Source organism: Paenibacillus sp. Marseille-P2973, from assembly GCF_018101095.1.
GTDB classification, from domain to species: domain Bacteria; phylum Bacillota; class Bacilli; order Paenibacillales; family Paenibacillaceae; genus Fontibacillus; species Fontibacillus vini.
This window is the reverse complement of sequence record NZ_JAGQEH010000001.1, coordinates 652,611-766,305: the sequence shown is the minus strand read 5'-3', so window position 1 is coordinate 766,305 and position 113,695 is coordinate 652,611. Positions and strand designations below refer to the sequence as shown.

The 113,695-nt window shown below is 49.8% G+C and carries 92 protein-coding genes, 10 tRNA genes and 2 rRNA genes; 88 read left to right on the top strand and 16 right to left on the bottom strand.

Translation table 11 applies throughout. The features are described from left to right. From KB559_RS03380 to yajC, 20 genes are all read left to right on the top strand, one after another. Window positions 1-227: ribosomal RNA gene (locus tag KB559_RS03380) — 23S ribosomal RNA — on the top strand; the annotation flags it as partial. A 60-nt stretch (window positions 228-287) separates the two neighbouring features. Continuing rightward, window positions 288-404: ribosomal RNA gene (gene rrf, locus KB559_RS03375) — 5S ribosomal RNA — on the top strand. A 7-nt stretch (window positions 405-411) separates the two neighbouring features. Further along, a tRNA-Asn gene (locus tag KB559_RS03370) sits at window positions 412-487 on the top strand. Window positions 488-493: 6 nt separating this feature from the next. Then, window positions 494-568, top strand: a tRNA-Glu gene (locus KB559_RS03365). Between the two features lie 26 nt (window positions 569-594). Further along, window positions 595-670, top strand: a tRNA-Val gene (locus KB559_RS03360). A 38-nt stretch (window positions 671-708) separates the two neighbouring features. After that, window positions 709-782, top strand: a tRNA-Met gene (locus KB559_RS03355). A gap of 33 nt (window positions 783-815) precedes the next feature. Then, window positions 816-892, top strand: a tRNA-Asp gene (locus tag KB559_RS03350). Window positions 893-916: 24 nt separating this feature from the next. Continuing rightward, a tRNA-Lys gene (locus tag KB559_RS03345) sits at window positions 917-992 on the top strand. 16 nt (window positions 993-1,008) lie between these two features. Next, window positions 1,009-1,083 (top strand) — tRNA-Gly (locus KB559_RS03340). 6 nt (window positions 1,084-1,089) lie between these two features. Further along, window positions 1,090-1,166: transfer RNA gene (locus KB559_RS03335), tRNA-Arg, on the top strand. Between the two features lie 20 nt (window positions 1,167-1,186). Further along, window positions 1,187-1,266: transfer RNA gene (locus KB559_RS03330), tRNA-Leu, on the top strand. A gap of 5 nt (window positions 1,267-1,271) precedes the next feature. Next, window positions 1,272-1,345 (top strand) — tRNA-Pro (locus KB559_RS03325). A gap of 224 nt (window positions 1,346-1,569) precedes the next feature. Further along, on the top strand, window positions 1,570-2,211 hold the full coding sequence (locus KB559_RS03320) for a BofC C-terminal domain-containing protein (protein ID WP_247681513.1): 642 nt from the start codon (window positions 1,570-1,572) through the stop codon (window positions 2,209-2,211). A gap of 235 nt (window positions 2,212-2,446) precedes the next feature. Continuing rightward, window positions 2,447-2,950 (top strand): crossover junction endodeoxyribonuclease RuvC, encoded by a 504-nt coding sequence (gene ruvC / locus KB559_RS03315; RefSeq protein ID WP_211020177.1) that lies wholly within the window; start codon window positions 2,447-2,449, stop codon window positions 2,948-2,950. Further along, window positions 2,947-3,567: a Holliday junction branch migration protein RuvA gene (gene ruvA, locus KB559_RS03310; RefSeq protein WP_211020175.1), complete on the top strand. Its 621-nt coding sequence runs from the start codon at window positions 2,947-2,949 to the stop codon at window positions 3,565-3,567. Before ruvC ends, ruvA begins: the two co-directional genes overlap by 4 nt. Before the next feature lie 36 nt (window positions 3,568-3,603). After that, entirely contained in the window at window positions 3,604-4,611 is a 1,008-nt protein-coding gene (gene ruvB / locus KB559_RS03305) for a Holliday junction branch migration DNA helicase RuvB (protein WP_211020173.1), read from the top strand. A 48-nt stretch (window positions 4,612-4,659) separates the two neighbouring features. After that, the gene (locus tag KB559_RS03300; protein WP_348772879.1) at window positions 4,660-6,762 is read left to right on the top strand and encodes a SpoIID/LytB domain-containing protein; all 2,103 of its coding nucleotides are present in this window, start codon (window positions 4,660-4,662) and stop codon (window positions 6,760-6,762) included. 10 nt (window positions 6,763-6,772) lie between these two features. Then, entirely contained in the window at window positions 6,773-7,801 is a 1,029-nt protein-coding gene (queA, locus tag KB559_RS03295; protein WP_211020171.1) for a tRNA preQ1(34) S-adenosylmethionine ribosyltransferase-isomerase QueA, read from the top strand. A 24-nt stretch (window positions 7,802-7,825) separates the two neighbouring features. Continuing rightward, window positions 7,826-8,962, top strand: coding sequence for a tRNA guanosine(34) transglycosylase Tgt (gene tgt / locus KB559_RS03290; RefSeq protein WP_211020169.1), 1,137 nt, complete (start codon window positions 7,826-7,828; stop codon window positions 8,960-8,962). Between the two features lie 35 nt (window positions 8,963-8,997). Next, window positions 8,998-9,300, top strand: coding sequence for a preprotein translocase subunit YajC (yajC, locus tag KB559_RS03285; protein WP_211020167.1), 303 nt, complete (start codon window positions 8,998-9,000; stop codon window positions 9,298-9,300). 72 nt (window positions 9,301-9,372) lie between these two features. On the opposite strand, the gene KB559_RS03280 is transcribed toward yajC, so the two are convergent. Together KB559_RS03280 and KB559_RS03275 are read right to left on the bottom strand one after the other, a co-directional pair. Then, on the bottom strand, window positions 9,373-10,179 hold the full coding sequence (locus KB559_RS03280) for a phosphatase PAP2 family protein (RefSeq protein WP_211020164.1): 807 nt from the start codon (window positions 10,177-10,179) through the stop codon (window positions 9,373-9,375). Between the two features lie 92 nt (window positions 10,180-10,271). Then, on the bottom strand, window positions 10,272-10,664 hold the full coding sequence (locus KB559_RS03275; RefSeq protein ID WP_211020162.1) for a TIGR04086 family membrane protein: 393 nt from the start codon (window positions 10,662-10,664) through the stop codon (window positions 10,272-10,274). 222 nt (window positions 10,665-10,886) lie between these two features. Between KB559_RS03275 and KB559_RS03270 the strand changes: the two genes are divergently transcribed. Then, window positions 10,887-11,576: a YetF domain-containing protein gene (locus tag KB559_RS03270; protein ID WP_211020268.1), complete on the top strand. Its 690-nt coding sequence runs from the start codon at window positions 10,887-10,889 to the stop codon at window positions 11,574-11,576. 14 nt (window positions 11,577-11,590) lie between these two features. Here the strand turns inward: KB559_RS03270 and spoVB are convergent, their stop codons facing one another. Continuing rightward, complete coding sequence (spoVB, locus tag KB559_RS03265; protein WP_211020160.1) at window positions 11,591-13,171, bottom strand: stage V sporulation protein B; 1,581 nt, start codon at window positions 13,169-13,171, stop codon at window positions 11,591-11,593. Window positions 13,172-13,342: 171 nt separating this feature from the next. On the opposite strand from spoVB, the gene KB559_RS03260 reads away from it, so the two are divergent. From KB559_RS03260 to KB559_RS03230, 7 genes are all read left to right on the top strand, one after another. Further along, window positions 13,343-13,600 carry a post-transcriptional regulator gene (locus tag KB559_RS03260; RefSeq protein WP_211020158.1) on the top strand — a complete coding sequence of 86 codons (258 nt, stop codon included), beginning with the start codon at window positions 13,343-13,345 and terminating at the stop codon, window positions 13,598-13,600. A gap of 170 nt (window positions 13,601-13,770) precedes the next feature. Further along, window positions 13,771-14,427, top strand: a complete 657-nt coding sequence (locus KB559_RS03255) for a preprotein translocase subunit SecD (protein ID WP_211020156.1) — start codon at window positions 13,771-13,773, stop codon at window positions 14,425-14,427. Between the two features lie 19 nt (window positions 14,428-14,446). Continuing rightward, window positions 14,447-15,700 carry a protein translocase subunit SecD gene (gene secD, locus KB559_RS03250; protein WP_211020154.1) on the top strand — a complete coding sequence of 418 codons (1,254 nt, stop codon included), beginning with the start codon at window positions 14,447-14,449 and terminating at the stop codon, window positions 15,698-15,700. A gap of 49 nt (window positions 15,701-15,749) precedes the next feature. Continuing rightward, window positions 15,750-16,592, top strand: a complete 843-nt coding sequence (secF, locus tag KB559_RS03245) for a protein translocase subunit SecF (RefSeq protein WP_244861678.1) — start codon at window positions 15,750-15,752, stop codon at window positions 16,590-16,592. A 115-nt stretch (window positions 16,593-16,707) separates the two neighbouring features. Continuing rightward, a complete protein-coding gene (locus KB559_RS03240; RefSeq protein WP_211020143.1) occupies window positions 16,708-17,664 on the top strand; it encodes a cation diffusion facilitator family transporter in 957 nt (318 codons plus the stop codon). A 33-nt stretch (window positions 17,665-17,697) separates the two neighbouring features. Then, window positions 17,698-20,103, top strand: a complete 2,406-nt coding sequence (recJ, locus tag KB559_RS03235) for a single-stranded-DNA-specific exonuclease RecJ (RefSeq protein ID WP_211020141.1) — start codon at window positions 17,698-17,700, stop codon at window positions 20,101-20,103. Window positions 20,104-20,150: 47 nt separating this feature from the next. Continuing rightward, window positions 20,151-20,669: an adenine phosphoribosyltransferase gene (locus tag KB559_RS03230; RefSeq protein WP_211020139.1), complete on the top strand. Its 519-nt coding sequence runs from the start codon at window positions 20,151-20,153 to the stop codon at window positions 20,667-20,669. An 82-nt stretch (window positions 20,670-20,751) separates the two neighbouring features. Here KB559_RS03230 and uraA read toward each other — a convergent pair whose 3' ends face one another. Beyond that, the gene (gene uraA, locus KB559_RS03225) at window positions 20,752-22,047 is read right to left on the bottom strand and encodes a uracil permease (protein WP_211020137.1); all 1,296 of its coding nucleotides are present in this window, start codon (window positions 22,045-22,047) and stop codon (window positions 20,752-20,754) included. 507 nt (window positions 22,048-22,554) lie between these two features. Between uraA and KB559_RS03220 the strand changes: the two genes are divergently transcribed. The 16 genes from KB559_RS03220 to KB559_RS03145 all read left to right on the top strand — a co-directional run bounded on the left by KB559_RS03220 (window position 22,555) and on the right by KB559_RS03145 (window position 43,300). Continuing rightward, window positions 22,555-24,729 (top strand): RelA/SpoT family protein, encoded by a 2,175-nt coding sequence (locus KB559_RS03220; protein WP_211020135.1) that lies wholly within the window; start codon window positions 22,555-22,557, stop codon window positions 24,727-24,729. A gap of 18 nt (window positions 24,730-24,747) precedes the next feature. Then, window positions 24,748-25,194, top strand: a complete 447-nt coding sequence (gene dtd / locus KB559_RS03215; RefSeq protein WP_211020133.1) for a D-aminoacyl-tRNA deacylase — start codon at window positions 24,748-24,750, stop codon at window positions 25,192-25,194. A 92-nt stretch (window positions 25,195-25,286) separates the two neighbouring features. Beyond that, complete coding sequence (locus KB559_RS03210; RefSeq protein WP_211020132.1) at window positions 25,287-25,451, top strand: hypothetical protein; 165 nt, start codon at window positions 25,287-25,289, stop codon at window positions 25,449-25,451. Between the two features lie 143 nt (window positions 25,452-25,594). Further along, window positions 25,595-26,014 (top strand): SRPBCC family protein, encoded by a 420-nt coding sequence (locus KB559_RS03205; RefSeq protein WP_211020130.1) that lies wholly within the window; start codon window positions 25,595-25,597, stop codon window positions 26,012-26,014. A gap of 154 nt (window positions 26,015-26,168) precedes the next feature. After that, window positions 26,169-26,675 (top strand): type 1 glutamine amidotransferase domain-containing protein, encoded by a 507-nt coding sequence (locus KB559_RS03200; protein WP_211020128.1) that lies wholly within the window; start codon window positions 26,169-26,171, stop codon window positions 26,673-26,675. A gap of 74 nt (window positions 26,676-26,749) precedes the next feature. Next, entirely contained in the window at window positions 26,750-27,229 is a 480-nt protein-coding gene (locus KB559_RS03195) for a hypothetical protein (RefSeq protein ID WP_211020126.1), read from the top strand. Between the two features lie 610 nt (window positions 27,230-27,839). Continuing rightward, the gene (gene hisS, locus KB559_RS03190; RefSeq protein WP_211020124.1) at window positions 27,840-29,084 is read left to right on the top strand and encodes a histidine--tRNA ligase; all 1,245 of its coding nucleotides are present in this window, start codon (window positions 27,840-27,842) and stop codon (window positions 29,082-29,084) included. 54 nt (window positions 29,085-29,138) lie between these two features. Further along, window positions 29,139-30,917, top strand: coding sequence for an aspartate--tRNA ligase (aspS, locus tag KB559_RS03185; RefSeq protein WP_211020122.1), 1,779 nt, complete (start codon window positions 29,139-29,141; stop codon window positions 30,915-30,917). Window positions 30,918-31,063: 146 nt separating this feature from the next. Next, complete coding sequence (locus KB559_RS03180) at window positions 31,064-32,092, top strand: LacI family DNA-binding transcriptional regulator (protein WP_211020120.1); 1,029 nt, start codon at window positions 31,064-31,066, stop codon at window positions 32,090-32,092. A gap of 190 nt (window positions 32,093-32,282) precedes the next feature. Then, window positions 32,283-33,614, top strand: coding sequence for a sugar ABC transporter substrate-binding protein (locus tag KB559_RS03175; protein WP_211020118.1), 1,332 nt, complete (start codon window positions 32,283-32,285; stop codon window positions 33,612-33,614). Between the two features lie 102 nt (window positions 33,615-33,716). Further along, window positions 33,717-35,027, top strand: a complete 1,311-nt coding sequence (locus tag KB559_RS03170; RefSeq protein ID WP_211020116.1) for a carbohydrate ABC transporter permease — start codon at window positions 33,717-33,719, stop codon at window positions 35,025-35,027. Next, complete coding sequence (locus KB559_RS03165) at window positions 35,024-35,860, top strand: sugar ABC transporter permease (RefSeq protein WP_211020114.1); 837 nt, start codon at window positions 35,024-35,026, stop codon at window positions 35,858-35,860. The genes KB559_RS03170 and KB559_RS03165 overlap by 4 nt, the downstream gene beginning before the upstream one ends. A gap of 53 nt (window positions 35,861-35,913) precedes the next feature. Then, window positions 35,914-37,674 carry an alpha-glycosidase gene (locus KB559_RS03160; RefSeq protein WP_211020113.1) on the top strand — a complete coding sequence of 587 codons (1,761 nt, stop codon included), beginning with the start codon at window positions 35,914-35,916 and terminating at the stop codon, window positions 37,672-37,674. Window positions 37,675-37,726: 52 nt separating this feature from the next. After that, on the top strand, window positions 37,727-40,162 hold the full coding sequence (locus tag KB559_RS03155; protein ID WP_211020112.1) for a glycoside hydrolase family 31 protein: 2,436 nt from the start codon (window positions 37,727-37,729) through the stop codon (window positions 40,160-40,162). Between the two features lie 17 nt (window positions 40,163-40,179). After that, entirely contained in the window at window positions 40,180-40,932 is a 753-nt protein-coding gene (locus tag KB559_RS03150) for a tRNA threonylcarbamoyladenosine dehydratase (protein ID WP_211020111.1), read from the top strand. Between the two features lie 199 nt (window positions 40,933-41,131). Continuing rightward, complete coding sequence (locus KB559_RS03145) at window positions 41,132-43,300, top strand: HelD family protein (RefSeq protein WP_211020110.1); 2,169 nt, start codon at window positions 41,132-41,134, stop codon at window positions 43,298-43,300. Window positions 43,301-43,313: 13 nt separating this feature from the next. On the opposite strand, the gene KB559_RS03140 is transcribed toward KB559_RS03145, so the two are convergent. Both KB559_RS03140 and KB559_RS03135 read right to left on the bottom strand, forming a co-directional pair. Further along, window positions 43,314-43,967, bottom strand: coding sequence for an HNH endonuclease (locus KB559_RS03140; RefSeq protein ID WP_481856417.1), 654 nt, complete (start codon window positions 43,965-43,967; stop codon window positions 43,314-43,316). Between the two features lie 234 nt (window positions 43,968-44,201). Next, on the bottom strand, window positions 44,202-44,501 hold the full coding sequence (locus tag KB559_RS03135; RefSeq protein ID WP_211020108.1) for a CD3324 family protein: 300 nt from the start codon (window positions 44,499-44,501) through the stop codon (window positions 44,202-44,204). A 361-nt stretch (window positions 44,502-44,862) separates the two neighbouring features. Here KB559_RS03135 and KB559_RS03130 point away from each other — a divergent pair, with 361 nt between their 5' ends. After that, the gene (locus KB559_RS03130) at window positions 44,863-46,173 is read left to right on the top strand and encodes a replication-associated recombination protein A (protein WP_211020107.1); all 1,311 of its coding nucleotides are present in this window, start codon (window positions 44,863-44,865) and stop codon (window positions 46,171-46,173) included. Window positions 46,174-47,616: 1,443 nt separating this feature from the next. Here the strand turns inward: KB559_RS03130 and mnmA are convergent. Next, complete coding sequence (gene mnmA / locus KB559_RS03125; RefSeq protein WP_211020106.1) at window positions 47,617-48,750, bottom strand: tRNA 2-thiouridine(34) synthase MnmA; 1,134 nt, start codon at window positions 48,748-48,750, stop codon at window positions 47,617-47,619. Window positions 48,751-49,038: 288 nt separating this feature from the next. Here mnmA and cymR point away from each other — a divergent pair, with 288 nt between their 5' ends. From cymR to KB559_RS03045, 17 genes are all read left to right on the top strand, one after another. Continuing rightward, a complete protein-coding gene (gene cymR / locus KB559_RS03120) occupies window positions 49,039-49,458 on the top strand; it encodes a cysteine metabolism transcriptional regulator CymR (protein WP_211020105.1) in 420 nt (139 codons plus the stop codon). A 285-nt stretch (window positions 49,459-49,743) separates the two neighbouring features. Further along, window positions 49,744-50,895, top strand: coding sequence for a cysteine desulfurase family protein (locus KB559_RS03115; RefSeq protein WP_211020104.1), 1,152 nt, complete (start codon window positions 49,744-49,746; stop codon window positions 50,893-50,895). Between the two features lie 85 nt (window positions 50,896-50,980). Beyond that, the gene (locus tag KB559_RS03110) at window positions 50,981-51,502 is read left to right on the top strand and encodes a PRC-barrel domain-containing protein (RefSeq protein WP_211020103.1); all 522 of its coding nucleotides are present in this window, start codon (window positions 50,981-50,983) and stop codon (window positions 51,500-51,502) included. A 14-nt stretch (window positions 51,503-51,516) separates the two neighbouring features. Further along, entirely contained in the window at window positions 51,517-51,723 is a 207-nt protein-coding gene (locus KB559_RS03105) for a hypothetical protein (RefSeq protein WP_114495707.1), read from the top strand. A gap of 185 nt (window positions 51,724-51,908) precedes the next feature. Continuing rightward, the gene (locus KB559_RS03100) at window positions 51,909-52,976 is read left to right on the top strand and encodes an AI-2E family transporter (RefSeq protein ID WP_211020102.1); all 1,068 of its coding nucleotides are present in this window, start codon (window positions 51,909-51,911) and stop codon (window positions 52,974-52,976) included. Window positions 52,977-53,406: 430 nt separating this feature from the next. Next, entirely contained in the window at window positions 53,407-56,031 is a 2,625-nt protein-coding gene (gene alaS, locus KB559_RS03095) for an alanine--tRNA ligase (protein WP_211020101.1), read from the top strand. A gap of 468 nt (window positions 56,032-56,499) precedes the next feature. Beyond that, complete coding sequence (locus KB559_RS03090) at window positions 56,500-56,760, top strand: IreB family regulatory phosphoprotein (RefSeq protein ID WP_211020266.1); 261 nt, start codon at window positions 56,500-56,502, stop codon at window positions 56,758-56,760. Window positions 56,761-56,768: 8 nt separating this feature from the next. Further along, window positions 56,769-57,185: a Holliday junction resolvase RuvX gene (ruvX, locus tag KB559_RS03085; RefSeq protein ID WP_211020100.1), complete on the top strand. Its 417-nt coding sequence runs from the start codon at window positions 56,769-56,771 to the stop codon at window positions 57,183-57,185. 12 nt (window positions 57,186-57,197) lie between these two features. Further along, a complete protein-coding gene (locus KB559_RS03080) occupies window positions 57,198-57,515 on the top strand; it encodes a DUF1292 domain-containing protein (RefSeq protein ID WP_211020099.1) in 318 nt (105 codons plus the stop codon). Further along, window positions 57,502-57,810: a DUF1292 domain-containing protein gene (locus tag KB559_RS03075; protein ID WP_247681511.1), complete on the top strand. Its 309-nt coding sequence runs from the start codon at window positions 57,502-57,504 to the stop codon at window positions 57,808-57,810. Before KB559_RS03080 ends, KB559_RS03075 begins: the two co-directional genes overlap by 14 nt. A 168-nt stretch (window positions 57,811-57,978) precedes the next feature. Then, window positions 57,979-59,031 carry an endolytic transglycosylase MltG gene (mltG, locus tag KB559_RS03070; protein WP_211020097.1) on the top strand — a complete coding sequence of 351 codons (1,053 nt, stop codon included), beginning with the start codon at window positions 57,979-57,981 and terminating at the stop codon, window positions 59,029-59,031. Between the two features lie 14 nt (window positions 59,032-59,045). Beyond that, window positions 59,046-59,978: a peptidase U32 family protein gene (locus KB559_RS03065; RefSeq protein WP_211020096.1), complete on the top strand. Its 933-nt coding sequence runs from the start codon at window positions 59,046-59,048 to the stop codon at window positions 59,976-59,978. 175 nt (window positions 59,979-60,153) lie between these two features. Further along, window positions 60,154-61,488 (top strand): peptidase U32 family protein, encoded by a 1,335-nt coding sequence (locus tag KB559_RS03060; protein ID WP_211020095.1) that lies wholly within the window; start codon window positions 60,154-60,156, stop codon window positions 61,486-61,488. A gap of 403 nt (window positions 61,489-61,891) precedes the next feature. After that, complete coding sequence (locus KB559_RS03055) at window positions 61,892-64,066, top strand: methyl-accepting chemotaxis protein (RefSeq protein ID WP_211020094.1); 2,175 nt, start codon at window positions 61,892-61,894, stop codon at window positions 64,064-64,066. A 115-nt stretch (window positions 64,067-64,181) separates the two neighbouring features. Further along, a complete protein-coding gene (locus KB559_RS25030; protein ID WP_247681509.1) occupies window positions 64,182-64,379 on the top strand; it encodes a hypothetical protein in 198 nt (65 codons plus the stop codon). Beyond that, the gene (locus KB559_RS03050) at window positions 64,372-66,003 is read left to right on the top strand and encodes a peptidoglycan D,D-transpeptidase FtsI family protein (RefSeq protein ID WP_247681508.1); all 1,632 of its coding nucleotides are present in this window, start codon (window positions 64,372-64,374) and stop codon (window positions 66,001-66,003) included. Before KB559_RS25030 ends, KB559_RS03050 begins: the two co-directional genes overlap by 8 nt. A gap of 142 nt (window positions 66,004-66,145) precedes the next feature. Then, window positions 66,146-67,567, top strand: coding sequence for a polysaccharide deacetylase family protein (locus KB559_RS03045; protein WP_211020264.1), 1,422 nt, complete (start codon window positions 66,146-66,148; stop codon window positions 67,565-67,567). Between the two features lie 85 nt (window positions 67,568-67,652). Here the strand turns inward: KB559_RS03045 and ilvD are convergent, their stop codons facing one another. From ilvD to KB559_RS03030, 3 genes are all read right to left on the bottom strand, one after another. Continuing rightward, complete coding sequence (gene ilvD / locus KB559_RS03040) at window positions 67,653-69,338, bottom strand: dihydroxy-acid dehydratase (protein WP_211020092.1); 1,686 nt, start codon at window positions 69,336-69,338, stop codon at window positions 67,653-67,655. 170 nt (window positions 69,339-69,508) lie between these two features. Next, window positions 69,509-69,769, bottom strand: coding sequence for a KGG domain-containing protein (locus KB559_RS03035; protein ID WP_211020091.1), 261 nt, complete (start codon window positions 69,767-69,769; stop codon window positions 69,509-69,511). 144 nt (window positions 69,770-69,913) lie between these two features. Continuing rightward, entirely contained in the window at window positions 69,914-70,954 is a 1,041-nt protein-coding gene (locus KB559_RS03030) for an acyltransferase family protein (protein ID WP_211020090.1), read from the bottom strand. Between the two features lie 285 nt (window positions 70,955-71,239). Between KB559_RS03030 and KB559_RS03025 the strand changes: the two genes are divergently transcribed. From KB559_RS03025 to mgrA, 3 genes are all read left to right on the top strand, one after another. Then, a complete protein-coding gene (locus KB559_RS03025; protein WP_211020089.1) occupies window positions 71,240-72,007 on the top strand; it encodes an HAD family hydrolase in 768 nt (255 codons plus the stop codon). A 26-nt stretch (window positions 72,008-72,033) separates the two neighbouring features. After that, on the top strand, window positions 72,034-72,795 hold the full coding sequence (locus tag KB559_RS03020; protein ID WP_211020088.1) for an NAD-dependent protein deacylase: 762 nt from the start codon (window positions 72,034-72,036) through the stop codon (window positions 72,793-72,795). Between the two features lie 111 nt (window positions 72,796-72,906). Beyond that, the gene (gene mgrA / locus KB559_RS03015; protein WP_211020262.1) at window positions 72,907-73,914 is read left to right on the top strand and encodes an L-glyceraldehyde 3-phosphate reductase; all 1,008 of its coding nucleotides are present in this window, start codon (window positions 72,907-72,909) and stop codon (window positions 73,912-73,914) included. A gap of 37 nt (window positions 73,915-73,951) precedes the next feature. Here mgrA and KB559_RS03010 read toward each other — a convergent pair whose 3' ends face one another. After that, window positions 73,952-74,833, bottom strand: a complete 882-nt coding sequence (locus tag KB559_RS03010; RefSeq protein ID WP_211020087.1) for an AraC family transcriptional regulator — start codon at window positions 74,831-74,833, stop codon at window positions 73,952-73,954. Between the two features lie 148 nt (window positions 74,834-74,981). On the opposite strand from KB559_RS03010, the gene KB559_RS03005 reads away from it, so the two are divergent. Genes KB559_RS03005 through KB559_RS02995 form a run of 3 tightly spaced genes read left to right on the top strand, consistent with a single transcriptional unit; the run spans window position 74,982 to window position 78,755 of the window. Then, complete coding sequence (locus KB559_RS03005; RefSeq protein WP_481856416.1) at window positions 74,982-76,145, top strand: galactokinase; 1,164 nt, start codon at window positions 74,982-74,984, stop codon at window positions 76,143-76,145. A gap of 2 nt (window positions 76,146-76,147) precedes the next feature. Beyond that, window positions 76,148-77,137: a UDP-glucose 4-epimerase GalE gene (gene galE, locus KB559_RS03000; protein WP_211020085.1), complete on the top strand. Its 990-nt coding sequence runs from the start codon at window positions 76,148-76,150 to the stop codon at window positions 77,135-77,137. A 13-nt stretch (window positions 77,138-77,150) separates the two neighbouring features. Then, window positions 77,151-78,755: a UDP-glucose--hexose-1-phosphate uridylyltransferase gene (locus tag KB559_RS02995; protein WP_348772878.1), complete on the top strand. Its 1,605-nt coding sequence runs from the start codon at window positions 77,151-77,153 to the stop codon at window positions 78,753-78,755. An 866-nt stretch (window positions 78,756-79,621) separates the two neighbouring features. Here the strand turns inward: KB559_RS02995 and KB559_RS02990 are convergent. Beyond that, on the bottom strand, window positions 79,622-80,842 hold the full coding sequence (locus KB559_RS02990) for an IS256 family transposase (RefSeq protein ID WP_211020084.1): 1,221 nt from the start codon (window positions 80,840-80,842) through the stop codon (window positions 79,622-79,624). Window positions 80,843-81,280: 438 nt separating this feature from the next. Between KB559_RS02990 and KB559_RS02985 the strand changes: the two genes are divergently transcribed. The 7 genes from KB559_RS02985 (at window position 81,281) to ptsP (ending at window position 90,124) form a co-directional block, all read left to right on the top strand. Continuing rightward, complete coding sequence (locus KB559_RS02985; RefSeq protein WP_211020083.1) at window positions 81,281-82,444, top strand: iron-containing alcohol dehydrogenase; 1,164 nt, start codon at window positions 81,281-81,283, stop codon at window positions 82,442-82,444. Between the two features lie 171 nt (window positions 82,445-82,615). Continuing rightward, window positions 82,616-83,158, top strand: coding sequence for an NfeD family membrane protein (locus tag KB559_RS02980; protein ID WP_211020082.1), 543 nt, complete (start codon window positions 82,616-82,618; stop codon window positions 83,156-83,158). Continuing rightward, the gene (locus KB559_RS02975) at window positions 83,159-84,700 is read left to right on the top strand and encodes a flotillin family protein (RefSeq protein WP_211020081.1); all 1,542 of its coding nucleotides are present in this window, start codon (window positions 83,159-83,161) and stop codon (window positions 84,698-84,700) included. 193 nt (window positions 84,701-84,893) lie between these two features. Further along, window positions 84,894-85,739: a glucose PTS transporter transcription antiterminator GlcT gene (glcT, locus tag KB559_RS02970; RefSeq protein WP_280520389.1), complete on the top strand. Its 846-nt coding sequence runs from the start codon at window positions 84,894-84,896 to the stop codon at window positions 85,737-85,739. Between the two features lie 228 nt (window positions 85,740-85,967). Continuing rightward, window positions 85,968-88,049, top strand: a complete 2,082-nt coding sequence (gene ptsG, locus KB559_RS02965) for a glucose-specific PTS transporter subunit IIBC (RefSeq protein WP_211020080.1) — start codon at window positions 85,968-85,970, stop codon at window positions 88,047-88,049. 94 nt (window positions 88,050-88,143) lie between these two features. After that, entirely contained in the window at window positions 88,144-88,419 is a 276-nt protein-coding gene (locus KB559_RS02960; RefSeq protein WP_211020079.1) for an HPr family phosphocarrier protein, read from the top strand. After that, window positions 88,412-90,124: a phosphoenolpyruvate--protein phosphotransferase gene (gene ptsP / locus KB559_RS02955; protein ID WP_211020078.1), complete on the top strand. Its 1,713-nt coding sequence runs from the start codon at window positions 88,412-88,414 to the stop codon at window positions 90,122-90,124. The genes KB559_RS02960 and ptsP overlap by 8 nt, the downstream gene beginning before the upstream one ends. Window positions 90,125-90,322: 198 nt before the next feature. On the opposite strand, the gene KB559_RS25350 is transcribed toward ptsP, so the two are convergent. Further along, window positions 90,323-90,448 carry a hypothetical protein gene (locus KB559_RS25350; protein ID WP_282103117.1) on the bottom strand — a complete coding sequence of 42 codons (126 nt, stop codon included), beginning with the start codon at window positions 90,446-90,448 and terminating at the stop codon, window positions 90,323-90,325. Between the two features lie 1,035 nt (window positions 90,449-91,483). On the opposite strand from KB559_RS25350, the gene KB559_RS02950 reads away from it, so the two are divergent. The 5 genes from KB559_RS02950 to KB559_RS02930 all read left to right on the top strand — a co-directional run bounded on the left by KB559_RS02950 (window position 91,484) and on the right by KB559_RS02930 (window position 94,924). Further along, window positions 91,484-92,140: a 50S ribosomal protein L25 gene (locus KB559_RS02950; protein WP_373316830.1), complete on the top strand. Its 657-nt coding sequence runs from the start codon at window positions 91,484-91,486 to the stop codon at window positions 92,138-92,140. A 190-nt stretch (window positions 92,141-92,330) separates the two neighbouring features. Then, window positions 92,331-93,050 carry a DsbA family protein gene (locus KB559_RS02945; RefSeq protein WP_211020076.1) on the top strand — a complete coding sequence of 240 codons (720 nt, stop codon included), beginning with the start codon at window positions 92,331-92,333 and terminating at the stop codon, window positions 93,048-93,050. A gap of 20 nt (window positions 93,051-93,070) precedes the next feature. Next, on the top strand, window positions 93,071-93,523 hold the full coding sequence (locus tag KB559_RS02940) for a disulfide oxidoreductase (RefSeq protein WP_211020075.1): 453 nt from the start codon (window positions 93,071-93,073) through the stop codon (window positions 93,521-93,523). A gap of 172 nt (window positions 93,524-93,695) precedes the next feature. Continuing rightward, a complete protein-coding gene (locus KB559_RS02935; protein ID WP_211020272.1) occupies window positions 93,696-94,196 on the top strand; it encodes a hypothetical protein in 501 nt (166 codons plus the stop codon). Window positions 94,197-94,342: 146 nt separating this feature from the next. Further along, on the top strand, window positions 94,343-94,924 hold the full coding sequence (locus KB559_RS02930; protein ID WP_211020074.1) for a spore coat protein: 582 nt from the start codon (window positions 94,343-94,345) through the stop codon (window positions 94,922-94,924). Window positions 94,925-95,012: 88 nt separating this feature from the next. Here the strand turns inward: KB559_RS02930 and KB559_RS02925 are convergent, their stop codons facing one another. Continuing rightward, window positions 95,013-95,903, bottom strand: a complete 891-nt coding sequence (locus tag KB559_RS02925) for a helix-turn-helix domain-containing protein (protein WP_247681507.1) — start codon at window positions 95,901-95,903, stop codon at window positions 95,013-95,015. A 118-nt stretch (window positions 95,904-96,021) separates the two neighbouring features. On the opposite strand from KB559_RS02925, the gene KB559_RS02920 reads away from it, so the two are divergent. The 6 genes from KB559_RS02920 to KB559_RS02895 all read left to right on the top strand — a co-directional run bounded on the left by KB559_RS02920 (window position 96,022) and on the right by KB559_RS02895 (window position 110,591). Then, window positions 96,022-98,004, top strand: a complete 1,983-nt coding sequence (locus KB559_RS02920; RefSeq protein ID WP_211020073.1) for a glycoside hydrolase family 127 protein — start codon at window positions 96,022-96,024, stop codon at window positions 98,002-98,004. Between the two features lie 201 nt (window positions 98,005-98,205). Further along, on the top strand, window positions 98,206-103,920 hold the full coding sequence (locus tag KB559_RS02915; protein WP_211020072.1) for a WIAG-tail domain: 5,715 nt from the start codon (window positions 98,206-98,208) through the stop codon (window positions 103,918-103,920). Between the two features lie 357 nt (window positions 103,921-104,277). Continuing rightward, complete coding sequence (locus KB559_RS02910) at window positions 104,278-106,485, top strand: FMN-binding protein (protein WP_247681506.1); 2,208 nt, start codon at window positions 104,278-104,280, stop codon at window positions 106,483-106,485. Window positions 106,486-106,632: 147 nt separating this feature from the next. Further along, window positions 106,633-109,095, top strand: a complete 2,463-nt coding sequence (locus KB559_RS02905) for a transglutaminase domain-containing protein (protein ID WP_211020070.1) — start codon at window positions 106,633-106,635, stop codon at window positions 109,093-109,095. A gap of 80 nt (window positions 109,096-109,175) precedes the next feature. Next, window positions 109,176-110,132, top strand: coding sequence for a 3'-5' exoribonuclease YhaM family protein (locus KB559_RS02900; protein WP_211020069.1), 957 nt, complete (start codon window positions 109,176-109,178; stop codon window positions 110,130-110,132). Window positions 110,133-110,288: 156 nt separating this feature from the next. After that, a complete protein-coding gene (locus tag KB559_RS02895) occupies window positions 110,289-110,591 on the top strand; it encodes a catalase-related domain-containing protein (protein ID WP_244861596.1) in 303 nt (100 codons plus the stop codon). Window positions 110,592-110,693: 102 nt separating this feature from the next. Here the strand turns inward: KB559_RS02895 and KB559_RS02890 are convergent, their stop codons facing one another. Next, the gene (locus KB559_RS02890) at window positions 110,694-111,035 is read right to left on the bottom strand and encodes a cupin domain-containing protein (RefSeq protein ID WP_211020068.1); all 342 of its coding nucleotides are present in this window, start codon (window positions 111,033-111,035) and stop codon (window positions 110,694-110,696) included. 175 nt (window positions 111,036-111,210) lie between these two features. On the opposite strand from KB559_RS02890, the gene KB559_RS02885 reads away from it, so the two are divergent. After that, the gene (locus KB559_RS02885) at window positions 111,211-112,161 is read left to right on the top strand and encodes a radical SAM protein (RefSeq protein ID WP_211020067.1); all 951 of its coding nucleotides are present in this window, start codon (window positions 111,211-111,213) and stop codon (window positions 112,159-112,161) included. Between the two features lie 6 nt (window positions 112,162-112,167). On the opposite strand, the gene KB559_RS02880 is transcribed toward KB559_RS02885, so the two are convergent. Next, entirely contained in the window at window positions 112,168-112,953 is a 786-nt protein-coding gene (locus tag KB559_RS02880) for a M15 family metallopeptidase (RefSeq protein ID WP_211020066.1), read from the bottom strand. Between the two features lie 301 nt (window positions 112,954-113,254). Here KB559_RS02880 and KB559_RS02875 point away from each other — a divergent pair, with 301 nt between their 5' ends. Continuing rightward, on the top strand, window positions 113,255-113,686 hold the full coding sequence (locus tag KB559_RS02875; RefSeq protein WP_211020065.1) for a MarR family winged helix-turn-helix transcriptional regulator: 432 nt from the start codon (window positions 113,255-113,257) through the stop codon (window positions 113,684-113,686). Window positions 113,687-113,695: the final 9 nt, after the last annotated feature.

The window sequence follows — 113,695 nt, the reverse complement described above, 5'->3', positions numbered from 1 at the left end:
ACCGGGATGGACGCACCGCTGGTGCACCAGTTGTTCCGCCAGGAGCATAGCTGGGTAGCTACGTGCGGACGGGATAAGCGCTGAAAGCATCTAAGCGTGAAGCCCCCCTCAAGATGAGATTTCCCAATTAGTAAGACCCCTTGAAGACCACGAGGTTGATAGGCCTGAGGTGGAAGTGCAGCAATGTATGGAGCTGACAGGTACTAATCGGTCGAGGGCTTATCCAAATTTCTAATGCAAATTCACGTTTCGTATCCAGTTTTCAAGCGATTAAGATGCTTGAACCGTTTGGTGGCGATGGCGGAGGGGTTCCACACGTACCCATCCCGAACACGACCGTTAAGCCCTCCAGCGCCGATGGTACTTGGACCGAAGGGTCCTGGGAGAGTAGGACGCCGCCAAGCAAAATATTCCCTGATAGCTCAGTTGGTAGAGCACTCGACTGTTAATCGAGTTGTCACAGGTTCGAGTCCTGTTCGGGGAGCCATATTATGGCCCGTTGGTCAAGGGGTTAAGACACCTCCCTTTCACGGAGGTAACAGGGGTTCGAATCCCCTACGGGTCACCATTATTCTTAATAAGTGCATTACATATGGAGGCTTAGCTCAGCTGGGAGAGCATCTGCCTTACAAGCAGAGGGTCGGGGGTTCGATCCCCTCAGCCTCCACCATAGTTTACTTTAACAAGTAAATATTCTTTTTTTACTGACGCGGGGTGGAGCAGCCCGGTAGCTCGTCGGGCTCATAACCCGAAGGCCGCAGGTTCAAATCCTGCCCCCGCAATTATCCCTTTAAGGGATCAAGATTTACTAGTGTGGAGCCGTGGTGTAGAGGCCTAACATGCCTGCCTGTCACGCAGGAGACCGCGGGTTCGAATCCCGTCGGCTCCGCCATTTTCATCTTAGATTCGCATATGCGAGCCATTAGCTCAGTTGGTAGAGCACCTGACTTTTAATCAGGGTGTCGAAGGTTCGAGTCCTTCATGGCTCACCAGTCTTATTACTTGTTTGCGGACGTGGCTCAGCGGTAGAGCATCGCCTTGCCAAGGCGAGGGTCGCGGGTTCGATTCCCGTCGTCCGCTCCATAATACGCGCCCTTAGCTCAGCTGGATAGAGCGTTTGACTACGAATCAAAAGGTCAGGAGTTCGAATCTCTTAGGGCGCGCCATTTTCTTTATAATTGCATAAGCCGGTGTGGCGGAATTGGCAGACGCGCGCGACTCAAAATCGTGAGGGAAACCGTGGGGGTTCGAGTCCCTTCACCGGCATATATCGGGACGTAGCTCAGCTTGGTAGAGCACCTGGTTTGGGACCAGGGGGTCGCATGTTCAAATCGTGTCGTCCCGATCAGAAACAGTCATCGCAGATGGCTGTTTTTTTATTTGTCCACAAACTAATGAACTGAATTAAAAGATTGAACTGAGCATATAAGAAGCCCGGTTCCCCGTTCCTCCTCTTCTGTTGTATATTTCATGACCTCCGAGGTCACAATATACATAAAACTCCGATAGAAGGGGATCGTCGTGAATATTTTTCATACCAAAAAACAAATCAGAAAACGTTGGAGACGGATGAAACGAGCCGTTTGGACAATCAGCGCTTGCGCTCTCGTGGCTTTGATGGCTTGGATAGGCATGCTTCTGTCCGAACAAATGGAAAAGTTGATGACGAATGAACCGCTTGCGCTAGAGACACTGGGCACCCTCCGGGATGTTCAAGCACAGGACGATTCCCAGCAAGAATGGTTAGAGGAGCTTCGGGAAACCGCGCAGGTACGAATTGTTCATTTAAATAAAATATATACATGCGGCGAAGACCGCTCCGTTTTGGGGCTCATGAGACCGGCAGAAATTGCCCAATTGGCGAAGGAACACCCAACTTGGGATGGAAGACTGGGCCCTGGGGGTGATGTGTGGTTTGATGAGCATATTCAAGGATTATCCGAGATTTGCAACCGCGATGGGTATGTGGGCATCGACAAAGAAGGCAATCTGAGTCTTTTTGACGGGCCGCCAAAGCAGGAAAAGGTCATCCGAACCTTTTTTCAATTAGATGTGGAAACTATGGAAAGTGCGCTTCCGACTGAGGTGCTGCAGCAATTGAAGAACGGCATAAGAATTCAGGATGTCGAGGAATACAACAGTGTTTTGTCCACTTTCAGCGATTTTGCAGTTGAAGAATCGGAGAAAACGATGCAACAGAATAAACAGTAATGCGTATAAACGTAGGGGCGTTATTCAATAACGCCTCTTTTTGCTGTTTACTTGAGCTTTGGCGGAAATGGCAGAGTTGTTTTCAAAGTAAGTTCTACAAACTTTTTCCTCAATCGTCCCGATCTTTTGTTATAATAAAGTGAATACATATGTTCGCTTATTCGGACATAAACCCGGATTCCTGAAATAAAGAGGTTGTCCGGAAGACTTGAGCAGGTTGGGGAGAGGTTGAACTTTGCGGATATTGGGCATTGATCCCGGAATCGCGATTGTAGGTTTCGGATTTATTGATAAGCAGGGCAGTAAATGTGTCCCCGTTCAATACGGATGCATTCAAACGGAGGCACACACGCCTGAAGAGGAACGTTTGCTGCATGTCTATGAAGGCATGGTGCAGCTCATCGACAAATACAAACCGGATGCTGTGGCGCTGGAGAAGTTGTTTTTTAATCGTAACGTAACGACAGCCATGTCGGTTAGCCAGGCGCGGGGCGTTATGGTTCTGGCTGCGATGCAGAAGGGGCTCCCTATAGCGGAATATACGCCGATGCAGGTTAAGCAGGCGATCGTCGGATATGGAAAGGCCGAGAAAAGGCAGGTCCAGGAAATGACGAAAATGTTCCTGAAGCTTCAGGCGATCCCAAAACCGGATGACGTGGCCGATGCGCTTGCCGTAGCGATTTGCCATGCACACTCATGTACGTTAAATTCCAAGCTGAATGAGGTATTGCGATCATGATTGATTTTTTACGGGGCCAGGTTGCCCACCTTGAAAATGAATATGTCGTCTTGGATGTACAAGGCATAGGGTATCGCGTTTTCTGTCCGAACCCTTATGCGTTTGCTGCCAAAAATCAAGATACGATCACAGTTTACACGCATCATCACGTCCGTGATGACGCTATTCTGCTGTTCGGATTTCCAACGCGGGAAGAACAGAAGCTGTTCCGCAAGCTGATCGAGGTGTCAGGAATCGGACCGCGCGTGGCGCTCGGGATATTGAGCGGCGGCAATCCGGACACGGTGGTGGCTGCGATCCATCAAGAGAATATTTCGTTTCTGACGAAGCTGCCGGGAATCGGGAAGAAGACCGCGCAGCGCATGATCCTGGACTTGAAGGACAAGCTGGAGGGCATGGGAGGCATGGCTTCTCTATTCGACCCGGTACCTGCTGCATCGGCCGCTTTCGAAGACGGAACCCCGGGCTGGCCTGAAGCGAGAGAAGGCTTGAAGGCGCTTGGATATACCGATCCCGAATTGGACCGTGTATGGAATAAGCTTAAGGATCAGGTAAGTCAGGATGAAGCCGTTGATTCGGTAATGAAAAAGGCCTTGAAGCTGCTATATGCAGGTTGATAACAGGCTGGAAGAAAGAGGTGCTGGAAAGCGATGATGGAAGACCGGATCATATCCGCGAACTTGATGATGGAAGACCAAGCCGTCGATCTGAGCCTGCGTCCCCGCTATTTGGCGGAGTATATTGGGCAAAACCAAATCAAAGAAAATTTGAAAATATATATCGAAGCCGCGAAAATGCGCAAAGAAGCGCTGGATCATGTCCTACTTTATGGACCTCCTGGACTCGGTAAAACGACGCTCGCCAACATTATCGCCAACGAGCTTGGTGTGAATTTACGGACGACGTCGGGTCCCGCGATTGAACGGCCGGGCGATCTTGCCGCTTTATTGACAAATCTTCAGGAGGGCGACGTCCTATTTATTGATGAAATCCATCGGTTACACCGGACAGTGGAAGAAGTTCTTTATCCGGCGATGGAGGATTTCGCGCTGGATATTATGATCGGCAAGGGGCCGAGCGCCCGTTCCGTCCGGCTGGACCTGCCTCCTTTTACACTCGTTGGCGCTACGACCCGTGCAGGCCTGCTGTCAGCTCCGCTGCGCGACCGCTTCGGGGTAGTCAGCCGACTTGAATTTTATACGCAGGACGAGCTTAGCTTTATCGTTTCGCGTAATGCCGATATTTTGGGAATTGAGATTATCGGGGATGCCGCGGATGAAGTAGCGCTCCGATCCCGGGGGACTCCGCGGATTGCCAATCGTCTGTTGAAGCGGGTAAGAGATTACGCCCAAGTGCGGGGCGACGGAATGATCACCCCTGAAATCGCCAGAGAAGCGCTACAGATGCTTCAGGTGGATCCGATGGGTCTGGATCTGATCGATCATAAGATGCTTCGCGCGATGATTACGAGTTTCCGGGGCGGCCCCGTAGGACTCGACACGATCGCGGCAACGATCGGCGAAGAAAGCCAGACGATCGAGGATGTATATGAACCCTATCTGCTGCAGATCGGTTATTTACAGCGGACGCCACGGGGGCGGATGGTAACGCCGGCGGCATACAATCATTTGGGTTTACCGCTTCCCGATGTACAGAAATAATGAGCGAATAAGGATATAAGCTTGGCATCATGAAGGAGGAATCACCGCGTGAAAGGAACTAATTCGGGAATCAAATTCAAGTGGAGCAGGTGGGGAAAAGGGATACTGGCCGGACTTCTTCTGGCCGGTGCGATCCAGCTTCCGGCATCCGCCGACTCAGGAATCGGCCCTCATGTTCGGGTAGCCATGTACTTGGATCTAGGCAGCACTTACAAATCAACGATCCCTGCGGTTACGATCAAAGGGGATGCGGCTTGGGGAGCAGGTCCACAATCAGGAACGGAGAACTGGGTTCAGTTTGCTCCCGGACAATCCGCCCGGTTCAGCGTAGACGGTTATAAAGTCAAAGCTTTGGAAAGCTCGGATTGGAAGACTGTGGCGGCTGTGATTAAGAAGCTGCAAGGTACGACCGATAAGCCCGTTGCCTTTGCGCAGAACAGCAGCGGAGGAACGATTTATCGCGTTTATACCGGACCATATGCGAATGCAGCAGAAGCTGGGAAAGCCGTAGACAGAGTCGCAGGCTCGATTTCGTCCTGGATCAAAGGTCAAAAACCGTCCGTTCATGGGAATTTCTATGTTTCTGCCGGGAGTTATGGAAGCAAAGCCGAAGCAGATACGGTGCTTGATACGTTGAGCGCTCAAGGAACAGAGGCCTCCGCCGTTATGACCGGACCGCAGCAATATTCCGTCTGGGTCGGTGGCGCGTCCAATGAAGCCGAATTAGGGACGATACAGGGGCAGCTGGCTCAAGTCTTCCCGCAAATACCGTGGGCACCTGCCGTACAGACGGGAACATCGATTTTGATTCACAACGATGTAACGCTGAATTTAGATACACCATCCCCGATAGAGCATTATGAGCTCAGCGGAAATGAGGCTCTTCTAGTCCGCGACAACGACGATAATTCCTTGCTTCAATTGGTTGAACGATCCGCCCGAAAATATCGTGGTGACTTCGAAATTAGCCGATATAGCGGACAGCTCGCTCTTGTGAACGAAGTATCATTGGAACAATACCTATATTCCGTTGTGGGAGCCGAGGTTTCCTCCTCCTGGCCACAGGAGTCATTAAAGGCTCAGGCGGTTGCTGCACGCAGTTATGCCCTTTATAATGCCGCCCTTAATAAATTCAAAATAGCCGGGCTAGTAGATACAACCTTAAGTCAGGTTTATAACGGTGCTGAGAAAGAAGCGAACAGCATTATTCAAGCCGTAGACAGTACGAGCGGGGAAGTGATGATGGCTGACGGGAGAATTGTGGAAGGAATCTTTTCTTCCAACAGTGGCGGGGTAACCGCGGATTCTACGGAAGCATGGGGCAGTTACAACCCCGTGTATTCCAGCGTGCCGAGCAAGGAAGACGAGGTCGTACAGGCTTCGCTAAAATCATGGTACCATGTGCTACTGTCAAACGGGGCGACGGGTTATGTACGCGAAGATAATACGGCATCGTTGGGAAGCACGACCGCTGCCGGATTACAGAAATTAACGGTAACGACGACTTCCGTCATGGTTCGGCCCCTTCCGATGATTCAGTCGGACGTAGATCCTGTAGCCAAGTTGAATCCTGGAGACCAAGCCATTGTACTTGATAAAGTGGATGAATCGAGTGCGTATGCCTGGATTCGAGGGCCATTCAGTTCCGCGGAATTGTTGAAATCCCTAAAAGGCAAAACGACAACAGAGGCACCGTCACCGATATTGAATCTGGAAATCACCCAAAGAGGGCCATCCGGACGCGTTACCCAGATCAAGGCGAATGGACAAATCCTGGATATTAAATATCCGGATGCTTTCCGTTCGGCTTTGAACGGACTGCCCAGCACGCTGTTTGATATTGCCGCTACCGGAAGGTATACTGTACAGAGTGCAGGGGGCACGACGTCAAGCGGCACGGCCGCTTCGGGTACTCCGCTGCTGACTTCATCCGGTGTGAAAAGCTGGGATGGAGGAAATATGGTGGTTATGGACGGTAACGGCACTGCACGCGTAATTGACCAAACCAACGAGTTTCTGTTTGTCGGCAAGGGCTACGGCCATGGAATCGGAATGTCCCAATGGGGGGCAAAAGGTATGGCGGATGCCGGGTATGATTATCGGCAAATCTTGCAACACTACTATCAAAATGTGACAATTGTCAAGGAATGAAGGCGTAAATATGAATGTTGATTTGTACGATTTTGAACTGCCGGAAGAGTTGATCGCCCAGACTCCGCTTGCGGATCGGAGCGCTTCCCGGCTGTTGACGTTAAATAAAAGAGACGGAAGCACACAGCATCGTATTTTTTCGGATATTGTAGAATATCTGAAACCCGGTGATACCCTGGTGTTGAATGACACCCGGGTTATCCCCGCGAGGTTGTTCGGCATCAAAGAAGATACTGGCGCAAAAGCCGAGGTGCTTCTGCTCAAAAATTTGGGTGGAGATCTTTGGGAAGCGCTGGTCAAACCCGGGAAAAAGTTGAAAACCGGCTCAGTCATTGTCTTTAGTGAGGAATTAAAAGCAACGGTTGAATCGGAAGGGGAGATGGGCGGACGAGTTTTGCGATTCTCCTATCAAGGCATTTTTAATGAAATTCTTGATCGCTTGGGTCAAATGCCGCTTCCTCCTTACATTAAGGAGAAACTGGATGATCGCGAACGTTACCAGACGGTCTACTCCAAACACGAAGGCTCAGCTGCGGCACCAACGGCCGGTCTGCATTTTACCGAGTCTTTGCTGGAGGAGATCAAGGCGAAAGGGATTGACATTGCCTTCGTCACACTTCATGTCGGATTGGGTACTTTTCGCCCGATGTCCGTTGATCGCGTTGAAGACCATGTTATGCACGAGGAGTATTATGTGCTTCCTCAAGAGACGGCGGATATCCTGAATGAGACCAAAGCCAGAGGCGGCCGTGTCATCGCGGTGGGAACAACGTCTGCGCGGACACTGGAGACGGTAGCACAGAAATGCGCTGGCGGTCCTGTGGCCAAAAGCAGCGGATGGACGGGGATCTTCATTTATCCGGGATATGAGTTTGGATTGGTGGATGCTCTAATCACGAATTTCCACCTCCCGAAATCAACACTCGTAATGCTGGTCAGTGCGCTGGCGGGGCGGGAGAATATATTGAAGGCGTACCGTGAAGCGATTGAACAAAGATACCGTTTCTTCAGTTTTGGCGACGCTATGTTTATTTATTAAGGCTACAGAGGATGGATGATAACAATGGCAGCGATTACCTACGAACACATCAAAACCTGCAAACAGTCCGGTGCCAGATTAGGCCGGGTTCACACTCCGCACGGTACGATCGAGACGCCAGTCTTTATGCCGGTTGGGACACAAGCCACCGTCAAGACGATGAGTCCGGAAGAACTGAAGGACATGGGTGCACGGATCATTCTTAGCAACACGTATCACTTATTCCTGCGTCCGGGACATGAACTTATCAAGGAAGCCGGCGGACTCCATAAATTTATGAACTGGGACCGGGCCATTCTGACCGACAGCGGCGGGTTTCAGGTGTTTTCGCTTAGCGAAATGCGCAAAATTACGGAGGAAGGTGTTCACTTCCGCTCTCATTTGAACGGGGACAAGCTGTTTCTGTCACCGGAAGTGGTAATGGAAATTGAAAATGCCCTAGGTCCGGATATTATGATGGCCTTTGACGAATGCGCTCCCTATCCTGCCGATTACGATTATGTAAAAAAATCGATGGAACGGACCACACGCTGGGCGGAACGTTGCCTGAAAAGCCATGCCCGACCGCATGATCAAGGCCTGTTTGGAATCGTTCAGGGCGGCATGTTTGAAGATTTGCGCAAGCAGAGCGCCAGAGATTTGACTTCCCTGGATTTTCCGGGGTATGCTATTGGTGGACTGAGTGTGGGCGAGCCTAAACATCTGATGTATGAGATGTTGGAATGTACGGTTCCTCTGTTGCCGACAAACAAGCCCCGTTATCTGATGGGGGTAGGTTCTCCTGATGCCCTGATTGAAGGGGCGATTCGGGGAGTCGATATGTTTGATTGCGTCTTGCCAACAAGGATTGCCCGTAATGGAACCACGATGACGAGTCAGGGTAGACTAGTTGTCCGAAACGCTCAGTATGCCAAGGATTTCGGGCCATTGGATCCGGAATGCGATTGCTATACCTGCCGGAACTATTCCCGTGCTTATCTTCGCCATCTCATTAAGGCGGACGAAACGTTCGGTCTTCGGTTGACTACATACCACAACCTGCACTTCCTGATCAATTTGATGGGCAAGGTCCGTCAGGCGATTATGGATGACAGGCTGCTGGACTTCCGGGATGAGTTTTTTGAGCAGTATGGTCTGTTTGGCAACGAAAAAGGATTTTAATGAATCACGTTATAAAATGAAAGGAGGAAAAAGGAATGTTTCCATTAGCAACTGCCCCGGGGGCGGGCGGAACCAATCAGCTGATTTCGTTCATCATTCCCCTTGTGATCATGTTTGCCGTGTTTTACTTCTTGTTGATTCGTCCGCAGAAGAAAAAACAGCAAACCCGCAATAATATGCTCAATGCGCTTCAAAAGGGCGACAAGATCATTACGATTGGTGGCCTGCACGGCACGATTATGGAGCTTACCGACGATATCGTAGTCTTGCGCGTCAACGATGTAACGAAACTGACGTTTGATCGCAGTGCGATCAGCCACAAAGTTTCCGAAAGCTAAGAGAAACGAATACGAATTAGCAATAAGAAAGCCGCGAAAGCCTCCACGGAGGTTTTCGCGGCTTTTTTGCCATTATGCAGAAATATTGAAACGGGGATTATAGTTGCTTTTCCAGCGCTGGGCCCAGTTGATGCCGATTGTGGAAGATACGCCCGCAAGTAGCAACCCGGCCAGCATATCTGTGAGCCAGTGAATTCCCAAATAAAAGATCGAGAACACGATAATAACGGCGCTGATCGATGCGAAAAATCCCCATCGGCGGTTACCAGAGCGTACGGCAAGGATAGCCATGGTGACTGAGATGGAGGTATGCAGGCTAGGAAAGCAGTTGTTAATCCCGGAAAGGGGACGATAGACGGTTTCAAACTCCGGAAAGGCCTCCAGCATATAAAACGAAACGCCTGAAGCCGGGTAAGACCAAACTTCATTAACCGGAAACAGCAAATAGAATGGAATCGCGATCAGATAATTCAGAATTACCGCACAACAGGTCGCATGCAGGAACACGGTTCTCTTTTCTCCGGCGTAAATAAAGAGTGAAGCCAGAATCAAAGACTGAAAAACGATAAGATAAAAAAAGGAAGTAATCCCCGTAAGCCATGGCGCGTGAGTCAAGTTTTGAACCTGTTGCACGAAATGTCCTTCCAGTCGGAAAATCCACGGCGTAAAGTCCGCCGAGTAAGGTAACTTTTTTTCCAATGCCAATTCGTATCCGTTTAGCAGCAAAACCCCAAGCATCAGCAAGAACATCCACATAAATCTTCTCAATCTCAACAATTCACCGGCCAAGCCAACGACCGCATGCCAAGGATTTTGGAAGAAGCAGATCAAGACAAACAGGATAAGAACCAATAGGGTGAACCAAGTAATCGTCTGCATGGAATGGAAAAGCAAAATGGAATCCTCCTTTACCCAACCTGAAATCTTCCTTCAGATTAACATATAGGAGAAAGGAGAAGTTTGCAGTTCTTTTACTTCTTGTTCAAATTCACCCCGAACACCCCGCCCATCGCTCCGAGAAGCAGTGCGGGAAATATTAAGGCAAGCTCACCTAATCCAAGCGAGTGATCCAAGGCCAAAAAACTGATGAGCAGCAACAGGATTCCGTAGATTAAACCCGTGACCGAACCCTGATACAACCCTTTTTGTCCGGCCCGTTTGCCCGAGACCAATCCTCCGGCGAGCAGTGATACGCCATGAACAATATAGGTGTACAGCTTGAGCTCGTCTTCCTCCAAAACGTTGGACTGCAGAAGTAAGGATAAGACCAAGGCGCCAATCATCATCCAGAAAAAAGCGTACCATAGACCGGACAAAGTAGGGTGGGAAAGTCTAAAAGAAACCATACGGCGAATGAAATGCATATAGAGGTCCCCCATTCATGTTCTTGATATCCCCATTTTATGGTCAAGCATCGGTGGATATGACAGGAACCGAAGATCTTTAGGAATATATTGTTTGGCATGGAATCGAATGACCGGGGTCAGACTACCAGGTACATCCTTGACTTTAAAGAGCAATGACACAAGGGGGGGGAATTAGAGGTGGCGGCACACATATCAGCTGTTGTTTTTCGTACTGTGATTATGTATGTGATGGTATTCGCCGTTATGAGGATTATGGGGAAAAGGGAAATCGGACAATTATCCATTTTCGATCTCGTCATATCCATCATGATCGCTGAAATAGCCGTTTTTGCCTTGGAGGATCAGAACCGCCCGCTATATGAAGGCTGGGTACCGATGTTAACTCTGCTGCTGATTCAAATCGGCATCGCCGTCCTTTCGCTTCGTTTTCGCAAGATACGCCTATGGTTTGACGGTAAGCCCAGCGTAATTATTCGTAATGGCGATATTAACGAAAAGGAAATGAAAAAACAGCGTTATAATCTGGATGACCTTCTTATGCAGCTTCGTTCCCAAAACATCGACAATATTGCGGATGTTGAATTCGCAGTTCTGGAAACAAGCGGCCAACTGAGCGTTTTGCCAAAGGATAAGTCTAGTGATAACGCTTCCGGCGACAAAAACAAAATGAACAAAAAAAGAGAAGCGGCCCTATCTTCTTTGGTGTCCAAAGTAAAATACGAGGCGCTTCCTTTACCGCTGATTTTGGATGGCAAGGTGGATGACGATAATTTAAAACAGATGGGAAAAACCAGGTTTTGGCTGAAAAATCAAATTCAATCCAAAGGAGTTTATGATTTTAAAGATGTCTTTTTTTGCTCTATTGATCATAAAGGAAGGCTATATGTCAATCTAAAGGACAAGAAATGACTCCAAGCGGCTGATCATCCTCGAAACCAATTGCGGATCAATGGCATACGCTTGATGTCATGCAGATCGATTAAACCCGTGATTCCGGCTAAGGCAAGATACAGCAGAGTAGAGAAAAAAGCGGCACACAAAAACTGAATTCCCTGGCTGTCGCTGAATTGAAAATGATTGTTGAGATAGGTTGTCGCTCCGGCCATAATGACCATTCCACAGCAAACCTTGATGACATCCAGCAACGGAAGGCGATAATTTAATGTCCTGGCGACACTGTACCCATGCAGTAAAGTGACGATGACGAAGTTGACGATGATGGCCAGAATGGCTCCATATATCCCGAAAGAAGGATTGGAGGCTAAGTATAGGATCAGAACGATTTTTACGATGGCTCCGATTAAGGTATTGATCAAAGCCCGGCCGGGTTTATCCAGTGCCTGCAAGGCGGCTTGAAGCGGTGCCTGAACATACAGGAAAAGAGCGAACGGGGCCATAATTTTCAGCATTCCGGCAATTTCGTTGTTATTATAGATCAACATGCAGAGGGGTTCAGCCAAAACATACATAATTACCGCAAATGGTGCGCCGGTCACAAGCGCAAGCCGGATCGACTGGTGGAGACGGAGGTGAATGGTCCTCATATCGCCCCTTGCCTGAGCTTCCGCAAGCGACGGAACGAGTGAGACGGCCAAGGAGGAAGTCAGCGCTCCCGGCAGTAATAGAAGCGGGATGATCATTCCCTGCAGCGCTCCGTACTGAGCGGTCGCAATGGCGGTTGCGATCCCCGCGAGGGCAAGACTTTGGGCCGTTGTGATCGATTCCAGAAGATAGGACATGGAACCGACCAAGCGACCCCCGGTTACGGGAATTGCAATCCTCATGATTCTGCGAAGCATAGGCACGAATGCTTCCTTCTTCGGCACAGCGCCTTCGGATGGTTGGTCTTTGGCGGCAAGCGATTTTTCTCGCGATTTCAGGCGCCGGTATTGCAGAAGCAGAACTGCCATTCCGGCAATTTCTCCGGCTACAACGCCCAGCATGGCTCCGGCAGCTGCATATTCGATACCCATCGGAAGCAGCAGATAGGAGAACCATAGTACACAGATGATTCTGGCTATCGTCTCAATAATTGAAGAGGCCGCGGATGGAATCATGTCCTGTTTCCCCTGAAAATAACCGCGATAAACAGAGGATACTGCCACGATGGCGATCATGGGACTCATCGCGACAAAGGTTTGATATACGCGCGCATCAGTAAGAATATAGCGGCTTGCCAACGGCGCTCCCAGGATACATAAGACTGTAAACAGCAAGCCGGCTGCCATGGCAAATATCAGGCTCGTCCGCAATACGGTTTTTGAGCGTTCCGGGTTTCCGGCCGATTCCGCTTCGGCAACAAGCTTGGCTACTGCCAAGGGAATGCCTCCGGCTATGATGGTGACGAGAACCAGGAAAAACGGATAACCGAGCTGATAAAGCCCGACGCCTTCCGCTCCGATGATTCGGGGCAGAAGAATCCTGGGGATAAAGCCTAGAATACGATTGACAATGCCCGCAGCCAGCAAAATCATGGTGCCCTGGATAAAGGTTTGTTTATTCAAAGTGGTTCCCTCTCTCCCGATTAGAAGCGAAATGGCAACAATAACAACAGTTGTTACTAAGAATATGCCGGACCTGTCCCGATTCATGACTTGTCTTTTTGATCCCAATGCAGGATTACAGAAAATAAGGTAGAATGTTAAATAGACGGGGAGAGGGAAGGAGGCATCATGATGGCTGAGGACGTAATGGGCGAGAAGGAATTGAATGAGGCGATCGAAAGTTTATGCCGAAGCAAAGCGGAGGAATTCCGGCTGATCGGTTACGAACAGGTAACCGGACCGGACATTTGGGAGTGTGTGAATCAGAAGTACGAGAAGAACGGTTTTCCGCCTTTATATCAGCTTGTGAATGACATCCTTTCTTTGAAAGCTACCCAATTTATGAATTATATGACGATTTCCGCATACCGTGGATCCCGTTTCGATTGAAAGGGGTCTTTTTTGTGATGTATTCATGCAGTACCGTTAATCAAAACGACAATATTTGATAAATTGACGGTCTTTTCATGCATAGCTATAATAGGAATATTGAGTATTGAAAGGGGAACGAGTATCGGATGAAAAGGATCTTCGCATCCATAACCGTCCTGGTTGTCATCATGAGCATAACAATTACAGCCTGCTCAACCCCTGGACCGCAAAACAAGGATTATTCGGGGCTTGATCACAAAGAGGCTTTCGTGATTATGTATGAAGCAACGCCGATGGATGGCGGAGCTCAGGTAACCAAAGACGCACTGATCTCGACGGTTCAAAGTCTTGAGGCACGAGCCGAAGCTCTGGGAATAAGCAAGCCTGAAATCAGAGTTGACGGTAACAAGCGGATTCGCGTCAGATTGGCGGATGTAACGGACGAGGACGAGGTCCGAAGGAGTCTGGGAGAACCGGCGTTTCTTACTTTTCGAAGCAAAGACGGGAGTGAAACGGCGGACGACGAATACAACGCCATTGAAATGACCGGATCGGATCTCGTTAAAGAAGAAACCGAATTGGTCTATAACCAGGTAAATGAGCCTATGGTAAACGTCGAATTTAAGAGCAAGGACAAACTGGCGGAGGTGACGGAGCGATTGCTCGGTCAGCCGCTGGCGATCTTTATGGACGATAGATTGATTTCCGCGCCAATCATCCAGGGTGTTCTTACCGATGGTCGCGCCTCCATTTCCGTTGGAGGAGATTTAGAAGATGCGAAACAAATACGCGATTTGATCAGTCTGGGGGCCTTGCCTCTTAAACTTACAGAGATTGAAAATTGAAAGGGGAAGTAAGTACGGGATGAAAAGAATTATAGCATTCATAACCGTCGTGGTAGTCACAGCCGGCATTATGGTCTGGTCTACCCCCGGCCTGCTGAACAATGTGCATCTCGGCCTTGATTTAAAGGGCGGATTTGAGATTTTGTATGAAGCAACGCCGATGGAAGGCGGGGCTAAAGTATCCAGGGAGTCATTGCTTAAGACAGCCCAAAGCCTTGAAGAACGGGCGAACAAATTGGGGACCAGCGAACCGGAGGTTACGACCGAAGGAACGAACCGTATCCGTCTGAAACTGGCGGGAGTAACGGACGAAGCTGAAGTCCGCAAGCAAATGAAGGAGCCCGCTTCACTCACATTCCGCAGTAAAGACGGTACGGAGACATCGGCCGACGAATACAATAAAATTGAAATGGTGGGTACCGACTTTGCCGAAAACGGGGCCAAGCTGGAATTTAACCAGATGAATCAACCCCTTGTAAGCATTAAGGTAAAGAGTAAAGATAAGTTTGCGGAAGTGACCAAGCGCTTGCTCGGCAAACCGCTGGCGATCTACATGAATGATGAATTGATCTCCGCCCCTGAGGTACAGGCCGTCCTGACGGATGGAACCGCCTCGATCAGCGTCGGCGGCGATCTGAACGAAGCTAAAGAATTGCGCGATCAAATCAATCTGGGCGCTCTGCCGCTCAAATTGACAGAGAAATATTCGCAGAGCGTCGGCGCTACACTCGGGAAGCAATCACTTGACCGGACTATTGAAGCAGGTTTGATTGCTTCGGTATTCATTTTGCTGTTTATGGTCGGCATGTACCGGGTTCCCGGTCTGGTTGCCGCATTTACTCTGATCGTTCATACTTGGCTGCTCATCCTGGTGTTTGTGTGGGCTGATTTCACCTTGACCTTGCCAGGGATTGCGGCGTTGATTCTCGGGATCGGGATGGCCGTCGATGCCAATATCATTACCAATGAACGGATTCATGAAGAAATGCGAACCGGCAAAAGCATCATGTCCGCCGTTAGAGCAGGGGACAAGCACTCTTTGCGTACCGTACTCGATTCGAATATTACGACCATTATCGTTGCTGCTGTCATGTACTGGTTCGGGACCGGTGCCGTCAAAGGCTTTGCGCTCGTCCTGATCGTGGAAATCGTGCTCAGTATCGCTACGAACGTTTACCTCTCCCGTTGGCTTCTGAACCTGCTGGTTAAGGCAGGCAAATTGTCGAAGCCGAAGTACTTCGGTGTAAAGGAGAGTGAAATCAGTGAGCTTTAATAAAAACGTAAAAAACTTTAACTTTGTGCATATCAGCAAATATTGCTACATGGTTTCGATTGCATTGACGATCGTCGGGATCATCTGCCTGTCCTTGTTCGGATTGAACTACAGCGTAGACTTCCGGGCGGGTTCCAACGTCGATATTACGACTTCCCATAAGCTGACTGAAGAACAGGTAAATCCGATTCTCAACAAACTCGGCATTGATGATGGAACAACGGTTAATCCGGGCGAGGACCGCATGACCATCCGTTTCACCAATGTGCTTAACGAGGATCAGGAGTCCCAGTTGAAAGCGGAAATTACGAAGCTTGACGAGAAGGCTTCCTTCGAAGTCAATACAGTAGATCCGGAGATGGCGAAGGAATTGGCGAGAAATGCGATTTATGCCGTCCTGATTTCCTGCCTTGGCATTATCATTTATGTCAGCATCCGGTTTGAATGGCGCTTCGCAGTGGCGGCGATCGTTTCACTGTTACATGACGCTTTCCTGGTTGTCGCGGTCTTCTCCATATTCCGCTTCGAAGTCGATCTGACCTTCATTATTGCCGTTTTGACCATCATCGGTTATTCCATTAATGACACGATCGTTATATTTGACCGGATCCGTGAGAACCTGCGGTTCAGTAAGTTGAAAACAAATCACGATTTGGCCGAGCTGGTGAACAAAAGTATTTCCCAGACGATTATGCGGTCTATTTACACCGCTTTGACGGTCTTTATCGCAGCGTTCTTCTTGTTCTTGCTAGGTGGGGAATCCATTCGGATGTTCTCGCTGGCTATGGTTATCGGGCTTCTGTTCGGCGCATATTCGACCATCTTTATCGCCAGCCCGTTGTGGTTCGTTCTTAAGAGCAAACAAAAAAATAAGCCGGCCAAAGCGTCCTAATAATCAATATTAAAAAAGGACCATTTTGCCTTAAATTTGGTATGATAGAGCCGCGTCGAAATTGACGCGGCTTTACCGTTCTGTTCTATCTATTGAGTGCTTCAGGAGGATTCATATGCGACGCGAACAAGCCGCTCCAGCTGATTCTGCAGCATGGCTCGGGATTGCCAATCATATTGTCTTAGCCGCTTTCAAAGGAGTGGTAGGCCTGCTGTTCGACAGCCGGGCATTGCTGGCCGATGCTCTTTATTCGGCTTCGGATGCCGCTGCCATGGTCTCGGATAAATTTAAACTCCACAGACGGCCAAAAAAAAGAATAGTGCAGTCTGTCAATGCACCAAGCAGGGCAGGGGAACCGCTGCTGGTTATTATTCTGTCTGTTTTTTTGTTGATGGGAAGTTTTCAGATGGGGATTTCATCAATCGCTGCCGTGTCAAAAGGGGACCTCGTACCTCCGGGGTATTTGGCCGGTGTCGCTATTGTGATCTCTATTGCCTTGAAGGAAGCTTTGTTTCAATTTCAATACCGTCAATCCCGAAAACAACCGGGCGAGCATACGCAATTTCTCATCGAAGCCCATCGTTACTCCTGGTATTCCTCCGTTGCCGTGCTGATCGGCGTATTCGGAACCATGACCGGGCAGGCAATGGAGTTGCCGGCATTGCTCTATCTGGATCCGGCTGCAGCGCTATTCGTAGCGTGGATGGTCCTTTGGCGGGTTTATCTTATGGTGCGCGGCTCCGTTTACGGCTCATTGATTTCAGAGATGCAGGAGGAAGACGCCACACGATTTATTGAAACCGTTCAACGGGTGCATGGCGTCATCACTGTAGAGGAGCTGAAAGCTCAGGAGAACGGCCATTATGTAACTATTACCGCGCGAATAAGCGTAAATCCGCGGATTACTGTGATGGAAGCGAATGATATTGCGAACCGGGCCAAGGTACTGCTGATGAACCGGTTTTCTCATGTTAGCGATGTCAGTATTCAGGTTTTGCCCTATGATCCCGGTTATCCTTATAAGAGCAATAATGAAGGGCCCGGCGATGACCTGCCGACTTTAATTCAATAGCCTGCAGGGACGGCTGAGAAAGAAGGTGAAATTTTGCTTCAACCGAAGTATCAATGGAATACGCTCTCTTGCGACAGGGAAGCTGCCGATCTGCTTGCACGGCAACTGGACATCCCGCCGCTGGTAGCCTCTCTGATGGCTTCACGCGGTCTGGATAACCCGCAGGAGGCCTTGCGCTTCTTAAAGGGGACCATGGAAGACCTGCATGATCCGTTTCTCCTCAGCGGTATGAATGAGGCGGTTCCACGGATCAGGCAAGCGCTTGATCGTAATGAACGAATTTTGATTTACGGAGATTATGACGCTGACGGAGTCTCCTCTACGGCGTTGATGATCCATCTTATGCGGCATTTGAACGCCGACTATGAATATTACATTCCCCATCGGTCCAAAGAGGGTTACGGACTACATATTCACGCTCTGGAGCAAGCCAAGGAGCGAGGAATTACGCTGGTCGTCACGGTCGATACGGGGATCAGCGCTGTTGAGCAAATAGCCTACGCCACAAGCGTCGGAATGGATGTCATCGTGACCGACCATCATGAGCCTCCGCCTGTACTTCCTGACGCTTATGCACTCATTAATCCAAAGCTTGCCCATTGTCCTTATCCGTTTAAAGGTTTGGCTGGAGTGGGGGTTGCTTACAAATTGGCCGTAGCGCTGCTGGGGGAGGAGATTCCACCCGAATGGACAGAGCTTGCCGCTCTCGGTACGATAGCGGATTTAATGCCCCTGGTTGGTGAGAATAGAGTGCTTGTTCGCTATGGGCTGCAATCCATGGCGACTTCCGCCTTTCCCGGCATGACGGCTTTGCTTAAAACCGCCGGTTGGAAATCGGGCGAGGTGACGGCGACGAACGTGGCGTTCGGTCTCGCACCGCGTATCAATGCCAGCGGCAGAATGAGCCATGCCGGCCGGGCGGTTGAATTGCTGACAACCCACGATCGGGAGGAGGCAGAACTGGCGGCTCTGGACCTGGACATCTTGAACAAACAGCGGCAGGGGCTGGTGGAGGACATCGTCCAGGAGGCGCTGGTTGATCTGGAGACCAAAGCAGCCGAAGGACGCCTTCCCGATGTGATCGTTGTAGCCGGAGAAGGGTGGAATGTCGGCGTTGTCGGTATCGTGGCCTCCAAAATCCTCGAGCGTTACTATCGACCGACGCTGGTACTCGGTATCAACCCCGAGACCGGTGAATGCAAAGGCTCGGCTCGCTCGATTCCTGGTCTGGACATATATGAGGCATTGACGCATTGCGCCGATTTGCTGGATCATTTCGGCGGTCATACCGCTGCAGCCGGCATGTCCCTGCCGCGGGAGCGGCTGGCCGAGTTCGACAAGCGGCTGAACGACTTTGCTTCCGGGGCTCTCCGTCCCGAGCATTTTATCCCGGTTATGCAAAATGATCTGGAATGTTCTCTTCAAGAGATCACCCTCCCGATCATCGAGCAGTTGGAGCTGCTGGCCCCGTTTGGCATGGCAAATCCGTGTCCGCGGTTACTGATCCGCGGGGCAAAATTGCTGGAATGCCGGCAGATGGGCAAGGATGGCAAGCATTTACGTTTGACGCTCGACCAGAACGGCAAGACAGTTGAAGCGGTTGCTTTTGGAAAGGGAGAGCTCGCCTTCCTGCTTTCGGAGGAATCGGAAATTGATATTGTGGCGGAAGCGGGGATCAATGAATGGAACGGCTCGCGAAAACCGCAGCTGATGATCCAGGATCTCGCGGTTACCCATTTGCAAGTTTACGATTACAGGGGCTTCCGTAACCCGGTGGCCAAATTGGATGAATTGAAAGAGACCTTGGCCAAATGGACTTCTTTCGGACCGGGAACCGCTGCCGTCATGGTGAATTCAGGTTCGCCGCAACTGAACGGAAATGATTTGAACGGATGCTCGCTTTGGGTATATGATAGGGTAGTCGGTGCAAGTCCGGCTAACTCTGAATCAGAAAAGGCGGGAGCGGAGGGAATAGGCACGCTGTTTATTTTGGAGCTGCCGGAGATGCCTGTGGAATGGAACAGCATGCTGGCCTTGTTCGGAAATTTGGAGAGAGTGTTTCTGCTTCATCCGAAAACTCCGGTTCGAGAAATGCTTGAGCCGCCTTCTCGCGAGCAGTTCAAAGGGGTATATGCCCTTCTGAGAAAGCTTGCGCCGGAGGGACACCGGGAAGACGAACTGGTTGCCGCTTTGAAGGCACGTACGAAGTTATCCGGACGAATGCTTGGCCTAACCTTGGACGTTTTTGAGGAACTTGGCTTTATTGAGCGGACTTCGGGCATAGTAACTGTAGCCGCGTCACCGCCCAAGCGACCGCTCGAGTCTTCGACGAGATATCGGGAACTGGGACTGCTGGCGGAAATGGAGCATATTTTGCTGCATGCACCGGTTCCGCAGATTACCGAATGGATGCAAACCCATATACAAGGGGCTTCATAAATCTATACATTCATAGCAATTCGCATATTTTCTAGGAGGAGATTTTATTGGATTTCAAAGACTATATCCGGGTCATTCCGGATTTCCCGCAACCGGGCATCAGCTTCAAGGATATTACAACTTTGCTGAACGACGGTGAGAAATACCGGCTGGCGATCGATGAATTGAAGCAACTTGTTTCTAATCTGAAGATCGATCTGATCGCAGGACCCGAGGCCCGCGGCTTCGTAGTAGGAGCACCGCTTGCTTATGCACTCGGTGTAGGATTCGTCCCGATCCGCAAGAGCGGCAAGCTTCCTTATGAGACTATCGAGGTCGGCTACGACCTTGAGTACGGTAAAGATCGGCTCGCCATGCACAGCGATGCCATCAAACCGGGGCAAAACGTCCTCATTGCCGACGATCTTCTCGCCACGGGCGGTACGATCTCTACTTCCGTCGATCTTGTCCGCCAGCTTGGGGGAAATGTAGTCGGAACGGCCTTCCTGATCGAGCTCGGCGAATTGAACGGACGCGCGAAGCTGCCGGATATTGAAGTCTTTTCCCTCGTTCATTACGATTACTAAAAAGGAAGCCTCAATAAATGTAATAAAAAAGCCTCCATATCACCTTGGTGATATGGAGGCTTTTACGCATTGAGCCTTAGGCTTAATGAGCCGCTTTTTCCTCATCCTTGTCGTTGGACCAGCCAAGCACCTGAATCAGTTTGAAGAACAAGCTAAGCAGAATTCCGACGATTGTGGCTAAAGCCATTCCCTTCAGCTCCACAGTGCCCATTGTCAGCTTCGTACCGCTAAGGCCGATGACGAGAACGACGGTTGCAAGCAGCATGTTCGTCGGCTTGGAGAAATCGACTTTTTGCTCTACGAAGATCCGCAGACCGGAAGCTGCGATTACGCCGAACAGCAGCAGGGAGACGCCGCCCATAACAGGCTCGGGGATGAAGGCGATGATCGCAGAGAATTTACCCGAGAAAGAGAGCAGGATCGCGAAGATGGCTGCGCCGCCGATAACGAAGATGGAATACACTTTCGTCAGGGCCATGACACCGATATTTTCACCATAGGTTGTATTTGGTGTCGAACCTACGAAGCCGGACAAGATGGTTGAAATACCGTTACCAAGCAGTGAGCGGTGAAGACCGGGGTCTTTGGACAAATCTTTGCCTACGATATTGCTCGTAACGAGCAAATGCCCGATATGTTCCACGATGACGACCAGAGCCACGGGGATGATCGTGATGATGGCGGAAATGTTCCATTGCGGCGTAGTTACAGTCGGAAGCGAGAACCACTTGGCTTGGGCAATCGCAGCAGTATTCACTTCGCCCATAAAATAAGCGAGAACATAACCAACGACGATTCCGATCAGAATGTGGATGATTTTTGGAAAGCCACGGAATAGGACCGCGCCTAGAACCGTGACACCCAAGGTAACCAGCGAGAGCGTGATGTAAGTAGAGTTCGGAGACCATGCTTCGCCTGGATTTTTCGAAATCCAGCCTGCCATGCCTGCGGCCACCGGAATGAGTTCCAGACCGATCAGGGCAACGATGGCACCCATCGCAGCTGGAGGAAAGACGACGTCGATCCAGGAAGTTCCTGCATATTTGACGAGCAATCCGACGAGCATGAAGATCACGCCGGTCACAATGAAGGCACCCAGTGCCAGCGAGTAGCCGTTGCCCGGATAAGACGCCAAGACCAGAGACACCGGAGAGATGAAGGCAAAGCTGGAACCAAGATAAGCTGGGATTTTCCCTTTACAGATGAAGATGTAAAGCAGGGTTCCGATGCCGTTCATCAGCAAAATCATGCCGGGATCGACGCCGAACAGGTTCGGTACAAGCACGGTGCTGCCGAACATGGCGAACAGGTGTTGCACACTCAGCAAAACACCGGGTCCGAAAGGAACTTTTTCATTAACTTGAATTTCACGTTGCAACAGGGTCACTCCTCTATTTTTCGTACATAATGAAAACTATCCTTAATAGATTAATGAGAATGGCGACATTTTTCAACACAAAATTTATTTTGCCTAAGTGCGAGTTCAAAAAGTCAGGTTTTCAGGACCAAAGCGTATGCTTTCGAAGTGCGTTTTTTACAAAACGCTTTAGGTCGGATGAAGCTAGGGCATGAGTAGCGGAGCGTACATGGGGTACGTGAGCAACGGAAGGCCCGGCTGAATTCAAGATTCGACGTCGAATCCGTTTCGTGATCTGCTTCGTCATGGAAAGATGACTTTTTGAACAACCTCTAGAAGGTTATTCTACAGATTCTCCTAAATGATTCTTTAGCATACGCCGGCGAGGAGTTAAGAAAAAGTAAGGATTATACGGTCTCTGACTATTTTTTGGCGGCAAAGTGTCCGAGAGTTGACGGAAGAGAACGCAAGAGTCATAATTATAGGAAATCAAAATTGGGGATATAGAAAGGAATCGAGCAGGATTCAATGGGCATAGAGCGATTACTTGAAAAGGCGTCGGCCTATATAAAAGAACCGGATTTGGAGCGCATCCGTGAGGCATACGATTTTGCGGAGCAGGCTCATCACGGACAAGTGCGCAAATCCGGAGAACCATATATTCTTCATCCTTTGGCGGTGGCGGAAATTGTCGTCAATATGCAGATGGACAGTTTGTCCATTATTGCAGCTCTGCTTCATGATGTAGTTGAGGACACTACCGTATCCCTGAAGGAGATCGAGGAGCATTTCGGCCATGATTGCGCCATGCTTGTCGACGGGCTGACGAAGCTGGAGCGGATCAAATTCCGATCCAAGGAAGAGCAGCAAAATGAGAACTACCGGAAAATGTTCATCGCCATGGCGCAGGACATCCGAGTGATTGTCATTAAGCTTGCAGACCGTCTGCACAACATGCGCACGTTGAAATATCAATCCGAAGAGAGCCAGCGGCGCATCGCGTATGAAACGCTGGAGATATTTTGTCCGATTGCGAACCGGCTCGGGATTTCGGCGATCAAATGGGAAATGGAAGATATTGCGCTAAGGTATTTGAATCCGCAGCAATATTACCGGATCGCCAATTTGATGCGGAAAAAAAGGGCGGAACGCGAGGAGTACATCGAAAGCGTAATCTCACGCATATCCGAGAAGCTGGATGAGATGAGCGTTGAGGCCGACTTGTCGGGACGTCCCAAGCATATTTATAGCGTCTATAAAAAGATGACCACCAAAAACAAGCAGTTCAATGAAATTTATGACCTGCTTGCAATTCGGATTATCGTCGACAATATCAAAGATTGTTACGCAACCTTAGGCATCATCCATACATTATGGAAACCGATGCCGGGGAGATTTAAGGATTATATCGCAATGCCGAAGGCGAACATGTACCAGTCGCTGCATACGACCGTCGTAGGGCCCAACGGCGAGCCGACTGAAGTGCAGATCCGTACCTGGGAGATGCACCGGACGGCGGAATACGGGATCGCCGCGCACTGGGCTTATAAGGAAGGTCCGGAAACCGGCGGCCCTGAGAAGAAGATGACGTTTTTCAACGAGATTCTGGAGCTTCAGCACGAAGCGAAGGATGCTTCGGAATTTGTTGAATCGCTCAAAATGGACTTTTTTACCGATTTGGTATTTGTATTTACGCCTTCCGGCGAAGTGATCGAATTACCTTCGGGATCGGTTCCGCTGGACTTTGCTTACCGGATTCATACCGAGGTCGGCAACCGCACGATCGGCGCCAAGGTCAACGGCCGGATCGTACCGCTGGACCATCGGTTAAAGACCGGGGATATCGTAGAAATCCTCACATCCAAGCATTCCTACGGACCGAGCCAGGATTGGCTCAAAATTGCGCAATCTTCCCATGCGCGAAGCAAAATCAAGCAGTGGTTCAAAAAGGAGAAACGCGAGGAGAACGTCGAAAAAGGCCGCGAAGCGATCGAACGCGAATTGAAGCGGGCCGGAATTGAGCCTTCCGCCTGGATGTCGGACGACAAGCTAATGGAGGCCTGTAAGAAATTTGCCTTCAACGATATCGACGATATGTTGTCGGCCGTAGGATTCGGCGGCATCACCGCCGCCCAGATCACCACTAAGCTGACAGAGAAGCTTCGCAAAGAGCAGGAAGAGAGCAGCTCGATCGAGCTTACCTCGGAAGTGAAGGAAGTAAAAGCACCGGAAGAGCGTAGACCTCGGCCGACAAACGGAGTCGTGGTCAAGGGGATCGATAACCTGCTCGTCCGTTTTGCCAGATGCTGCAACCCGGTTCCCGGCGACGATATCGTAGGCTATATTACACGCGGACGTGGCGTCTCCGTGCATCGCAGCGATTGCCCGAACATTCCTAACGGAAATGACGATGAAGAAGCTGCACGCGTTATCGACGTGGAATGGGAGAACGCCATCGAGGCAAATTACAGCGTCGATATTGAAATTACGGGACATGATCGCCGGAATTTCCTTAACGAAGTGCTGCAGGCCGTATCGGAGAGCAAGACGAATATTTCGGCCGTTTCCGGACGGTCGGACAAAAACAAAATGGCGCTCGTCCATATGACGATTCTAATCCGGAATACGGACCATCTGCAATCCGTCGTCGAGAAAATCAAACGGGTGAAAGATGTTTACACCGTCCACCGGATTATGCAATAAGGAACAGGAGTACGCAACATGAAAATCGTAGTTCAACGCTGCAAGCGGGCAAAGGTGGATGTTTCGGGTGAGACGATCGGATCCATCGGGCAAGGCCTTCTCCTGCTGGTGGGCATCACTCATGAGGATTGTGAGAAGGATGCGGCTTATCTCGCAGATAAAATCGCCGGGCTCCGCATTTTTGAGGATGAGGATGGCAAAATGAATCTCAGTGTGACGGACATTGGCGGGGCCATTTTATCGGTATCGCAATTTACGCTCTACGGGGATTGCCGGAAAGGCAAACGACCGAGCTTTACGACGGCGGCGAAACCGGAAATCGCGGAACCGCTGTACGAGAAGTTTAACGATTTGCTCCGTCAGAAGGGATTGGTCGTCGAGACCGGACAGTTCGGGGCCGATATGGATGTGGACTTCACGAACTGGGGACCGGTTACCCTTATTTTGGACCACCCTTTTCAATGATTTTGAAGAAGATGGTTGGGATAAAGGATTCTTTTATGGGACAACCTGTGAATGTACAGTGAAATTGTCCGTAAAAGGGGTTACCGATCTCAATGCGTCAATCTATAAAGCCAAGGGTTTGGCAAGGGCTTCCGCTCATGGCCGCCGGGGAGCGCAGCGAAGCGCTCGCTCTGGTACGCTCTGCGCAGGGTGAGGAATTACAGACCGTCCGGGAGATCAAACCTTCCGGCGAGTATATTCCGCGGCCAGGAAGCTAAGTCTCTGGAATAGGAAAGGATCGGGCGAGTTATGCCCGGTTCTTTTTTTATGGCTGAATTAAACTTCGTTGTTTATATTTGACAATTACGAACGTTTGTTCTATAGTTTGGATAACAATGAAATTTCGGAGAGGAGGAGTAAGTTGGACTTCATTATTGAAAAAACCAGAGATATTAATGCAAGTAATAAGGTTGTGTGGAACGTATTAACTGATCCTGATTACATTAAAGATTGGTTAGGTGTACATATTGAAACGGATTGGAGAGAAGGCAGTCCGATCACATTTTCATTTTCATGGGACGGACAAGACTTTACCGATAAGGGGCATGTATTGAAATTCAAGGAAGCTGACACTTTTTCTTATGATTATTGGAGCGGGTTCTCAGGAACTCCGGACACTCCGGAAAATTACTCGATTATTGCGTTCCAATTAATTGATAATCACGATAGTACAACAATTCATTTAACGCACCGTAACTTTTCGACACCTACGATGTATGAGCACTCGGACAAAAACTGGGAAGAGACTTTAGATAAAATAAAGCAATTAGCAGAACAGTGATTCGATAGTTCAATTACCGCCCTTACATTGGGGCGGTTTTTTTGATCGAAATATCAATGTTAAGGTTTACTGCCACAGCAATCCGGTTTGTTATAAAGCGAAGCCATTCGGGTAATAACAAGCGAAGGACACATCCGAGAGGAGAATGTTACTTATGAGTAAAGTTGCTTTTTTGCTAGCGAACCAATTTGAAGACTCGGAAATGCAGGTACCCTATGACGAGGTGAAAAAAGCCGGACATCAGGCCGATATTATCGGGCTTAAGGCCGGAGAAACTTTAAAAGGCAAACAGGGAAAAGCTGAATATACAGCGGACAAGGGCATTTCCGAGGTGAAGGCCGAAGAGTACGACGCGGTTGTTATTCCGGGCGGATCTTCGCCGGAAAATTTGCGGCTTGATCAAGGAATTCTTGATTTCGTGACTCAGGCCAATGCCGCGGGCAAACCGATTGCCGCGATTTGCCACGGGCCGCAGATCCTGATCAGCGCGGACCTGCTGAAGGGAAGAACCGTAACCTGTTATCCCCCTCTGCAAGATGATATCGTGAACGCCGGCGCGGAATTCCGCGACGAGGAAGTTATTGTTGACGGCAATTATGTTACCTCACGAACGCCGAAGGACGAACCAGCCTTTGTGCGGGAACTGTTGAAGAAGCTGTAACCGGTCTAACCGGATCTTATAGATGACAAGTCCGGGACGGCAAACCATTATGCGGTTGAAAAGGAGAGATCGAAATGGCCAAGCATATTCAAGCGTATTTTATGAGTGAGGATCAGGCGGAGGGCGCAAGGACCAGCCTGCTTCCATTTGAAATGGAGCAGGTTGAAGTCAGCTCGCTGGATCATTCGATCGGCAGAAGCCACAATATTCTCGTTCCGTTGCTTCCCCTTAACAGTACTACTACCAATACAGGGGGAACCTACGGAGCCGTAGGAATTCCTGGGACGGTAAGCGCTCAGGGAGTCATTCCTGTAGTTGCTATGGGTGACGATGATTCCGACGACGGCCGGATTAACGGAGAGCGTGTCGATACCGAAAGAGATCGGCCCGATTTTGATTCGGAGTTAGATCCTGTAATTGATGCGAACCACTTCAGTGACGATGATTTCAGCAATTTGAAATATGTATTAACCGCAAAGGTTAAAGAAACCGATTATGATGACATCGTCCATAAGCTGCGCAGCCGGGGCGCGTTTGTCGAACATTTGGATTAAAAATTTGAGTTTGTAATACAACTGTAATATTCGTTTCATGTTCCTTTAACATAGCCTGTTTATAATAACAGCATGACCCCCTTTTTAATATAATACCTTTGGACCTGTGCCCCGTTGGTGCAGGTTTTTTTCTTTGTCCGTACTTGACTTTGTTACTGTAATTCCTTAAAATCAGGAAATATACAGTTTCATACTGATTCAACGACGGGACAAAGTACTTCAGCCCCACACCCGCAGAGAGGAATCCCTGCCTTGACGGATTGGCCATTCATTCTGAATTGCACCCGATAAGGCCGGCTGGAAGGATTCCGGTGATGATTGAACGAAAGACTTCCTCGAGAACCGGCGGCGAAATGCGTGAAATAATGACATGGATCATTTCTTCAAGGCATAGTAGACGTACGGCGCATGCGGGCGTTACACCGCTTTAAAGCGAATACTTCATATCAGGCGAATGTGATCGGAAGATTGAGCCCTGTGATATAAGTAAGGAGTATTCGGAATGTGGGTGGCACCACGGGTAAATTGGAAAACCAATCTCTCGTCCCTGTTGTAATTAAACAGGAACGGGAGTTTTTTATTTTTTTAGCAGAAGATGGAGGAATGGATAATGGCGTTTCAGAAACCTACGGGTACGCAGGATCTGCTGCCGGGCACTGTCGAGAAGTGGCAGCTGATCGAGGAAAAGGCCCGCGATCTGTGCCGGCGCTTTAATTACCGGGAAATCCGGACACCGATTTTTGAACAGACTTCGCTGTTTGAGCGCGGTGTGGGCGAAACGACGGATATTGTAGAAAAAGAAATGTATAGCTTCCAGGATAAAGGGGAGCGGTGGATGACACTTCGTCCCGAAGGAACAGCCGGCGTCGTTCGTTCTTATGTGGAGAATAAACTTTACGGCGAACCTGATGTGACGAAGCTTTATTACATCGGACCGATGTTCCGGTATGAGCGTCCTCAAGCCGGGCGCCAACGCCAGTTTCACCAGTTCGGGGTTGAGGCGTTCGGAGCCACGGATCCGGCTATTGATGCTGAAGTCGTAGCTTTAGGATTTCAGTACTGCCGAGAGCTTGGCCTGCAGGACGTAAAAGTGGAGATTAACTCGGTTGGCAACCCGGCCAGCCGCGAGGCATACCGCGAGAAGCTCCTGGCCTTCCTGACTCCGATGAAGGAAAGCCTGTGCAAGGATTGCCAGTCACGGATGGAACGCAATCCCCTGCGGGTGCTCGATTGCAAGGTTGATCAGGATAAGTTCGGCGATGCTCCGTCGATCCTGGACAGTCTTGATGAGGAGTGCACTTCGCACTTTGCCAAGGTTCAGGAACTGCTAAGCGCCATGGAAGTGGATTATGTGATCAACCATCGGCTGGTGCGCGGCCTGGATTATTACACGCATACCGCGTTTGAATATAAAGCCCAGGGCATCGGCGCTATCGATACAATCGGCGGAGGCGGCCGCTATAACGGTCTGGTGGCTGAAGTCGGAGGACCCGATCAGCCCGGGATCGGTATGGCGCTCGGTATGGAGCGGATCGCGCTTATCCTTGAGAAGCAGGAGATCGGGCTCAGCGGCGTCAAGCCGCTTGACGTATATCTCGTAGCCCTTGGGGAAGCGGCGGATAAAGAGATTACGACGCAGCTGTTCAAATTGCGTCAGGCCGGCTTTTCGGCGGAGCGGGATTATCTCGGCCGCAAAATGAAAGCACAGATGAAATCGGCAGACCGCATGCAGGCGCGCTACACGGCCATTCTGGGCGATGATGAACTGGAGCGCGGGGATATTGCGCTGAAATCGATGGAGACCGGTGAACAGCGCACTGTGAAGCTCTCAGAGCTGGTCAATGAATTGAAGTAATCAAAGTTTAAAAACTTTATAAAAAATATATTTTTGAAGGAGTTTTGCACTGACATGAAACGTACTCATCAATGCGGCACATTAAGCACCGCGAACATCGGAGAAACCGTAACGCTTAACGGCTGGGTTCAAACCCGCCGCGACCTGGGAGGCGTCCTGTTCATCGACCTGCGCGATCGCAGCGGCATCGTACAGATCGTTTTCAATCCCGCTTATTCCGGAGAAGCGCTGCAAATCGCCGATAAAGTGCGCAGCGAATACGTGCTTGCCGTCAGCGGAAAAGTAGTCAAAAGAGATGCCGAAACCGTCAACCCGAACTTGCCGACTGGCGAAATCGAAGTGCAAATTACGGAAATCGAAGTGCTGAATGCAGCCAAAACGCCTCCATTCTTTATCGAAGACGGCGTTGAAGTGGACGAGTCGCTTCGCTTGAAATACCGTTACCTGGACCTGCGTCGTCCGGAAATGCAAAAAACGCTGTGGCTTCGTTCCAAAGCGGCTAAAGTATTCCGCGATTTCCTGGACGGTGAAGGATTTATTGAGGTAGAAACTCCGATCCTGACGAAGAGCTCTCCGGAAGGCGCACGCGATTATCTCGTGCCTAGCCGCGTACATGCCGGCGAATTTTTCGCACTGCCGCAATCCCCTCAGCTGTACAAGCAGCTTCTGATGGTGAGCGGTGTCGAGCGCTATTATCAAATCGCCCGCTGCTTCCGGGACGAGGATCTGCGTGCGGATCGTCAACCTGAATTCACGCAAGTCGACATTGAGACGTCATTCCTTAGCCGGGACGAGCTATTGGACATGATGGAACAACTGGTCGTTCGCCTGTTCAAGGAAACGAAAGGCGTCGATATTCCTACTCCGTTCCAACGTCTAAGCTATGCGGATGCTATCGGGAAATACGGCTCCGACAAACCGGACCTGCGCTTCGGCCTGGAGCTTGTCAACGTGAGCGATCTGGTGGCTTCCAGCGGAGTGAAAGTATTTGCTTCGGTGGTTGAAAAGGGCGGAGAAGTTAAAGTTTTGAACGCTAAAGGCTGCGGAACATGGAGCCGTAAAGAAATCGACGATCTCGGCCCATATGCGGCCCGTTACGGAGCGAAAGGATTAGCCTGGATTCAAGTGAAGGAAGGCGAATTCAAGGGTCCTATCGTCAAATTCTTTACAGAGCAAGAAATCGAAGCTATTAAAGAACGTACTGGCGCCGAAGAAGGCGACCTGCTGCTCTTCTCTGCGGATAACAAAAAAGTGGTAGCCGACGTTCTCGGTGCGCTTCGTTTGAAGATCGGCCGTCAACTGGGGCTTATCGACGATAACGTGTACAAATTCGCGTGGGTTGTCGACTTCCCGCTCTTGGGCTGGGATGAAGATCAAAAACGCTATGTGGCCGAACATCATCCGTTCACCCGTCCACGCGAAGAAGACTTGGAATTGTTCGATACCGATCCTGGACAAATTCTTGCTCAAGCTTATGACCTCGTGTTGAACGGTTATGAAGTGGGCGGCGGCTCCATGCGGATCTACAAGCGTGATATTCAAGAAAAAATGTTCAAGGCTATCGGCCTTTCTCAGGAAGAAGCTCAGGACAAGTTCGGCTATCTGATGGATGCCTTCGAGTACGGGACACCTCCGCACGGCGGAATCGCATTCGGCTTCGACCGTCTGGTTATGCTGCTGGCAGGACGCTCTAACTTGCGCGAGACGATCGCTTTCCCTAAAACGGCGAGCGCGACCGACCTGCTCATGAACGCACCGTCCGAAGTGGACGTGCCTCAGCTGGAGCAACTGCATATCAAAGTGGCCAAGAAGCCGGTTGAAGAGAAAAAATAACTGGATGATCAATAAAGAGGCTCCCCAATTCAGGGGGCTTCTTTTTTATCTTTGAATAAATAGGATTGACAAAAGCAACGAGATGATGTTTTAATCAAACTGTAGTTGATGTAACGTTTAACCAATAAACTAAGGTTGGATTTCTAATGAATAACAAAGTGTCTATCAAAGACATCGCACGTATTGCAAACGTTTCAATTGCGACGGTGTCCAATGTGATTAACGGTAAAGGCAGAGTCTCGCCAAATACGGTAAGTAAAGTAAATAAAATTATTCAGGAGCTGCAATTTGTACCCAGTGCATCAGCACGAAGTCTGAAGGACATGAAATCTCATCTGATTGCCATCGTTGTTCCTTTCTTGGAGAAAGGGATGCTTCAGGATAATCCGTTCTATTGGGAGCTTGTCCGAGGGGTAGAGGGCGGGGCGAGGCATCATGAGGTACAGGTCATTCTTCTGGGGATTGACGAGAATGAAGATTTCTCGTTTGTGAAGCAGCGGCATCTGGATGGTCTTATCGTAGTTGGTGTATTCGAGCACACGGCAGCATTTCAGAAGCTGCTGTCTCTTAACATACCGTGCGTGTTTTTGGACAGCCATCTGTCGAATCCTGACTTCCATCAGATAGATCTTGATGATGAAGCAGGAGGATATTTAGGGACCAAGCATTTGATCGGGCTGGGACATAAAGTCATCGGTGTGCTGACAGGGAAATTGGAGGAAGGAGGGGTCAACTATTTCCGCCATCAAGGTTACTTGAGAGCATTAAGGGAATCAGGGATTCCGGAAGATCCCGAACTGACCTTTGAGGAAGCTCCTTCCATTCAGGGAGGATATCATGTAGCGCAGAGGATAGGCAGCTATAAGAGTAAGATCAGTGCTATGTTTGCCTTTTCCGACGTATCGGCAATCGGTTTGATCCGAGGATTGCATGACATCGGTTTATCAGTACCTGCGGATTTGTCGGTTGTTGGATTCGATGATATTTTTTATTCTCAGTATATGATTCCTTCTTTAACTACCATTAGGCAGGATATTGTAGCTAAGGGTCAGATCGCGGTAACTATGTTACTGGATCAAATTAATGGAACCGGGCTCAGTACAGATAAGAGGTCCGTAAAGATTCCGGTTAGCTTGGCCGTTAGACAAAGCAGCACCTCATTTAAAGAAATATAGCTTTTTGCACGAAAAGCAATCATGCTATATTTTTTTAAAGTATGATTAAACGTTTAATCAAAAATGCGATAAAGGAGGTGATGTAATAGCTAAACTCTTTATTAGAGAAGAGCTACATAAATAATGGATCAGGTTAAATGTTTTAGTTTACAGGATGTAAGCGCTTAATAATTTAGGAGGGTGGTTTGCAATGCATATGAATTTTAGAAAAATGATGACTTTATGGTGTGTGTTGATGCTGGTATTTACGACTACAGTGGCGTGTTCATCCCAAAATACGAAGTCTAACGGGGCGCAACAAGCTGAACAAACAAACGGTACTAACGTTGGAACTAACACCGGGACCGATGGTTCAGGTGCAAATGATCAACTGACTCCGGAATCCGGCGCAAAGCTCATCATTTGGGATGGAAATGACGGAACTCCTTTTTTGAAAGAAATAGCTAAGGAATTTACAGAGAAGTACAACATTCCGGTAGAGGTTCAAGAGCAGGGGGCGCCGGAACAAATGCAAAAGATGAAAACGGACGGACCTGCGGGATTGGCTGCTGACGTTTTGGTCCTGCCGCATGACAATTTGAGTGAAGCTGTTGCAGGTGGCTTTGTGCTCCCTAACGATTACTTTGAGGAGGAGACACGGGCCGAGTTTCAGGAAACAGCGGTGAATGCGGTAACGAAAGACGGCATTTTATACGGATATCCAAGGAACATGGAGACGTATGCTTTGTTCTATAACAAAGAGCTGGTCACTGAAAATGATTTGAGCAGTTGGGACAACATTATCAGCTTCTCCAAAAAGTATAACGATCCGGCCAAGAAGAAATACGGTTTCATGATGCAACTCAACAATTTCTACTTTGCTTATCCGTTCATCTCCGGCTTTAACGGCTATATTTTTGGCAACGACAACACGAACCCTGACGATATCGGTCTGAATAACGAAGGATCCGTGGAAGGGATGAAATACTTTCAGGCTATGCGTGAAATTTTACCGATGGAGGCTGCTGATGCAACGACCGATGTGAAAACCGGATTGTTTCAGGAAGGCAAGCTGGCGATTAATCTGGATGGCGTATGGAATATCGGCAACTTCTCCAGTCTTCCCTTTGAAGTAGGCATGGTTCCTTTGCCTAAGTTTCCTAATGGACAACAGCCGGATACTTTTGCTGGCGTGAAGGCTTATTACGTGAGTGCTTACAGCAAATATCCTAATGCGGCAAAATTGTTCGCCCGGTACGTAACATCGCAGGAAGCACTTCTGAAAAACTTTGAGATGACTGGATTTATTCCTGCTCGTAAAGGGATGGAGAATGAACCGGCAATAAAAGAAAACGAAATGGTAAGCGGGGCAATTCAACAGTTTGAGCATTCCATTGCCATGCCTTCCATTTTTGAAATGCAGCAAGTATGGCCTCCTATCGCTAATGCGCTTGAGCTGATTTGGAAAGGCGAGGATGTGAAAACCACGCTAGACAATGCGGTGGAAAGCATAAAGCAAGGCATAGAAACTCTGAAGAAGTAATGTTAATTCTTTAGGTTTCTTGCTCGAGCACCTTGACGTCGTCCGTTCTTTCTGACGGATGACGTCGCCCATTTTATATTTATCTTCGGGAGATGATTGACAATGAACCAGCATCGAAAGTGGGCGGCCGTATTATCGCTCATCGGTATGGGGTTTGGTCAACTATATAATCGGCAAATGATTAAAGGGCTGCTGCTCTTTATTGTTCATTTACTAGGTATCACAGTGGCTATGGCAGCACCTAAAGCTATTTGGGGCTTAGTGACACTGGGTGAGCAGGCGGACCATCTTGAGAAAGTGGGCAAGCTTTACGTCAATGTTCGCGGGGATCATTCGATCTTTCTGATGATCGAAGGCATTATCATTATTTTAGCCCTGTTCATTTGGCTTGCAATTTATATAGCAAATGTTAAGGATGCTTACAAGGTTGGAAGTATGCGTGAACAAGGTTTAGCGGTGCCGCGTTTTTCGGACACCCTTCAATATCTTGGCGGGGTTAAATTCCCCCAAATGATTATATCCCTTCCTGTCCTGCTCGTTATTTTCTTTACTGTGATGCCCATATTTTTCATGGTTTTGCTCGCATTTACGAATTATTCCGCACCGAATTATTTGCCTCCGGCCAAGCTCGTAAGCTGGGTTGGGCTGGATGGGTTTAAGGATATTTTTACGATTAAAGCATGGAACCAGACTTTCTTTGGAGTCGCGTTCTGGACGCTTGTTTGGACAATATGCGCGACCTTGACTACATTTGCGGGCGGTTTTGCTGCTGCTCTGATGGTGCAGAAGAAAGGTATACGATTTAAAGGTTTTTGGCGGACGCTTTTTATTATTCCTTATGCGATCCCCCAGTTCATTTCCTTGTTGATCATGCGAAATATGTTCAATGGACAATTCGGGCCGATCAATCAATATCTAGCATATTTTGGACTTGGCGGCTTACCGTGGCTAACCGATCCGTTCTGGGCCAAGTTTACGGTTATTATCGTTAATATCTGGATTGGTTTCCCTATCACGATGCTGATGGTTATCGGTATCTTATCGACGATATCGAAGGATTTATATGAAGCTGCGGAAATTGACGGAGCCACACCCGTGCAGCAATTCGGCAACATTACTTTTCCGTCCGTCATGCTTTCTTTCGGACCGCTCCTCGTCATGTCATTTGCCGGCAACATCAACAACTTTAATTTGATCTACCTCCTGACGAATGGTAACCCTGCTAATCCGAACTACCAATCTGCAGGCAGTACAGATATTTTGATAACCTGGCTTTACAAATTGACCATGGACAGCGGCAAATACAATTTCGCCTCGATTATCGGTATTTTTATTTTCATCATTGTTGCGTCCTTCGCCGTTACCAATGTCCGTCGTACCAAAGCATTCAAGGAGGAGGATGACTACAGATGATAACCTCAAAGCGCAAATTCAGTATGGGCAATCTATTCTGTTACCTGGGGCTGATCCTTCTCGGTATTGCCTGCGTATACCCGGCATTATGGGTCGTTATGTCCTCCGTCCGTCCGGGCAATGCCTTGTACAGCGAGACTTTGATTCCGTCCGCGTTCACGCTGGAGCATTATCGGGAATTGTTCGATAAGTACCCCTTTGGACAGTGGTTTCTGAATACGTTCAAGGTTGCTTTCTTTACAATGATTTTCAGCACGGTCCTGGTAACGATTACAGGCTATGTGTTCTCGCGGTTTCGCTTTAAAGGCCGCAAAAAATTAATGTTGGGCCTGCTTGTGATAGGAATGTTTCCGGGCTTTATGAGCATGATTGCTGTATATATTTTGTTAATGCAGCTGCAATTACTGGATACTCATCTATCGTTAATTCTGGTCTATTCCGCCGGGGCGCCGATGGGATATCTATACGTTAAAAGTTACTTCGATACGATTCCGCAGAGCTTGGTGGATGCGGCAAAAATAGACGGGGCGGGACATTTAACCGTATTTCGGCGCATCATTCTTCCGCTATCCAAGCCGATGCTGGTCTACATTGCGTTGACTTCCTTCAGCGGCGGATTTGTCGATTTTATTTTTGCAAACATGGTGCTCAGTACACCCGAAAATCAGACGCTGGCCGTAGGCTTGTTCCGCATAGTACAAGGCAGGTCCGCAACGGAATTTACGTTGTTTGCAGCAGGCTGCGTACTGGTGGCTGTACCGCTGACCTTATTGTTTGTATTCTTGCAACGTTATTTGGTTGAAGGACTCATGGCGGGAGCGGATAAGGGTTAATTCGCAAATATCGGCAAGTCAAACTACAAATCAATGGGAGTTGAGAAAAGAAAATGCTATTAGAGGCTGTTTATCACCGATCAAACGATTGTTGGGTTTACGGATATAATGAACGCTCGGTTCATATGCGCATTCGCACGAAAAGAGCGGATATCGATAAAGTTGACGTGCTTTATGGGGACAAGTGCAAGCCGTGGGGAGAGATGCAGTATAAACCAATGGAACTCCTGGCGTATGACGAGCTTTATGACTATTGGCAGGCTGAAGTAGAACCGCCTTATGGCAGACTGGCCTATTGCTTTCTTTTAACAAAGGGGGAGGAGCGGATTTGGTTCAGTGAAAATGAATTTGATTTGCAGATGCCGAAAGAGCATTTAGGCTGTTTTGAATTCCCTTACTTGCACCCGGTCGATTTGCAATGTCCGCCGGACTGGGCGAAAAACGCCATATTTTATCAGATCTTCCCGGAACGTTTTGCTAATGGCGATACGTCCAATGATCCGGAAGGAACGCTTCCGTGGGGAGGCAAACCGGAATACCGCAATTTCTTCGGCGGCGATTTGCAAGGGGTCATTCAACACCTGGATTATTTAGCCGAATTAGGGATTACAGCGATCTATTTTAACCCTATATTTGAGGCGCCGGCCAATCATAAATACGATACACAGGACTACATGAGAATTGATCCCCATTTCGGAACAAAAGAAACCCTGAAAGAATTAGTGCGCTCCTGCCATGAACGGGGGATTCGCGTCATTTTGGACGGAGTATTCAACCATTCCGGCGTTACGTGGCCACAGTTTCAAGATGTTGTGAAAAAAGGTCCTGACTCTCCGTATTACGGCTGGTTTCACATTCAGGAATGGCCGTTTCAAGTAGTAGACGGCATTCCAACTTACAAGACATTTGCTTTTGAGAAGACGATGCCTAAACTGAATACCGCTAATCCGGAAGTGCGCGATTATTTTCTTCAGGTAGGCCGTTATTGGATACAAGAGACAGATATGGACGGATGGCGATTGGATGTTGCTAATGAGGCGGATCATGCCTTTTGGAGAGAATTCGCGAAAGCGGTAAAAGAAGTCAAACCGGATGCTTATATTTTAGGCGAGGTATGGCATGACGGAATGAAGTTTCTGCAAGGAGATCAGTTCCACGCAGTAATGAATTACCCGGTTTCCAACGCGATTCTCGATTTCTTTGTATTTCAGCATGGAGATGCGCACGCCTTTGCGTCAAAATTGGGGAGGTATTTAGCCAGATATCCGCAGCAGGTGAACGAAGCTTCATTTAATCATTTGGATACGCATGATACGGTTCGGTTGCTGACCTTGTGCGGGAATGACAAAGCGAAAATGAAACTTGCGGTGGCTTTCCAGTTTACTTTTATCGGGGCGCCCAGTATTTATTACGGTGATGAAATTGGTTTGGACGGAGAATTTGATCCGGATAACCGGAAGTGTATGATCTGGGAGGAAGAACATCAGGATAGAAATTTGTTTGCCTTTTATAAGAAGTGCATTCAGCTGCGTAAAACTCATCCTGCGCTGGTTACAGGGGTTTTTCGAATTCAATCAGCCGATAAGGACTCGCCGGTACTCGTTTATGAACGCCAGGAAGGAGAAGATCATCTTATCATTGCGATGAATGCCTCTTCTTCGCCAAGCGCAGTGACCGTTACTCTACCTGATGGCGTGTGGATGGAAGCGGAAGTGTCGGGGAGTGGGGACAGATTTGTGAGTGATCGGCCTTATAAAGGTGATTTTATAGCTGAGCTCGGTCCCTATGGTTTTCATATTTTATACAAAAATTGAGTTTTACCTGCGAACTGTACTGCCAAATAGAAATAGAGGAGTGGTGAAAATCATGCAAACGAGTGAGAAAATTCACCCGGATCAGATAGAGAGTGAATCTGTCTCGATTTACCGTGATATTGGTCCGTATAAAGGGTATGAATGGAAGGACAAATATGTCATGATCCATGGAGAGCATGGAAATCTTACCGTAAAGCTGGTGACGCCGGATATAGTTAAAATATCCTGTTCACTAGAGAGAAAAAGTGCTCAACTGGAGCCTTCAATGGGAGTGTTACCCTTTGAACCTCTTGGAGGCTGGCATGTTATTGAGTTGGATAATGAATTGGAACTTTACGGAGGGAATATTGTCCTCGTTGTAGATATAGCTGCCTTATCTTTCAAGGTGGAAACTTCTCAAGGGAAGCCATGCGGGTCCTACCTGTTGTCCTGCTCGGAGACTAGGTTGCGGTGTCAGGGGAGTATGGATGATGATGCGATGATATATGGACTTGGCGAAACTACGGGATATTTAAATAAACGCGGAGAAAGGTATACGATGTGGAATTCCGATGTGTTCGACCCGCATGTGCCGGATATGGAGTCTCTATATCAATCGATTCCGCTTCTGATTCACCATACTTCCGACAATACGTTTGGATTGTTTATCGATAATCCGGGAAAAACGGTGATAGATTTACGCGAAGAGGCGGATCGCTATTTTGTTGAAACGGTCAACGGGGACATGGAATTGTACCTCATCGCGGGTCCGCAGCTAAAGGATGTCGTTGCGAATTATTCGGCACTAACCGGAAAAATGCCGCTTCCACCCTTATGGTCTCTAGGCTATCAGCAATCGAGATTTAGCTATATGAATCAGGGGGAAGTGATCCGGCTCGCACATCATTTCAGGTTCAAAAAAATTCCTTGCGACGTTATTTATCTCGATATTCACTATATGGATGAATACAAAGTGTTCACGTTTGATAAGGAGCGCTTTTCGGATCCGGCAGGGATGATGAGGGAATTGAAGGAACTGGGATTCCGCATCGTGCCTATTGTCGACCCTGGCGTTAAAGTTCAGCATGGGTACGAGATTTATGAGCAGGGACTTGAAGCGGGACGTTTTTGTCAAACTCCTGCTGGAAAAGAGTATGTCGGCGACGTATGGCCGGGCCCAAGCGTCTTCCCTGATTTTACGGAGGAAGGAACTCGTGAGTGGTGGGGAGCGCTTCATCGATTTTATGTGGATTACGGAATCAGCGGGATATGGAACGATATGAATGAGCCAAGCGTCTTTAATTCTCCTACGAAAACAATGGATGAAGATGTGATTCACGGTAATGACGGTAATCCCAAAACACACGGAGAGATGCACAACGTTTACGGCTTGCTCATGAGTCAGGCAACCTATGAAGGAATGGCGAAGCTGCTGCAAGGAGAAAGACCGTTCGTGCTGACAAGAGCAGGGTACGCCGGCATTCAGCGATATGCCGCAGTATGGACGGGAGATAACCGGAGCTATTGGGACCATATGAGAATGTCGATGTCGATGGGACTGAATCTCGGGCTTTCCGGGGTGGCTTTTAGCGGAGCGGACATCGGCGGGTTTATGCACCATGCGTCAGGAGAGCTGCTAGCCAGATGGACCCAGCTTGGCGTATTCACTCCGTTCTGTAGAAACCATAGTGCAATCGATACACGTAACCAGGAGCCATGGACCTTTAATGATGAGGTCGAAGAGATTTGCCGGAAGTATATTGAATTAAGATACCGGATGCTTCCCTATCTCTATTCTCTTTTTTATGAATCAACGTGCATAGGGCTTCCTATTATGCGTCCATTAGTGCTGGAGTACCCTAAGGATCGCAATACGTATCATCTGTCCGATCAGTTTTTATTCGGAAAGGATTTGTTGGTAGCGCCTATTTATGAGCCGGGCAAACAACATAGGGTGGTTTACTTGCCTGAAGGCATCTGGTTCGACTATTGGACCGGAACGCGGTATGAGGGGAGCACGCATATCATCACCTATGCGCCGCTGGATGTTTTGCCGCTATTCGTCCGTGCTGGAGCTATCCTACCCCAAGCTCAACTTGTTCAGCATACGGGTCAGGCAAATTGGAAGGAGCTTGATATTCATTTATATGCTCAGGGGACCGATAATACTTTCGCTCTGTACGAGGATGATGGGATTAGCGATCAACATCTTCAGGGCACTTATAATTTGATTCGAATTCATACGGAACAGAAAGGAACAGATCGACGCTTCACCATCCATGCTGCCTTCGAGGTCTGCGGATTGCGGCAAGCCGATAAATCCATACTATTTACGACTCATCATCTCTCCTTTATTCCAAAGTCTGTGAGCCAGGTTTCGGAGGTTCATGAAATGAAGCATCTTGAGGAGCGGAGTTCTGGATGGTATTATGACAAACAGGACAATCATCTGTATATTAAGAAGCAATTAGCGGGTTTACAGGGGGTTGAATTTATCGTTGAGGGTTAATGGGAGGTTAGCAGACAATGCTTCATCAATTTTCACGGACTGAGCTCGCTATCGGAGCTGAAGGCCTGGATATCCTGAAAAATAGTACTGTGGCGGTGCTTGGAATCGGGGGCGTCGGCGCGATGGCGGTCGAAGGACTGGCCAGAACCGGAATCGGACGGATTATTCTGATCGATAAAGACGTGGTTGATATCACCAATATTAACCGGCAGATTCACGCCTTGACGACGACGATCGGCCAGAAAAAGGCGGATCTGATGTGCGAACGGGTGAAGCTGATCAATCCGGAATGCGAGACCATCGCTTTGAACATGTTTTATACGGAAGAAACGTATGAAGAATTGTTCAAATACGACATCGACTATGTCCTGGATGCCTCGGATACGATCATATACAAAATCCATCTGATCAAGGAATGCCGCAAGCGCGGTATTCCTATCCTCTCCAGTATGGGAGCGGCCAATAAGATGGACCCGACCAAGTTTCAGGTCACTGACATTTCCAAGACCCATATGGACCCGATGGCCCGCGTGATCCGTACCAAGCTGCGGGAAGACGGCATCAAAAAAGGCGTCAAGGTCGTGTTCTCCACGGAGCCGCCGGTTAAACCGCGGGCAGACGTAACGGAAAAAATTGCACCGGAAGGGGCCAAGATTCGCAAAGCCAAACAGCCGCCGGCTAGCAATTCATTCGTTCCACCTGTCGTAGGGCTCATTATGGTCAGCGTGGCCGTAAAAGAACTGCTTGAAGTGGGAGAAGCCAAGGGTTGATTCCTCTAGGGTTCGAAACCTGAGGAAGGTACCGGAAACAGCCGATTTAACTTAAGACGCAGACTCGATCATGTATCGGATCTGCGTCTTATTGTTATTCGCTTTTTTTAGGTACGAATGCTATACTATAACTCCTTTTGACTTCGGAAACAGAATGCCGGAGAGCAGACGGAATACTAACCTTAGGAGGTAACTGAAAGTGGAACATTTTCAAAGTGCCTATCAAGAAGAGAAAGATCGGCTGGATCGTACTCTCCGTGATATTGACAGCCAGCTGAAGGCGCTCAGGAGCATTCCCGTCTATACAGGGCATGACTTCACCGAGCAGGTGCTGGAAGCGGGCAGGGAATCCCACCGGCAGCAGCTAGAACGCTCGATCCGCGAGCCGTATTTTGGACGGCTGGATTTTGAGGAGCAGGGCAAGGAAGCGCAGCCCCTTTATATCGGGAAAGTGGGCGTCGGGGATCAAGACGGCGGAAAACCGGTCGTCATCGATTGGCGCGCTCCGGTCGCCAGTTTGTTTTATTCCTTTACGGGCGGTGATTCGGCTTCGTATGATGCTCCGGAAGGCCTGATCGAGGGGCTCGTATACTTGAAGCGGAACATTGTCATTCGCAAGGGGATTCTGGAGCGCGTAGTAGATACCTATAACAAAGACAGCGAAGGGCCGGCCGTGTCCGATGAATTCCTGGTCTACCGTCTCGGCGAGAACAAAGACAACCGCCTCCGTGACATTGTTTCCACGATTCAGGCGGAGCAGGACCTGATCATCCGTGCCGCCCGCAATACCGCGTTGATCATTCAAGGCGTGGCCGGCAGCGGAAAAACAACGGTAGCGCTGCATAGGCTTGCCTTTTTGCTGTACCAGTACAAGGAACAAATTAAAGCGGAGCGGATGGTTATCTTTGCTCCCAACCATATGTTTATCGATTATATTTCGGAAGTTCTTCCGGAACTCGGTGTCGGCGATATTCAGCAAAGCACTTTCGGCGACTGGGCGGCCAGAGTACTGGGATTGGATCAGGCTCCGGCGGATGGCTCGGAAACGCTGGCCCGCTGGTTTGATGCCGGTGATTTGCGCGAAGGCGCATGGAACGACAGTGACCTGCCAGGTCGATTTAAGGGAGCCGTCGCTTTTAAGTCGATTCTGGAAAGTTATTTGACCCGTGTGGAATCGGGCTGTGTACCCGATACGGATTTTGAGCCGTGGGATGGGGCAAGACTGTCCCGAAACACAATCATCGATTGGTTCGACGGGGAATACAAGCATTACCCGGTTGCGCGGCGCAAAGAACGAGTGCTGGCCCGGATTCACCGGTGGGTGGAGATGGAATTGAAAAAGTCTCCCTCCGCGGCGGCTTTAAAGGAGCGGAAGAAGAAGGCGCAGCAACGGGAAAAGGCCTACGCCAAGAAGTGGCCGGAGCTGGAGGCCGTGGCCTTGTACAAAGGTCTGTTTCAATCGGCGTCCGCCGCGAAGGGTCAGCCTTCCGGTGAAAATGATGCCGATGCCGATGCCGAGATTTTGAGCATTCCGACGCCCATTCTTAAAGAAACCAACACCTATTTGAAAAAAGGGATCATCAAAGAGGAGGATCTCGCGGCATTGCTTTATTTGCACTCGCGGGTCCATGAAATTGAGAGTAAGCTGACCTTCGACCATGTGGTGATCGATGAAGCGCAGGATTTCAGCCCTTTGCAGGTGGCGGTGCTCGACAGGTTCGTAAAGGGTCATTCTTTCACCATCTTGGGCGATTTGTCACAAGGGATCCATTACTATAAAGGAGTCCGGAGCTGGGAAGAAATGCAGGCGCTGTTCGCGCCGGAGGAAACGGCTTATTTTGCTTTAACGAGAAGTTACCGGTCGACAATGGAGATCATTGATTTTGCGAATGAAATTTTGAAGCGGGGCGTTGAAACGGATTTGCTGGCGGTGCCGGTGTTCCGCAGCGGGGAACCGGTCCGGTTAAGACCGGCCGCGGGAGACGGACGTTTAACCGCCATATCGGACGCTTTGAGGCAAGTCATGATGGGCAGCCATCGCACGGTAGCCTTGCTGACCCGGACGATGGAGGAAGCGGAGCACTTGCATGTTTATTTGAATGAAGCAGGCACTACCGCCAATTTGATCGGCGGGGATCAGAGACAGTATGCGGGCGGTATTTCCGTTCTGCCAGTTTACCTGTCCAAGGGACTGGAATTCGATGCCGTCATCGTGACGGATGTAGATCGGGAGCACTATGGGCCGAAGGATGCGCGCCTTCTATACGTAGGCTGCACCCGGGCATTGCATGAGTTATGGTTGATGCATGGAAACGAGTTACCGGACTACGTTCCGGATCCCGTAGATTTGTCGGTGACAGGGGAGTAATATAAGGGTCGTTTTAACTGTCCCCGATAAAATCCTCCAGGTTGCGATCGGCTTTGCTCTGGTTGCATTCATTGCAGGCGCAGACGCAGTTTACGGGTGTAGTATGACCGCCCTTCGCTCTAGGTAGCAGATGATCGATTGTATCGCCGTAGTTGCCGCAGAAAAAGCAAGTATGGCGGTCCCGTGCCAGAATGTAGCGGCGAAAGGCCTTGTTGCTGTAGAGCCGCCGGATCGTATTCCGGTTCACGACGACTGCGGCATGCTCCTGCACCAGGGTGACGGCCAGTTCCAGGTCGATCTCCTGATGCCAGCGGCTACCCTTATCCGTGCGCCCGCGCATACGGATTTTGCCCTGGCGGTTCGGACGCAATACGGACGCGTCCGGGCCTTCTACCGGAAGCGGTGCGGGAATCGTGCGTTTCGAATTTTTGGGGGAAGCGGCGACCGGCGGGATCCGGTGGACCGGATTTCGTTCGGCATGATCTGTGATGGACCGCGGATCAGCCGCAATGACTGCGGTCTGTTCCAGGCTCTTCAACTGGGCCCGGCAGCTGCGGCAGGTGCCGCGCCGAGAGCCTTTGACGGAGCGTTTGCCTGTCCTTCTGAGGAAATCGGATAGCGGTTTGTTTTCGCCGCAGCGCGCACAGCGTTTAGAGCCAGTGGTCATATCCGCGGGGCTGTGTTGCGGGCTTGGTTCATTGTGATTACTCGGCATCATCCGGTCACCTCGGTTTAGTAAAAGTTCCTTAGTCGTTATAGGTCTTTATGTATATTATACCTATCGTGGGTCACTTCTCCTACAGGACGCTAAAAACTCTTATCCTTATCGCTTCCCAAATCAATAGAGGCCGCCCGTATACTGAAAACGGGTCGGCCTCTAGGTTTATACAGTTGAATTGGCTTATTCGGTAACTGCCGCCGCTTCTCTGAGAGAAGAGCGCATTTTACATACGATTTTGCGGATGCTTTCATCGGACAGAAAAAACCTTTCCGCCAGATCGCTGACTGAATGTCCGGTACGGTATAGCCGGAAGATTTCTTCGTTTCTTTTTGCCATTGATGTGCGGGTTCCACTGAGTTCCCCCCAGAGCGCTCTCGAGCAGTCCGGTTTGGGGATATAGAGCAGTTCGCCTTGAATGTAATCTTGAAGCTCCTTCAGCAGCCTAGGGGGAAGCACATCCTTCCCATTTTTGTAGTTCACGATCATGATCCTCCTTGATCCGTTCTGTTGTTAACGGTGTTAGTTGGAATAATTGAGTGTACATGGTCGTAAATCCCCCTTTCGGCATTGTATTTGCGTATATTTTAACACAGAGTATTCCAAACGGAAATAAGAGGGGCTAAAAGCCCCTCGTTGTACGGCTTCCGCGTTACGCGGAAACCACCTCATTCACTGAAATCACTTCGATCAGCCCCCTTTCCAGTGATTCGTCGGCCCGACATCTATATTAACTCATATATCCGTTTGGGAAGGAAGCTAAAGAACGTTTATAAATGTTTTTTACCAGGCATGTGCTAGAATAGTAAACAGTGGTTAATCAAAGATTCAAGGAAGTGAAATGATGGACTTATTCTCTTACTCCCGGGAAAACGATCCCTCCGGACGGCTGCTGGCGGACCGGATGCGGCCGACAACCCTGGACGAATATATAGGGCAGGAAAGCATCATCGGGCCCGGAAAATTGCTGCGGCGGGCGATTGAAGCGGACCAGATTTCTTCGATTCTGCTGTATGGACCTCCGGGCTGTGGAAAAACGACGCTTGCGCATATTATATCGAATCATACCCAGGCGGAATTCGTACGCCTCAATGCGGTCGACGCTTCCGTAAAGGATGTTCGCGAGGTTATCGAAAAAGCGCAGAACGATAAATCGTTTTACGGCACGAAAACGATCCTATTCCTCGATGAAGTACACCGTTTCAATAGTTCGCGGCAGGACGCCCTGCTTCCGGCGGTGGAGAAGGGAACGATCATCTTTATCGGCGCGACGACGGAAAATCCGTTCCACTATGTCAACGGGGCCTTGCTGAGCCGTTCGACGCTCTTTCAGCTGGAGCCGCTGACGAAGGAGCATTCGCTGATCGCGATGCGCCGTGCGCTGAGCGATCGGGACAAAGGCCTCGGCTTCATGAAGCTCGAGGCCTCGGACGAGGCGCTCCAGCACATCGCCGAGATGGCCAACGGCGATATCCGCCGGGCCCTGAACGCGCTGGAGCTGGCCGCGATGACGACGCCGCCGGAAACGGACGGCACCGTCCGCATTACGCTGGAGGTGGCGGAAGAGTCGATCCGCCGCCCGCTGGTCAAAGCGGATGAGTCGACGCAGTACGACGTCCTCTCCGCATTTCACAAGAGCATCCGCGGCTCCAGCGATGCCGCGTTGTTCTGGTTTCTCTACGCGGTAGAGAAACTGGGCATGGACCCGATGACGTTCCTTCGGCGGCTGATCGCCGCCGCGAGCGAGGACATCGGGCTTGCAAACCCGCAGGCCATGGTACAGGCGGTAAGCGCCTTGGAAGCTTACCGCAACAACGGCTGGCCTGAAGCGAAGCTAAACATCGCCCAGGCGATTCTGTTCGCCGTTGAGAGCCCCAAATCGAACGCCGTGGTCACGGCGATTTCGAATGCGATGTCGGCGATGGACGAGGTCAAATCCGCCGAGGTGCCGCTGCATTTGCGGGACGCCCATTATAAAGGGGCGGTCAAGCTCGGGCACACCGGCTACAAATACCCACATAATTTCCCCGGCCATTATGTGAAGCAGGACTACCTGCCGCCGAATTTGGCCGGCCGGACGTTCTACCAAGCGACCGAGCAGGGCAATGAGAGCAAAATCCGTCACAATCAGGAGCTGCGGCGTAGAGGGGATTAGCCCGATATGTGGCAACCAGAGCAGGGAATGGTGCGGTTGATTTGAATGGATGCAAAATAACTGGATTTTCTGCAGCTAATTAATTGTCAATCACGATTTCCCGGTAATAATTAGAGGTTATCCAGCTAAAGCAGCGCAATCGCCGACTCCGGTAATTAGCTGGAGGTTTTACAGCTAATGCAGCGTAATCGCCGACTCCGATAATTAACTGCATTTTCTACAACTAATTAGCTGTTATTCCGTGATTCGCAGTATTTAACAGCAAAAACTACATCTATTTCGGAGGTTTTCCGAAGAGTGCAGTGTAATTGGCCGAATTAAATGTAGGTTTTACAGCTAATGTGGCGCATTCACGGATTTCTCGATAATTAGCTGTAGTTTTTACAGCTAATGTAGCTTAATCGCCGACTCCGATAATTAACTGCATTTTCTACAGCTAATTAGCCGTTATTCCGTGATTCGCAGTATTTAACAGCAAAAACTACATCTATTTCGGAGGTTTTCCATAGAGTGCAGCGTATTTGGCCGAATTAACTGCAGGTTTTACAGCTAATGTGGCGCATTCACGGATTTCTCAATAATTAGCTGGAGGTTTTACAGCTAATGCAGCGTAATCGCCGACTCCGATAATTAACTGCATTTTCTACAACTAATTAGCCGTTATAACCTGATTTGCAGTATTTAACAGCAAAAACTACATCTATTTTGGAGGTTTTCCGAAGAGTGCAGCGTAATTGGCCGAATTAACTGCAGGTTTTACATTTAAAGTGGCGCATTCACGGATTTCTCGATAATTAGCTGTAGTTTTTACAGCTAATGTAGCTTAATCGCCGACTCCGATAATTAACTGCATTTTCTACAGCTAATTAGCCGTTATTCCGTGATTCGCAGTATTTAACAGCAAAAACTACATCTATTTCGGAGGTTTTCCATAGAGTGCAGCGTATTTGGCCGAATTAACTGCAGGTTTTACAGCTAATGTGGCGCATTCACGGATTTCTCAATAATTAGCTGGAGGTTTTACAGCTAATGCAGCGTAATCGCCGACTCCGATAATTAACTGCATTTTCTACAACTAATTAGCCGTTATAACCTGATTTGCAGTATTTAACAGCAAAAACTACATCTATTTTGGAGGTTTTCCGAAGAGTGCAGCGTAATTGGCCGAATTAACTGCAGGTTTTACATTTAAAGTGGCGCATTCACGGATTTCTCGATAATTAGCTGTAGTTTTTACAGCTAAAGCAGAAGCAATCGCCGGTTTCCCGGTAATTAACTGGAGGTTATCCAGCTAATGTAGCGTAATCGCCGACTCCCGATAATTAACTGGAGGTTATCCAGTTAAACCAAGCTTTTTAACTCATCAAAAAAGAAGCACCTGCGCTTTCCGGCAATATAACGCCGGAAAGCGCAGGTGCTTTTTCGTAATGCTTAGTCTTAAACTTACCGATGTCGGCCAAGCTCAGGAACCGGAAGTTTCTCCGGCGCTTCGATGATTCCGCCGCCGAGGCAGACTTCGCCGTCATAGAAGACAACGGCTTGTCCAGGCGTGATCGCCTTTTGTGGTCCGTCAAATTGCACGGATAGAGTGCCGTCTTCCTGCGCCGTCACGGTTACGCCCTGATCCGGCTGGCGATAACGGAATTTGGCGGTGCATTTGAACGGGCCTTGCGGCAGCTTGTCTTCGCCGGCGATCCAGTTGACGTCCGAAGCGGTCAAGCCGGTGGAATACATGCTTGGATGCTTATCGCCTTGGACGACGTACAGGATGTTTTGTTCCAGGTCTTTTTCGGCTACGAACCACGGTTCGCCGTTGCCCGATCCGCCGATGCCGAGGCCTTGCCGTTGACCGAGCGTGTAGTACATCAGGCCGTCATGCTGGCCTTTGACTTCGCCGGTGACGATATCGACCATATTTCCCGATTTGGCGGGTAGATAGTGGCTGAGGAATTCGCGGAAGTTGCGTTCCCCGATGAAGCAAACGCCGGTGCTGTCTTTTTTCTTGGCCGTATATAGGCCCGCTTCTTCAGCAATCCGGCGAACCTCCGGCTTGGGAAGATGTCCGATCGGAAACATGGCTTTGGACAGCTGATCCTGGTTCAAGGCATTCAAGAAATAGGTTTGGTCTTTATTGTTATCAACGCCCCGGAGCAGCTTGTAAGTTCCGGCTTCTTCGACGACGCGGGCATAATGCCCGGTGGCTACATAATCGGCGCCAAGATCCAGAGCCTTGTTCAAAAATTCGCCGAATTTAATTTCCCGGTTGCACATCACATCCGGATTTGGCGTACGGCCCCGCTTATATTCCTCCAGGAAATAGGCAAATACTTTATCGAAGTATTCTTTTTCAAAATTGACGGTATAGTACGGGATATCGATTTGCTCGCATACGCGGCGCACATCCTCGGCATCCGCTTCCGCCGTGCAGTAGCCGAATTCATCGGTATCGTCCCAGTTTTTCATAAAAATGCCGATCACGTCGTACCCCTGCTGCTTCAGCAGGAGAGCGGTGACGGAGGAATCGACTCCGCCGGACATACCGACGACGACGCGTGTTTCATTAACGGGTTTGTTCATATGATCACTCCTTCGGCCAATCATGGGCCCAACGTTATTTTAGCATAATAGGAAGGGATTCGTTCGATCCCGCGCTTGAAGGTGCAGTACCATCGATCCGGCTCAGTTAAGCATGTGTAAACTTTGTGTAAACAAAATTCAGTTTTCGTGCTGTGGGCTGTTTTCCAAACCGAGGCGGATATGTTACGATAAACAAAGGTTAGAGATAGGAATAGGTAGTAATACTATTCTAATTGATCAAAGTTCAATTATATAAAGATTATTTGAAAATTGAAAGAGGTGGCTTCTTTGAAGATTTCCACAAAAGGACGCTATGGCCTGACCATTATGATGGAGTTGGCCGCTAAATTTGGCGAAGGTCCGACTTCCCTAAAAAGCATTGCCGAAAAGAACCAATTGTCCGAGCATTATCTTGAGCAATTGATCGCGCCGCTGCGCAATGCCGGGCTGGTTAAAAGCGTCCGCGGGGCATATGGCGGTTACATTTTGTCCCGAGAGGCAAGCGAAATCACTGCCGGTGATATTATCCGCGTATTGGAGGGGCCGATTTCGCCGGTCGATTTTACGGAAGAAGATGATCCGGCCAAACGCGATTTATGGCTGCGGATTCGCGATAGCATTGCCGAAGTGCTGGATTCGACAACCCTCGAGAATATGATTACCTTCGAGGAACAGGGCGCAAAGGAAAATTACATGTTTTACATTTAAATCCACAGCGTCTAACATATAATCTTACTACCAAGATAGAGGTTCCGGGAGGAGCCTCTATTATTTATTTGCAAACCGAATGCGATCCGCTTGGGGGATGAGAGTCCACAGTATTAAGCTGTACAAAAAAAGGGAATACGATTAATATGAAAAAGCGTTGAAATTGCAAAATTTCTTTACATTTTACCATAATACGCATAACATAGATGAGCCAACACGAGTACCGTCGCTTTCGGGACGGTAATTTCGTTTAAATAACCTCAAAATAAGTTAAGGTGATGCCTAATGAAAAACATATACTTGGACCATGCAGCTTCAACGCCGGTGCACCCGGATGTTGCGGAAACAATGCTGGACGTCATGCGGCGCCAGTACGGCAATGCGTCGAGTGTTCATTCTTTCGGACGGGCTGCTAAAAGACTGGTCAACGGTTCACGGGACAGCCTGGCCCGGTTTATCGGATGCCGTTCTGATGAAGTGGTGTTTACGGGCGGCGGAACCGAGAGCGACAACCTCGCGTTGTTCGGGACGGCAGAGGCCCGGCAGGATCGCGGACGTCATATCATTACGACTGCGATCGAGCATCATGCCGTTCTTCATGCTTGCCATCGGCTGGAAAAACAAGGGTTTGATGTTACATATTTACCTGTCGACCGTTATGGACAAGTTCATTCCGAGCAGGTCGAAGCAGCCATCCGGCCGGATACGATTCTGGTTAGCGTGATGTACGGAAACAACGAGATCGGCACGATTCAGCCTATCGCCGAAATCGGTGAGCTCACTTCGGCAAGAGATATCGTTTTTCATGTGGATGCCGTTCAGGCGCTTGGTGCTGTACCGATCAACTGCAACGAGCTTCCGGTCGATTTAATGAGCTTCTCCTCGCACAAAATTAATGGTCCTCAAGGAGTGGGCGCATTATATATCCGCCGGGAATTGTCCATAGAGCCCATTCTTTATGGAGGACTGCAGGAGCGCAAACGTCGTGCCGGAACCGAGAATATGGCGGGCATCGCAGGGTTCGCGAAAGCGGCGGAACTGGCTGCAGCTCAGCTTCCGCAGCGGGCTGCTCATGATGAAGAGCTTCGCGGAGTTTTGATCTCCGGACTGAAGAGAGTGGTTGGCGAGGAGCGTTTTCATGTCAACTGCCACCCTTCGCAGCGACTCCCGCATATCCTCAATATCAGCTTCCCTGAGTGCGATACGGAGACGATGTTGATGAATCTCGATATGGAGGGAATTGCCGTTGCCAGCGGTTCGGCGTGCTCTTCCGGTTCATTAGAACCGTCGCATGTGCTTGAAGCCATGAATTTGCCGCAAAATTTTTTACGTTCTGCGATTCGTTTCAGCTTTGGTTTGGGTAATACTAGTGAAGAAATGGAACATACCGCCGAAAAAATTGGAACCATATTAGAGCGTCTTCGTAAAAGAAGATAATGGGCGTCTTTTGCAGTTTTTTCGGGAGGAGGTTGTTTCGTTTTTTAGGGATCAGGAGATTGCCACAGTAGGAGGACCCAAGAGCATGAAACTTCAGGAGATGGTAGGCTTGGCCGTGTTCGACGTGGAAGACGGCAAACAAATCGGGAAGGTTTTCGATTTCCTGCTCGATGAGACCTGGAGTATTACGGGCATTCAATTGGAGGGCAAAGCTATGTTTTCCTCCACAATTAAGGTCGTGCTCTGGGAAGATATCGTTGCTTACGGTGAAGATGCCGTGATGATTCGCAATCAACAGGCGATCCAAAAAGAGGAAGCCGAGAATATACAGCTTACCTTTAACTCGGGTAGCGGCAAATTGAAGGAACTTCCGATCCTTACCGAGGACGGAATTTTGATAGGGCATGTAACCGATGTTTATTTTGACCATGAATTGGGAAACACAATTACAGGAATAGAAGTCAGTGACGGGTTTTTCTCCGATCTGATGGAAGGGCGAAAAGTGCTGCCTTTTGCACCCGGAATGACCAAAGGCGAAAATGCGATCATGGTGCCTCCAAACAGTGAGCAGCGGCTGGAGAACACTGTGAATTCTGTTAACGGATAGGTGATAATGTGATGATGAAATGTCCAAACTGCAGTTCCAAGGATATCGGCAAAATCGGCTCCCACCAATTTTATTGCTGGGGCTGCTTTATCGAATTGACGGTAAACGGAGAGAAGATGTCGGTCTATCAAGTAGAAGAAGATGGAACACTCAGCTCTTTGGATGATTTGTTTTTTGGTGAAGAGGTTCCTCAGGAATTTCCCCAAATGCATCTGTCCTAGCAGTTTTTGATTTGATTGAATATGAGGATGATAAGAGGTTGTGCCGGAGCGATTTTGCTTTGTGCACAGCCTCTTGTTGGTTTATCCGGCGGTTTTCTCTGTTGCTCACGATTATTTTTGTCCTCCCGGGCATATACTTTCTTCATAGCTGGTCCGACTCCGAGCTACGGGAGGGGGTAATTGAAGTGGAGCCGTTCAATAAAAGCAAATTGTTCCGCTATGGGGTTTGGATGCTGCTGGGACTCGTCATTCTTTATTTCGTATGGCTGCTCCGGCCGATGTTTGCCGTAGTTTACGGTTTCTTGAAAGCCATTCTTTCCCCTTTTATCATCGCGATCATCATCTCTTATGTGCTTAATCCTATCGTCAAGATGCTGGGCGGACGGAAAGTCCCACGCACGGTGGCCGTGCTTCTCATATACGCGGTATTCTTAACAAGCCTGTCGGTTATTTTGATGAATGTCATCCCGATGTTTGTCGAACAGCTGGAGGAGCTCGGGGAACATTTGCCGGAACTCACTTTACACACTCAGCAACTGATGACCCGCTGGGATAACAGCATTCTCCCGGGAAGTATCAGAATGGGAATGAACAATTGGTTCTTTCAATTTGAGCAGCGGATGGCCGCTTCCATCTCTACCTTTTTGAACAATATCGGAACAACGATCGGCGTCGTATTCAATGCTTTTATCGTTCCGTTTCTCATTTTCTATATGCTAAAGGATTTCGAAGCCTTCGAACGGCTTATATTGAGGTATTTACCGAGATCCCGCCGCAAATCCATCGTAACGCTGCTTAAGGAAATCGATGAGGCGCTCGGTAATTATGTGCGCGGTCAGCTCTTAGTGTGCGTGATCATCGGCGTGCTCGCTTATATCGGATATATGATCATCGGGATGCCCTTTGCCTTGCTGCTTGCGGGGGTTGTTGCCGTGTGCAATATTATCCCTTATCTCGGGCCTTTTTTGGGGGCGGCTCCCGCAATGATTATGGCGACGACAATCTCGTGGAAAATGGTGCTGATGGTTTTCCTCGTCAACATGATCTGCCAGCTCATTGAGAGCAACGTCATTTCTCCGCAAGTCGTCGGAAAGACCCTTCATTTGCACCCGATGCTGATCATTTTTGCGCTTCTGGTCGGCGGCGAGATCGGCGGAATTCCGGGACTCGTGCTTGCCGTTCCGCTCTTTGCCGTGGGCAAGGTCGTCATCCAGCATTTTTATGCGTATTATGTAAGACGAAAAACGGTGTAACCGCAGGGATGTAGCGCATTGACATCAGTGGTGCCGCCTTATATACTTAGAATGATTTATTTGAACGAATTTGACATTCATAAACGAAATCGTTGACGAAAAGAAGTATGTCCGATGTTGATTTTCCCAGAGAAGGCGTTCCTTCGCTGGTGATGCGGCCTTAAGGCCGTTTCTCCGACGATGGCTGAAAGAACCCGAAATATCGCCGGACAGAAGCGCTGTTTTCCGAGTGTGAGCCAAAAACTCACCGGATGGTCCCCGTTACAGGACCGTACAAGGCGATCGCCTCCTTATTAGGACAGAATTCACGGGGAGACGATAACCAGGGTGGTACCGCGAGACAATCGTCCCTGATTTTCAGGGGCGTTTTTTCTTTGTTTGCCTAACCGCAAACATGAACTATAGATCATAAACTTTAGGAGGAAAATAGATGAAAGCAAGTGAAATTCGCTCCAAATGGCTGCAGTTTTTTGCCAGTAAAGGACATAAGGTCGAGCCAAGCGCCTCGCTCGTTCCGCATAACGATCCGTCCCTGTTGTGGATCAATGCCGGTATGGCGCCGCTCAAAGCCTATTTTGACGGCCGCGTAAAACCGGAAAACCCGCGTTTGACCAATTCTCAGAAGTGTATCCGCACCAACGACATCGAGAATGTCGGCAAGACGCGCCGGCACCATACGTTCTTTGAAATGCTGGGCAATTTCTCGATCGGTGATTACTTCAAAGAAGAAGCGATTACCTGGGCTTGGGAATTCTTGACCGGAAAAGACTGGATCGGATTTGATCCGGAACGCTTGTCGGTCACCGTTTATCCGGAGGATGAAGAGGCCTTCAAACTGTGGAATGAAAAAGTCGGCCTTCCGGCCGAACGCATCATTAAACTGGAAGATAACTTCTGGGACATCGGCGAAGGTCCATGCGGACCGTGCACGGAAATTTTCTATGACCGCGGAGACGCTTACGGCGATCTGTCCGATCCCGAATGCTTCCCTGGCGGGGAGAACGAGCGCTTCCTGGAAGTCTGGAATCTTGTTTTCTCCCAATTTAATCACAACAAAGACGGCAGCTATACTCCGCTTCCCAACAAAAATATCGATACCGGCGCCGGTTTGGAACGGTTTGCTTCCATTCTGCAGGACGTCAATTCCAACTTTGACACCGACTTGTTCCAGCCGATCATTGCCAAGACGGCTTCGCTGGCAGGCGTGACTTATGGAGTTAAAGAGGAAACGGATGTAGCGTTCAAAGTCATCGCCGACCATATTCGTACGGTCGCCTTTGCGGTAGCGGACGGCGTGCTTCCTTCCAACGAAGGTCGCGGTTATGTTATCCGCAGATTGCTCCGCCGTGCGGTACGTTACGGGAAAATGATTGGGCTGGACAAACCTTTTATGTACAACCTGGTGGACACGGTTGGCGAAATCATGGGCAGCTACTATACGGATGTCGTTACGAAGCGTGAATTTATCGAGAAGGTTATCCGCTCGGAGGAAGAACGTTTCCATGAAACGCTCAGCGACGGTCTGGCTATCCTGGCCGACGTCAGCGCCGAAGCTAAAGCGGCCGGACGCAACCTGATCAGCGGCGCGGATGCGTTTAAATTGTACGATACGTACGGCTTCCCGCTGGATTTGACGGAAGATTTCGCAGCCGAACAAGGACTTGGCGTTGACCGCGAAGGGTTCGAAGCGGCGATGGAAGAACAACGCGAGCGCGCACGGGCTGCCCGTCACGATAGCGGAAGCATGAAGGTTCAGGGCGGCGTCCTTTCGGATTTCACGACTAAAACGGAATTCATTGGATATAATGAGCTTGATGCGGTGACTGAAATCGTAGCGATTATTTCGGACGACCAATTTGTCGATTCGCTCGCATCCGGCCAGTCGGGGCAGATCATTTTGGCGAAGACGCCATTCTATGCCGAAAGCGGCGGCCAGGTCAGCGACCAAGGAACCATCCGCAGCGGCTCCGGCACGGCGTCGGTACAGGGCTTGTTCAAAGCTCCGCACGGCCAGCATGTTCATCAGGTTACGGTGACTTCCGGCGAACTGCGTACCGGTTCGGAAGCAACCGCAGAGGTCAACGGGGAAATGCGCCGGGACATCGTGAAGAACCATACAGCAACCCATTTGCTTCATAAGGCGTTAAAAGAAACGCTGGGCGAGCATGTCAATCAAGCGGGTTCCCTGGTTGAACCTCAGCGTCTTCGTTTCGACTTCTCCCATCTGGGCAGCATTTCGCCGGAGGAGCTGGTGGAGATCGAGCGCCGGGTCAACGAGCAAATCTGGAATTCTCTGAATGTCCTGATTGAATTGAAGCCGATTGATGAAGCAAAGGCTATGGGGGCTATGGCGCTCTTTGGCGAAAAATACGGCGATGTCGTCCGGGTCGTTCAAGTCGGCGGTTACAGCCTTGAGCTGTGCGGCGGCTGCCATGTAAACAATACGTCGGAAATCGGTCTGTTCAAGCTGGTGAGCGAAAGCGGGATCGGCTCGGGCGTACGACGGATCGAAGCGGTAACCGGTCGCGGAGCGTATATGTTCATGGACGGACAATTGGATCTTCTGAAGCAATCGGCAGGATTGCTGAAGTCTAATTTGAACGATGTCCCTAAGCGGATCGAGGCTTTGTATCAGCAGCTTAAAGATTTGGGCCGCGAGAATGAATCGCTGCAAAGTAAACTTAGCTCCATTGAAGCTGGAGAACTGACAGATAAAGTTGTCGTTGTGGGTCAAACCAAGCTCCTGTCCGCAAACGTTCAAGCAGGCAGTATGGATGCGTTGCGCGGACTTGCCGACGAATTGAAGGTGAAGCTGCCGGATACCGTGCTTGTGCTTGGAGCTGCCATGGATGACAAAGTAAACTTCGTCGTGGTTGTACCGCAGGATGAAGTGAAACGAGGCCTTCATGCCGGCAAGCTTGTCAAAGAAGTCGCTGCGGTTTGCGGCGGCGGCGGCGGGGGACGCCCGGATATGGCTCAGGCCGGAGGCAAGGATGTCACCAAGCTGGAAGAGGCGCTCAAGCTGCCGGAGCAATGGATCGCTTCGCAGGCGTAGGCCCAGGCCGAATTCAAGATTCGAAGTCGAATATGCATCCGGATTTCACTTCGCGATCAAAAGACAGCGGCTTTTCAGCACCGAGAAGGTTGAATGAAGATTAGGGACCGAGTAGCGGAGTGTAGGAAAACCCTACATGAGCAACGGGGGCCCGGCCGAATTCAAGATTCGATGTCGAATAGCACCTGTGAATTCACTTCGTGCTGAAAAGTCGACGACTTTTTAGCACCGAGAAGGTTGGATGAAGGCAGGCACTGAGTAGCGGAGCGTAGGAAAGTCCTACGTGAGCAACGGAAGGGCCGGACAGAATTCAAGATTCGATGTCGAATAACACCTGTGAATTCACTTCGTGATCAAAAGTCGTTGTTGAAAATTTCCTTATGGGGCCCATGGTATGATATAGTAATGATAGATAAAGACGAAATCAGCTGCGGGATTTCCGCAGGTCTGAAGAAGCGAGGTGTCATCATGGACTCCATGGATAAAACCGTCAAGTTCAACGTCACGGGCGATGAGCGGGAAGCGTCTGCGCAGGAAATTCTACTTGCGGTTTACGAGGCGCTCCAGGAGAAGGACTACAACCCGATTAACCAGATTGTAGGTTACTTGTTGTCCGGGGACCCGGCATATATTCCGCGCCACAATAATGCGAGAAGCATGGTTCGCAAGAAAGAGCGCGACGAACTGATTGAAGAGCTGGTCAGATATTATCTTGCCGGCCACCGTTAGGAGATAGGATGAAAATATTGGGTTTGGATTATGGGGACCGGCGGATCGGTGTGGCCGTTAGCGATGCTTTCGGCTGGACCGCCCAGGGTTTGACGGTGATCGAACGTCGACATGAAGGCGGCGATCTTGACCGCATCTCGGAATTGGTATCGGAGCATGGTGTGGAGGAAGTCGTTGTAGGGCTGCCGAAGAACATGAACGGTACCATCGGACCCCGCGGTGAGATTTGTATTGCCTTTGCCGAGGAACTGAAGACGATTCTTCAGATTCCCGTTCATTTATGGGATGAGCGTTTGACCACGGTATCCGCACATCGGACTCTGATCGAAGCGGATGTCAGTCGGAAAAAGCGCAAAGGGGTCGTTGATAAGATGGCCGCAAGCTTGATTTTGCAAAATTATTTGGACTCTAAGAGTCAAAGGTGAGGGTGATCGCACATGTCTAAAGATCGTATCGGCAATGAAGAAGAACCGGAAATTATTTATATTCCCGACGAAGAGGGCAACGAAGAAGAATTCGAAGTCATTATGAAATTCGAAGTCGACGGTTCGGACGCCAAGTATATGATGGTCGTTCCTCTGGATTCCGCTGAGAGTGAAGATGAAGAGAGCGAAGAAGTATACGCATTCCGTTACGAAGAAGACGGAGATGACCTGAAGCTATACACTATTGAGAGCGACGAAGAGTGGGAAATCGTTGAAGAGACGTTTAATACGCTGATCGACGAGTTCGACGGGGAGGATGACCGTGACTGATTATTCAGCGGATCAGGTGATCTGGACTTCCCGTGTCACCGACGCTTTTGGTCCTGTAGTTGAATTGCAGGATGACCAGGGCAAGGTATCTTATTACAACGTCGAGAAAGAATTCGATGTAGCCGGCGCTTCCTATGCTGTTCTTCGTTCGGAGAACGGTAATGAAGATGATGAGCCGGAGATTTTCAAAATTTTGACTGCTGCGGACGGTTCCCTGGAACTCGTTACCATTGATGATGACGATGAATGGGAAAATGTCTCTGAATTGTATGATGAATTAACCTTCCCGGAATAGACCGGGAAGGCATACCTATGGTAATATAGACCGGACTGAGAAGAGCGGGACAACCGCTCTTTTTGGATTGTTTAGAATCTATATTTTTCGGGAATTCCCGAGGTACAAACCATCGAATTAGACAATAGGGCAACACATTAATTCGAAGATTATAAAGGAGTTGAGCGGTTGAAGAGGGCGCTGAAATGGCTTATTTCGATCATTCTAATCATCGTTATCGCCGGTGCCGCCGGCGGGTTGTATGTATATAACGGAATGCAGCCCGTAAAGGCATCGGAGCAGCCTGTGAAATTTACGATCGAGCCTAGAACTGGAACGAACGGCATTGCCGAAATTTTAGAGGATCAAGGACTGATTAAAAATTCCTTTTTATTCCTTTCCTATTTGAAATGGAAATCCGAGGGGAGCCGTTTTCAAGCCGGTGTGTACGAGCTCAACCCAGGCGCGACTTATGAAGAGATTATCGCCAAGCTTAATAGCGGCGACGTAGTGAAAGCTGAAATGATCCGCTTTACGATTCCGGAGGGATTCACCGTGACTCAGATGGCGGACAAATTGGCTGAGCAAGGGATCGCGAATAAGGAAGTATTTTTGGATCTGGCAAAACAGGCAACAGGATTAAGCAATGCATTGCTTGCGGATCTTTCGGATAGTGACCAGCTCACTTTCAAGCTGGAGGGCTATTTGTTCCCTGAAACGTATGAACTGAAAAAAGGAAGCACGGAGACGGACATCGTACAGCGGATGTTTGAAGAAACAAGCAAGCGGCTGGATGAAATTCCGGATTTCCGCGAGAAGCTGGCCCAGCGGGGAATGAGCTTGAATGAACTTATGACCGTGGCTTCGCTGGTAGAACGCGAGGTGGTTGCGGATAACGAACGCTCGCTTGTGGCCGGCGTTATCTACAATCGTCTGGCTGAAGGAATGAAGCTGGAAATTGACGCTACGGTACAGTACTTATTGGGTAAGCCTAAAGAACGGTTGATGAATTCCGATTTGCGAAGCGTTGACAGCCCGTACAACACTTATCTTTATGAAGGACTTCCGCCGGGTCCCATTGCGGCGCCTAGTTTGAAATCGATTGAGGCGGCGCTTGAGCCGGAATCTTCGGAATATCTTTTTTATGTGACAAAAAAAGATGGCAGCGGAGAGCATCTGTTTGCCAAAACGTATAATGAACATTTGAAGAACATCAAGAAAAGCAAGGCTGCGGCCGAATAACTGAGGTGGATAACATGGGTAACAAACCGGAACTGCTCGTTCCCGCCGGATCCTTGAAGGAACTGGAGACTTATCTCGCGGCGGGAGCAGATGCGGTATTGATCGGAGAAGCGAAATACGGTATGCGTTTGCCGGGCGATTTTGCATTGACGGACATTGCTGAGGCTGTCGCATACGCGCATGAGCGTGAGGCCAAGGTCTACGTTAGTATCAATAAGCTGCTTCATAATGAACAATTGGAAGAACTTCGGCATTATGTAACCGAGCTCTCGAAGGCGGGCATCGACGGAATTCAATTCGGCGATCCGGCCGTACTTCAGACTGTCCGGGAAATCGCCCCGCAAATTTCGCTTCACTGGAACGCCGAGATGACTTCGACGAATTATTCCACAGCGAATTATTGGGGTACCAAAGGAGCGAGCCGTGTCGTACTCGCCCGCGAATTGAATATGGACGAGATTACAGAGATGCAGCCTGAGCTGAACATTGACTCGGAAGTACAAGTTCACGGGATGACCAATATTTATCATTCCAAGCGGCGCCTGGTTCACAGTTATATGACGCATCAGGGTCGGCCGGTCGATGGCGGAAGCCTGGACAAAGATCGCGGCTTATTCCTGGTCGAAGCGGAACGCCCTGATGAGAAGTTCCCGATTTACGAAGATGAAAACGGGACTCATATTATGAGTTCCGATGATATTTGCATTTTGGAAGACCTCCATCTGCTGATGGCTTCGGGGGTAGACAGCTTTAAAATCGAAACCTTGTTCAAGCCGTCCGCATACAACGAAACGGTGATCCGGATCTATCGCCAAGCGATCGATACCTATTTTCAGGACCCGGAGAATTACGAGTTTGACGAGGAATGGATGGAAAGCATCCGCCGGGTTCAGGATCCCGAGCGTGAGCTCTCTTTCGGCTTCTTCTACAAGGAACAGGTATATTAATTGATCTGTGCGGAGCGGGACGTTTGAATCTGGAAAAACAATAGTGTTCGCCTTTGCTGCCGAATTATTACCTTGTCTGATTTAATAAAATCAAATAATTCGGGCAGCAACAGCGATCGGAAGATCAAACGGCGTGCGTAGCATGCTTTTTATAAACATTAAGAGGTGAACGAAGATGCAAACAGCGGAGAAACACAGCCCGAAGTATACGGGGAAGCGGCACCGGTTAGAGAAACCGGAGCTGCTCGCTCCAGCGGGGAACCTCGAAAAACTGAAATTTGCGATTCATTACGGGGCGGATGCTGTATATATCGGAGGACAAAAATACGGCCTTCGTTCCAATGCCGACAACTTCAGTTTTGAGGAAATGCGCGAAGGGGTCGAGTTTGCCAAAAAGTACGGCGCCAAAGTATTCGTAGCAACCAATATCTATGCTCATAATGAGGACCTGGACGGGATCGAGGAATACCTGCGCAATTTATATGAGGCGGGAATTTCCGCCGTCATCGTTGCGGACCCGATCATCGTCGACACTGCCCGCCGGGCGGTACCGGGACTGGAAGTCCATCTCAGCACCCAGCAATCGACGGTAAATTGGCAGGCCGTGAAGTTTTGGAAAGAGGAAGGCTTGCCGCGGGTAGTTCTGGGCCGGGAGACGAGTCTTGAAGAAATCGAAGAGATCAAAAAACATGTCGACGTTGAAATCGAAGCATTCATCCATGGCGCGATGTGTTCCTCTTATTCCGGACGCTGCGTGCTGTCCAACCATTTTACGGACCGCGACTCCAACCGGGGCGGCTGCTGCCAGTCTTGCCGCTGGAAGTACGATTTGTTCGAGGACAGCCGTCCTGAGACAGCCTGGATTTCGGAAGAGGAAGCTATGGGAGATCCGGTGCTGCAACAATTCCAACTCGGCGTGACCCAACTGCCGTTGTTTGAGGAACAGGATAATGCTTTTACTATGGGCTCCAAAGATCTTTGCATGATCGAACATGTTCCCGATTTGATTGATGTAGGCGTGGACAGCTTCAAAATAGAAGGCCGAATGAAATCGATTCACTATGTCGCAACTGTGGTCAATGTTTACCGGCAAGCGATTGACTCCTATATGGCCGACCCGGACAACTATGTCTTGAAGCCCGAATGGGTCGAGGAGATTAACAAGGCGGCAAACCGGCCGTTGAACACCGGATTTTTCTATGATACCCCGGATCATGAGGATCACATTTACGAGCCCGAGGAAAAAGCGGCTCCTTATGATTTTGCCGGTCTGGTCATGGAATATGACGAGGCTACCGGCATGGCGGTTATCCAGCAACGCAACCATTTCAAACCGGGACAGGTAGTGGAGTTCTTCGGACCGGGCGGCACATTCTTCAAACAGGTCGTTGAACAGATTTGGGACGAAGAAGGCAATGAACTGGACGCGGCGCGTCATCCGCTGCAAAAAGTAAAAATCAAAGTTGACCAGCCTGTTTCCTACTTCGATATGATGCGCAAAAAGAAATAGGACTCCGTTAATAGCACCCCTGACCAAGTCAAAAACTTGGCAGGGGTTTTTGTTTTAATATGAAAATGTATAAATTCAGTTTGAAAAATCATCCATTCGAGAAGATTCAGACAGAAGGGATGTCCTGCGATAGTGGTTGAATTTCCCAGCTTTCTTGGGACTTTACTAGGAGAAACGTTTGCACAAAAAGCTCGCTTAGGACGAAAGGCCCTTTTTTGAGTTTCGCTGAATTTTTTAACCTAAAAATTTAAATTCAACCCTGCAATCTGCCGATATTAAAGAGGAAGTCGTCAATTAATGTCGAATGATGTAAGGTATATGGAAAGAAATTTCAGGTATTAAAGGCATGACCTCAAACCTAATTTGAGGGTGCGACGACTATTATGAGCGGTGGGTGATTGAAATGGGTCTGGTTCCGAAGAGGGAGAACCAAGAGAGCAACAACAAGGAAACCAAGAAAAAAGGCTTGGGGGCAGCAAAAGAAGGTGGGAAGAAATCCTTTGTCATGGGATTGAAGGACAAAACTGCATCATCTTTAAGTAATATGCTCCCCAACCAAATGAATCCCAGCAAATCGGTTGGTGTCCGATTATTTTTAATCTTTTTTGTTGCTATTATGTTTTTCGTTTTAACGATTGGTATTATTTCCTACCAAATGGCTAAAGGCACAATTCAGAAAAATGCTGAAAGCGCAAACTTGCAAACTATTGTTCAAACTTCACAAAAACTGGATATTGTGCTTAAAAAGTATGAAGAAAATCTTCAGCAAATGTTCCTGGATGACGAAATGCAATCTGCGATTATGGATGCTTCGCTATCCAACATTTCGGATTATGACCGTTTTACGGTAACCAACAAAATGAGAACGCGGCTGAATGGCCTGACCTTCAATACGAAGGGGATCCTTTCGGTCTATATGATCTCTCCGGACAATATCGTAGATGACGTAATTTCCGGAAACACGAACTTGACGTTCTTGGAATCGGTACGTACGCAACCTTGGTTTGATGAGGTCGCCAAAACCTCGAAAGTTATGTGGATGAACGTTCCGGAAGAGAAAAATTCAGGATCCTCCGTATTCCGGCTTGTAAGATCCGTTCAAAGCGTAAGCAGCATGAAACGATTTGTTCTCATAGCGGATATTAATCTGGAAGTGCTGAATGAATACTTAAAAGAATTGAACCTCGGGAAGGGCTCCGAAATTCAAATGTTGACTCCGGATAATGTGGTAGTCGGTTCTTCGATAGACGGCGAAGAGGGCAAACCTACGGGGATAGACATGAGTAAAGCCGAAGGCCCAACCAACAGCATTTTCACTAAAAATTCGGAAGGCAAATCGGTACTCGCGGTTTACAATACGCAGGAAACGTCAGGATGGAAGCTGGTAGGTACGGTTGCAACCGCAGAACTTGTCAAGGATGCTAACGGTATTTTGCTGACTACATATATTTCTGCAGCCGTAGTAGCTCTCATCACGATTCTTATTGCGATGTGGATGGTCCGCATGATTGCACATCCGCTGGGTAATTTGAGAAACCTTATGGAAGAAGGCGCGCGTGGTAACCTGAACGTGCGTATGGAAACGAAGGCCAAGGATGAAATCGGTCAGTTGACCGGCAGCTTTAACCTTATGATGGAGCATATCACCGAACTGGTAAAACAAACGAACAACTCCGCTAAGGACGTACTCGATACGGCTTCCGAGTTGACTCATGCGTCCAATAAAACGGCGCTTTCGGCGAAGGAAATCGCAGTTGCGACAGAGGAGATAGCTAACGGTGCGACAAGCCTTGCAAACGAAGCTGAACGCGGCAACACGCTGACGGAGAATATTTCCCGGCAAATGGAGCGGGTTATCCATGCTAACAAAGAGATGGAAGACTCTGCCCACCAGGTCGAGAAGTCGAGTCAATTGGGTACCGAATATTTGAACGGGCTGCTGGCAAAAACGAATATGACCGTTGAAATGATCAACGCTTTGACCGATAAAGTCGATTCGCTGAAAGCAAGCACGAATTCGGTTCTGAAGGTATTGGACGTCATGCAGAACATTACTCAGCAAACCAACATTCTGTCTCTGAACGCTACAATTGAAGCTGCCCGTGCCGGTGCAGCTGGGCGTGGATTTATGGTGGTCGCCGATGAAATCCGCCAGCTCGCTGATCAGTCGCGGCAATCGATTACGATGGTCGGACAAATTACGGACAACATTCAACAGGAGATGAATGAAACGGTTCAAGCTTTGTCGGATGCGAGCCCGCTGTTCCAGGAACAGATCAGCTCCGTTAAGGAAACCAGCCAAATCTTCGTTTCCGTTCAAGAGCAAATGGGTGGATTTATCCGCCATTTGGACACAGTTACGTCTTCTATTGATGAGCTGAACTCTTCTCAAAATGTCCTCTCGGAGGCGATGGGAAATGTCAGCGCCGTTGCTCAACAATCCTCGGCTACTTCCGAACAGGTTGCCTCGCTCAGCAGTGAGCAGCAGACCGTCGGAGAACAACTGGTTCAGTTGTCAAATAAGCTTGAGAATGTATCCAACGGATTAAAAGAATCCTTGTCCAAATTTACGGTATAACACAATAGAGATAATTTACCTAGAACCGCCTTGGTGTCCTGCCACGGCGGTTCTATTTGTCGTTATCTACACAAGTTGGACTTAAGAATGCGATGATGGCAAGATTGCCGGATGTGTGAACCCGCTTTTCCCAGGAAATAATGGGATAAAAGAAGTTGGGGGCGGAAGGGATGTCATTACTGCGCAAGAAACGCATATTCTATATTTTAATGGCTTTCACTTTGGTTACTGTGTTATTCGCGGCAAGATTAGCATGGATTCAGTGGACCTCAGCATATATACCTTTAACCGCATCGGGAAGAACCATGAATGAACTGGCAGTCAGACAGCGTGAGGAAGGCATACTTCTGGATCCGGGCCGCGGGCAATTCGTGGATCGAAACGGGCAACCGCTGACCGGCTTTACCCGTTGGAGACCTACTCTGTTCCCGGTCTCGGAGCTGCCGGACAAGGAACATCTGAATATTCTTGCTAATCGGCTCGGGACAACTTCGGACGAACTGAAAACCCTCTGGAGCAGCTTGAAGGTACCTCAACACTGGGATCGAGGTGGCCAAGATAAGAAAACGGAGTATGTAGAGACTTGGGCCGTGGCAGCTACCGATGGATTTGAAGTGCTGCCCTTCATGGATCGGTATCCAGGTGGGACAACCGGAAAGCAATGGCTTGGATATGTCGCTCAGCGACCCGACACGATAAAGAAAATCGGTAACCCGCGCTTATTCCCTTTGACTATGCAGGTAGGCGCCTCGGGGTTGGAAAGAACGCTGGATCGCTTTTTGCGGGGAACCGGAGGAACGCGCGCCTATTATTCGGTTGACGGGAAAAAGCGCCCCTTGCCAGGAATCGGAACTCGGGCGGAAGGGGCGTCAAATCGCTATTACCCGGTTCAAGTACGGACGACCGTCGACAACGGCATTCAAGAAAGGCTGGAATGGATCGTTGAACAAATGGATGTGCGCGAAGGAGCCGTTGTCGTGCTGGACGCTAAACAAGGCGATATTGTCTCTATGGTGTCCCGTCCCTTTTTTGACCCGGTCCATATCGACTTGGAGGAAGGAAATTGGAGCAACAGGGCTGTGAAGGCCGCGGCTCCAGGCTCGATATTTAAAACGGTAATTGCTGCGGCGGCCCTCGAAGAAGGCTTGACTCATCCTGGGGAAGTTTTTCATTGTTCCGGACATTACGGCAAATACGGATTATCGTGTTGGAAAAAGGAAGGGCACGGACACATTACGCTGGAGCAGGGATTTGCCCGGTCCTGTAATGTGGTATTCGCTACTTTGGGGGAGCGTCTATCTGCAGACAGTGTTGCCCGGGGAGCAGCCAAACTGGGCTTGAACCAGAAGGTGGGATGGAATGAATCGCATTTTATGGGCGGAGATGATTTGCATCAGCTTGATCAGGAAGAGAAGGGGACTGTGTTCAACCCGGCCGGAGTCGTCGATGGAGGCGCACTGGCTCAGACCGCCCTTGGTCAGCGCGATGTTACCGTAACGCCGCTCCAAGCGGCTAATCTGGTAGTTACGCTGCTGCATGACGGTCAGGTGACCTCTCCCCGCTTAGTCACTCAAATTCGATACAGGGATGAATCCGTCATGGCCAACTTTCCCGTTCATACCATCCGAGGGAACCAAGGGCAAATATCTGCACGGACCGCCCGATTGCTGCGGGAGTGGATGAGACTGGTCGTCACGGATGGAACCGGTCGCACTTTAGCACAAGCGAAGTGGCCGCTGGCAGGCAAATCGGGTACCGCCCAGACGAAAAAGGGCGGAAAGGCGATGAACCATCAATGGTTCATCGGGTACGGACCCGTTTCCAATCCGAAATATGCGGTTGCCGTACTGGTTCAAAATCGTCCGACCGGTTCCGAACATCAGGCTGCCGTTTTGTTCCGCAGAACGATGGATATGCTGGCCGAACAGGGATCATAGTCGCGCCGGACCTGGCAAAACATCCAGACTCTTTTCCAAAAAAATGACCCTACTCACGTGCTGTGTATGATAAAATAGTGGGGATGCTATGCTTTAGGGCATGACAAAGTCATTGATCATAGAAAAGTGGGGAAGAAGCGACATGGAGACTTTGCTGCTGTGGTTATTCTATATTTCATCGCTATATGCGTTCATACCTGGACTGATTACACGCATATTTGGCTTTCGGGTGTTCAGACGCGGGGTGAGCGATGATACATTTGCACTTACTTTTGACGATGGTCCAGATCCTGTTTATACCCCTAAATTGCTGGATTTGCTGAAGCGTTATGATGCCAAGGCAACCTTCTTCGTTGTCGGTTCCAATGCGGAGAAACATCCCGATTTGATTAAACGGATGCATGAGGAAGGCCATTTGATCGGAAGTCATAATTATGTGCATAAGACAAACTGGCTGATGGGACCTGCGGCCGTCAAGAAACAGATACAGAAAACAAGCAACATCATTCAGGAAGTAACAGGGCTCAAAACGAATTACTATCGTCCGCCATGGGGCATTGTGAACCTGTTTGATTTCGCGAAGCGGGATAATACGCAAATTGTGCTCTGGTCAGCGATGTTCAGTGACTGGCGCGAACGGATCGGCTCAGATCGCCTGACCGAGCGGATGATGAAGAAGCTTCGGGGCGGAGAAGTATTCCTGCTGCATGATTGCGGATCTACGCTGGGAGCCAACAGCGGCGCACCGGGCGAAATGCTGATCGCTTTGGACCGGATTCTGCAAGAGGCTGAGAAGAGAAATCTGAGAAGCATTCGGGTAGATGAATTGATTCGGACAAGCGAATCGGTGAAGCGGAATAAGAATCTGGCGAGTTCTGACGGGAAGGTTACACCGGTCGGTCCCAAGCGGTTGTCGTGGGCCAAACGATGCGTTGTTTTTTTGTGGTTGCTTTGGGAAAAAATATTCCACCTGTTGTTCCAGCTTCAAACGGCCAACAAGGAAGATCCGTTCTTGCATTTTCGAATCCGGCCTTATCACGGGGACCCTGTTGAAATGATCGGAGGAAACATGCTTCGCGGCGGAGACAAGGTCATGGAACTGCATTTTGACAATAAAAAGCTGTTTGAAATAGGTACGCGCTCCAAGTCTCCCGTACAGCTGGCCATCAAAATGGTTCGCAGCATGGAGAAGGAATTGCCGAAGCTGGCAAAGATCGTGGTGGACCATCACGAATTGCATGAGGTCAAAGCGCTGTACGGCGTAAGCATGATTAACCGCGGACCTGAACAGTTCGGCTTTACGGTGACCGATCTTCCGAAAGGCTGGTTTGCCAAGTCATCGCAATGGTACTTGAAATTTTTGCTTCGAGTCATTCATCCGGATGGAGGCTCCCGGTTAAAACAGTCCGCCGAGCATATGATTCCCAAGCTGATCGTAATGCCTGTGGATTATCTCGTCACACAGTATTTGACAGACGGTTCTCATCGGAAGATGGCCGGGAAACAGGAAAATGAAGTAGTGGAAGAAGAAGCGGTTTTAAGCGCGACGATTCCATGCCCATAGCACTTTTAAATCCATGATACAAAAAAGAAACCGTCCGGCAACTGCCCGGACGGTTTCTTCATGTATGTTGATTATCAAATGAATATTAGATCTTCAATACGCCGCCGGAGCTAGCGTTAGTAACGAGCTTGGAATAACGGGCAAGGTAGCCGGTTTTAACTTTTGGCTCGAAGCCTTTCCAGTTGGCGCGGCGGCGTGCCATTTCTTCGTCATCGACATGCAGTTCGATCTTCCGGTTGTTCAGATCCAATTCGATGATGTCACCATCTTCGACAAAGGCGATCGGTCCGCCTTCAGCTGCTTCCGGAGAAATATGTCCGATGCTGATGCCGCGGGAAGCGCCGGAGAAGCGTCCGTCTGTGATGAGGCCGACTTTGGCTCCAAGGCCCATACCGACGATTTGGGAAGTAGGAGCCAGCATTTCCGGCATACCCGGTCCGCCTTTTGGTCCTTCATAGCGGATGACCACTACGCTGCCTTCCTTCACCTTGCCGTTTGCGATGCCTTCAAGCGCTTGCTCCTGGGAATCGAAGCAGATGGCAGGGCCTTTATGATAGCCGCCGACCGAAGGATCTACGGCGCCGACTTTGATGACGGAACCTTCCGGAGCCAGGTTACCGTACAGAATGGCCAAGCCGCCTTTTTCCGAATGCGGCTTATCGATCGGATGGATGACGCTATGATCCAGAATCTCGCAGCCTTCCACGTTTTCGGCGATCGTTTTGCCTGTTACGGTGATGCGGTCTCCATAAATGGCTCCCGGCTTCTTGAGCAGCTCATGCAGCACGGCGCTTACGCCGCCGGCGCGGTGAACGTCCTCGATGAAAAGATCGGAGGCCGGTGCAAGCTTGGCGATATGAGGTACGCGGTTTGCTACTTCATTAATGCGCTCCAGCGGATAATCGATCCCCGCTTCCTGCGCCAAGGCGAGTGTGTGCAGCACCGTATTTGTGGAGCCGCCCATAGCCATGTCGAGTGCAAACGCGTTGTCGATCGATTCCTGGGTTACGATGTCGCGCGGCTTGAGGTCCAGCTTGATCAATTCCATCAACTGACGTGCGGATTGTCTTACGAAATCGCGGCGTTCTTCAGCCACCGCCAGGATCGTTCCGTTACCCGGCATAGCCAAGCCCAATGCTTCCGCCAGACAGTTCATGGAGTTAGCCGTGAACATACCGGAACAGGAGCCGCAAGTAGGACAACCGAATTGTTCAAGCTCGAGCAGATCATCATCGCTGATTTGTCCCGCTTGATGGGCGCCTACGCCTTCAAATACGGAAGTAAGCGAAAGCTTGCGGCCTTTGCTGTCTACGCCGGCCTTCATCGGTCCGCCGCTGACAAACACGGTCGGAATGTTGACGCGAAGTGCGCCCATCATCATTCCCGGCGTGATTTTGTCGCAGTTCGGGATGCAGACCATGCCGTCGAACCAGTGTGCGGAAACGACGGTTTCCAGGGAGTCGGCGATAATTTCCCGGCTCGGCAGGGAATAACGCATTCCGATGTGGCCCATGGCGATTCCGTCGTCCACACCGATCGTGTTGAACTCAAACGGTACGCCGCCGGCTTCGCGAATTGCTTCTTTGACGATTTTGCCGAACTCCTGCAGATGTACGTGTCCTGGCACGATATCGATATACGAGTTGCACACCGCGATAAACGGTTTGCCGAAATCTTCTTCCTTCACGCCTGCGGCCCGCAGTAAGCTGCGGTGAGGAGCGCGGTCGAAGCCTTTTTTGATCATGTCTGAACGCATTTTTTTTGCTGCCATGATGATTCACCCCACTAAAAGAATATATTGATTTTGGAACTTTACACCGCTAAAGGTTTTCTTTAAAGTCTATCATATGTATTCCGGTTTTTCTAGCAACGAAAAAAAGAAACCCCGGTGCTACCGGAGCTTCTTCTGCAAGGAAACCGGGTAAATAACCACGGCTTCCATTATTTGTTGTTATTATTGCGGGCTTCTCCGCCTTTTCGGCCAATCTCGCGGTAAAACTCCTTGTCATGCTTCTCCGAAGTGGCTTCTCCGCCCTTTTGGCCAATCTCTTGGTAGAATTCCTTGTCATGGTTGCGGGAGGTTGCTTCTCCGCCCTTTTGGCCGATCTCCTGATAAAATTCCTTACCGTGGTTTTTGGAGGTGGCTTGTCCTCCTAAACGGCCTGCTTCCTCACGGCTCATTTTACCCTTGCTCCGTGCCATGCTTATCAACTCCTTAGGTCGTTTTTGTCTTCCGTATGCTTTATTTACCACGGTCAGTTAGTTTGAAACCAATATTCGAAATAAAAAGCAAAAAAGCAAAAAGGACCTATATGGTCCTTTTTGTGTATTTTATATCAAAATTTGTTAATGATTGAATTGTCCGAGAGCTCTACGCTCCAATTCTACTACCCATTGAACCGGCGGTTCAATCGCCGGGGAGGTCCATTTACGGACAGCCGGCTGGCTGAGCAATACGGTCAGGATCACAGCTCCGGCAATCAGACCGAGGGTGGCCGCTCCCGTATGAATATAGTCATAGAGCGGAGAAGCCGCCGCCAGACGGATAATCAAGCCGTGAAGTAAAAAGACGTACAGCGTTCTGCGTCCGAAATCCGTCAGCCGACTCTCTTTTGCCGGAACAAAGGAAAGGAAGATGGCCCCGGCAAACAGCTGCAATAGGTACAAAGACAGTCGGATTAATCCGGCATACCATTCGTGATGATCGAGCTGCATATAAGTCATGTTTCCATATAACCAGCCGGGAATCAGATTGCCGCCTCCCAGGTAAAGCACAAGGAACAGTCCTGCCGACAGCATCATTCCGGTGACTCTAACCTTACGTGTAAGGAATTTCTCCAAAGCGGCAAAAGAAAAGTGATAGCCCGCTATGAAGAACGGGAGGAACACAAAGGTCCGGGAAAAGCTGAGCCAGGTTCCGTCCAATTGCAGATAGCCGACCAGTACGCCCAGAAGGACCGAGATGGCAATCTGTTGAAGCGGCGAACACTTGCGTAAGGAAAGCAGGACCAAACGCCAGCAGAAATGGCTGGCCAGGAACCAAAGAAGCAGGTAGGGTGCAAAGAACGAATGGTGAATATTTTTTACTTGAAATACGGTTATATCAAGCACGGAGTACAAGGTTTGAAAAATAATATACTGCATGCCGATCTGAAGCAGTACTTTGCGGCCGGCTTCCCCGGTGAGGCTGGATTTGGCAAAATACCCGGTTACAAATACGAACAGAGGCATATGAAAAGTGAAAATCCACATATAGAGCGAATGAATTCCATCCATCCGGCTAATTAGCGGTTCTATCGCATTGCCGATAAAGACGCATACGATGAGCAGAAAGCGCAGGTTGAGGAAAAAAGTCTCACCCCGTTGATTTAAATGTGTTGCCGACATGACGTTAAGCCCCTTCCCATGCAGCTTTCGCTACCCGTAAAGCAATAGCAGAGCAACAGCTGGAATATTAAAAATTTGAATTATTGTTCTCTTGTTTAAAAATACTCTCTTTGAAAGGGAAACCTTGTGATTATTATCACAATAGAAAACGCTCTCAGATGTCTTAGTTGTGACCAACTGATGAAACCTGCTCCATTGCGGTTTTGTCTCTTTGCTATGCACGGGGTACAATGAGGATACTATATAGAAAATTCAGGATTTTAGGCGATGCTTGGAGGTGCTTGAGTGCCAGTTGTACATATCGGGGATCATCCGGTTCCGTGCCGGGGGATTTTGTTCGATAAAGACGGAACCCTGCTCGATTTTATGGAGCTTTGGGGAGGTTGGGCGGAGACGCTGACCAAGCTGCTGGAAGGTCATCTTGCGGTATTGGGAGCTAAGTTGCCGGTCTCTGCGACAGGGCTGATGGGCTTACATTACGATAAGGCAGGACGTGCCGCAGGATATGACAGAACCGGCCCGCTTGCGATGGGGACGGAAGAAGAAGTCACCGCGATCTTGGCCTGGCAGCTTTATAATGCCGGAGTACCATGGAACGAAGCTGTAGTTCAAGTCCGCCAATTCAGCGCTTCGGCAATGGTAGAAGTTGAAAAACGGAAGAGCGCCCACCCGATGCCTGGTTTGGGCGGCTTCCTGGATTCCTGCCGCATTGCGGGAATACGACTCGGGGTAGTTACTTCCGACACGACACCCGAGGCTTTGAAGCATCTGGAATGGCTCGGCATCCTGGAATATTTCGATAGCGTGGTCGGCCGGGACAGGGTGATTAAAGGGAAACCTGATCCGGAGATGGCTTATTTGGCCATGCGCGAGCTGGGGATTACCCCGGAGGAGTGCGTGGTGATCGGAGACAGCAATGCGGATATGGCGATGGGGGTGCGGGCCGGTGCGGCACTGAGGCTCGGAATCGCGCCGGACGGCGATGGAGCCAGCTATCTGCTTGATGCTGACAAAATTATTACCGATTATACGGAGTTGAAGGCGACCCCATAAAAGGGGCCGGAAGGAGGACTTATACGATGGCAGGGATATCGCAGTCGAAAAGTGATATTTTGGCGGAATGGATTCAGGCAAGCAAGCGGATTGTATTCTTTGGGGGAGCAGGCGTCTCTACGGAGAGCGGGATACCCGATTTTCGTTCCGCCGCAGGGATCTATCAAATGGAAAAGGAATCGCCTTACTCCCCTGAGGAAATATTAAGCCGGAGTTTCTTTGATCGTCATCCGGAAGTATTCTTTGATTTCTACAAAACAAAGATGATTCATCCGGAAGCAAGGCCGAATCCGAGTCATTTCCTGCTGGCCGATTTGGAGAAGGAAGGCAAGCTCCAGGCCGTCGTGACGCAAAATATAGACGGTCTGCACCAAATGGCGGGCAGCAAGAACGTCCTGGAGCTTCATGGCTCGATACACCGCAACTCTTGCATGGACTGCGGCCGCTTCCATAGCTTGGACGAGGTGATGGGTAGTCCGGAGGTTGTTCCTCACTGCAAAGCGTGCGGCGGGGTCGTGAAGCCCGATGTCGTATTGTACGAAGAAAGCCTGGACGAGCGGGTCATCGGGGAGACGGTCAAGTCCATAGCGGAAGCGGACTTGCTGTTGATCGGCGGAACCTCGCTCACAGTTCAGCCTGCCGCATCCTTCATCACCTATTTCCGGGGAGAACGGACCGTTCTGCTCAATGCTTCCAGCACGGCCTTCGATCACAGAGCCGATCTTCACATCAAGGATCCGATCGGGAATGTGATGAAGGACGTCGGAGAGAAGCTTCGCGGGCTCTAAGTAGTCGAATTGTTTAAATAAGAAGCAAGAAAACGGTTTCTTGCCAAAGGCATTTGAACGAGCTATTATATTTTGCGAAGGCATTTCACATCAGGAAGGTTGGGAAACAAGATGGTCTATACCGCCAGCGATGATCGCTATGAAACTATGAAATATAACCGTGTAGGACGTTCCGGCTTGAAGCTGCCGGCCATTTCGCTCGGATTGTGGCATAACTTCGGAGGTGTGGATACCTTCGAAAACGGACGTGAAATGTTACGGCGTGCGTTTGATCTTGGAATCACTCATTTTGACCTGGCTAATAATTACGGGCCCCCTGCGGGTTCGGCCGAAGAAATGTTTGGACAGGTTTTAAAGAAAGACTTCGCTCCTTACCGGGATGAAATGGTGGTTTCCACCAAAGCCGGTTATTATATGTGGCCTGGACCATACGGAGAATGGGGGTCCCGCAAGTACCTGGTCTCCAGTCTGGACCAAAGCCTGAAGCGGATGGGCCTTGATTATGTGGATATTTTCTATTCGCATCGCCCCGATCCGGAGACTCCGCTGGAGGAAACCATGATGGCTCTGGATCATATCGTGCGCTCGGGAAAAGCGCTGTATGTGGGGATTTCCAGCTACTCTGCGGAACAGACCGCCGAGGCTGTTGCTATCCTGAAAGAATTGGGGACCCCGCTGCTCATTCATCAGCCAAGCTATTCCATGCTTGAACGCTGGATCGAGAACGGATTGCAGGACGTATTGGAAGAAAACGGTGTAGGCAGCATTGCTTTCTGCCCTCTCGCTCAAGGCTTGCTCACAAACAAATACCTGAACGGCATTCCGGACGATTCCCGGGCCAAGAGCGGCACAGGGTTTCTGAAAGAAGAACAGATCACGCCGGAAACGCTGCGGAAAGTCCGGGCGTTGAACCAAATGGCTGCGGCCCGCGGCCAAAGTCTGGCACAATTCGCGCTCGCTTGGGTGCTGCGCGGCGGCAGAGTGACCTCCGCCCTGATCGGTGCCAGCCGTGTCAGTCAGATCGAGGAGAATGTGCAGGCGCTCAGCAAGCTGGACTTCAGCGAAGAGGAACTGGCCCGCATCGAAACGATTTTGAATACGAATGGAGATCATCAATAATTAAGCGCATTAAGGGACACACCCCTATTATCCGGCATCATGGATGGATAGGGGTGTTTTTTAGATGAGGCTGCCCTGACGCGTTTTTCCGGTACGCGCTGGGGGACTCGCCGTGGAATCGGCGGAATTGGCGGGAGAAATACAAGGCGTCCGCCAAGCCGACGGAAGCAGCGATTTGCTCGATAGACAATTCAGGCCGCTCGCGGAGCAACTGACGCGATTTGTCGATTCTCAGCTTCAGCAGGTAGGTGACGGGCGTAAGCCCGGTTTCTTTTTTGAAAATTCTGGACAAATAGGCCCGGTTATACCCAAGGCTCGAACACATCTGTTCAATCGATAAAGGATGCGCATACTGGCTGGACATGTAGTGGATCATTTGTTTAACGATACGCTGCACACCTGTCTCGCCCGCCGGAAGCGCGGACTCCCTTACAAGCGTCTCCTCCGCATCTGCCATGATAAGATGCAGGTATCCGAGCGAAGCCAGATGAGAGCTGGGCTTTTTACTGCGAAAAGCTTGAAGGACCGTCTCCAGCAGTCCGGGAATCCGGCTGTCAGGGCCGGGTTGGAACACCGGAAGATGGGGCGTGAAGCCCGCCCGGGAGATGAGTTGGTGCGCTTTGTCTCCATTAAAGGCAATCCACCGGTAACGCCAAGGAGCGACCGTATCGGAAGCGTAGCTGACAAGCTGGTCCGGCTGGATCAGGAAACAATCGCCTTCACTGAGATCGTAATGGGCGAATTCGGTTTGAAAGCTGCCTTTGCCTTCCTCAACAAAATGAAGAAGAAAGTAATCATAGACTTTAGGGCCGAGACGGTGATCGGCCTGGGTCTGGCTTTCCCCGGCAAACAGCACATGCAGGTCGCTAACCTCATTAATTTCCGGATTGGCAGCCGCGCTATAAGTTTCATGAATCATAAGAGAGCCTTCCTTTCTGCAGGATGGTCACATTTATCCATATAATTCTCGCATAGATGCATTATCAAAAACAAGGCTGTTTTTTATACTAAGTGTAGAACTTAAGATTCCATGAAGATGGGGTGTACGTAAAATGAAAAAACAGGAAATGGAACAATTGTTTATATCACGTTGCGGAGGGAGCGAAGAAACCGTAAGGATCTTCAATGCTCCGGGCCGGGTCAATCTGATCGGCGAGCATATCGATTACAACGGCGGTTATGTGCTGCCGGCCGCTCTGGAATTCGGAACCACGGTTGCCGTCCGGAAACGGAACGATAAGAAAGTTACATTTGCATCAACCAATTTGCCTTATACTGCTGAAATCGAACTGGATGAATTGGGCAAAGCCAAAACGGAAGAGTGGGTTGATTATCCGGTAGGCGTAATCGTGGAGCTTGGCAAAAAGAGCGTTACCCTCACGAGCGGTTATGATCTGCTGTTCCATGGTGAAATTCCGAACGGGGCGGGCCTTTCCTCTTCGGCTTCCATTGAAGTAGTAACTGCCTTCGCGCTGCTGTCCATGGAAGGGCAACCTACGGATAAAGTCGAAATCGCGGTCCTTTCGCAAAAAGCGGAGAACCTCTATGTAGGCGTAAACAGCGGAATTATGGACCAATTCGCCGTATCGAACGGGGCCCAGGATCATGCGATTCTGCTCATGTGCGATACGCTGGAGTATAAATTGGTGCCGTTCAAGACGGGAGCGTACAAGCTGGTCATCGGCAACACGAACAAGCGCAGAGGGCTGGTGGACTCCAAATATAACGAGCGCCGGGAACAGTGTGACGCTGCTCTCCGCATCGTTCAGGAGGAAGAACCTCAGATTCAGTATTTGGCTCACCTGTCGCCGGAACGTTTTGAACAAATGAAAGGGAAGTTCACGGATGAAGTGCTGCTCCGGCGCGCGGCCCATGTGGTGGAAGAAAACGCCCGCGTATTGAAATCGGTAGATGCGCTGAGCGCAAACGACCTGACTGCCTTTGGTGCGCTGATGAACGCCTCTCACGACTCCCTGCGCGATCTGTATGAAGTAAGCTGCATGGAGCTGGATGTGATGGTGGAGGAAGCACGCAAGATTGAAGGTACGCTTGGCGCGCGGATGACCGGAGCCGGATTTGGCGGCTGCACGGTATCCCTTGTTCATGAAGATGCAGTAGACCGCTTTGTATCCGAAGTAGGCTCGGCTTATAAGGAACGTACCGGTCTGGAAGGCGAGTTTTATGTATGCGGCGTCGGCAATGGAGTCCATGAAGTGAAAGGGGATAACTGAACATGGCGATTTTAGTGACTGGCGGAGCCGGATATATCGGTTCCCATACGGTAGCGGAACTGCTGGACAAAGGCAAGGAAGTTGTAGTTATCGACAATCTGCAATCCGGGCATAGAGGGGCGCTGCTTGGCGGGAAGCTGTATGAAGGGGATTTGCGTGACAAAGAGCTGCTCGCCAAACTGTTCGCCGAGAATGAGATTGAAGCCGTAATTCATTTTGCCGCTAACTCCCTGGTCGGAGAAAGCATGCAAAATCCGGTGAAATACTACGACAACAACGTTTACGGAACACTCTGCCTGCTTGAAGCGATGGATGCCGCGAATGTGCGGAAAATCGTCTTCTCCTCCACGGCGGCGACCTACGGCGAACCGGATAAGGTGCCGATTGAAGAGACCGATCCTACGCAGCCTACTAATGTGTATGGGGAAACCAAGCTGATGATGGAACGGATGATGTCTTGGTTCGATAAGGTGCTGGGTATCAAATACGTAGCTCTCCGTTACTTTAATGCTGCAGGAGCTCACGAGAGCGGGCGGATCGGCGAAGATCACAATCCGGAAAGTCACTTGATTCCGCTGATCCTGCAAACGGCGCTGGGTCAACGTGATTCGATCAAGGTGTTCGGTGACGACTACAATACGCCTGACGGAACTTGCGTCCGCGACTATATCCATGTCGGCGATTTGGCCGATGCCCATATGCGTGCGGTTGACTATTTGATCGGCGGCGGAGACAGCAACGTGTTCAATCTTGGAAACGGTCAAGGCTTCTCGGTCAAAGAGGTTATTGCCAAAGTCAAAGAAGTGACAGGCCGCGACTTCCCGGTTGTTCTTAGCCCGCGGCGGGAAGGCGACCCTGCCATTTTGATCGCCTCTTCGGATAAAGCGAGAACCGTGCTCGGCTGGGAACCTACCCGTAACAAATTGGACGATATTATCCGCAGCGCCTGGGAATGGCATCTCAATCATCCTGACGGCTACGGTGACAACTAAGGAGTGAAGAATAGTGGAAGCTGAAGCTAACCAAAACAGACAAGAAGCGCAGTATGCTATAGAACGGCTGACTCACTATGCTTTGCAGCAAGGGTTGATCGACTGGTGGGACCTCGATTATTCACGGAACCGGCTGCTGGAATTGTTCGGATTTGACGAGCCGTTTGCAGGCGAAGTCGGAGAGGAAGTATTGACCGGACCACAGGGACCGCTAAACGTATTGATCGACTATGGCGTTGAAATCGGACTGATTCCGGAAAATACGGATACTTTCCGTGATTTGCTGGACGCCCGTATCATGGGACTTTTAATGCCGCGTCCTTCGGAAACAATTGCTAAATTCCGTCAAACGGCAGAGAATGGCGGCATTCAGGCGGCTACGGACGAATTCTATAAGCTGTCCGTGGACAGCAACTATATCCGGATGGAGCGGGTTGCACAAAATATATATTGGAACCAGCCGACGTCCTTCGGTGATATGGAGATCACGATTAACCTCTCCAAGCCGGAAAAAAATCCGAAGGAAATCGCGATGGCGAAGCTGCTTCCGCCGCCGGTTTATCCGAAGTGCCAGCTCTGCCGGGAAAATGTGGGTTACGCAGGGCGGATCAACCATCCGGCCCGGCAAAATCTGCGCGTCATTCCGCTCGAGCTGAACGAGGAACCATGGTTTTTCCAATACTCGCCTTACGTGTATTACAATGAGCATTGCATCGTATTCCACCATGATCATGTGCCAATGAAGCTGACCAAGTTGACTCTGAAGCGGCTGCTTGATTTTACCGGGCGGTTCCCGCACTACTTTATCGGGTCCAACGCGGACTTGCCGATCGTGGGCGGCTCCATTCTGACGCATGACCATTTCCAGGGTGGACGTCACACCTTCCCGCTGGAGAAGGCGCCGATCGAAGCGGTGTTCAGCCATCCGGAATTTGGCGGAGTAACGGCGAGCATGGTGCACTGGCCAATGTCGGTGCTGCGGCTTAAGGGACAGGATCCTGAAGTTTTACTGGAGGCAGCGAACGATCTGTATGAACAATGGAAAGCCTACAGCGACTCTGATGCAGAAGTGCTTGCCTTTAGCGAAAATACCGAAGGTGGTTCCGGTGAACCTGTGCCGCATAACACGGTTACGCCGATCGTCCGGCGGAGCGCGGACGGCGGATATGAATTCGATATTGTACTGCGCAACAATCGCACGAATGAGCAGCATCCCGAAGGAATCTTCCACCCTCACCGGGAAATGCACCATATCAAAAAAGAAAATATCGGCTTGATCGAAGTGATGGGCCTCGCGATTTTGCCGGGCCGTCTGAAACAGGAACTGGCCGATATTGCGGGTATTTTGAGCGGCGACGCTGCTTTGTACGAGCGGACCGTTTCGGATCCGGCCGGCGACAGCCCGTTGGCGGTTCACGCCGATTGGATTAAGGAGCTGGTGTCTCGCCACGGCATGACGCTAGAGCGCGAGCAGGCCGATGCGCTGCTCAAAGAAGAAGTAGGCCGCAAGTTTGCGGAGATTTTAGGCCACGCGGGTGTCTTTAAAGTAGACGAAGCCGGACGCGAAGCGTTCCGCCGCTTTGTCGCCGCCGCGGGTTATCAAGAGCTGTCCTCCTAAGGGGGACGGCTTTTTTTTTGAAGTAAAGTTGGCCTAAAGTTGGCTTAGCGTTGGCCTTACACGAGGCAGGTGGCCTGCGGATTGCGCAGTATGGTAAAGCACAACCGGACGGTAGCAGCGAAGCGGAGAGGAGCCTCATTGGATTTTTCCAATGAGAAGATGCAACAAAAGCAGGCTGAAATAGTTTGATTGGATATTTCCATTAGAAAACTTCTGTTTGAGCCATTTTGAGCGATTTGTAGGAATGTTCATTGGAAATATCCAATGAAACAGCGAAGAGTCGCGTATACTAGCCGTTTTAATTGGATTTTTCCAACTAACTTGCCCTGATCTAACCCGATATTTCCTAGTAGTGGCTAATGGAGCGAAAGAGTTGAAGTTAAGTTGTTAAAGTAGATAGTGTGGAATGAAGTAGATGGTAAATGGTAGGTGGTATGTGGAGTTTGGATGTGGAGTGAGGTAGGTTGAATGTGCTATGTGCTATGTGCTATGTGCTATGTGCTATGTGCTATGTGCTATGTGCTATGTGGTATTTGGTTTGTGGAGTGAGTAGTGAGTTAGTGAGTAGTGAGTTAGTGAGTAGTGAGTTAGTGAGTAGTGAGTAGTGAGTAGTGAGTAGTGAGGGAGTTGGTTAGTGTTAAGTGTTGTGGTATGCGCCTACCAGTCTGTGCGCGATTAGATAAAATCCAATCATATAGTCTAATATCTGTTGAAAATCAGATTTGGTTGGAGAAAATCCAATGAGAAAAGTGATTAGAACAGATTTAATGAGGATTTGGGGTGTTTTTCAGCCTCGTCATTGGGTCTGTCAAGATTTTTGTGTAAACTCATTGTCAAGCAAATCCCCCGAGGGGGATTTGGCGTTTCTAACGTAAATAGTTACTGATGCGATCCGGAAAGAAGACGGATAGCTGGAGTAGCATTTGCCCCCAATTTTGGACACGACCTGTCCATTTACGAGTAACATCCATTGTGGCTAGGTAGAGCATTTTAAGCAAGGCTTCATCGGTAGGGAAAATGCTTTTTCCTTTGGTCACTTTACGAAGCTGCCGGTGGTAGCTTTCAATCATGTTGGTAGTATAGATGAGTTTGCGGATCTCCGGCGGGTATTTGAAAAACGTTGAGAGCTCTCCCCAGTTGTTTCTCCAAGAGCGAACAATGAGCGGATACTTGGTGCCCCAAACTTCCTCGAACCGATCCAGTTCAAGCAGGGCGCCTTCTTCCGTGGCTGCTTTGTAAATCGGCTTCAAGTCAGCGGTGACTTTCTTAAGATCTTTGTACGATACGTAGCGAGTGGAATTACGGATCTGGTGAATGATACACTTTTGGATTTCGGTCTTTGGATAGCAAGCTGCAATCGCTTCAGAGAAGCCACTTAGGTTGTCCACACAGATAATAAGGATATCTTGGACCCCTCGATTTCGAAGGTCATTGAGTACGCTGAGCCAGAACTTGCTGGATTCGTTCTCGCCAATCCACATACCCAGCACATCCTTATTCCCATCCAGATCAATTCCGATCACCATGTATGCAGCTTTATTTACAATAGCTCCGTCCTGTTTCACTTTAAAATGAATCGCGTCCATGTATATGACCGCGTAGACACCTTGAAGTGGCCGATTTTGCCATTCCTTGATGAGAGGTACGATTTTGTTCGTAACATTGGATATGAGTGTAGGCGAGACTTCGATTCCGTACAGATTTTGGAGATGATCCTGAATCTCCCGAGTGCTGACACCTTTAGCGTAAAGAGCTATAATCTGATCTTCGATTCCGGTCACATTCTTCTGATGTTTCTGTATAACCAAGGGCTCAAACTCACCCAAACGATCCCGAGGGACCATGATTTCTTGCTCACCGTACTCGCTAACCACTGTCTTTTTACTCTTGCCATTCCGGCTATTGGGTGTTACTTTGGCTTTAACTTCATGCTTCTCATATCCAAGATGTGTATCGAGTTCTGCCTCCAACATCTCTTGAATGGTCTCTGCAAACAACTCTTTCAAAGCGTTCTGTGCATCTTGAGCCGTTACCAGTTTGTTCTCCTTAATGAAAGCTCGTAATTGCTCTTTTGTCCAAAGTCCCATGTGTTCCCCCAACCTTTCTATTACTTTCCATTTTAGTAGAATTGGGAGTTTACACAAATTATTTTACAGACTCTCGTCATTGGAAAAAATCCAATCGCGTCTGAATTTTTGACCTAAATCGGAGATTTCGTTGGAAAAAATCCAATGAGGGTGCAGTGACACAATAAGCTATATCGCCTAAACTGCTTAAACCGCCTAAACCGCTAATTTCATCTAAATCTCATTAATGCCAAACCCACCAAACCTACCTTAATCATCTAACTCATCTAATTCGCAATAAACGCCTAATTGGCTTAAACGCCTAAATCTCACTAAACACATTAGATTTCCCACTTAAGCCTTAATAGTTCCGGCGTGGCGTTTGTTTTCACGTCTTGAATGGCAGTATAATCAAAGATGGCATGTTCATCTTATTTCACGATCAGGAGGGAACGAAACATGGATCGTTTTCAATTTCATAATCCGACTAAGCTGATTTTCGGCAAAGATCAATTGCAGGCATTAAAACAAGAGGTTCCCCGCCATGGAAGCAAGGTATTGTTGGTCTATGGAGGCGGAAGCATTAAGCACAGCGGGCTGTACGACAAAGTGACAGCAATTCTGAAAGAAATCGGAGCGGAAGTAACCGAGCTGTCCGGTGTGGAGCCGAATCCGCGATTGTCCACCGTGCATCGCGGCGTGGAGCTGTGTAAAACGAAGGGCATCGAACTGGTGCTTGCCGTCGGGGGCGGAAGCGTGCTTGACTGTTCGAAGGCGATTGCTGTCGGGGCCAAGTATGACGGCGATATGTGGGACTTCCCTGAACGGAAGGCTGCGCCGAAAGACGCGCTTCCAATGGGTACGGTGCTGACCATGGCGGCAACCGGTTCGGAAATGAACGGGAACTCGGTTATTTCCAATGAAGTGACTAAGGAGAAGCTGGGCTGGGGCAGTAAATTCGCTTACCCTGCGTTTTCGATTCTCGAGCCGGAAAATACGGTATCCTTGCCGAAAGATCAAACCGTATACGGTATGGTCGATATCATGTCGCATGTGTTTGAGCATTATTTTCATAAGGACACCAACACTCCTGTCCAGGACGGGTTCTGTGAAACCGTACTTCGTACGGTGATTGAAACGGCCCCTAAACTGATTGAAGACCTGGAAAACACGGAATATCGCGAAACGATTCTCTATTGTGGAACGATGGCCTTGAATGGCGTTTTGAATATGGGATTGTCGGGAGACTGGGCCACCCATAACATCGAGCATGCGGTGTCCGCGGTATACGATATTCCGCATGGCGGCGGGCTCGCCATCCTGTTCCCGAACTGGATGAAGCATGTCATGCATCATGACATTGCCCGGTTTAAACGCTTGGCTATCAACGTGTTTGACGTGAATCCGGAAGGCAAGAGCGATCAGGCTGTTGCCGAGGAGGGGATTGAAGCCCTTCGCGCGTTCTGGAATTCCATTGGTGCGCCGAGCCGGTTGGCTGATTATGAGATCGATGGCAGCAACTTGGAGATCATGGCCGACAAGGCGGTTCGTTTCGGATCCTTCGGCAATTTCGCACTGCTTAATAAGCAGGACGTTATGGAAATTTACCAAAGCTCTTTATAAGAGATTGCTTCATCCAACCTTTTTGTATAAGCCTTATTCGTCATAAAACCTCTCTTTTGGTGAAAAGAGAGGTTTTTTTCTGTCCAAAGCAGGGAAATTATTGAAACAATGCAGAAGTAATAACGTAACAATTATAAAGAGTTAAGGTTTGAGCAGAAAGGGGGGGACGGTTTGGAGGTTTTGTTCTGGAGCTGTTTTGCAGGCGGCGCACTCTTTGCGTTAATCAGCGCCATTTTAGGAGATGTTGTCGGAAGCTGGCTGGAAGGGGTATTTGACGTGTTCTCGGTGGACTTCTTGAAGCCGGTCGTGACGGCCTCCGCGATTACCACGTTTGGAGGTGCGGGTATTTTGCTAACCCGCTATACCCGAATCGGTAATTTCGGTGTTGTTACTCTGGCGGTTTTGATCGCGCTTAGTTTTTCAGTGCTGATCTATTTTGCTTATGTGAAGCCGATGGAGAACAGCGAGAATTCAATCGGGTATTCCAGTACCGAACTTCCCGGTAAGCTCGGTGAAGTGACCGTACCAATTCCCTCCAAAGGTTTTGGGGAGGTTATGGTCAAATTCGTTGCTGGCAATACGTTACACACGGCCGCCAGTTGGGATCGGCGGAATATTCCCGCCGGAGCACTGGTTGTGATCGTGGATTCCAAGGATGGCGTCGTTCATGTATCCGAGCTGTACGAAACCGAACAAAAAAAGGAGCTGGTGTAATTGTTTGAAGCAGTACCTGATTTCTTGCTTATCCCTATTGTTGTCATTGCCGTCATTATTGTGCTGGGTCTGGCGTTTTGGACGCGCTATAAAACCGTAAGTCCGGATGAAGCGATGATCGTAACGGGATCCTTCCTGGGAAGCCGTAACATTTCCGATGATGAATCCGGACGGAAGATCAAGATCGTCCGCGGGGGCGGCGCCTTTATCTGGCCGATATTCCAGAAGGCCGAATTCATGTCCTTGCTGTCACACAAACTGGACGTTATGACACCCGAGGTATATACCGAACAAGGAGTTCCCGTTTCTGCGGATGGCGTTGCGATCATAAAAGTGGGCAGCTCGGTGGAAGACGTGGCGACTGCGGCCGAACAATTCATGGGCAAGCCGATTGAATCACTGAAAGGCGAAGCACAGGAAGTGCTGGAAGGCCACCTGCGTTCCATTCTCGGTTCCATGACGGTAGAGGAGGTATACCGGAACCGTGACAAGTTTGCCCAAGAGGTTCAAGGTGTTGCGGCACGGGATCTTAAAAAAATGGGGCTGCAAATCGTCTCCTTCACGATTAAGGATGTGCGCGACAAGCATGGTTATCTGGAGGCGCTCGGGAAACCGCGAATTGCGGCGGTCAAGCGGGACGCTGAAATTGCCGAAGCGGAAGCTCTGAGGGATTCGCGGATTCAGAAAGCGCTGGCCGAGGAATCTGGACAGAAGGCGGAACTTTTGCGGGATACGAATATCGCGGAAGCCTCCAAGGAGAAGGAACTGAAGGTAGCCTCCTTTAAGAAGGAACAGGACACCGCCAAAGCGGAAGCCGATCAGGCTTACCATATTCAGGAGGCGCGGGCTAAGCAAACGATGGTCGAGGAACAGATGAAGGTCGAACTGGTCCGCAAAGAGCGCGAAATCGATTTGCAGGATAAAGAGATTATGGTTCGTCAAAAGCAATACGATGCGGAAGTGAAGAAGAAAGCCGATGCTGACCGGTATGCGGTGGAGCAGGCGGCTGAAGCGGATAAAGCGCGGAAAATGCGGGAAGCCGACGCCGTGCAGTACTCTATTGAAACCCAGGCTAAAGCTTCCGCCGAGCAAAAAAGGCTCGAGGGTCTTGCGATTGCGGATGCCGAGCGGGCCAAAGGTACGGCGGATGCGGAAATCATCCGGCTTCGGGGTCTTGCGGAGGCGGAAGCGAAGGAAAAGTTGGCCGAAGCCTTCCAGAAATTCGGCGAGGCGGCTATCCTCGATATCGTCGTGAAAATGCTGCCTGAACTGGCCGGCAAAATCGCGACTCCGATCTCATCGATCGACAAGTTGACGGTAGTCGATACCGGAAAAGGAGAAGGGGCCGCCCGGGTCAGCAATTATGTGACAGAGCTGATGGCGACCGCTCCGGAAATGCTCAAGAACGTTTCGGGCATCGAACTGGATCAGCTTATCAAGGGTTTAACGAAAGGTAAAATTTCGCCCCCTGCAGCGGAGCCCGCTCCGGCAGCCAAAGCTTCCGTGCTGCTTGAAAGCGCCGCTTCGCAAGAAACCCCGTAAAGCTCGGCACTTTGTAAGAGAATAAATAATATACAAATGAAGCATCCCTTCGACCCGGAGGGATGCTTTTCTATAATCCTGGGGATGCTTTTGTATTATTTGAAGTAATGTCTGGCAAGGAGAAGGGACGTGGATTATAATAGGCATAAGCGTTCCGGAGAACAGAATAATGCAGTTAAAATGAGGTGCAATTGTGAACAGCCTTCAAGTGGCCAAAGTGTTGAATAACAACGTCATCATTGCCCATCATCCCGAGCACGGCGAAGTTGTCGTGATCGGTAAAGGCATTGGTTTTAACCGGAAAACAGGCGATTCCATTCCTCTCGAATCGGTAGAAAAGATGTTCATTCTGACCAACCAGCACGAACAGGAGCAGTACAAACAGCTCGTTCCGCAGGTAGATGAGCAATTGATCGAGATCATCGGCGAGATCATTATGTATATTTCACGCAAGACACAAACTGAACTGAATGAACATATACATATCGCGCTCACGGATCACCTCGCTTTTGCCATCAAGAGAGCTGAACAGGATATCGCTTTCCACAATCCGTTTTTGTATGAAACCAAGGAGATCTATCCTGTCGAATATGAATTGGCGGAGTATGCAATCAAGCTGATTCATAGAAAATTGGGGGTTGACCTGGGGGAAGATGAAATCGGATTCGTAGCCCTTCATATCAACAGTGCGATGACGAATCGGCATATCAGCGAAGTACGTGGGCATGCCCAACTGATTGCGGACCTTGTCGCCGCCATTGAGGAAGAGCTCAAGTTTACGATTTTGCGAAACTCGCTGGACTATTCCCGCCTTCTTACACATTTGCGGTTTGCGATTGAACGCATCCGTCGAGGTGAGCAGGTCGGCGAAGTGGAGAAACTGGATACCCTGTTAAAGCAGGAATATCCCTTGCTGTATTCCCTTGCTGGGAAGCTAACGATGATCATGGAAAAGCGCTTGAACAAGCCCGTTTACCCGGCCGAGGTCAGTTATTTGACGATGCATTTGCACCGGGTAGCTCCTCCTCATATCCAATGACATAACTTGCGCTTGCTTGGCAGGTTTGTTATAATCTTTGCGATAAACAACACTATATATCACAATGTGTGACTGATTCGATCAGGCATGAGTTGATAAAAGCTTTTTGATTGTATCGCCGGTTTGCGGGGTATTATAACCGTAAATAAGGCGTACAGTTGGAAACTTTATTGGCTTATGCTTTTTTTGTTGTTTAGTACATCAAAGATTGCACGTAGGAGGATGTTTATGTTCAAGAGGTTATTCGGCGTCTTGCAAAGAGTCGGTAAAGCGCTAATGCTACCTGTAGCACTGCTGCCTGCTGCCGGTCTGCTTCTTGGGATCGGGAATATGCTGGTCAGCCCCGAGTTCCTTGATCTCGTACCCGTTCTGGATAATCATACCGTACACGCCATTGCCACTGTAATGATGAATGCAGGGCAAATCGTCTTTACGAACCTGGCTCTGTTATTCGCAGTCGGCGTAGCTGTCGGCTTGGCCGGAGGCGAGGGCGTGGCAGGACTCGCTGCGATTATCGGCTATCTCGTCATGAACGTGACGATGGGCTCGGTGATCGGCGTCGTACCGTCCATGATAGGTACCGACCCTGCGTATGCCAATGTACTGGGGATTCCGACGCTGGCTACCGGTGTTTTCGGCGGGATTATCGTCGGGATATTAGCGGCAAGTATGTACAACCGGTTCTTCAAAATCGAGTTGCCTTCCTATTTGGGCTTCTTTGCCGGTAAACGGTTCGTTCCAATTATGACCGCGGCAACCTCGGTTATTCTCGGCTTGATCATGGTGGTGATCTGGCCGCCGATTCAGACCGGACTTAATTCCGCTTCCCACTTTATGCTTGAGCAGAATCGGACCTTGTCCGCATTCATTTTCGGAGTCGTCGAGAGAGCGCTGATTCCGTTCGGTCTCCATCATATTTTCTATTCACCGTTCTGGTTCGAGTTCGGAGAATATGTGAACAGTGCGGGACAGCTGGTACGCGGCGATCAGCAAATTTTTATGGCCCAATTGCGCGACGGCGTTCCGTTTACCGCAGGTACGTTTATGACCGGGAAGTTCCCGTTCATGATGTTCGGCCTGCCGGCTGCGGCACTCGCCATTTATCATGAGGCCAAACCCGAGCATAAAAAGTATGTGGCGGGCATTATGGGTTCCGCGGCACTGACTTCGTTTTTGACGGGGATCACGGAGCCGCTAGAGTTCTCGTTCTTGTTCGTAGCTCCGATACTTTTTGCGGTACACTGCGTCTTTGCGGGTTTGTCTTTTATGACCATGCACATTCTTGGAGTCAAAATCGGGATGACATTTTCCGGCGGATTGATCGATTATCTGATCTTTGGGGTTATACCGGGACGCACCCCTTGGTGGTATGTGATTATCGTCGGCTTGATTCTCGCCGTAATTTACTATTTTGGCTTCCGGTTCGTTATCCGAAAGTTCAATTTGAAAACGCCGGGGCGTGAAGATGCAGAGGCCGGCGACGAGGATAACTCGAAACAAGGCAAAAGCGTTACTCAAGACGAGCTTCCGCATAATATATTGACCGCGCTTGGGGGAGATGCGAACATCGCGCATCTGGATGCCTGCATTACCCGTTTGCGGGTCGAAGTGAAGGACAAAGGAAACGTCGATAAAGACCGCCTCAAGAAACTGGGCGCCTCCGGAGTTCTGGAAGTGGGTAACAATATTCAGGCTATATTCGGTACACGCTCGGATACGATCAAATCACAGATCGCTGATATTATGAGCGGAAAGACGCCTAGAATTGAGACACGGGCAGATGCCACGGTTGATGCTGCAGAGCAAAAGCCAGCCGTCGTGGAGCAGGAGGCTGCCAAAGACGGGGATGCGATCATCCAGGAGGATATCGTGATGCCGGTGAATGGCGAGCTTATGGATATCACCCAAGTACCGGATCCCGTATTTTCCGAAAAAATGACCGGCGACGGTTTTGCGGTTCTGCCGCATGACGGTACGATTTGCTCTCCGGTTTACGGTAAAGTATTTAATGTATTCCCGAGTAAGCACGCTGTTGGCATCATGTCCGATGGCGGCAAAGAAGTGCTCGTGCATATCGGAGTCAATACGGTGAAACTGAAGGGTCAAGGCTTTAATGTCCTGGTTAATGAAGGAGACCTGGTCTCTGCGGGGCAGCCGATCATGGAAGTGGACCTGGAATATGTGAAAGAGCATGCACCTTCCATCATTTCGCCAATCATTTTCTCCAATCTTCCGGAAGGCTCAGCGGTGACGTTGAAGAAATCCGGCACATTGAAAAAAGGCGAAGAGGATATTATATCGATCCGCTAAAGCATCATGGGTGAAGGCAGATATTGGATTTGGTTATTACAATCCCTTAAAATAAAAGGGAGAATTCTTAATAAGAAAGCGAGATGCATTTAAAATGGAAAAAAATTTCAGAATTACAGATGAAGACGGTATCCATGCACGCCCGGCAACAGCTTTGGTCAATACCGCTAATAAATTTAAAGATTCAGAAGCTTTTGCAGAGGCAAACGGTAAAAAAGTGACGCTTAAATCGATTTTGGGCGTTCTTTCCCTCGGTTTGGAAAAAGGGGACTCGATCAAGCTGATCGTGGAAGGCGATAGTGCGGCCGAGGCTCTTCAAGCGCTCACGGATGTGATGATTAACGAAGGGTTAGGCGAAGTGAATGCTTAAGATCGACGGCATTGCCGCATCGGCCGGGGTAGCGATTGCCCCCGCTTTTAAACTGGAGCATCCCGATTATACGGTGAAGAATAAAAATGCTGCCGACCCGGCTGCCGAGTTGGCCCGTTTGGATGAAGCTCTGGCAACCTCCCAGCAGGAGCTTGAAGCGATCAAAGAGCGCACGCTTCAGGAGCTGGGGGAGAAAAAAGCGGAGATCTTCGAATCTCATCTGTTGATTTTGAACGATCCGGAGCTTTTGACGCCGGTTCGCGATAAAATCTCGAGTGAAAATGCAACAGCTGAATATGCACTGGATGAAACATCCAAGCAATTCATCAGCATGTTCGAGAATATGAAGAGCGCGTACCTTCGGGAACGCGCGGCCGACATGCGTGACGTGACCAAACGGGTGCTGACGCACCTGCTTGGTCTCAACTATGTGAATCCCGCTGATATCAGTGAGGAGGTCATCGTCATTGCCGAGGATTTGACCCCTTCGGATACGGCTCAGTTAAACCGTAAATACGTTAAGGGCTTTACGACAAATATCGGGGGAAGAACATCCCATTCAGCCATTATGGCCCGTTCTTTGGAGATTCCTGCTGTAGTGGGAACGAAAGACGTATTATCCCAAGTAAATTCCGGTGACATGATCATTGTCGACGGACTTGACGGAACCGTTATTGTCAATCCTTCGGCAGAGGTGATCGATGAGTACAAGAGCAAACGGGACAATCACCTTCGTCAGATCGAAGAGTGGAAGAAGCTTCGGGAAGTTCCGACCGTCTCGAAAGACGGTGTTCATGTCGAACTGGCGGCTAATATAGGTACGCCGAACGATGTGACCGGCGTTCTGGAGAACGGCGGCGAAGGCGTAGGCTTGTACCGTACTGAATTCCTTTATATGGGGCGGACGGAGCTGCCTTCGGAAGAAGTCCAGTTTAACGCTTATAAGACGGTTCTGGAAAAGATGGAGGGCAAGCCCGTCGTCGTCAGAACGCTTGATATCGGCGGAGACAAGGAGCTTCCGTATCTCGATTTGCCGAAGGAGATGAATCCGTTCCTCGGATTCCGCGCGGTACGGCTTTGCCTGGACCGGAAGGATATTTTCCGGACCCAGCTCCGTGCGCTCCTTCGCGCGAGTACCTACGGTAATCTGCGGATTATGTTCCCAATGATCGCTACCCTTGATGAATTCCGGCAAGCCAAGGCGCTTCTGCTCGAAGAGCAGGAGAAGCTGGTCGCTGAGGGGATCGCGGTATCCGACTCCATTCAGCTCGGCATTATGGTCGAAATCCCTTCGACCGCCGTCCTTGCGGACCAGTTCGCCAAGGAAGTCGATTTCTTCAGCATCGGAACCAACGATCTCATTCAATATACGATGGCGGCCGACCGGATGAACGAACGAGTCTCCTATTTGTATCAGCCGTATAACCCTGCGATTCTTCGCTTGGTGAAGATGGTAATCGATGCAGCCCACAAAGAAGGCCGTTGGGCCGGAATGTGCGGGGAGATGGCAGGGGACGCTACGGCGATTCCGCTCCTGCTAGGCTTGGGTCTTGATGAATTCAGCATGAGCGCGACATCCATCCTTCCGGCCCGTTCGCAAATTTCCAAGCTCTCCAAAGCGGAGATGAAGGCTTTGGCGGAACAGGCACTGGAGCAGCAAACGGCTGAACAAGTCGTGAAGCTGGTTCGGGGGATCGGGCAATAAGCTGGTTTGGTTCTTTTCCAACATTTTGGGTTTCATTTTGGGTTTTTCCTATTCCGGTGCCTTTGGGCACCGGTTTTTTAGTTGTTGGTGGTTTAAGCAGACTGAGCTGTCTAAGCAGACTGAGCTGCCTGGGCGATTCGGGGAGATTGAGCTACCTGAGCAGACGATCAGCCTGAGCTGCCTACGTGACTGAGTTGCCTAAGCTAACTGAGCTGTCTGCTTGACTACTTTGGCTCTGCGACTGAGCTGTCCCGCTGCCGACGCAACCTCGATTTCTGCGATTTCTGGTGCAATGTAGCAACAGCTTCCAATTCTAACGGACATGAGAGCCGTTAAACCTCCTGAAAACGAGGATTTACTTTTCTAACGGACACCAGAGCTCTTATTCGTGCCGAACATCAAAGAAGATGGACATATTCAGACGATTAAGGTCTCCTGTGTCCGTTAGATTACTCAGGAGGCTAAAAACAGCTAGTTAAGGCCTCCTATGTCCGTTAGAGAAACTCGCACCTTTGTGTTCCCATTGCTACAATACTGGCGCTGCCTAAGCTACCTGCCTGAGTAACCGACCAGCCTGAGCTGCCTGAGCTGCCTGACCAGCCTGAGCTGCCTGAGCTGCCTGAGCAACCGACCCAGCCACGTTTTCGGGGCTTTCTGGTGCAAAATAGTCGCAGTTGCGTAATCTAACGGACATGAGAGACGTTAAACCTCCCGAAAAGGTGGATTTAATATTCTAACGGACACCAGAGCTCTTATTCGTGCGACACATCGAAGAAAATGCACAAATTCAGACGATTAAGGTCTCCTGTGTCCGTTAGATTACTCAGGAGGCTAAAAACAGCTAGTTAAGGCCTCCTATGTCCGTTAGAGATACTGCGCACCTCAGTGTCCCCGTTACGCATCACTCAACATCGCCTCATTTCGCCCCTATTGCTCATCACCTAACACCAACTTCCACACTACTCATCACCCAACTCATCATTCTCATTATGCATCACCCAACACAACAACACCTACTCTGCTCATCACTCATCACTCTTCACTCTTCACACCCACCTCCCTCATTAACTCACCACTAATATCTCATCACGTCGTCGAAGTTCTTTCTCAAGCCAATCGATCACCTTGTCCACCATTCACCTAGAGCAATTATCGACTAGCCATCTAACTAACCTCATGCACGGAACTGTTCATTAATTGATAAGTCCCATCACAGCTCAAGCAGGTGTCTGTCGACCCCCATTCATTCTTTTTCTCATCAAAAAAGCGATGAAGCGCCGACATCTTTTTATGTCGGCGTCGTTAAAGAAGGCCTCGAATTGGGTAAGATAGTCATATGGCACAAATTCCAGGAGGTAGATGCATATGGCAACGAACCAAAGTTTGAGTGCTTCGCGAAGAGAAGAATTTACCCGGGCGTCGCTGCGGCAATTGAGAGAAGGCGGACGGATTCCGGCAGTTATATATGGAGCGCAAACGGAGAGTCTGCCGATTCACGTTGACGCTAAGGATTTGGCAAAAGTGTCGCGGACCGGCCGGTCGGAGTTTTTTGATCTTAAGGTAGAGGGCGGGGAAACTTACCCGGCACTGATCAAGGAGATCCAGCAGCGCAGAGGCGTTGTCGCGCATGTCGATTTCCAGAAGGTGTCCAAGAACAAACCGATCCGCGTAAAAGTACCGTTGCACTTAACCGGTACTGCCGAAGGCACAAAGGCGGGTGGAGTTTTGCAGGTTCAAGCTACAGAGCTGGAAGTCGAGGGATTGCCGGATGATCTGCCGGCAAATATCGAAGTCGATATTAGCTCGCTTGGAACCGGCGATAAGTTGACTGCGGCAGATGTAAGTTTGCCAAGCGGGATTACTCTCATCGGTGCTGAGGAAGAACTGCTGGCTTCCATCGTGCTGCCACGCGTGGTCGAGGAAGAAGTGGATACCGGAACAGGTGCCGAATCGGCGGAAACGGCTGGCGAGGAGACAGAAGGCGATATCGGTACAGCGGACGGAAACGACGCGTAGTTCCTCTTGGACCGTTAATAGCATAATAGGAATATGAAGAAAATGGCGGCATAAGGACTGGATCCTGACACCGCCATTTTTTTTGGATTTCCTCTCTTTTCCTCTTAACTTGACGAAAATTGATTTTGTAACTAGAATGGTTGCAGGATCTAGCAAAGTTACTATTTTATAAGAGGAAAGAAGGGGTTGCATGCCACCGAAAAAACAAGGAAACGCCTTGGCTCAGCGAAAATCGAATGCGGAAAAATTGTTGCAACAGCAGCGGAAAAGACGGTTGATTTGGTTCTCCACCGTGGGCGTTCTGCTCATTCTCATTGTTGTCGTCCTATCTTTGGATCCGAAGCCGGTCGTAAAAGCCGCCTCGTTTGATTACGACAATTTGCCAGTGCTTGGGCAAAGCGATGCTCCGGTCAAAATCGTGGAATTTGGGGATTTCAAATGTCCGGCTTGTAAAATAGCCAACGACACCATCAAACCGCAGCTGGTTAATGACTATATAGAGCAGGGGAAAGTGGCGTTCTATTTCATGAATCTTCCGTTTATCGGACCCGATTCAACGACGGCGGCGCTTGCCGTGCAGTCGGTGTATCATCAGAACAAGGACGCTTTCTGGACTTATTTTGACGCTATTTATGGCAACCAAGGCGAGGAGAAGGTCCAGTGGGCTACGGCTGAATATTTGGTCGGGCTCGCGAAGGAGATCAATCTTCCTGTCGACTATGATTTGCTTCAGAAAGATATCGAGGATAAAACGTATATAAACGAAGTTACCGAGCATTACAACAAAGCTGACAAGCTCAAAATTGACAGCACCCCTACATTCTTTATTAACGGCGTAGAGTTTACCGGCAATCTTGGAAACTATGATGAGTTCAAGCAAGCCATAGATAACGCGTCAAATAATAAATAATGTGGGGAGAGGATCGGCGGATGCGCTCTTTTTTCAGAAATTACGGTGTTTATCTAGCCTGGCTGGTCTCGTTAGTAGCTACCTTGGGCAGCCTGTATTTAAGCGAAGTGTTGCATTATGAACCCTGCAGATTGTGCTGGTTTCAGCGGATTTTCATGTACCCTCAAGTAGTTGTGCTTGGGATCGCAGCTTACCGTAATGACCGTTCGGCAGCCATCTATGCCATTCCTCTCAGTGTGATCGGCGGTTGCATCTCCATATACCATTATGCCGAGCAAAAGATTCCGGCGATGTCCAAGCTGCTTCCGTGCAAGGTAGGCATCCCGTGTAATTTCGACTACTTGAACTGGTGGGGATTTATCACTATTCCGTTCATGGCGCTGATCGCATTTGTGCTGATCATTTTGTTTATGTCCGCAGCGCGTAAGGGAGTGCAGGAAGATACTGCAGAGGAAACCTCGAACGAAGTATAGAATTAGAAGAAAACCGCCTGGTTAGGCGGTTTTTGTTTTAGGCTCAGCTTCATCGGTTAATCCATATTAACAATGAATGCCCTGATCTTTATAGCGGATTATGCAGGCTACATTAACGGAACCTGTAACTTTTCAGAGCAATCATTCGTTCGTTATTATGGAGGTGTTACTTATGACTAGACACAAAAAAATACTGACCTTTGCAGCGGTAGCAGTTCTAACACTTGCACTTACAGCTTGCGGGGGGAACGCCGGTAATGCCGAAAACAACGGTAACGCCGGTAACACCGGAAATTCCGGGAACGTTGAAAACTCCGGCAACGCAGGAAACGCCGGGAATTCCGGAAACAATGTAGATCCATCATCGCCAACTGACGAGAATGGTACGAATGCGGGCAACGCAGGTAACTCAAGCGCGGAGCAGCCTGATTCGGAGCAAACTTCCGATACGAAACAAGGAAAAGGAACCTGGGTAGGACTCGAGGACAGCCACTCCGCCGAAATTATGATGAACGGGGTGCCGGAATCTTTTCAATTGAGTGAAAGTGTTCAGGGGACAGCGGACGGGTTGAACTCCGACGATGCCGTGGAATTTGAATATGTAGAGAAAGCTATAGAGGGCGAAGCATCTCTCAAGCAGAAGACGATTACCAAGCTCGGTAAAACAGGATAAGAATGGATTGTGAATGAAAAGGGGAATTCCGTGGATACGGGGTTCCTTTTTTTGCTTATGAAGGTTACCCGGGATAATAACTGCGGAGAGAGAGAAAATAAGTGGGAATGAAAATTAACCTAATATACCGAAAGGAAGAATGCACTTTGCTATTAGGCGCCCACGAAGCTCATGAATTGAACGAACTGCTGCTCAGTTGCACCAACTCTATTCAAAGTATGGCCTTGTTTTTGAATCAGGCACAGGATCCTGAACTGCGGGATATGATCTCCCGCCACTATGCCGTGCATATTCAAGATTACAACATGAAGGTAGAGTTTGCGTCAAAAATGCAAGGCTCCCGGGACCAGTTAAACGTGCCTCAGCTGAGCATGAATCCGGCTACGGCTCCTTCGCCAGCTCCGTCTCCGACGGCTTACACGCCGATTCAGCCGCAAGTTAAGCTGTCCCAACTGGACGACCGCGGCATCGCGACTTCCTATTTGCTTACGCTGAAACGGGCTGGCCGAGAATATGCGTGGTCCACGTTCGAGTGCTCGACGGTTCAATTGCGGGTATTTTTGGAGGATGCGTTCCGGATGTGCTCTCACCAGGCGTTTGAAGTATGGAGCTACATGGCCCGTAAAGGATGGTATGCGGTCGCGACGGCTCCGGAACAGACAATGCAAACGCTGGGGCAAATGTATCGTGAGGTTCCGTTCCACCAGCCTATGAGCGTATACCGCTAGGCGGTCATATTGTCGTAAAGTTAAAAGCTGTTCCGATCCCGGAGTAACGAGCGGGGGGAACAGCTTTTTTGTGTAAAATGAATTGCTCCTACCTGGAATATTGTTTTCGGAATTGCTGAGGGGAACAGCCGTTTTTTAAGGTGAACCGGTTAGAGAAATAAGGGGCGTTCCTGAAGCCGACCTCCTTGGCAATTTCCGCCACCGGCCATTCCGTTTTGAGCAGCAGCAGCTTTGCCTGTTCCAGCCGGTAATGCAGCAAATAGTCATTCGGCGTCATGCCGTAGATCTGCTTCATGCACCGCGTAATATAGTTATAGTGAAAATGCAGCGCCTCTGAAAAGCTTTGGCTCGTCAACTCGGACCGATAGTTGTTTCTGATATAAGCCTCCGTTTGCTCGGCTAAGGTAACCACGGGGGAAGTGGTTTGCTCCAACTGGCGCAGGTCCATCATGCGCAGCAGTTCTTCGAAGGATTGCTGCTGGGACCAATACGCGCTGGATTGGCGTTCTGCCGAGTATTGACGCAGCCGGTCCATCAGCTGATAGGTCTGGGCAGGGTAAGGAAGAGTCCACATTTTAGGAAGCTGGATGGTGTAAGGCGACGTTTTGAAAGTCCGGGAGTGCTCTTCGGGCTGGAACGCGGCCGGGATTTCGGACGGGGTTTCCTGCCAGGAGCAAATTGTGTGAAAATGAAGCCAGTAAAAGGTACACCGGTCTTCGCAAGGCTTTACGGCATAATGGTACCGGTCCGGCAGAAGCAATAACGATTTCCCCGGTCCCAGCTCCCATTGACGGTCTTCCTCGCCGATATACATAGTGCCGCTCTCGATAAACAGCAAATCAAAAACGCCGATATTACTGCGGTTGGGATGCTGATCACCGGCATTATAAACGGCATATCCGCACTCCAGGAAATAAGGAGCCGGGGGAGCCGGGATATGGACGATTTCAGCAGCTTTGATCACGTTTGTCTTCACCATCACTTTGTGTGAAAAATTATAAATAATAGGTTGCTCTCATTTGTATTATTTATTAAATATATACGATAGAATGAATCTTGTCAGTATGATATTTCAAAAGAAGGAGGGCCTCTGAGTTATGTGCGGAACGGGAGCTGAACAAAGTATTCACTCTGCAAGAGTGCCTTTAAACCAAGTGAAGATTCAAGATGAATTCTGGGATTATTACATTAAACTGGTGCGCGAGGTGGTTGTCCCTTATCAATGGGATGCGCTGAACGACCGGGTGAGCGGTGCGGAACCAAGCGGAGCCGTACGCAACTTTAAAATAGCGGCGGGTCTGGAGCAAGGCGATTTTTACGGTATGGTGTTCCAGGACAGCGATATCGCCAAATGGCTTGAAGCGGTAGCTTACTTGCTAGAATCGCAGCCGGATCCGGCATTGGAGGAAATCGCGGACGGGTTGATCGACATTATCGAACAGGCCCAGCATGAGGACGGCTACCTAAACACGTATTTCACGCTCAAAGAACCCGGTCAAAGATGGACCAACTTGGCGGAATGCCATGAGTTGTATTGTGCGGGACATATGATCGAGGCGGCTGTGGCTTATTACCGGGCTACAGGAAAAAGAAAGCTGCTGGACGTTGTAAGCCGGTTCGCCGATCACATTGATTCCGTGTTCGGAACCGAGCCTGGGAAACTGGCAGGGTATGACGGACACCAGGAAATTGAGCTGGCGTTGGTCAAGCTGTATCAGGTGACCGGAAATGAACGATATTTGCGGCTCAGTCGTTATTTTCTGGATCAACGGGGGCAAAAGCCGAGTTTTTATCAAATTCAGTTGGATGAACGCGGCGGGAAAACCCATTGGCCGTCAGGCAATGAGGCGATCGATCTGGAATACAACCAGTCGCACCTGCCGGTGAGGGAGCAGGAGACGGCGATCGGCCATGCGGTCCGCCTGCTTTATATGCTGACGGGGATGGCGGACGTGGCGGCCGAAACGGGAGATGAATCCTTGCTGGCGGCCTGCCGCAAGCTGTGGGACAACATCGTTTCCCGGCAAATGTACATTACGGGCGGCGTAGGCTCCATGCCGCAGGGAGAAGCCTTCTCCTTCGATTACGATCTGCCGAACGACACGGTGTATGCGGAGACTTGCGCTTCGATCGGTTTGATCTTCTTTGCCCAACGGATGTTGAAGCTCGCTCCCGAGTCGCAATTTGCCGACGTGATGGAAAGAGCACTGTACAACACGGTAGTAGGCGGCATGTCCAGAGACGGCAAGCATTTCTTCTACGTTAATCCACTGGAGGTCGATCCGAAGGCTTGCGGCGGAGCAAACCACAAATACGACCATGTCAAGCCGGTGCGCCAGGAATGGTTCGGCTGCGCATGCTGTCCGCCTAACGTGGCACGGCTACTGGCTTCTTTGGGAGAGTATATCTATACGGTACAAGAGGGCACCATTTATACGCATCTCTATATTGGCGGGGAAGCGGCGCTTGAGCTTGGAGAGAGCAAGGTTACGTTGAAACAGGCTTCGAATTATCCGTGGGATGGCGAGATTAAGCTGGAAGTGTTCCCGGAACAGGCCGGTGAAAAGTTTACTTTGGCCGTACGGATTCCGGGCTGGTGCAAACAGGCATCGCTTCTGCTGAACGGCTCGGCGTATCCGCTGGGCGATAACACGGTAGTGAACGGTTATGCACGAATCGAGCGGGAGTGGCAGTCCGGTGATGTGCTGGAGCTTCGTCTGGAAATGCCGGTACTCCGCATGCACAGCCATCCTTCGGTCCGCGCCAATGCGGGGAAGGTTGCGCTGCAAAGAGGACCGCTCGTCTATTGCCTGGAACAGGCGGATAACGGGCCGGACTTGCACGAGGTCGTGCTGCCGCGGGATGCGGAGCTGAAGGCGGCGAAGGAAGAGGAGCTTCTTGGCGGCGTCGTAGCAATAAGCGCCGAGGGCCTGCGGCTGCGGGATGAAGAATGGAGCGGCGGTTTGTATAGTCCGGAGCCGGCGCTTGGGATGAAGCAGGCAACCCTCAAGTTTATTCCTTATTATGCCTGGGCCAATCGCGGTGAAGGCGAAATGACGGTGTGGGTAAGAGAGCAATAATACAGAAATGCAGGGATCGGTCCGTAGGCTGCGAGAGCAGCGGAGGGCCGGTCTTTTTTTTGAAATAATCAGAATTTCTCCCAGCGAATTTGTGGAATAAGGACAGTATCGCGAAGAAACCCCGTTGCTTTTTTGCGGTGCCTTAGAGAAGCTGTGACAAGGGCCCATTCCGCCGCATATGATGCCAAAGATGATTATCTTGTGGCAAAGGAGAGGACGGCTCTGAAAAAGCGAAACAGAACCACGAAACCGAGCAGACCCAAAAAGACGCTCTATTACGTGGATAATCCGGAAATAAACGAGTTGACCTTGCTGGAAAAAGGAAAGTCCGGGTTTACATCTGACCTGGAAAAGGAGTTAAAGCTCCATCACTCCCTTCCCGTTTTGGAAGTAATCGAGGATGAGTTCCTTGTAGGGGAATTCACGGACAAAACTTTGAAGGAAATTGTGAATGAAGCTGAAGACGAAGTTGAAATTGATGTTACAAACGATGTTACAAGCGATCTTACAAACGATCTTACAAACGATGTTGAAATCGATGCTTTTGATGAACAATTGAGTAAAACCCCCGGGGAGCTTAATCCGTCGCAGCAGAAGCATTTGCAGGAACTGGAATCCATTCTTGAAGAGAAACAGTCTCCTGAATCCAACGGCGGCATAATTTATACGGCCGATCTGACGGACGCTGCCGTTACCGGGGATAAGATCGCACCTTATACGATCGATTCCGGCAAAATAAAGTTGGGGGCCATCGGATCGGCCTGGATCGCCGACCATGCGGTGCTCGGCAGCAAAATCGCAGACGGAGCTATCGTAGCCTCCAAAATAGCTCCCTTGTCCGTTCGGGGCGACCATCTGGTCGACGGAGCCGTGGAGGGTAGGAATGTCCGGGACCGCTCGATCGGCGGGAACAAACTGGAGGATGGCAGCATCACCAGCCATAAGCTGGCGGACGGAATTATTGACGGAAGCAAGCTCGCGGACGGAGCGATCCAGAGTCGTCATTTAAGCGAGTGGATCGTTACTACGGATCTGCTCCAGGATCAAGCCGTAACTTCAGACAAAATCCGGAGCTCGGCGATCCGGTCGATTCACCTGGAAAACGGAGCGGTGGACACGTCGAAATTAGGGGAGTTCTCCGTTACGTCAACTAAAGTCCGGGACGGAGCGATTACAGCGGCCAAACTGCAGGAAGGAGCAGTGGAGAGCAGGCATCTGGCTGAGAATGCCATCACCGTCCGCCACCTGGCTCCGGGGATGATCAGCAATGAACACCTGGCTATGTTAAGTGTTAGTGGCGAACAACTCCGCGATGGAATTATAAATTCCCATCATCTGGAGGACCAGATCATTCAGGCCCGTCACCTCGCCCCCGGCTCGGTGGAATCATTCCATATGAAGCCCGGGAGCATCGGTGAGGAACAGATTGGCAGCGGTGAAATTCATGGAAAGCATCTGGCGAATAAAAGCATCCTGTCCACAAAGCTGTCCGATCAATCCGTGGGCACCTCTAAGGTAGTGGATCAAGCTATTACTTCGTCCAAAATCGCCGATCAGAGTATTTTGCCGAACAAAATCGCCGATGAAGCGGTGCAGACCCGCCATCTTGCCAAATCTGCCGTTCAAGGGCCCCAGCTGGCACTAGAATCCGTAACCTCCTATCATTTGGTCCCAGGCTCGGTGGGGGGAGAACAAATTGCCGCAGAAGCGATTCAAGATCGGCATTTGGCAAGGGGATCCGTATCCAGGGAGAAAATTGCAGGGTCGTCAATTCTGGAGAGCCACATAGCGCCAGGAGCGGTCAGCGAAAGGCAGCTGCAAAACAGCAGTGTAACGAATACCAAAATCGCCGACGGCTCGATCACGGAAAGTAAGCTTGCTCCCGGCTCGGTGACCGGAACTGTCGTAGGTTCGGAGCAAATTTCCTCGAGGCATATCCTGCCGGGATCCGTCTCCCGTGTGCATTTGGCTGAGAACAGCATAGACAGCAGCCTCCTTCAGACAGGTTTGATCCGGGAGGAGCATCTCAGTAACGGTTCTATCTTTTCGTGGCATTTGCAAGACCATGCCGTTACTTCTCTGAAGCTGTCGCCGGAGAGCGTCACTACCGACAAATTAAATGATCTGGCGGTAACCGCACCCAAGCTGGCCGAAGGCAGCATCAGCGGGCCCAAAATTGCGGATGGTTCCCTGGAATCCCGGCATTTTTCTGTCGGCGCGGTCCAGTCCGAAAGTGTAGCCGACAACGCTGTGGAGAACCGGCATCTCGCTCCAGACTCGGTCGGAGCGGAACAAGTGAGGTTCGGCGCGATCCAGGAGCCGCACCTTGCTACCGAAGCTGTCTCGGAACGCTCGCTTCAGAATGAGGCGGTGTCCTCTGATAAATTGGCGGCAGGCTCGGTTCAATCCCGTCATTTGGGTGGGAACAGCGTGGAAGGGGTGCATCTTTCGACCGGGGCGGTGGATTCCCGTCATATATTGGCGGAAACGATAAATAGAGAGCACCTGTCTGACGCCTTGAAAAAGGAAGGATTATTGCCGTTAGATGGAATTGGCGGCGCAGATCTTCAACCGGCTTCGATCCAGCGTGCCCATTTGCAGAAGGGAATCGTAGATGCCGATGTTCTGAAGGAAAAATCAATTGGCTCCGCCCATATTCAGCCGCAAGCCGTACAGAGCCAACATGTAGCCGATTCCGCGATTCGGGGTCAGCATCTGGCAGAAGCGACGTTGGATGCCCGCCATATAGCAGCGGGCAGTGTGAGTGGAAGCCTTATCGGCGATCAGGTCATTGAAAGCCGCCATATTGGGCTGAATGCTGTAACGCTTGAACATTTGTCACCGGAGCTCCAGAAGGACGGGTTGCTGCCGGAAGCAGGAATCGGGGGAGCGGATCTCCAACCCGGCTCAATTCGCCGCCAGCATTTTCAGAAGGGTGTAGTGGACGGCGAAGTGCTGCAAAGCGAATCGGTAGGCGCATTGCATCTTAAACTGCAGTCGGTGCAATGTTATCACCTTACGGATGAAGCGGTTCAAAGCCAGCATTTGGCGGCAGGCAATGTTCAGTCCCGGCATCTGGCCAGCGGCAGCGTTCAAGGAAGCCATATCGCAGAAGATGCGGTACAATCCGGCCATATCGGACAGAACGCGGTAACGTCCCGGCATCTGTCCGCCGACTTACGCCGGAACGGACTGCTGCCGGAAGAGGGAATCGGCGGAGCGGATCTGCAAGCGGAAGCTATCGGCCGCCAGCATTTACAAGCGAAAGCCGTAGATGCCGAGGTACTTGGCGATCAATCCGTGGGAGCCGAACATTTGCAGGCAAATGCGGTATCCAGCCGGCATTTGGCGCCAGGTGCAGTGCTCAGACAGCATATCGGTAAGGGGGAAATTCAGCCGCAACATCTGTCCGCAGGGTCCGTGGAAGGCTCGCATCTCACGGAAGCCGCAGTGCAGTCTCTTCATATCGCTCCGGGTGTCGTAACGACCCAGCACCTATCTTTCGAATTACAGCAAGAAGGACTGCTGCCGAAAGAGGGGATCAGCGGAGCTGATTTGCAAACGGAAGCTATTGGCCGTCAGCATTTACAAGCGGGAGCCGTAGATGCCGAAAAACTGAGTAATCAATCAGTTAGCGCCGAACATTTGCAGGCGAATGCGGTATCCAGCCGGCATTTAACGCCAGGCACCGTGCTCGCACATCATATTGGCAAAGGAGCCATCCAGCCGCAACATCTGTCCGCAGAGGCCGTGGAAGGGTCGCATCTTGCGGAAGCCGCGGTGCAGTCTCTTCATATCGCGCCGAGCGCTGTAACGACCCAGCATCTGTCTTTCAAATTGCAGCGCGAAGGATTGTTGCCGGAAGATGGGATCAGCGGAGCAGATATGCAAGCGCAAGCCATCGGCCGCCAGCATTTACAAGCGGGAGCCGTGGATGCTGTGGTACTGAGCGACGACTCCGTAAGCGCCGGACATTTGCAGGCAAATGCGGTATCCAGCCGGCATTTGGCGGCAGGAGCGGTGCTCGAACAACACATCGGCAAGGGAGCAATTCGGCCGGAACATCTGTCCGCAGAGGCCGTGGAAGCATCACATCTCACGGAAGCCGCAGTGCAGTCTCTTCATATCGCGCCGAGTTCTGTAACGACCCAGCATTTATCTTTCAAGTTGCAGCGCGAAGGATTGCTGCCGGAAGATGGGATCGGCGGAGCGGATTTGCAAGCGGAAGCCATCGGTCGTCAGCATTTACAAGCGGGTGCCGTAGATGCCGAGGTACTGAGCGGAGGCTCGGTGGGAGCCGAACATTTACAGGGAAATGCGGTATCCAGCCAGCATTTAGCGCTAGGCGCGGTGCTCGGGCAGCATATCGATAAAGGAGCAATTCAGCCGGGACATTTGTCCGCAGGGTCTGTGGAAGGCTTGCATCTTGCGGAAGCCGCGGTGCAGTCTCTTCATATCGCGCCGAGTACAGTAGCGACCGAGCATCTGTCTTTTGAATTGCAGCGTACAGGGTTGCTGCCGGAAGAAGGGATCAGCGGAGCGGATCTGCAAGCGCAAGCCATCGGCCGTCAGCATTTACAAGCGGGTGCCGTAGATGCCGAGGTACTGGGCGAAGGCTCGGTGGGGGCCGAACATTTGCAGGGAAATGCGGTATCAAGCCAGCATTTAGCGCTAGGCGCGGTGCTCGGGCAGCATATCGATAAAGGAGCAATTCAGCCGGAACATTTGTCCGCAGAGACCGTGCAAGGGTCGCATCTTGCGGAAGCCGCGGTGCAGTCTCTTCATATTGCTCCGGGTGTCGTAACGACCGAGCATCTATCTGCCGACTTGCAGCGGGAAGGACTGCTGCCGGAAGAAGGGATCGGCGGAGCGAATCTGCAGCCAGGCTCCATCGGCCGGAAACATTTGCAGGCATCTTCCGTGGATGCCAAAGTTTTGGGCAATCAGTCCGTAGGACCGGATCATCTGCAATTGAACGCCGTATATGGTCAGCATTTAACGAAAGGTGCGGTGCTGGAGCATCATATAAGCAACGGAGCGGTTCAGCCTCAGCATTTGGCAAACAGCGTGATCGAGGCAAGGCATCTCGCGGAAGGCGCCGTGGGATCCGGTCAAATCGGATTGGACTCGGTGACTTCGGAGCATTTATCGGCGGATCTGCGGCAAGGCGGATTGCTGCCGGAGGGTGGGATCAGCGGATCCGACCTACGGCCGGAATCGATCGGCACGGGGCATCTGCAGCCGGGAGCCGTGAATTCCGAGGTGCTGAGCTATCGGTCCGTCGGACCGGATCATATACAAATGAATGCCATATCCGGCCAGCACCTGGCGAGCGGAGCGGTACTTGCCTCGCATTTGGGCAGCGGCGTGATTGGGTCGCAGCATTTAAGCGAGGGAGTCGTCGAGGGAGAACATCTTACCGAGGCCGCCGTACAATCGCTCCATATTGAACCGGGCGCGGTGACAGCGTGGCACTTGTCATCCGACTTACAGCGTGACGGATTGCTGCCGGAAGAAGGGATTAGCGGGGATAGCCTGCAGCCGGGCTCCATCGGTGCCGAGCACTTGCAGCCGGGAGCCGTGAATGCTGCAGCGCTGGGTCATCAATCCGTTAAACCGGAACATTTGGCTATTACACCCGTACAAACTTTGACCGATCAGCCGGCGATGCAGCAGTTCGGAATGTGCGCGTTCATGGTGATCAAGAATGAAATGTCCGTGGAAGTTACGGTGATGTTCGAACAGCCATTTTCAAACTCGCAATATGTGCTTGTCGCCATGACCAATCAACCGGCCTATTACGTTACTTTGAAAGAACAGACACCGGAAATGGCGGTGCTCGAAGTAACGAAGATTAAGGAAAGTCATATCAATTATGGCTTTATTACTTGGATAGCGATTGGAAATCTGGAGTAAACGGATTAAAAGATATGAGAATGATCGGATGGGCAAGGCAGCTTCCTTAGAGATAAGGGGCTGCCTTTTGCCTGTGTGAAAGCTTTTAAATCACATGTTTTAACAAGAAAAGTGATTTATGTTGCGCACCTTGTGATTTTAGGTACAGCTATGGACGAGGGATATTCAGTATCATAAATCGAAACCGCTTGGAGGAGCATATTACGATGCTTATTAATGTGAAATAATTCACTCGATTTCAAGTAAGGTGCTCGACAGACGGAGGAAGGCTTGAAAAGGAAGGGGCGAGCCAGTTCGGATTAATTGGCAACACAGAACGGTACATAATTTGAATTATTTAAAAGGAGAGGATTGCGTTTGAAGAAGATAGTTGCTTTAACAGTTTGCGCAACGATGGTGTTGTCTTCGCTGGTCATGACCGTTGACTTGTCTCCGATCAAGATCTCGAACATCGACGTTGTATCCGCCGCCTCGGAAGCCGAGACGGCGCCGGCCAAGGAATCAACCCCTGCCAAGACGACAAAACCGGAAACCAAACCGACAACGAAGAAGGAAACCAAAACTACAACTAAGCCGACCACAACGAAGACGACCACAACCAAGCCGGCTGCCAGCAAAACGACTACTCCGGCGGTAAAGGATGCAGCCAAGACAGAGGCTAAAACCCCCGCGGCTGTAGAAACAGTTAAAAATCCATATCAAGACGGCGTTTATGTAACCTATGGGGATGCCTATTCGAAAGGAACGGAAGGTGCGAAGGTTACGATCAAGGACGGAAAGGTCGCCGATGTGGAGCTTCTGAGAACGAGTCCGAAGCTGATCGACCGGGATGTTCGGATCAATTACAGCGGGCTTTGGCAGGCTTATGAGCCGATGGAGACCAGCTTCCGAGGCAAGACACGGGAACAAGCGGCTGAGGTTGACGTCGTTTCCGGCGCAACGCGTTCCAGCAACGGTTGGAAGCTGGCGGTCGATCGCGCGTTTGCAAGAGCACAGGCAGAGAAGCCTGCGGGCGAGGTTTATTTTGCAGGAGAGCATATGGGTGTTGACCCTGCAGGTAAATATATGGTATTTGCCAAATACGATAAAACAAAACTGCTTGGCGTGAAAGTATACCCTTTAAATGAGAAAGGAGAAGCGGTGGAAGAAGCCGCGATGACTCCCGAACAGGCAAAAACAGTGTACCTTATCGCAAGCGAACTGCTCTATCGCGGAACTAACGCCGTAGCGCCTAAAGGTCTGGAAGCAGACTTTAAAGCTGCGATTCAAGCTTTCTGGGACGCAGAACAAAACGCGAAGATTAACAACGATTCAAAATATGTAGACGGTTTTTATTCCGCTTACGGAGCCGCCCGGGACAAAGGGGTGGAGAGAGCGGACGTGTACATCCGCAACGGCAAGCTGGTTGACGTGAAGCTGTACAGATTGGGCTCCAATCTGATCGACCGCGGAGAAACCGCTTATGCCGAAGTGGTTAAGGCGAATGCGCCTATGGTTGCCAAGCTGCTTGCCAACGGTTCTTACATTGATAATTACAGCGATACCGACGCCATTTCCGGTGCGACGGAAAGCAGCCACAGCTGGAACGAAGCCGTGGAAAGAGCCTTTGAAAAGGCACTTAAAACCCCTGACGGCCACAAGTATTTTGAAGGCACGTTTGCCGGCGTGGATAACCGGTCCCAAGCATTGGTGCTGGCCGATTTCCAAGGCGACAAAGTAACCAAAGTAACGATTCACCTGTTCGATAAAGACGGCAAGCTGATCAAAGAAGAGAACTTGACGGAAGGGCAAAAGACGACGATCGCCACTTTAAGCGAAGGCCTGATCAAGAAGGGAAATAATCTTGCTTTGATCCCAGGCCAAGAGGTAGTGTCCGCCGCAGCCAAAGCGGCATTTGCGGATGCGTTGCAAAATGCTTCCAAGGTTCAGGGCAATTATAAAGATGGCAAGTTCACCGCATACGGCGATGCGTATGATAAGGGAACTAACCGTGCGGACGTTACGCTCCGGAACGGAAACATTGTCGGTATCGACTTGTTCCGTGTGGGCGTCGATCTCCAGGATCGGGGCGCATCGGCGTACGCGGATGTAGTAAGAGCGATTCCGATCCTCGAGAGCAACTATCTCCTCGCCGTTACCCGGGAAAACGCAGCCGAAGTGGATGCCGTATCCGGCGCAACCAGCAGCAGCAAGGCATTCAGTGCAGCGGTGGATCGGGCGTACAAAAAGGCTGAGATTGCCGAATCCTATAAAACGGCGTACGCCAACGGAATCTTTGCCGGTACAAATGCCGACAAATCGGTGTATGTCATGGTTACGGTAGAGAAGAACGTACCGTTTAAAATGGAAGTATTCTATCTGGATGCGAACGGCAAAATCAAAGCTGCCGACAAATTGTCGGCGGATGAGTTGTTCGTGAAGCAGGAATTTGAAACGCCGACGACCGGGGTTATGCATAAATACGCATACCGTCCGGCCGCATTCGGAGATACCGATGCGGTTAAAGCGTTGTCGGGCAAAGTGGTCGATGCCGTCAAAGTGGCATTGGAAGCTGCAGGCAGATAAATCTGTTGTAAAGCAAAACCCCCGGGTGATTAGGCCCGGGGGTTTTAGCATGAACCGTGCAGTATAGATGTTCTAATTATATACAGTATTTCCCTTCCTATGTATAATATCTCTGACAGCGCTAATGATCGGAGGAAGCGGAGCAAAATGATCAATTTGAGAAAAGTGATGCTTATCTTGGCCTTCTGTTTTTCTCTGACCGGTTGTCAGTGGGCCGACCGGATGGCCGAAGATATCGTCACCGATGCTGCCGGGGTGCTCAAGCCTTTTTTTGAAACGGAATATGAACTTGCGCCGGAAGATGGTACAGGAGGACAGGAGCAGCAGAGTGAACAGGAGCAGCAGCGCGAAGAGCGGGCGGAGCAGGCCGTTGCTCCGATTACGGGGAATTTAACGGTAGCGGATTTAAAGTCTCGATACAACGCTTCAATAACAGAGATCCAAGGTCCCGGGGCACTTAGCAAGGTGTCGGCGGATGAAGTCTTTCGTATCCGGTTCGAATCCAAGTTCAGTAAAAATATCCCGCTTGGAGACATCATATCCGTCCATACCGATCCGGCCGCCCAGCCGCAAAGCAAAATAGATTCTCCGGTTAAGCTTGAAGATTATACCTATGGTCCCACTACCATTACCGTTTCTCCACCGTTATTCGGAGTCCTGAGTTCCTCATACACTTACGAGGCAGGAGAAAAGCAATGGGGAAACGCTTCAGCCTATTATATCCGGATCAATTATGACCTGGAATCATCTTCGCCTTTGAAGCTGGATAAGCCGCTAATTATTCCTTTTGAGGTGGATACCGGGGTGCCGGTACCTGAGCTTTCTTATAAAATTGGCAAAGATGGCCGGTTAAAATTAATGTGGAAACCGGTTCCCGGAGCCGAGAGTTACCACATATATAATGTTTTTGGAAACGAGAAGGATGGAAAGGAAAATCTGCCGAATGCCGGACCTGAACAAGGATATGAGGGCAACTACCCCATCCTTATAGGTATGGAATCGAAAACTGAGTTTGATGATTTTGGACAAAACGGGAACGGTGGATTTTTTGCATCGGACAATGAAGAGATTTATTCCCAAAACGGGATCGTGAATGGCGATTATTATGTGACTGCAATTATTGGGGATAAGGAATCCAGCTTCAGCAACCCCGTAAACACGCATGCTCTGTCCGCACAACTGCCCAAGAAGATACAGGATGATGATCTTGAGCGTTTGCTCAGCTTGGAACATGCGGAAGATCTGCCTGCGGCCATTCAGGTCGAGTATATTGACGGTGCTTTGACCAAGCGGGATATCTTGTACGATACATCAAGACTGAGAGCTCCGAGGGAGAAAGATTACGGGACTCGGGTTTATTACAGGATTTCGGGAACAGCTCTTAGAGGCATCTTGTACATCACGGACATTACCGAAAAGAAAATCGGAGAACTGAAAGACAGGCAGGCCAATCTGCCACCGGAGGAATTGGAAGCCTTCCGGAGTTCACCGGTAATCGGGAATTCCCGTGTCCCTGATATCAAGAGCTGGGAGGAACGACATGCCGAAGATAAAAGAAAGGAAGCGGACAAAACAAACGACAAATGGGACCGGCAACGGGTTCCGGATTCGGACATTCTTAACGAAATGGAACTAAACGCGGATTCTGCGCTGGAAGAATACCTTGCTAGGTTCATGATTGACGGGCAGCGTAAAGTTCCGCTTAGAGCTTTCCCTGAGACCGAGGATACGGAATTACTTTACGATACGGTGAATAAAGTGTATTTTCAAAACCCGATGATCATGGGGGTTAAAAACTACAGGTACAGCCCTTTTAGTGAAACTCTTCATATTACTTATCATGACTCTCAGAAAACAATGAAAAACAAGCAATTCAAAACGCTGAAGGCAGCCCGGCAAATTATTGCTTCGACTCTTAAAGCAGGAATGACCGAGGAAGAGAAGCGGCTGGCCCTATACAATTATCTGGACGAAAACGCGGTGTATGATGACGATGCATATGATAATTCCGAATTGCACGACTTCGAATATGTGGATGATGAATTTATCGATGCATATACTGCCTATGGAGTCATGGTGGAGAAGCAAGGGGTCTGTATGAGCTATGCCTATGCATACAAAATGCTTGGAGACCTTGCCGGTATCGACAATATCATCGTCACCGGGACGCTGGACGAAGTTCCCCATGCCTGGAACAAGGTTAAGATCGGGGAAGAGTGGCTGAACGTCGACGCCACGAATGGAGCGACGAATGCCGGAGTGCCTTATTATCTCTACAATGCAAATGACGCGGAGGCCGCCAAGCTGAATTTTCATTTCGATAAGGATTATATGCTGGACAGCGAGCTCTCAAATTTCAAGGGAAAAAGTAACGCGAATGATTATTATGTCGTCCATGGGCTGGAGGTTAAGTCGCTTCAGGAGTTTAAGGCGAAGCTTGTAGAAGGACTTCAGGCAAGAGATGAATGGATATCGCTTCGTCTGGCTACGGATCTCGATGAAGACGAAGTGTTGGACGCCATTTCCGAAGTGTTCTATCAATATGCCCCCGAGCTGGCGGAGGACGCGGAATATTATGAGGTTGGCAATTATGTGGTGGTTTATCCTTAAGCCTTGTTCTCGCTAAATGACATGCCATCCTTCTTTCCCCGTAGTATAATGAAACTATCATTTTAGTGGGGGAATCTAGCGTGACTTTGATTAGACAACTGGTGAATCAAGATGAATTTGTTGGTTTTTATCTGCTTAAGGAGGTAGAGGTCAAACAGACCAATGCCACGCCGCCGAAGGATTATCTCGATATCGTGTTGGCCGACGGAACCGGAGAACTGCCGGCGAAGCTGTGGGATGCCTCCTCGGTCGATAAAGAAGCCTTTTTCCCGATGGGACTTGTGAAGGTGAAGGGGCTTGTTCAAACCTATCGTGACCGATTGCAGGTTAAAATCATGCAAATCCGCCCGGCGAAGCCGGAGGACGGGGTTAAACTGACGGATTTTATCCGCTCCGCTCCGATTTCATCTACGGAACTCATTCATACGATAAAGCAAGTTATTGCCGATATTTCAGATCAGGAAATCAAGGATATTGTTACATTTTGCGTCGGAAAAGTGGAGGAGAAGCTCGAACACGCTCCTGCGGCGAAGATCCATCATCACGCGTACTTCGGCGGTCTTGCCTACCATATGGTAAGGATGCTGGAGCTCGGCGAGTTCATATGCAAGCAACGGCCGTTCCTGAACGAAGACTTATTGAAGGCGGGCATTATTTTGCACGATATCGCCAAACCGGAGGAGATGGTGGCACAGCTCGGCATCGTGTCCGAGTATAGCGTCCAAGGCAAGCTGGTCGGACACATTTCGATGGCGTCCAACTGGATCACCGAAGCCGCCGTACGGCTGGGCATCGGAACGGAGTCGCCGAAGGTGTTGGGACTGCAGCATCTGGTGCTGTCGCATCACAATCTTGGCGAATGGGGCAGCCCGGTTCAGCCGCAGATGGCGGAAGCGGTGGCGCTTCATTTTATCGATGCGATGGACGCCAAGCTGCAAATGGTAGAGGATGCCTTGAATACGACGCCGGATACGGAGGACTGGACTCCTTTCATTCGAGGGTTGGAGAACAAGGCGATTTACCGGTTGAAATTTTAAGTAGCATACGTGCATAGGTTCATTTGCATGAACTTGCGGCAATTCATAGTAAACCCGCTTCCCCGCATGGGGAGGCGGGTTTTTCTCATGGAATGTTATGACGAATAAGGGCCAACCGTAAGCGGAGATCACGAACCGCATTATGATACAAGACTGGTGAGAGAGAAAATTGACCGTACTAACGACTTTGGACAAGCGGGGCAAACCTATCGGTCTTTCGATGATGTAGAACGGGATGAGTTGATTTCCAATCTGGTGAACAACCTGAAAATTTGCAAGCCCGAGATCCAGGAAACCTGGATCAGCCATTTCACGCAGGCAGACCCGGACTACGGCAAGCGGGTAAAAGACGGTTTGGAACGAATCAAGCGGGAAGGAAATTCTCATGTCAGCACGGCGGCCGCGGATGAGGCGTTGAAGAAGTCGGAGGATATGGGCCACGAATCGGATCGTTATTAGGACCGGCGTGCGTAACAGCGGGTAAGGAAACGGCAATGAAGCCATAAATAACGGCGGTATGGGGAAGCTCCCTATACCGCCGTTGTTCGTTCATATTAGCACTTAAATATTTTCGGCATAGCGTGGCTCCGGAATTTTGGTAAGTATGACATATAAGGAAGCGGGAGCCTCGCCATGATTAGCATACGAGAACGCTTCGTCGCCATGGAGATGGATGATGTCCCCTTTAAGAAGTTCGGACGGGACTTCATCCACCGTTACCGTCCCGTTCCCTTCGAGTGCAAGAATGTATACATCCGTTCCGGGATGTTTATGGGTCGGGAGCTCTTGTCCCGGCATGAAGTTTAAAACGAAAACGACGCTCTCCCCTTTTTTAAAAGCGATCCGTTTCGTGAATTTATCCTGTTGAAAATCTTGAAGTGTGCCAAGCGATTGTTTATCCACTGTAATCCCTCCTTGGTTTTATAGTACCCGTGAAAGACGTTCCGAACCTTGATCTAAATCAAGTTTTGCGCAAAAAGAGGATTATCTCATATTTTTATTTTACGGCCGCCATTATAATCGCAATTGTTGACACGCCCCCTCTTTGGGGCGGTAAATAGCCGGAGGGAGTGGAATAATGACATATAAGGCTTTGGAATTGGAGAAGCCGGATACGTATGAGTTGGAGGGACTGGAAGTTGGCGTAACCTCGAACTGCAATTTTCGGTGCGAGTATTGCTGTGCTTATAACCGTAACGACGGAAATAGCATCGATGCGAAACAAATCATTAATCTGCTTGAGGAATTGCCGGGTTTAAAAAGAGTGCGCTTATCCGGCGGAGAGGTAACCCTGAAATACGAAGACTGCGTGGAAGTAGTCGATTACTGCTCGTCGCGGGGAATTCATACGCAATTGAACACCAACGCAAGTCTTCTGAATGAGGGGCGAATTCGGAGATTGGCCGATGCGGGACTAACGAACATTCATATTTCTTTTAATTTCGTAACGGCGGAGCAATTTAGCGATTATTATCGTATTAAACCAAGCGTCTATCATAAAATAGTCAACAATATTAAGCTTTGCACGGCAGCCGGGCTGGATACCGTGCTTGAAACGCTGCTATTCAAAGAAACCGAGGGCCATATGGACGAGATCAGCGACCGTGTATATCAACTCGGAGTACGTACGCACGAAATTCAGAACAGCATCGTTATGAATCATACCGGCTGGAGATCGATTGCCGCGAGGGAAGCCTTAAAGAAAGCGGTAAATGATCTGATTGCCCGGAAGAAAGAGGATATGACGCTTTATTTTACTTGCATGGACCGTTTCATGGACGAGCTTGGATTTGCGGAGCAGCCGGGCGTTTATTTTCCCCATTGCATTGAAGGCAAAAAACAGCTCCATCTGCACGGCAACGGAGACATCCTGATTTCGGAACTGTGTCATCCGGTCATTATCGGGAACATTTACAAAGGGACCTCGCTCAAACACTTATATGAGGAAATGCCCGAACCTTTAAGGGAATTCCTTGACGAACAACCTTGTCCCGCTTATGATGCGCTGTTTCCGCCGCAAAGAAGCTAAAGGTCATTATTCTACATTAAAGTTGAAGTAAGTGGAAGGGTACGGCTCATTTTTCAGCGTATAATGCCACCATTCCTTAGTGTAAGGCTTGAAGCCCTGATTCACCATGGCGGTTTTGAGAATGTACCGGTTCTTGCGCTGTTCTTTGGTAATCAGCTTGGTGCCATGACTGGAAATTTCACCGAGAAAATCAACCCGGCTCCCCATATCGACTTCTTCACCGGTTCTTTTGTAAACGAGCGTCAAATCGACCGTACTGCCCCGGGAATGTCCGGATTTGCTGGATAGATAGCCGAGCTTGAACAGGTTCTTCTTGTCCACATCGGGGTAGAAGGCATCCTTCATCAAGGTGTCGTCGCGATCCTTTGACCAGGAGATGAAGTGGTTTACGGCTTTTTGCGGACGGTAGGCGTCGATGATTTTGAGGCGGTAACCCTGCTTGTCCAGTTCATCGTTCGCTTTCTTTAATGCTTTGGCAGCTTTGGACGACAGGATGGCAAGCGGCGCTTCATAACCTTTGACCGGCCCCCCGATAAAGTTATTATCGCTAAAATACCGGATATCATACTGGGCGTCCGGAATGATCTCGTCCAGATAGACAAAGCCCTTAGGCAGCTTGTTCTGTTTGGTTACGGATTCTTCGATTCCATAGGGATGAACCAATGCTTCGGAAGCGGCCGCGTTAGTGTTTTGGGCGATACCTCCGGCCGTCACAAGCGTCAATATGGAAACGCTGAGGATGGTAAAATGCCGGAGTCGTGAGACGAAACGGTTTGGCGATTCAGGTGTCATGAGCTCACTCCTTTGATATGAAGTTAATCTTCCAGGTAATCTTCTATTCTATGATTATATAACACGGACTCTAATTTAGAGAAAAGGCTTTCCCGAATTTATCTCATTCGGGTAAGCCTTTTCATTTGAAAATGCAATAAATACCTTACAGCTTGGCTCTTGACTAGTGCTTCCGATCCTTGTATATTAGTAAATGCTTTAATAATTTAGTTATAATTATTTCAGTAGTTTAACTAAAATTTTAACATAAATTCAGCAAGCGAGGTGCAATCGAAAAAAAGGAGTTATGGAGGGAAACAAGTTGGTACAAAGAGAAATGCTGCTTGAAGTAACCACGATGTTCGGAGCCTTGCTCAAAGGATTTTCGCAGAAGTGGAACAAGCTTGGCGCGGAATACAATCTAAGCTTTCCTCAATTTAAAATGCTGCATTTTCTGAACCGGACCGGACCTCAGAAGGTTTCACAATTGGCGGATACGTTAGGATTAACCTCAGCTGCTATCACAGGTATTACCGATCGCCTGCTGGCTGAAGGGTATGTCGAGAGAGAACGGGCAGTCAAGGACCGCAGGGTCGTTTTTATTACGATTACCGAAAAAGGAACGAATCTCCTCCAAGAGATTACCGAAAATCATGAGGAGGCGACCCAAACCATTTTTAATACGCTTGGGGATGAAGATATTAAGCATTTGAAGCGCATTTTTACGGCTATGCTTGACAACTTAGAAAAATAAAAACACAGA

Bases quoted from the DNA above. Each gene is read 5' to 3' on its own strand.
- KB559_RS03320 (WP_247681513.1), top strand. From the start codon at position 1,570: ATGAAACGAGCCGTTTGGACAATCAGCGCTTGCGCTCTCGTGGCTTTG.
- ruvA (WP_211020175.1), top strand. From the start codon at position 2,947: ATGATTGATTTTTTACGGGGCCAGGTTGCCCACCTTGAAAATGAATAT.
- ruvB (WP_211020173.1), top strand. From the start codon at position 3,604: ATGGAAGACCGGATCATATCCGCGAACTTGATGATGGAAGACCAAGCC.
- queA (WP_211020171.1), top strand. From the start codon at position 6,773: ATGAATGTTGATTTGTACGATTTTGAACTGCCGGAAGAGTTGATCGCC.
- tgt (WP_211020169.1), top strand. From the start codon at position 7,826: ATGGCAGCGATTACCTACGAACACATCAAAACCTGCAAACAGTCCGGT.
- yajC (WP_211020167.1), top strand. From the start codon at position 8,998: ATGTTTCCATTAGCAACTGCCCCGGGGGCGGGCGGAACCAATCAGCTG.
- KB559_RS03280 (WP_211020164.1), bottom strand. From the start codon at position 10,179: ATGCAGACGATTACTTGGTTCACCCTATTGGTTCTTATCCTGTTTGTC.
- KB559_RS03275 (WP_211020162.1), bottom strand. From the start codon at position 10,664: ATGCATTTCATTCGCCGTATGGTTTCTTTTAGACTTTCCCACCCTACT.
- KB559_RS03270 (WP_211020268.1), top strand. From the start codon at position 10,887: ATGTATGTGATGGTATTCGCCGTTATGAGGATTATGGGGAAAAGGGAA.
- KB559_RS03260 (WP_211020158.1), top strand. From the start codon at position 13,343: ATGGCTGAGGACGTAATGGGCGAGAAGGAATTGAATGAGGCGATCGAA.
- KB559_RS03255 (WP_211020156.1), top strand. From the start codon at position 13,771: ATGAGCATAACAATTACAGCCTGCTCAACCCCTGGACCGCAAAACAAG.
- secD (WP_211020154.1), top strand. From the start codon at position 14,447: ATGAAAAGAATTATAGCATTCATAACCGTCGTGGTAGTCACAGCCGGC.
- secF (WP_244861678.1), top strand. From the start codon at position 15,750: ATGGTTTCGATTGCATTGACGATCGTCGGGATCATCTGCCTGTCCTTG.
- KB559_RS03240 (WP_211020143.1), top strand. From the start codon at position 16,708: ATGCGACGCGAACAAGCCGCTCCAGCTGATTCTGCAGCATGGCTCGGG.
- KB559_RS03220 (WP_211020135.1), top strand. From the start codon at position 22,555: ATGGGCATAGAGCGATTACTTGAAAAGGCGTCGGCCTATATAAAAGAA.
- dtd (WP_211020133.1), top strand. From the start codon at position 24,748: ATGAAAATCGTAGTTCAACGCTGCAAGCGGGCAAAGGTGGATGTTTCG.
- KB559_RS03210 (WP_211020132.1), top strand. From the start codon at position 25,287: ATGCGTCAATCTATAAAGCCAAGGGTTTGGCAAGGGCTTCCGCTCATG.
- KB559_RS03200 (WP_211020128.1), top strand. From the start codon at position 26,169: ATGAGTAAAGTTGCTTTTTTGCTAGCGAACCAATTTGAAGACTCGGAA.
- KB559_RS03195 (WP_211020126.1), top strand. From the start codon at position 26,750: ATGGCCAAGCATATTCAAGCGTATTTTATGAGTGAGGATCAGGCGGAG.
- hisS (WP_211020124.1), top strand. From the start codon at position 27,840: ATGGCGTTTCAGAAACCTACGGGTACGCAGGATCTGCTGCCGGGCACT.
- aspS (WP_211020122.1), top strand. From the start codon at position 29,139: ATGAAACGTACTCATCAATGCGGCACATTAAGCACCGCGAACATCGGA.
- KB559_RS03180 (WP_211020120.1), top strand. From the start codon at position 31,064: ATGAATAACAAAGTGTCTATCAAAGACATCGCACGTATTGCAAACGTT.
- KB559_RS03175 (WP_211020118.1), top strand. From the start codon at position 32,283: ATGCATATGAATTTTAGAAAAATGATGACTTTATGGTGTGTGTTGATG.
- KB559_RS03170 (WP_211020116.1), top strand. From the start codon at position 33,717: ATGAACCAGCATCGAAAGTGGGCGGCCGTATTATCGCTCATCGGTATG.
- KB559_RS03165 (WP_211020114.1), top strand. From the start codon at position 35,024: ATGATAACCTCAAAGCGCAAATTCAGTATGGGCAATCTATTCTGTTAC.
- KB559_RS03160 (WP_211020113.1), top strand. From the start codon at position 35,914: ATGCTATTAGAGGCTGTTTATCACCGATCAAACGATTGTTGGGTTTAC.
- KB559_RS03155 (WP_211020112.1), top strand. From the start codon at position 37,727: ATGCAAACGAGTGAGAAAATTCACCCGGATCAGATAGAGAGTGAATCT.
- KB559_RS03150 (WP_211020111.1), top strand. From the start codon at position 40,180: ATGCTTCATCAATTTTCACGGACTGAGCTCGCTATCGGAGCTGAAGGC.
- KB559_RS03140 (WP_481856417.1), bottom strand. From the start codon at position 43,967: ATGACCACTGGCTCTAAACGCTGTGCGCGCTGCGGCGAAAACAAACCG.
- KB559_RS03130 (WP_211020107.1), top strand. From the start codon at position 44,863: ATGGACTTATTCTCTTACTCCCGGGAAAACGATCCCTCCGGACGGCTG.
- mnmA (WP_211020106.1), bottom strand. From the start codon at position 48,750: ATGAACAAACCCGTTAATGAAACACGCGTCGTCGTCGGTATGTCCGGC.
- KB559_RS03115 (WP_211020104.1), top strand. From the start codon at position 49,744: ATGAAAAACATATACTTGGACCATGCAGCTTCAACGCCGGTGCACCCG.
- KB559_RS03110 (WP_211020103.1), top strand. From the start codon at position 50,981: ATGAAACTTCAGGAGATGGTAGGCTTGGCCGTGTTCGACGTGGAAGAC.
- KB559_RS03105 (WP_114495707.1), top strand. From the start codon at position 51,517: ATGAAATGTCCAAACTGCAGTTCCAAGGATATCGGCAAAATCGGCTCC.
- alaS (WP_211020101.1), top strand. From the start codon at position 53,407: ATGAAAGCAAGTGAAATTCGCTCCAAATGGCTGCAGTTTTTTGCCAGT.
- KB559_RS03090 (WP_211020266.1), top strand. From the start codon at position 56,500: ATGGACTCCATGGATAAAACCGTCAAGTTCAACGTCACGGGCGATGAG.
- ruvX (WP_211020100.1), top strand. From the start codon at position 56,769: ATGAAAATATTGGGTTTGGATTATGGGGACCGGCGGATCGGTGTGGCC.
- KB559_RS03080 (WP_211020099.1), top strand. From the start codon at position 57,198: ATGTCTAAAGATCGTATCGGCAATGAAGAAGAACCGGAAATTATTTAT.
- KB559_RS03075 (WP_247681511.1), top strand. From the start codon at position 57,502: ATGACCGTGACTGATTATTCAGCGGATCAGGTGATCTGGACTTCCCGT.
- KB559_RS03065 (WP_211020096.1), top strand. From the start codon at position 59,046: ATGGGTAACAAACCGGAACTGCTCGTTCCCGCCGGATCCTTGAAGGAA.
- KB559_RS03060 (WP_211020095.1), top strand. From the start codon at position 60,154: ATGCAAACAGCGGAGAAACACAGCCCGAAGTATACGGGGAAGCGGCAC.
- KB559_RS03055 (WP_211020094.1), top strand. From the start codon at position 61,892: ATGGGTCTGGTTCCGAAGAGGGAGAACCAAGAGAGCAACAACAAGGAA.
- KB559_RS03050 (WP_247681508.1), top strand. From the start codon at position 64,372: ATGAATGAACTGGCAGTCAGACAGCGTGAGGAAGGCATACTTCTGGAT.
- KB559_RS03045 (WP_211020264.1), top strand. From the start codon at position 66,146: ATGGAGACTTTGCTGCTGTGGTTATTCTATATTTCATCGCTATATGCG.
- ilvD (WP_211020092.1), bottom strand. From the start codon at position 69,338: ATGGCAGCAAAAAAAATGCGTTCAGACATGATCAAAAAAGGCTTCGAC.
- KB559_RS03035 (WP_211020091.1), bottom strand. From the start codon at position 69,769: ATGGCACGGAGCAAGGGTAAAATGAGCCGTGAGGAAGCAGGCCGTTTA.
- KB559_RS03030 (WP_211020090.1), bottom strand. From the start codon at position 70,954: ATGTCGGCAACACATTTAAATCAACGGGGTGAGACTTTTTTCCTCAAC.
- KB559_RS03020 (WP_211020088.1), top strand. From the start codon at position 72,034: ATGGCAGGGATATCGCAGTCGAAAAGTGATATTTTGGCGGAATGGATT.
- mgrA (WP_211020262.1), top strand. From the start codon at position 72,907: ATGGTCTATACCGCCAGCGATGATCGCTATGAAACTATGAAATATAAC.
- KB559_RS03010 (WP_211020087.1), bottom strand. From the start codon at position 74,833: ATGATTCATGAAACTTATAGCGCGGCTGCCAATCCGGAAATTAATGAG.
- KB559_RS03005 (WP_481856416.1), top strand. From the start codon at position 74,982: ATGGAACAATTGTTTATATCACGTTGCGGAGGGAGCGAAGAAACCGTA.
- galE (WP_211020085.1), top strand. From the start codon at position 76,148: ATGGCGATTTTAGTGACTGGCGGAGCCGGATATATCGGTTCCCATACG.
- KB559_RS02990 (WP_211020084.1), bottom strand. From the start codon at position 80,842: ATGGGACTTTGGACAAAAGAGCAATTACGAGCTTTCATTAAGGAGAAC.
- KB559_RS02985 (WP_211020083.1), top strand. From the start codon at position 81,281: ATGGATCGTTTTCAATTTCATAATCCGACTAAGCTGATTTTCGGCAAA.
- ptsG (WP_211020080.1), top strand. From the start codon at position 85,968: ATGTTCAAGAGGTTATTCGGCGTCTTGCAAAGAGTCGGTAAAGCGCTA.
- KB559_RS02960 (WP_211020079.1), top strand. From the start codon at position 88,144: ATGGAAAAAAATTTCAGAATTACAGATGAAGACGGTATCCATGCACGC.
- ptsP (WP_211020078.1), top strand. From the start codon at position 88,412: ATGCTTAAGATCGACGGCATTGCCGCATCGGCCGGGGTAGCGATTGCC.
- KB559_RS25350 (WP_282103117.1), bottom strand. From the start codon at position 90,448: ATGTCCGTTAGAATTGGAAGCTGTTGCTACATTGCACCAGAAATCGCA.
- KB559_RS02950 (WP_373316830.1), top strand. From the start codon at position 91,484: ATGCATATGGCAACGAACCAAAGTTTGAGTGCTTCGCGAAGAGAAGAA.
- KB559_RS02945 (WP_211020076.1), top strand. From the start codon at position 92,331: ATGCCACCGAAAAAACAAGGAAACGCCTTGGCTCAGCGAAAATCGAAT.
- KB559_RS02940 (WP_211020075.1), top strand. From the start codon at position 93,071: ATGCGCTCTTTTTTCAGAAATTACGGTGTTTATCTAGCCTGGCTGGTC.
- KB559_RS02935 (WP_211020272.1), top strand. From the start codon at position 93,696: ATGACTAGACACAAAAAAATACTGACCTTTGCAGCGGTAGCAGTTCTA.
- KB559_RS02925 (WP_247681507.1), bottom strand. From the start codon at position 95,903: ATGGTGAAGACAAACGTGATCAAAGCTGCTGAAATCGTCCATATCCCG.
- KB559_RS02920 (WP_211020073.1), top strand. From the start codon at position 96,022: ATGTGCGGAACGGGAGCTGAACAAAGTATTCACTCTGCAAGAGTGCCT.
- KB559_RS02905 (WP_211020070.1), top strand. From the start codon at position 106,633: ATGATCAATTTGAGAAAAGTGATGCTTATCTTGGCCTTCTGTTTTTCT.
- KB559_RS02885 (WP_211020067.1), top strand. From the start codon at position 111,211: ATGACATATAAGGCTTTGGAATTGGAGAAGCCGGATACGTATGAGTTG.
- KB559_RS02880 (WP_211020066.1), bottom strand. From the start codon at position 112,953: ATGACACCTGAATCGCCAAACCGTTTCGTCTCACGACTCCGGCATTTT.